Raw genomic sequence first — 98,587 nt, forward strand, 5'->3', positions numbered from 1 at the left:
CCCCCCCTCTGTCCTGCCCTCCTTTGCCCCCACTTGGCATCTCCCCCGCAAGGGGGGAGATCGGCAGCTTCATTTGGCGGCTCTAAATTTCCAACGCTCAAGACTAGCGAAGGCGGGGATGACGACCAATCTCCCCCCTTGCGGGGGAGATGTCCGGCAGGACAGAGGGGGGTGCTGTCCCGCGACCTAGAGGTTCTGCACCGGCTCGACGTTTTTGATGTCATGGCAGGGAAGCCGGCGTCTCTCAGGCCTCACGCGAACGGCACGGCGGTCGTGCCCCTGGGCAGTTTTGCCTCGTCGTCGGGCTCGACATGGATGGTGACGCGCACCGAAGGGATTTCCGCCTTCAGCGCATCCTCGATGCGGTCGCAGATGACGTGGCTGGCGCCCACCGACATGTCGGCGTCGACGACCAGGTGGAACTCGATGAAGGTGGCGCGGCCGGCAATCCGCGTCTTCAGATCGTGGACTTCCAGCGCGCCCTTGCAATTGGCCGAGATGATGTCGCGGATGCGCATGTGCTCCTGCGTGTCGACGGCGCGGTCCATCAGACCGTTCATCGACGAGCCGATGACGTGCCAGCCCTGCCACAGGATGTTCAGCGCAACGATGACGGCAAGAGCGGGATCGAGGACTTGCCAGCCGGTCAGCACGGCGCCGACCACACCCATGAACACGCCGACCGAGGTCGCCACGTCGGTCATGATGTGCCTGCCGTCGGCGACCAGTGCCGGTGATTTTTCGGCACGGCCGGCACGGATCAGCGTCATGGCCCAGAAGGCGTTGATCACCGTCGCGACGCCGTTGACGGCGAGGCCGGTCCAGGGCTGTTCGAGCGGAACGGGATGCCGCAGGGACCACCACACTTCGTTGAGGATCAGCAGGGCTGCCAGCACGATCAGCACGCCTTCCAAAACAGCCGAGAAATACTCGGCCTTGTGATGACCGAACGGATGATCCTGGTCGGCCGGCTTGTGGCTGACCTGGATCGCCCAGTAGGTGGCGGCAGAGGCAATGACGTTGACGATCGATTCGAGCGCGTCCGAATACAGCGCCACGGAGCCGGTGAGATACCAGGCCGCCAGCTTCAGGCCGAGCACGACGAAGGCGATGATGATCGACCAGAAGGCGAGGCTGGCGACCTTGCGCTTGGCGGCGTTTTTCGAATCAATAGCGGTCATCGATTGCTTCCGGCCGCCGAAACCGGAGCTAGGCCGCCTTTTCTTTGGCCTTGCGCGGCAGATGCGCAACGATGTTCTCGATGATGCGCATGCCGGCATTGTGGCCGAGCGTCATGATCGATTCCGGGTGGAACTGCACTGCGGCGATCGGCTCCTTGCTGTGCTCGAAGGCCATGATGACGCCTTCTTCCGTCTCGGCGGTGACGACGAAGCCGTCGGGCAGGCGGACCGGATCGGCGAAGATCGAGTGATAGCGGCCGACCGTCACCTCCTTGGGCAGGCCGGAAAAGATGATACCCGGCTTCGACACGCGGATACGCGACGGTTTGCCATGCATCGGCACGTGCAGCTGCCGCAGCTCTCCGCCATAGGCCTCGGCCAGCGCCTGCAAGCCGAGGCAGACGCCGAAGATCGGCAGGTCGCGCGCGCGGGCCCGCTTGATGGTGGCGGCGCAGTCAAAATCCTTCGGCGTGCCGGGACCGGGCGACAGCACGACCAGGTTGGGTTTCAGCCGGTCGAAGACCTCGTCCGGCACAGGCGTGCGCACGGTCGAGACGTTGGCGCCGGTCTGGCGGAAATAATTGGCCAGCGTGTGGACGAAGGAGTCCTCGTGGTCGACCAGCAGGATGTTGACGCCGTCGCCGACGCGCGCGGTGGCGCGTTCGGTGTCGGCGGCATTACCTGATTTGGCGTCGCGAATGGCGGAGATCATGGCGGATGCCTTCAGTTCGGTTTCGGCTTCTTCTTCCTCGGGAATGCTGTCGAAGAGCAGCGTGGCGCCGGCGCGCACCTCGGCGATGCCGTCCTTGATGCGGATGGTGCGAAGCGTCATGCCGGTGTTCATGTCACCGTTGAAATTGACCATGCCGATCGCCCCGCCATACCAGGCGCGCGGGCTCTTCTCGTTCTGCTCGATGAAGCGCATCGCCCATAATTTCGGCGCGCCGGTGACGGTGACCGCCCAGGCATGCGACAAGAACGCGTCGAAGGCGTCCATGCCTTCGCGCAGCCGCCCCTCGATATGGTCGACGGTGTGGATCAGCCGTGAATACATCTCGATCTGGCGGCGGCCGATGACGCGCACCGAGCCCGGGTCGCAGACCCTCGACTTGTCATTGCGGTCGACGTCCGAGCACATGGTCAGCTCGGATTCGTCCTTCTTCGAATTGAGCAGTTTCAGGATCTGCTCGCTATCGGAAATGGCGTCGCCGCCGCGCTTGATCGTGCCGGAGATCGGGCAGGTCTCGACACGGCGGCCGTTGACGCGTACGAACATCTCGGGCGAGGCGCCGACCAAATATTCGCCTTCGCCGAGATTGATGAAGAAGGAATAGGGCGAGGGATTGATGGCCTTCAGCTTGCGGGAGATCTCGGAGGGCGGCGTCTCGCAGCGCTCGTAGAACATCTGGCCGGGCACCACCTCGAACAGATCGCCGCGCTTGAAAGATTGCATCGCCTTGCGCACCAGATTGGCATATTCGCCGGGCTCATGGTCGCCGCGCGGCGGGATGCGGTCGGCGGTCCTGAACGGCTCGACGATTTCGTCGCGCGGCAATCCCTGCGTCGAAAACCCATCGCTGGAATAGTCGTAGCGGTCGGTCCAGGCCTTTGTCGAATAGTGGTCGACGACCAAAATCTCGTCGGGCAGGAACAGCACGAGGTCGCGCTGGCCTTGCTGGCGCTCGAGCTTGTAGTCGACCGGATCGAACTGGAAGGCGAGATCGTAGCCGAAGGCGCCGTAGAGACCGAGATTGGCGTCTTCCTCTGTCTTGAACAGAGCGGTGATGGCGCGCAGCACGGTGAAGTCGGAGGGAACGCGGCTGCGTTCTTCCTCGGTGAAGACACGGCCTGGCTTGGCCACGTCGAGGCGGATCAGTCGCTTCGACGCCTCGGCGATCGTCACCTCGTCAAGGCCGCCGAGCGCCTTGCCGACCACCGGCAGAAGCATCTCGCCACGGCTGTTCAGCGCCTCGATGCGCATGGCGCGGCCACGCGCCGAGATCACCAGCGGCGGGTCGATGATGGCGGTGTCCCAGCGCGTATAGCGGCCGGGATATTCGTAATTCGAGGAAAACACGGCGCCACGGCGTGAATTCAACCCGTCGACATAGGCGTCGATCGCGCCTTGGTAAGGCCGGTCATGGCGCTCGCGGGTAATCGTCACGCCACCCGCCGTGACGAAGCGCTCCGCCCCGTTCTCCAGAATTTTCGTCGTCATTGCCGTCTCCATCAGCGTCTTGGTAATTCAGCGTCTTGGGGCAACGGACCCGGGGCATGGCTTTGAAAAACAAATGGCCGCCCGGACATTCCGTTGCGGCCACCTTCCATTTTTCACGCGCACGCGTTCGAACAGGCCGCTGTCAGCGAGCCCACCACCAAACGGTCTTGATCGAGCGCATGTTCATGGCGATTCCAATAGCGGCGATTGCACGGCCGCGCAACTGGATTCAATGAGGGGCCTGGAGAAGGGGAAGGGGGAGGGCGTGGAGAATGAGCCGCTCAATCCTCCAGCGTTCCCGACCGTGCATCGGCGCTTTTGCTGTCGCCGACCAGTTTTAGCAGATCTTCGCCGGCGCGGATGATGCGGCGGGAACGCCGTGTCAGGATGATGCCCGCCTGCGGCGCGAACAGCTGGGTGCGGCCGCCGGCTTCACCCGGCGCATGGACGATGGTGGCGAGCAGCGCGCCTTTGCCACACGGTCGCCGGGCTTCACGTCGTAGAGGACCGCGCCCGCCCGCGGCGCCGGCATCATGTCGATGTTTTCGAGCGGCGCGACGAAACCGGTGAAAGAATTGGGCCCGGTGAAGCCGCCGGACGTGGACAGGGCCTGGTCCAGGATCACGCCGCGCGCCACCAGCAGCCGATAGAGCCCTTCGGCATCGGCGCCGGCCAGAGCGCCGTCGACATCGAGAATGCCGCGATACTCGACCGTGGTGGCGACGCGCCGGTCGAACCGCGCCACCTCGGCAGGGAGGTTCAGATACGGCGTGATCGAGGCGCCTTCGAAGGTGCCGTCGGTGTCCTCGTCCCACAGGACCACCGCATCGACGCCCATGGCCGCAGCACAATCCGCCATGGTCGGCCACAGGCTGGTGTGGACATAGAGGTAGGCAAGGCCCTCGTCGTCGCAGTGCAGGTCGAGCACGATGTCGTGGCCGATCGACAGCTGCAGCAGCCGGCTCTTCAGCCGCTGATCGGCAGTGCCAAGCGTGGTGTCGGGCAACAATTTTACGTCAGGCGCGGCCAGCAGCGGAAAGCCGCGGTTGAAGTTGGTGCGCGTGCCCAGGTGAAAACGGCCCTGGTGCTCGCCGAAATGATACTGGGCGCGGCCGATCGGATTGGCTTGCGGCACGATGGTGATATTGCCCTTGATGCGGCCTTCGGCTTCGGCCTTTTCAAGCATCGGCATCAGCGCGTCGATGGCGACGACCCCCGGCAGTTCGCCGGCATGTAGTGCGGCCTGCAGATAGGCCGAGGATGCCGCCATATCCGTTCCCTCGAAGCGGAAGACCGGGAATTCGTAGGAAACGCCCTCGCTGTCGCCGGCAATGCGCTCGATCGATTTCTGCATGATATTCCTCCAGGAAAACACATGCCCTTTCGTCGATACGCTGTCGATTGGTCCAGCTTTTCACGTTATGGGCGCAAGGGTCTCCCCGGCCGGGCGCGGACATACCGGTCCAACGCCTGCCCGGCCTACGCCAGCGGCTTCAACTCCTGGGCGATCGTCGGCAGAAGTTCCGAGACATTCGGGTGGATGTGCATGGCCCGCGCGAGCGTGCTGACCGGCGCCTTGGCGTACATCAGATCGAGCACGCAGTGTATCGCCTCGTCGCCGCCGGGGCCGAGCACCGAGCAGCCGAGGATTTCGTTGGTGTCGGCATCGGCCAGGATCTTCATGAAACCTTGCGTCTCGCCTTTCTCGACGGCGCGGCCGACGCGGGTCATCGGCCGCTGGCCGACCAGCGCGCGGCGGCCGGACTTTCTGACCGCTGCCTCGGTCATGCCGCAGCGGCCGAGCGGCGGGTCGGTATAGAGCGCATAGGCCTCGATGCGGTCGCTCACCCTGCGCGGGTCGTTGTCGAGCAGATTGGCGGCGACGATCTCGTAGTCATTGTAGGAGGTGTGGGTGAAGGCGCCCTTGCCGTTGCAGTCGCCCATCGCCCAGATGCCGGGCACGCTGGTGCGCAGCTGGTCGTCGACGACAATGAAGCCGCGTTTGTCGACCTCGACGCCGGCCTTGTCGAGGCCGAGATCGTCGGTGTTGGGCGTCCGGCCTACTGCCAGCAGCACATGCGAGCCGACAGAGGGCGCCTTGCCGGCGATGAAAGTCACGGCGATGTCGCTGCCCTGCCTGGCGAAGCCGATGTCGCCGGCGCCGAGATGAACCGTGATGCCTTCGTTTTCGAGGATGGACAGGATGGCGGCCGAGACATCCTCGTCCTCGCGGCCGATCAGCCGCGGGCTCTTTTCAATCACCGTGACCTGTGAACCGAAACGGCGAAACATCTGCGCGAATTCGAGCGAGACGTAGCTGCCGCCGACGACGACGAGGTGGCGCGGCAGCACGTCGAGATCCATCATCGACGAGTTGGTCAGGAACGAAATGTCGTCGACGCCCGGCAGATCAGGCACGGAGGCACGGCCGCCGGTGTTGATAAATATTTTTTCGGCGCTCAGCAGGTCGTCGCCGACGCGCACGGTGTTGGCCGTCTCGAAGCGGGCATGGCCGCGATAAAGCGTGCATCCGTCCATGCCGGCAATCCAGCTTTCGAGGTTGCCGCGCGCGTCGTCCGACACCTTGTCCTTTCGCGCCTTGATCGCCGTGTAATCGACGCCGACCGGACCGGAGAGCGTCACGCCGTAGTCGGCGGCGCGGCGGGCGAGATGCGCGGCATAGGCGCTGGCGACCATGGCCTTGGTCGGCATGCAGCCGGTGTTGACGCAGGTGCCGCCGACCAGCTTTCGCTCGATCAGCGCCACGCTCATGCCGGCCGCCGTCAGCCGGCCGGCGAGCGGCGGGCCGGCCTGGCCGGCGCCGATGATGATGGCGTCGAATGACTTTGCCGTCATGCCACGGCCGCCACGATCAACAGGCCACTGAGGATCGCCACCGCGTCCTCGACGAGGGCGGCGGGCTGGTCCTTGCCGAAAGCCAGCGCCAGGCATTTGCGCAGCTCGGCGCCGCCCAGCGTGCCGATAACCGCGCCGATGGCGCCGGCGATCAGGCCGCCGACGGTGGCGCCGCCGGTCGCGCCGATCACCGCGCCGGTGAAGGCGCCGACAGCGATGCGCGCGCCAAACTGCAGCGGCACCTTGCGGCTCGGCGTCGACGGCAACTGGTCGGTGACCAGTTCGGCAATGGCCAGGATGGTGAAGATGCCGACGGCGATCCAGTGGCCCATGAAGCTGGCCCAGGTTCCGGCGACCGGCAGCCAGCCAAGCCAGGCGCCCCAGGCGACGGCGGCGGGCGCGGTCATGGCGCGAAGGCCGGCAACGACGCCGATCAGAAGTGCAAGGATGTACAGCATGATTGACCCCTCGATCACACGGCCTGGGGACAGCCCAGCCGGGGCAGGCTAGCATAGGTTCGGCATTTGACCAGAGGCCTGCGATCTCTGACGTTATACGATTTTCATGGAAACGATATTGAAACAGCAGGGTAGCGAAGCAGCGAGAGAAGCACGGTCATTTAGCAGGAGGCGGATGCAATCGCGTATCGAGCGCAAAGGCTTCCTGGGTCCTCAGGGCATAGGCGCCCTTCGCGGCGCTCGCCTCGAAAATCAGATTCCAGCTATTCTGGGATACTGCGCTCGGAATCACCACGAACCGGTGCCGTTTGAGAAGATCGTCGCCGAATGCCTGCTGCCCAGAGCTCGGAATGCCCGGACGCAGCCAATTAGGGTTCGGAACGGCGGCAGGGTCGACGATATGCACATCCGTGACATCGCTGACTATCGCCGCCGTCATCACATGCGCGATCGTGTCGAGCGCCCTAAAACCTTTGTGGACTGCGACCTCGAGAATCGCCGTCGAAGGATCGATTGAGCAGTAGACTGCGCGCACGCCCCTGCTGTTCCATCGTCCGCCGACCCTGTATGCGCCCTCGCCACTGTCCCATGTGGGCGCAAACGCAGCCTGATCGAGACGCCAGCCAACGAGGTCGGAGCCGCCAAGTGCGGCCGGCAGCGGCGTCATGCATAAACGCCGTATTCAAGCCGCTCAAGATAGTCTTGCACAAGCTCGACACCGGCCGGGGTTGCCAGAAGATCGATGGGACGGCACTGGTCGAGCCCGATCGCCGGGCGCTCCAGCCATTGCTCGGCTTCCGCCTGTGAACCGAACACGTCGGTCGCTTTCGACAGGATCTCGGCGAATTTCCAGGTTCGTCCGCTCTGGTCCTGGCTGAGTGGCTTGGAGGGGGCGTCCTTACGACGCTGGTAGGTGCGCAAGCTCATGCCGACGGCCTTCTCGAGCGAATCAGTCTTCTGGATAAAGACGAGTTGCCCAAGCAGATGGTCCAGCGCCGAACCTGGCAGGCCGTGAACAAGCAACTCATGGGCGTCCAATGCGCTCCGGAGATGCCGCGACAGGATGCGGGCGCCACCGAGCAATCTGGCCACCTTCTGCAGTTCATTGTTTCTTGGCGCCGCAGGTGTTTTTTTCGATGCCATCGCCACGGGCTCGCCTCCTAACGTCAACTGTCGCTTCAATATATGACAGGTGACGCGACGCTTTCAAGGGCGAGCAGGATCGAGAGCAGAGATAATGCTTCAGGTTTGCGCTGCCCCTCATTGCCCTGCCGGGCATTTCTCCCCGTATAGTGACGGGGAGAAAGATGCCGTCATCGGCGATTTCGCAAATCACCAGCGCTGCAGAAAGGGTACCGAGGTTGCGGCCAGCCCCTTCTCCCCGTCGCAATACGGGGAGAAGATGCCGCCAGGCAGATGAGGGGCAGCGCCGACATCGACGGTGATTTCCAACATGAGTTGGAGCTATCTTGCCACGCTCTCCTGTGCGTTCTTCGAGAATTCGCGGCGGTACTGCGCGGGCGTGGTTCTGAGCCGCGCCGAAAAATGCTGGCGCAGCGAGGTGGCGCTGCCGAAGCCGGCCTCGAAGGCAACCGTGTCCATTGATTTTTCCGTTGCTTCCAGCAGCCGCTGCGCCAGCGCGACGCGCTGATCGGTCAGCCAGTCGCCGAAGCTGGTGCCGATTGTTTTCTGGAAGCGGCGCGTGAAGGTCCGGCGGGTGAGGCCGGCGGAAGCGGCGACACTGTCCAGGCTGTGCGTCGCGTGCAACGTCTTGCGCACGGTGTCGATGGCGTGGGTGAAGCGGTCGGCATTTTCGGTCCTGGCGATCGGACGTTCTATGAACTGCGCCTGCCCGCCCTGCCGATGAGGAGAAAGCACGATCTGCCGGGCAAGCCGGAGTGCCGCCTCCGCGCCATAGCGAGCCCGTATGATGTGGAGACAGCAGTCGAGCCCGGCGGCGACACCGGCCGATGTCACGACATCGCCGTTGTCGATATAGAGCACCTCCGGCTCGACGAGAACGTCGGGATAGAGGGCCTGCAGCTGGTCGGAAAAAGCCCAGTGCGTCGCGGCTCGCCGCCCCGAAAGCAGGCCGGTCGCCGCAACAGCGAACGTTCCCAGGCACAGTCCGACAATCAGCGCGCCGCGCCGGTGCGCGCGACGCAGCGCCTCGATCAGTGCCGCCGGCGGTGGGACTTCGAGGTTCTTCCAGCTGGGCACGATGACGATGTCGGCGTCATCAAGCGCGGAAAGCCCGTGCGGGACGCTGATGGTCAGCCCCGCATCGGTGCGGATCGGCCCGTCCTCAATCGCGCAGACCCGGAACTCGAAGCGCGGCAGGTCGAGTGCGGCGCGATCCTCTGCGAATACAAGGCACGGGACAGAGAGGTGGAACGGGCTGATGCCATCGAAGGCGATGGCGGCAACGATCGGATCTGCCATGATGAGCACCATGAGAATTTCCCGAATGTCCCAATTCTTTCTAACAATGTCAATCGGGACACTTTTGCGGCCTGATGCCGAGTCTATCCTCGACCATCAATGTCAACGGGAAAGGAAAGCCCCATGTCGGACTCAGCCAAAGGCAAAGCGCCGCGCCGTGCCCTCATCGTCGTCGACGTTCAGAACGACTATGACGGCGGCAATCTCGCCATCAAGCACCCGCCCTTCCGCGACACCGTCGCCAATGTGGCGCGCGCCATGGACGCGGCCGCCGAGGCAGGCGTCAAGGTGGTGGTCGTCAAGCAGTTGGCGCCTGAAACGTCACCGGTCTTCGCCAAGGGCAGCCATGGCGCCGAATTGCATCCCGAGATCGCGAGGCGAAACCGTGACCACACCATCGAAAAGACCTTGCCAAGCGCCTTCACCGGCACCGACCTCGAGGAATGGCTGCGCGCCAACGCTATCGATACGATTACGGTCATCGGCTACATGACGCATAATTGCGATCTGTCGACGGTCATCCATGCCGTCCATATGGGCTTTGCCGTCGAGTTCCTGTCGGATGCAACGGGGTCGCTGCCCTATGCCAACAGCGCCGGCTACGCCTCGGCCGAGGACATCCATCGCGTGGTGACTGTCGTCCTGCAGTCGCGCTTCGCCGCCGTTCTCAAGACCGCCGAATGGATCGACTGCCTGAAGACCGGCGTGCTGCCCGAGCGCGATAATCCCTACGCCTCCAACCAGCGCGCGCTGGCGCGGAGCGCCGCTTAGGCGAACTTAGATGTTCAGGCGTCTCCCGCGTTCCTTAAGTAAGGACAATTGTTGAAATCAGCGCCGCCCCTCATTGCCCTGCCGGGCATTTCTCCCCGTATAGTGACGGGGAGAAAGATGCCGTCATCGCCGATTCGCCAATCTTCAGCGTTGCAGAATGCGTGCCGAGGTTGCGGCCAGCCCCTTCTCCCCGTTCACGGGGAGAAGATGCCGGCAGGCAGATGAGGGGCGGCGCCGACATTGAGAATTGGTCGACGCGCTGGTCGATCAGCCAGTCGCCGAAGCTAAGGCAAGGGTGAGGGGCAGCGAGCCCTCAGAACAGGCCTTCGATCTGGCCCATCTCGTTGAGGAATATCTTCTCCGAGGACGGCGCCTTGGGCAGGCCTGGCATGGTCATGACCTCGCCGCAGATGACGACGATGAAGCCGGCGCCGGCAGACAGCCTGACCTCGCGCACCGGCACAGTGTGGCCGGTCGGCGCGCCGCGCAGGTTCGGATCGGTCGAGAACGAATACTGCGTCTTGGCCATGCAAACCGGCAAATTGCCGTAGCCGGCGTGCTCCCAGGCGTGGAGCTGGTCGCGCACCGACTTGTCGGCGATCGCTTCGGATCCGCGATAGATGCGCTGGACGATGGTGTTGATCTTCTCGAACAGCGGCATGGCGTCGGGATAGAGCGGCGCAAACTGCGAGGAGCCGGATTCGGCCAGCGTCACCACCTTGTTGGCGAGTTCCTCGATGCCGGCCGAGCCGTGGGCCCAGTGCTTGCACAGGATCGCCTCTTCGCCCATCGAGGCGACGTAGTCCTTCATCGCCCTGATTTCAGCATCGGTATCGGAATAGAAATGGTTGATGGCGACCACCGCAGGCACGCCGAACTGCCTGACATTCTCGATGTGACGGCCGAGATTGGCGCAGCCCTTCTTGACCGCCTCGACGTTCTCCTTGCCGAGGTCTTCCTTCTTGACGCCGCCATTCATCTTCATGGCGCGCACGGTGGCGACGATGACCGTGGCCGCCGGCTTCAGGCCGGCCTTGCGGCACTTGATGTCGAAGAACTTTTCGGCACCGAGATCGGCGCCGAAACCGGCTTCGGTGACGACATAGTCGGCAAGTTTTAGCGCCGTCGTGGTGGCGACGACCGAGTTGCAGCCGTGCGCGATGTTGGCGAAGGGGCCGCCATGGACGAAGGCCGGGTTGTTCTCCAGCGTCTGCACGAGGTTGGGCTGCATGGCGTCCTTGAGCAGCACGGCCATGGCGCCGTCGGCCTTGAGGTCGCGGGCATAGACGGCCGACTTGTCGCGGCGATAGGCGACGATGATGTCGCCGAGGCGCTTTTCCAAATCCTTCAGGTCGGTGGCGAGGCACAGGATCGCCATGACCTCCGAGGCGACGGTGATGTCAAAGCCGGCCTCGCGCGGAAAACCGTTGGCGACGCCGCCGAGCGAGCAAATGATCTCGCGCAGTGCGCGGTCGTTCATGTCCATGACGCGGCGCCAGACGACGCGGCGGATGTCGATGCCGAGTTCGTTGCCCCAGTAGATGTGGTTGTCGATCAGCGCCGAAAGCAGATTATGCGCCGTGGTGATGGCATGGAAATCGCCGGTGAAGTGGAGGTTCATGTCCTCCATCGGTACGACCTGCGCATAGCCGCCGCCGGCAGCGCCGCCCTTGACGCCGAAATTCGGCCCGAGCGAGGCCTCGCGGATGCAGACGATGGCCTTCTTGCCGATGCGGTTGAGACCGTCGCCGAGGCCCACCGTCGTCGTCGTCTTGCCTTCGCCGGCCGGCGTCGGGTTGATGGCGGTGACGAGGATCAGCTTGCCGTCCTTGTTTGCCTTCACCGACTTGATGAACTCGGCCGAGATCTTCGCCTTGTCGTGGCCGTAAGGCAAAAGATGCTCGCTTGGAATGCCGATCTTCTGGCCGATCGCCTGGATCTGCTTCTTGTCGGCGGCGCGCGCGATCTCGATGTCGGACTTCACTTCGGCCATGGCGGCTTTCCTCTGGATTGGACGGTGGAGGGGACGAGTTTGATCAGTGTGGTCGCAAGCCTGTTCGGAACAGCCTGGCGCTGCAGGCGAGGGCACGTTCTAGCCCTGTCGCTGCCGTGGCGTCAACTTGCATGCAACTATGTTTCCTCTAGAGAAAGACGGCTCCTGGTCGACCTGACCCGGATCTTCGCGGGTTGTCGCGCCGTATAGAAGCCAGAGCACGCGCCGTCCTGCCGTCTCAAAACAGCCGCGGAATGCACGGAATGCGACAGGGTCCGAGCGCCGGTCGGCGCTTCGAGCGGTCTCGCTAGAATGCGCCGATCTGGTGCATCAGCCCCAAGCCGTCAAGCTGGCCGAAATGTTCGACCACGATGCCGTTCTCAAGCCGATCAATGTTAATCGCACCAACCGAGACGCAGTTTCCGCTCGGTGCGACGCCGTGGAAGATGCCGGTGTGCGTGCCCTGAAAGCGACCGCGCGTGACCACCTTGTCGGCATCGCTGACAAAGTCGTCGATGACGTGATGGCCGTCCGGGAAACCAACAAAGAATTCGGTCAGGGATTTTCGCCAGTCATCAAAGCCGATCGGATTGGCGCTGGCGAGGTGAACGGCGAGATCCGGAGAGACCAGACCGGCCAGTCTATCCCAGTCCCGCGCATCGATCGTGGCATAGAGATTTCGAGCAATTTCCCGGATATCCATCGCGTGTCCTCGCTGGCTGCCGCCCACGGTTGAACGACGACGAGACGATCAGGTTCCGCTCCTCGCAATGCGCAGCCGAACTGCCGCGTCAGCACGTTGCCGATCCCGACGGGGCCAGCGGTGATTCAAGCCAAGGTGTCTTTCACCAATCGCTTGCTTCACCGATCCAGGACAGACCTGACCTCGACGAGGTTCGATCGAACCCTAAGCACATAGAAACCCATCGTGGTGAGGTGGGTGGGCATGATCCAGCCATCCTCGCGGCCGTTGGAGATTATCAGAGGCTGGATGGCGAGCGCTGCCTTGAGCTGGCCTTCCACGCTGTTCCACAGCGGCGTGAGGCCGCGATTGTCGAGGATCTGCTGAAAATCGTGATGCGCCGCCGTCAGGATGCCATAATAGCCGTAGAGCTGGCCGTAGGCGAACCAGAAGCGGTCGTCAGCGCGCGTGTCGAACCAGCCGCTGTTGAAGTTCTGCGAACGGTCACGGATCAGGTCCGACGTCGAGCCTATGTCACTCGCGATCCGATCGACGAACTGCAACAGATTGTCGGCGCGCGCGTTGAAGACAACCTCGCATTTCATGAGCCGGTCGTTGAAGGCGCGAAGGCTGCTCGCCGCCGTGCGATAAAAACTCGGCGTCGGGGTTTTCGGACCAAAGGGCCTGAGGCCGAAGTACCAGGTTTCCTCGTCGAAGGTGATCGCGCCGCGCGCATCCTGCAGGTTCTGGTCGATCTGGCTGGTGCCGCGGACGCGGCCCAGCGTGTCGACAAGCTCGACCGTGGTGCGCCGGATGGCCTGATTGACCCCGCGCTGGAAGGAGGCCTTGTTGTCGAGAAACGGCGTGCGGTCCCAGTCCATGCCGAAGAGCCCGAGCTTGTAGAGTATCATCGACGAGATCCAGGCATTCTCGTTGACGTTGAAATCGATGAGATCGGCCGTAACCTGGACAATGGCCGAGTTGGTGCAGGTCTTGACCTCTCCCTCGACGCCAGCGGTTTCTCCGGTGGCGGAAGGAGCGGGCTGTGCCGGCGTGGTTCCGGCCGGCTGCGTGAACCTATATGCTTCCGCATAGGCGGGATTGAAATTGCTCCAGACCTGCGTGTTCCAGATGAAATAGCCGTAGAGGCCGATCAGCATGAGCAGAGCGAGGCCGAGCACCGCCTTCAGGATCCAGCCGCGCTGCGTATACCAGCGCCCGGCCCACAGGAACGGCCACAGGATCACGCCGACGGCGAAGCCGATGCCGCGGCCGATCCACTGGAACATCCGTGTGAAAAAGTTCACGATCGGATCAAGCATGGCGATGTCACCCCTCGTCAGTCAGCCAAGTATTCGATAAGGTTAGGCATTCAATCGGTAAGGCCGTAGAGGCGTGTGCGAAACGCCACCTTGTCTTTCAGATATGTGGTTTTCAGAACGTCCACAACATGCGATCGCCGAGCGTCGCTGAAGCCGTCATAGTCCCTGTAAAAACCCGGTTTGTTGAAGACGTAGCGCGAGACGAAGTCCTGCGGCACGAAATCCGAGATCAACTGGTTGGTCAGCCAGGCGTCGGGATGTCCGGGCTTGGCCCGGATCGTCAGGAAACGCTGCTGCGGGAACACGTCGTCGATCTTGAGATAGCCGAGGCGAGCGATCTCGCGCTTGGCGGCGTTGAGAAAGGGAAAATTTCCGTCCCTGGTGATCAGGTCGGCATGGCTGTGGATCCAGGTCTGCAGCCAGACCTTGTCGACGTCGGTCAGGTTGCGGTCGGGCTCGGCGTCGCGGATCAGCGCCCGCACCACCATTTCGGCGCGGTGCTCGAGATAGCCTGATGTTTCGATCCACGAGGCCCGCGGCAGTTCGATGCGGCCGGTCGCGGCAAGGAACTTGAACACCCTGTCGGCATCATTGATCGAGAGGTAGCTCACCTGCCACGGCCGCGAGCGGCGGAAGCCGGGTGCTGCCGGGTCGCTGATCATCGTCGTCATGTCGGGGTCGATGAACACATAGAGCCCGCCGAAATGGCTGGTCCAATAGGCGCTGTGGCGAAAGATCACCTGATCCGGCACCAGCGCGTTCTCGCGGATGTCGCCGCAGATCTTGGCCAGCTCGACCATGCGGGTGAGCATGGCGCTGTCGCGCCAGGCGTCCGGCTCCTGCTTCAACCGGTCGACGAGCTTGCCGAGTTCGGCGGCTTTGCCGAGCACGTCCTCCGCCGACAGCACCTTGAACTCGACTTGGTTGATCGACAGCAGGTCCTCGATGTCGTCGACCTTGGGGACCGAATCCTCGATCTCGCCGTAGATGACATCCTTGATGGTCAGCGCGTCGATGGCGCGCTGGTTCGTCGACATGAACTCGAACATCAGCTGCGAGGTGTTGGAAAAGGCGGTGTGGACCACCGGCAGGTCGACCTGCGACGGCGTCAGGAGGATGAAGCGGCGATTGATCTCGTTGGGATCGAGGTAGCTGTAGTCGCCGCATTCCTCGGCCACTTGCGGCGAGAAGCCGGTGCGGTCGATCTCGAAGCTCTTCAGCTTCGTCGGCTTCAGGCCGAAGGCGACCAAAGCCTTGTTGTAGCGCTGGATCAGATGTGGCTCGTCGATGGTCAGCAGCCGGCCATAGATCAGCTCGTTCTCGCGCAAAAGGTCGGACTTCCTGGCCATTATTCCTTCTCCCCGTTCACGGGGAGAAGGTGCCCGAAGGGCGGATGAGGGGCAGTGCAAGCGCTCATCATCTTTTCTCCGAAGTTGCCGAAGGCAGAAATTTTGCGTCGACAGCTATCATCTTCTCATCCAGTCGACCGTCCAGGACCGCTACGATCGTATCCAACACGCTTTTGCGGCTCGCTAGGACATCAGCGTGCCACACCCGCAGCACCGACCAGCCGTTCCGATTCATCGTTTCATCCCTGTATCGATCCTGGGAACGATTTGCATGCTGGCTCCCATCGACCTCCACGACCAGATTGGCCTCTCGGCAGGCAAAGTCTGCGAAATACGGACCGATCGGCAACTGGCGAACAAATTTGTACCCGTTCAACCGTCGTCCGCGCAGTTCGCTCCAAAGTTTATCTTCGGCGTCGTTTTCGACCTTCCGCAGTTGCCGGGCTCTCGCCACTTTCGGTTCGTTTCCACCACGCATTGCGCTGCCCCTCATCCGCCCTTCGGGCACCTTCTCCCCGTGAACGGGGAGAAGGAAAAGGGCTCACGCATTCCACAGGCCCTTCTTCTTCAGCTCCTCGATCTCGCGGACCGCGCGGTCGCGCAGGCGGGTGTCGCGGATCAACTTGGTCACTGCGGCGTCGTCTGACTTGTCGGAATAGCGGAACTCCGAGTCGGCGTAGCGGTTGACCTCCTGCATGACCATGTCCATCGAGAACGGGCCGCGCAGTTCCTCGATCATCGCCTTCTTGTCGTCGTAGCTCTTGTGCATGAAGACTTCAGGCTTCTCGAACCATTCGTCCGGCAACTCGAGGTCCATGGCGCGCATCTTGATCGCATCGGTGACATTCTTGATGGCGCGGCCGGTGAAGCGCGGCTCGGCCTCCTTGATCATGTGCAGATAGGTGCCGATGTCGGCCATCGACTTCGGCGCGCCGTTCTCCTTCATGTAGCGCTCATAGACCTTCATCAGCCCGTCTTCCCTGGGCTTCTCGTGCTCTTCATAGGCCTCCATCACCGCGCGCTGGATTTCTTGGGCGGCATAGAGCTTGTGGTCGCCGAGCGGGATCTTGTGGTTTTTCCCCGCGAGCAGCACGAAGATGTCGATATAGTCGTCGCGCGTTTGGGGTCCATCGACCAGCCAGCGAGCGCCGGCGCGCTGGCGCAGCGCGTCGTCGACGTTTTCGGGATAGTTGGAGAACATGCCGAAGGAGCAGTTGCCGCGCACCACCGTGGCCGCACCCCCGAATGCGTCCATCAGGACGCCGGTGATTTCCTGCTGGCCGGCCGAGGCGCGATCGTCGGAGCGGCGGGCCGCCACCTGGTCGATATCGTCGATGGTGCCGAAGCCGATGACGCGCGGGTTCAGCACATTGTTGATGAACTGGCGGCAGTTCTGGCCCGACTTGCCCTGGTAGGAGGAGATCTGGTCGACGCCGAAATTCTCGTAGGCGAAGGGATAGCCGGCGACCTGGCAGTAGCCGTTGACGAGACCGGCGATCATCTGGATCAGCGTCGTCTTGCCGGTGCCGGGCGCGCCGTCACCGATGAAGGTGAACAGGAAGCCGCCGAGCTCGACGAACGGGTTCAGCTCGCGCTCGAAATCGTATGCCATCAGCATCTTGGCGAGCTTGACCGACTGGTATTTGGCGATGTGGTTGCCGACGACCTCTTCCGGCTTCTTGAAGGTCATCACCAGCGGCTTCGACCGCTTGCCCGGCGCGACGTCGAAGCCGTCGAGGGTGAAGTCGTCGACGTCGATGCGGATATGCGCATTCTCAAACGGACCAATGCCGTCGAAGCGGCCCTTTCGCGCCAAAAGCCCGTCGATGACGACACGGGCGAATGCGCGCGCCGGGGTCATCAGCTCGGCGTCGTCCTTCGCACCTGCTATCGCCCTGTCGAGGCCGGCCACGATCGATTTCACCGCGTCCTGCGGCGTGTCGAACAAAAAGTCCGGCTCGGGCGTGTCGTTCGGCGCCTCGCCATCGCTGTCGATCAGCTGGAACAGATAGGAGGCAAGGCTGAAGGCCGAAATATAGGCCGAGGCCGACAGCAGCTTCTTGAAGGCGGCGGCCTCGTCGCCTTCGAGCGGCGCGCGGGCGTTTTTCGCCTTCAGGCTCTCGAGATCTGAGCCTTCGGCGAAGACATCTGATATGGCCAGCGCGATCGCCAGCCCGCGCCGGGTGCGATAAAGCAGCATGTGCTGTGCAATGCTCAGCAGCTGGTCGTCGGGATGGACGGCGGCGACGGTCTTGGAAAGCTCGACCTCGCGGGTGCGGCGCACCGAGCCGACCGAGACGGTCGAGACGAAGCGGCGGTTGGTGCCGGCCAGTGCGGTACCGGATTCCCGCGACGGGTCCTCCAGCACGACAATGCGGGTGATGAAGCTCTGCGCGGTGGCGCGGTGCTTTTCGATTGCCGCTTCCGAAATCGTGGTCAGGCCGGTGTCCATGAAGGATGCTCCGCGGTTTGACTGTCAGACGTCACTGATGACCTGTCCTTTGGACAGGATGTGGACCTTGTAGCCGGAAAAGATCTTCTGCGCCTCGCCGGCGGCGTAAAGCGCCTGATAGGCCTCATGCGGGATCAGCGCGTGCTTCTCGTAGCTCGACACGCCTTGTCGCGCCGCCTCCAGATCGTCGGTGTCGATGAAGAATTCCTGCGTCGCCTTCTCGCTCGAAAACAACCCCTTGCGACCTGGCTTTTCGGATTTCGAATAAACCTCCTGGATGGTCCAGGTCAGCAGCCAGGCGTTTTCCGGCTTGCGCACCTTGTCCAGAATGTCGGTCACCGTCGAATTGTTGTCGGTGATCCCGGCCGAATAGAAAGGCCCGAGCACGACGCGGCGCAGCTGCTTGGGGTGGAGTTGCTCGAAATCCTTGTCGAGGTTGACCGCGATCGTAGCCGGCGACAGCGTATAGGCGGAGTTCTTCTCGGTGAAGTCGTCGAAGCGGTGGGCAAGCTCGGGATTGAGCAGTCCTTCAACCGGAAGCGGAATGTCGACCTTTTCGTTGAGCTTGCCATTGCGGTCGACAAGCTGCCCGATCATCTCTTCGGAGGAATCCTCGACCGTCACCATGTAGACCAGCGGCAGGTTCGCGCTGCCGTCGAAGGCTGCCCAATGGACGAGGTAGTAAGGCCGCCTGGTCTTCGGATTGACCGAGACTTTTGCCGTCTGCGCCAAGGTGAACGGCCCGAAGGTCGTCTCGCTCCTGACGCCTTCCAGATAAAGCCGCTCGGCCATCGACTTCTGCAGCGCCTCGGGGAATTCCTTGTGGCGCAGGATGAAGTCGGCCACTTCCTCGCGCAACTCGTCGGCCAGCGGTATGTTGGCGAGACGCGTATCGGCCTGGCGGCGGTCGTTTTCCAGTTCGAGCACGTTCTGGAAGACCGGAAAGCCGCTTTCGGCACGCGAGATGCGGAATGTCTCCATGAAGCCCAGCCGGTTGCGCCAGCAGGAAAACGAGTTGTCGAGCCGCGCAATGTTTTCGGCGACGATCTTGGCGACGATGCCGTGCCGGTAGAGCGGCGAGCGATCGTCGCGCATGAACACTTCGAGGCCGCTGAGTGCCGCGGTGATCGCCGAGAAATAACGCGTTGCCGCTTCGTTTTCGGGGGTCATGCAGCCAGCCCTTGGGAGATATGCAGCAATTACGACTGCACGTAGGTTGCCGCATTGTGCTTTTTCAGCACGTCGTCGAAGCGGCGGGCAAAGGCATCGTCGGCCAGCTTCTTGCGGCGCTGGATGTCGGCGGTCGCCACCATGTTCTTCTCGTGCATTTCGAGGAGATCGCCAATGTGCTTCTGCGAGGCCGCGCCGATGCCGGCCATGGTTTCCTCGGCGGTGTTGTCGACCTGGCTGCCCAGCGTGTTGATCTTGTGGGCGACGTCCTGCTGGGCGGCGGTCTTCAGCGAATCTTCCAGGGCCTTGTAGAGCACGATGCGCTGCTCGGTATCGATGGTCAGCTTGTTGATCAGCGTCGACTGCGCCGCGATCTGGTTGTTGAGCGAATCGACGAAGGTCTGGAACATCGAGGTGTAGCGCTCCAGCGTCTGGCTTTCGGCCAGCAGTTCCTGCTCCTTGGCCTGCTTCTCGTTGTACTCGGTTGCCAGTTTCGAACGCTCGCCCTCAAGCTCGGTGCGCTCCTTCTGGCTGGTCGAGGCGGCGATCTTGTTCTCGATGTCGAGCAGCATCGGATTGAGCTCCTCGATGCGCTTTTGCACGGTCTCGAGATTCGACATGGTTGCCTTGCGACGCTCGATCACCTGCGACAGGCTGGCCTCGGAGGTCTTGTAACGCTGGTCGAGGATCTGCTTCTGCGCCTTGAGGATGCCGACGATGGTGTCGGATTTCGCCAAAAGCTCCTGCAGATTGCCGGCCAGCGACATGTTGCGGACGCGGTCGGTGCGCATGCGCTGCTTGCTCTGGTCGGAAAATATGCCGACGAAGCTTTCCCAGCCGGTGTAGTTCTTCATGCTCTCGAATTCGGCGCCGAAGACGTTGGTGGCGTCCTCCAGCCCGATGATCAGGTCGGCGATGTTGCCTTCCATCACCTTCTGCTGCTTCAGTACATCCTCGATGCGGGCGTTCTCGAGGTCGAAATTGGCGTCGCCGATCTTCCTGTCGGTCTTGGCAAGCGTGTCGAGCACGGCGCCGGACTGCTCGATCTTGGTGCGCATGTCCTGCACGACCTGATTGGTCTTGGCAATTTCGGCATCGAAATTCTGCAATGTCGCCATAGGAGCCTCCCGCTTCGGCAATTGTTCGTGTCGCGAACGCCGCGAATATATGTATGGCAAGGGGGGAAGGAAAGGCGGAAGATTAGGGCTGATAGGGCGCCGAAAAAGTAAAATAAAAGAAAGCCCGTCTCGGGCCTGCCTTCAACCGCTGGTGATTGGCGAAAGCCGAAGCGACATCCGATCTCCCCCCTTGCGGGGGAGATGTCCGGCAGGACAGAGGGGGGTGGGAAGGATCGCCCAACGTCTGCTTCAGCCAATTCCAACTGAAATCAGCCTGAGGGCCTGGCTGCGATTGATTGACAGCCCGGAGGGACAGCACCCCCCTCTGCCCTACCGGGCATCTCCCCCGCAAGGGGGGAGATCGGCAGCTTCGCCGACGGCGCTTACCAAGCCGCCCTTTTAAGCCGAGTTGTCCCGACGCGGGGAGGGGGCGTCCCGACGTTCCACCGGAAAAGCGCCTGGCCACCGGAAAAGTGCCTGGCCACCGGAAAAGCGGCGAACCTGTCGCTGGTCGGGCAGCCCGCGCCGTTGCTCGCAATCGTCTTATCGCTTGAAACCGCACCAGAATGGTGTTTGGCTGACGAAACAAGGCGGAGACAAAACCGCAATTTCGCTTCGCCGACAGATCACAATGGGAGAATACAGATGTCGTGTATGAAACTACTTGCCGCCGGCTTCGGTCTGGCGGCATTTCTTTCGGCGAGCGGTGCACTCGCCGCCGAGCCGGAAAGCTGCAAGCCGGTGCGTTTTGCCGATGTCGGCTGGACCGACATCACCGCCACCACCGCTACCGCCAGCGTCATCCTCGAAGCGCTCGGCTACGAGCCCGACGTGCAGGTGCTGTCGGTTCCGGTCACCTACACCTCGCTGAAGAACAAGGACGTCGACGTCTTCCTCGGCAATTGGATGCCGACCATGGAAGCCGACATAAAACCCTATCTCGAAGACAAGTCGGTCGAGACGGTCGTGACCAACCTGGAAGGCGCGAAATATACGCTCGCCGTTCCACAGCACACCTATGATGCCGGTCTGAAGGATTTCGCCGATATCGCCAAATTCAAGGACAAGCTCGACGGCAAGATTTACGGCATCGAAGCCGGCAATGACGGCAACCGCCTGATCCTCGACATGATCGCCGCCGACAAGTTCGGCCTGAAGGATTTCGAGCTTGTTGAAAGCTCCGAGGCCGGCATGCTGTCGGCGGTGCAGAAAGCGGCCGCATCGGGCGAAGACGTGGTCTTCCTCGGCTGGGAGCCGCATCCGATGAACGCCAACATCAAGATGGCCTATCTGTCGGGTGGCGACGAGGTGTTCGGCCCGAATTTCGGCGGCGCGACCGTCGCCACCAATGTCCGGGCCGGCTACACCACCGAATGCCCGAACGTCGGCGCACTGCTCAAGAACATGGTGTTCTCGCTCAAGATGGAAAACGAGATCATGGGTGCGATCCTCAATGACGGCGCCGACCCGAAAGCCGCGGCCACCGAATGGCTCAAGGCCAATCCGGACGCGATGACGCCATGGCTCGCCGGCGTGACGACCTTCGACGGCGGCGACGCCGCGGCCGCGGTGAAAACCGCACTGGGTTCGTAGCAAACTTACACCTCCCCCGTGTGGGGAGGTTCGGCGCGGCACGCGCCGCGGTTGGGATGGTTCGGAACGGAGCATAACCGTGACCATCCCACCCGGCTCGGCTGCGCGGTTCGGCCCACTCCGTCAGGGGAGAGGTGAAGAAGAATGAGGGGACATTTGCCATGGATCCGGTTTCGCAACTGATTTCGAGCTTCAAGATCCCGATCGGGCGGTGGGGCAAGACCTTCTTCGACTTTCTGACCACCAATTTCGAGTGGTTTTTCGACAGTATCGCCGACGGGCTCACCGTCGTTCTCGACGGGCTCGTCGATCTTTTGCTGCTCGTCCCCCCGGTCCTCCTGGTCGCCGCCATAGCCGGGCTTGCCTGGTACCTGCAGAAATCATGGAAGCTGGCGCTTGCTGTCGCGCTCGGCCTGCTCTTCATCGTCAACCAGGATCTCTGGCAGGAAACCGTCGAGACGCTGGTGTTGGTCGTGGGTGCCGCTGCGGCCTCGATGGCCATCGGCGTGCCGATCGGCATCTGGGCGGCGCATAACGAGCGCGGCTACCGCTATCTCCAGCCGGTCCTGGACCTGATGCAGACCATGCCGACCTTCGTCTACCTGATCCCGGTGCTCATTCTCTTCGGCCTCGGCATCGCACCCGGCCTCATCGTCACCGTCATCTTCGCGGCTCCCGCGCCGATCCGCCTGACGCATCTCGGCATCACCTCGGTGCCGAAACCGATGATCGAGGCCGGCGAAGCCTTCGGCGCGACGAAACGCCAGCTGCTGTGGAAAGTCGAGCTGCCGGCGGCGCTGCCGACCATCATGGCGGGCCTGACGCAGTGCATCATGCTTTGCCTCTCCATGGTGGTGATCGCTGCGCTCATCGGCGCCAACGGCCTGGGCAAGCCGGTGGTGCGCGCACTGAACTCGGTCAACATCCCGCTCGGCCTCGAAGCCGGCCTCGCCATCGTCGTGCTCGCCATCATCCTCGACCGCATCAGCCGCATCGGCACGGGAGCCGCCAAATGAGCGCTGCGGTCGATTTCAAGAATGTCGACATCGTCTTCGGCGCGGCGCGCAAGGAGGCGCTGGCGCTCGTCGACAGCGGCGCGACGCGTCAGGAAATCCTGGAGAAGACCGGCGCCGTGCTCGGCTGCGCCGGTGCCAATTTGACCGTCAACGAGGGCGAGATTTCCGTCCTGATGGGCCTCTCCGGCTCCGGCAAATCGACGCTGCTGCGCGCCGTCAACCTGCTCAACGTGCCGGCGCGCGGCAACGTCATGGTCAAGGACGGCGACCGCATGGTCGATGTCGCGGCCTGCGACGCCGCCACGCTGCGCCACATCAGACAGACGCGGGTCGCCATGGTGTTTCAGCAGTTCGGCCTTCTGCCCTGGCGCACCGTCGCGGAAAATGTCGGCTTTGGGCTCGAGCTTTCCGGCGTGCCTGAAGCCGAGCGCAAGGCGCGCGTCGACCGCCAGTTGAAGCTCGTCGGGCTCGACCAGTGGGCGTCGAAATACGCCCACGAGCTTTCCGGCGGCATGCAGCAGCGCGTCGGGCTGGCGCGCGCGTTTGCCACCGAAGCGCCGATCCTGCTGATGGACGAGCCGTTCTCGGCGCTCGACCCGCTGATCCGGACCAAGCTGCAGGACGAATTGCTGCAGCTTCAGGCCGAGCTGAAGAAGACCATCGTCTTCGTCAGCCACGATCTCGAGGAGGCGCTGAAGATCGGCAGCCACATCACCATCATGGAAGGCGGGCGCATCGTGCAGACCGGGGCGCCGGAAGACATCGTGCTGCGTCCCGCCAACGACTATGTCCGCGACTTCATCGCCAATGTGAACCCCCTCTCGGTGCTGACTGCCTGGAACGTGATGCGCGACCGCCGTGATCTCGACCACGGCGAGGACGGCTGGGTGTGGCTCGACCGCCGCAAGACGACGCGTTTCAAGATCGACGAGCACGGGCTGGTGGCAGCGGCCGAGCGCGACGGCAAGCCGGCGTTCTGGGTGTCGTGCGCCGATGTCGAGGCGCAGCCGGAGGAGACGACGCAGGTATTCTGGGCCAATCCCGGCACCTCGCTGAAGACGGTGATGCTGGCCATGCACCGCTCGCAGACCGCACCGGTGGCGCTGTTCGACGACCAGTCGCGCTTCGTCGGCGCCATCGGCATCAGGGATGTGTTGTCGGCGGTGTTGCGGCGGTAGCTATTTCTAAACGAAACGGCCCGTATCGTTTCTTCGCGGTCTCTGCGCGGCTTAGCGGCGGTCCCACATAAGGCATGGACTTGTGAACGGCGGCGCCCCGCCAGGAAGGCGGTTTGCGGGCGGTTCAAAATGGACGATTGCTTTCGTTCATGTCAGAATAAAAGCGAAATTCTTGCGCGCAGTTGCCGGTTCCGATGCCTGAGATCGTCACCAAACCCCGCACCAAGACGAAGCCGAAGATCGAACGGCCGAAGCTCTACAAGGTCATCCTCCTCAATGACGATTTCACGCCGCGCGAGTTCGTGGTGACGGTGCTCAAGGGCGAGTTCAAGCTGAGCGAGGACCAGGCTCGGCGGGTGATGATCACCGCGCACCAGCGCGGCGTCTGCGTCGTCGCCGTCTTCACCAGGGACGTCGCCGAGACCAAGGCGACACGGGCGACCGATGCCGGCAAGGCCAAGGGCTACCCGCTGATGTTCACGACGGAACCGGAGGAGTAGCGCCGGCTTCCCCCCTCCCCTTGCTGCGGGAGAAGGTGGATTGGCGCGCAGCGCCAAGACGGTTGAGGGTACTGGACGGAGTGCGGTAATTGACAACTGCTCATCGCCGAGGCACGGTTCGCAGCGCTGCGTAGGGCGCATCGGTGTAACGTCGAAAGGGCAATGCCCGCCTATACTGTGACCACAGTTGCGCCTATGCCGAATCTCGAAAACCTCAAAAAGCAGGCCAAGCAATATTGCGGTGGCACCGCGAACGGTACTATCCGGTCGCAGCCGAGATCAGAGCTGCGTTGCCACGCTTCCAGCATCTCGATGACAATCAGGTACTGGAAGCAAATTTCAAGCTCAGCGACGCGCAGGAACTGATCGCGCGTCAATTGGGGTTCGAGGGATGGCAGGCGCTCAAGACAGGAGCCCCAGCCATGACAGATCAGAAAAAACAGACCGTACCTGCACCCGTTCTGAGTTCAACCTCAGCGCAGTTGTTCGTCACCGACATCAAAGCGTCGTTCGAATTCTTCACCACCAAGCTCGGCTTCGGAGTCGACTTTGTTTACGGCGACCCGGCATTTTACGGACAGGTGACACGTGACAATGCGCAACTCGCGCTGAGGTTGGTTTGCGAACCTGTGTTCGTTGGCGATATACGGCAACGTGAACACCTGCTCTCCGCCGGGATCACAGTCGATACTGCAGACGAGATTAAACAGCTCTTTCTGAATTTTCAGGCTGCAGGGGTGCCCTTTCACCAAGCCCTCAGGAAAGAACCCTGGGGTGCCAGAAACTTCATTGTTCTGGATCCAGACGGAAATCTCATTTTGTTTGCTGGCCCGGGCGACTGAGCCGTCTGCGTCGTCGCCGTCTTCACAAGGGACGTCGCCTCGACCAAGGCGACGCGAGCGACCGATGCCGGCAAGGCCAAGGGCTACCCGCTGATGTTCACGACGGAACCGGAGGAGTAGCGCCCGCTTCCCCTTCTCCCCCTGTGGGAGAAGGTGGATTGGCGCGCAGCGCCAAGACGGTTGAGGGGGCCTGGACGGAGTGCCGTCGCTGCCAAGCTGGAACACCCCCATCCGACCGAGCGGAGCCTGTCCTCGGGCTTGCCGGAGGCAAGACCCGTGGGCTCGGCCACCTTCTCCCACAAGGGTGAGAAGGGGAAGGCGCGTCGCTAACGCCCCTCTCGGTACCACATCGAGCCCAATGCCAGAAGCAGCAGCCCGAGGCCGAGGAACCCGCCGAACAGCGGCACGCGCGAGACGGCCTTCAGCACGCTGTCGTCGGTGGTGCGCAGGCCGATCCAGTCGTTGCCGGCCGCCGCGCCCGTGGGGCGAACCGGGACGACCGACGGCAGCGTCACGCCGCCGGCGAGATTGCCAAGGGTCGACGATTGCGCCAGCCGGCGCACGCTGCCGCCGGTGGCCTCGGCCGGGGCTCTCAGCCGGTTCTCGGTTGAGACGACGTCGGTGAATTCCGGTGCGTTGACCGGGCCGACATGGGCAAGTGCTTTCAGGTCGCCATTGCCGACCTGATAGAGGCCGATCTCGCTCGTCTCGATGCTGCCGAGGAAAACGCCGGGTTCAGCTCTCTCGAGCTTGACGGTCATCGCCTTGCCGGACGGGGTGATGATCTGCGCCGGGCCGGGATCGTCGCTCATCGTCTGGCGGCGGATTTCCAGCATCATGCCGCGGCCGTCGGCAGTCAGCCGCTCCTCCTCGAGTTCGGGCTCCTTCATCAGCCAGTGGGCGATGCGGCGATAGAGCTGGACATGCGGGCCGCCGCCCTCGAAGCCGCGCGCCCACAACCAGCCCTGGTCGGATAAAAACATGCCGACGCGGCCTTCACCCTTGCGGTCGAGCAGCAGCAGCGGTCGGTTGTCGGCGCCCTTCATCACCGCCTCGCCCCCGGGGTTCTCGACGCCGATGGTGCGGAACCAGCGGCTCCAGTGCGGCGGTTCGGTGGCGGAGCCGTCAAGCCCGCGCGTCACCGGATGGCGCTGGCCGAGCTCGGTAAGGCGCGGATAAAAGGCCTTTTCGACGACTTCGCCGGTCGGCATCGCCGGCAGCGCCGACATCAAAGGCGTGCGGGCGATGGAACTTTCGCCGGCATATTCGGGTCCTGCCGCGATCAGCAGCGCGCCGCCCTTTTCAACATATTCGGCGATGTAGTCGTAATAGAGGACCGGCAGCACGTCGCGGTGCTGGTAGCGGTCGAAGATGATCAGGTCGAAATCCTTGATCTTCTCGACGAACAGTTCGCGCGTCGGGAAGGCGATCAGCGACAATTCGTTGATCGGCGTGCCGTCCTGCTTTTCCGGCGGCCGCAGAATGGTGAAGTGGACCAGATCGACCGAGGCGTCGGATTTCAGCAAATTGCGCCAGGTGCGTTCGCCGGCATGCGGTTCGCCGGAAACCAGCAGCACGCGCAAATTCTCGCGGATGCCGTCGATCAGCGCGATGGCGCGGTTGTTGGTGTCGGTGAGCTCGTCGGGCTCGGGATCGATGGCGAGCTCGACGATGTTGCGGCCGCCGCCGGGAATGGTCACCTGCAGCGGCATGGCCTGGCCGATGGTGGCGCGCTCGACCGAGACCTGCTCGCCATTGACCGAGACGCGCACATCGACCGAGCCGGCCTCGTTGTTGGTGCCGATGACGCGATAGGTCATTTCCAGCGGCTTGCCGACCAGACCGAAACGCGGCGCATTCTCGAAGCGGATGCGGCGATCCTTTTCCTGGTCGTTGCCGGTGATCAGCGCGTGCAGCGGCGCGTTGAAGTCGGGCGTGCCGCCTGGGGCGTCATGCACCTCGCCGTCGGTGATCATGACGGCACCGCCGATGCGCGAAGGCGGCACGTCGCGGAAAGCGCTCTCAAGCGCCCCGAAAAGCCGCGTTTCGGTGCGCTCCTCGGCGGCTTCCGACTTGCCGGCCTCGACGACGCGGATGTCGAACTGCTTGAAGCGGCCGAGGCGCTGCTGAAGCCCGGCCAGCGCCTCGTCGGTCTGCCTGGTGCGCTCGCCAATGTCCTGGCTCTGGCTGCGGTCGACGACGACGGCGACGACGCTTTTCAGCGCCTCGCGCTCTTCGTCGAGCAACACCGGGTTGAGCAGGGCCGCAGTCAGCGCCAGCAGGGCGGCAAAACGGAACACCGCGCCACGCTGGCGGAACCACAGGCCGACCAATGCCAGCAGCAACAGTGGCGCCAGCACCAGGCCGAGCAGCGGCCAGGAGATGAGCGGTTCGAAGGCGAGCGACAAGTTCATGGCTTACTGCCCCAGCCGTTCGAGCAGCACCGGCACATGCACCTGATCGGATTTGTAGTTGCCGGTCAGCATGTACATCATGATGTTGACGCCGGCGCGCAGCGCATAAATGCGCTGCATCGGATCCGACGGCACGGTCGGCAAAAGCGGGTCGCCATTCTCGTCGACCGCCCAGGCGCCGGCGAAATCATTGGCGGTGATCATGATCGGCGAGACGCCGTCGCCGGTGCGTACCGGGCGGTTCTCGGTGTTGCTGGCTTCGAGCGACGCCGCGACCCAGAGCGGGCCACCGGCGAAGCGTCCGGGAAACTCAGGCAGGATGTAAAAGGATTTGGTCAGCACATGGTCCGACGGCACCGGCTCCAGCGCCGGCACGTTGAGGTTGCCGAGGATGTCGCGCAGCCGCTCCGTCGCCGGGCTGGCCTGCTCCGCGCCGATGCCGGTGGCGAACTGGTCGCGCGTGTCGAACAGCACCGTGCCGCCCTGCTGCATATAGGCGTCGACGCGGGCGATCGCGGCCTGGCTCGGCATCGGCGCGGCAGGATCGATCGGCCAATAGATCAGCGGATAGAAGGCAAGCTGGTCCTTCGAGATATCGACGCTGGCCGGCGCCCCCGGCTCGAGCGCGGTCTTCTCGATCAGGAAGCGGGTCAGGCCCTCCAGCCCGGCCTGGCTGATCGAATCGACGCTCCGGTCGCCGGTCTGCACATAGCCGATCCGGGTTTTCGAAATGTCCTCGATCGCCCGCTCATCACCGGGTTTGGCATCGTCGGCGCGGGCGATGTCGGTGTGGCCGACCAGGGCGCCGAGCGCAATCAGCAGGGCGGCGGTGGTTGCGGCGGCTTTGCCGGCGCGGCGCGGCCGGCGCGATAACAGGCCGCCCATCCAGAACACCGCCAGCGTATCAAGGACCATCAGCAGGAGAGCTGCCGCCACCAACGGGCCCTTCAAATTGTGCGATTCGTCGAAAGCGTACTGGACGGTGGTGACCGGCACGGTGATCTGAGGACGGACCAGCGGCGCCAAGCGGCTTTCGGCATTGAGCAGATTGTGAGCGATGACGCCGGTGTCGGAGCCATACAGGCCGGGCGGATTCTCGAACGTCACCGGCAGCGGGCCGGCACCCGGCACCAGCGGCCGTGCATCCGGCGTCGGCGGCACCAGCGTGCCATCGGCTGATATCATGCGGTAGGGCGCCAGTGAGGCGGCGGCGGCTTCGGCATTGGCGACCGCCGCACCCTGGTTGCGCGACAGTTGCACGATGCGGCGCAGCATCTCGACGAAGCTGCCGGAGATCGGCAGGTTCGACCAGGTCGCCTCCGGCGTGACATGGAACAGGACGAGCGTGCCTTTGCCCTTCTTCATACCGGTCACCAGCGGCGTGCCGTCGGCAAGCGTCGCCCAGCTGCGCTCGACGATATCGGGCGTCGGCTCGGCCAGCACCTGCCTGGTGACGGTGACCTCGGCCGGCGGAGCGAGATCGGCGAAGGGGCCGGTCTTCGGAAAATCGGTGACCGGCTGCGGCGTCGTCCACGACAGCGCGCCGCCGAGCGAGCGCTCGCCGGTGCGCAGCCTGACCGGCAGCAGGTCGTCGTCATTGCCGGCGGCGACCAGCCGCGAGCCGGCGAATCGCACCAGCGTGCCGCCATTGTCGACCCAGTCGACCAGCCTTTGCCGCACCGGCTGCGGAATGGTGCCGACATCGGCCATGACGATCATCGCCGGCTTCTGGTCGAGGAGCTGCGGGATGGCGTCGGCAAGGTCGGCGCTCGACGGCTCGGCCAGATCGGCGAAGGGCTGCAGCGCGCGGCGGATGTAGTACAGCGGCGACAGAAGCGGCTGCGCCTGGTCGGCTTCGGCCTGCGACAGCAGTCCGACGCGGCGGCGCTTGGAACTCTCGTCGAGCACGCGGACGGCACCGGCCTGCCGCTGACCGTCGAGCGCGATCGAGGCGAAGTCGTTGCGCAGCTCGAACGGCACCGCCATCGTGCCGGTGGCGGTGGATTCGCCCGGTGAGAAGGTCAGCGTGGCGTCGGCGATGCGGCGGCCCTTGTCGTCGAAGGCGCCGGCGGTCACCTGAGCCGGCGCCGGATCGCCCGGCGCGCGGATTGCGGTCAGCTCGAAGCCGTCCACCTGGTTGTCGGCGCCAGTCAGGCCGATCAAGCCAGGCCGGTCGGAGGCGGCCCAGACGACACGGGCGGCGTTCTTAGACAGAAGCGTGTTGAAGGCGGCCTCGTCGCCTTCCGCCGCCAGACCGTCGGCGAGCACGGCGACGCTGGCGCCCGGCAAGCTCTCCAGGGTTGTCGCGACGCGGGCATAGACGGCCGGGCGGTCGGTCGGGATCGGCCGCGGCTTTGCCGCGCGCAGCCGGTCGAGCGCGGTGGCGGCGTCGAACGGGCCGATCTCGGCATTCGGTTTTTCGGCGGTGAAGGCGATGATGACAGGCACGTCGTTGGAGCTGGCATCGGTGATCAGCCGTTCGGCAGTGGCGACGCGCTGGCCCCAGTCGGCGGCACTTGCCCAGTCATTGTCGATGACCAGCGCAAGAGCGGTGCCCTCGGCCGGCAGTCTTTCACGCGGATTGAAGACAGGTTCGGCCAGAGCCGCAACGATAAGGGCCGCCATCAGCAGCCTGAGCAGCGTCAGCCACCACGGGCTCTGCTGCGGCGTCTCCTCGCGCTTCAGCACGCGGGCCAGGATCTTCAGCGGCGGGAAGACCTCGGTCTGCGGCTTGGGCGGGGTGAACCGCAAAAGCCACCAGATCACCGGCAGGGCCAGAAGGCCCCACAGCACCATCGGCGCCCCGAAGGAGAGCGGCAGCCAGCTCATGCGCGGATCCTCCCGGCTGAGCTGCCATCGACGGTCATCGCCATGTGGACACGCACCAGCGCATCGGAGGCGAGGCGGTCGGTGTGGTTGACGGTAAAGCTCCAGCCGAGGCGCTTGCACCAGTCGGTCAGTTCCTGGCGGCGGGCGATGTAAAGCAGTCGGTAGTCATCGCCCAGCGTTTCGGCGCGGCCCGCGGTCAGCTTGTCGCCGGTCTCGGGATCGGTGAATTCGGTGCGGCCGGCATAGGGGAATCTCTCCTCGGCCGGGTCGGCGACCTCGATCAGATGGGCACGCACGCCGTGGCGGGCGAGCACGTCAAGCCAGGCGATGGTGTCCTCGACCGGATCGAGGAAGTCGCTGACGATGACGATGTCGCAGAAGCGGCGGATTGCGGACAGGTCGGGCTTTGCCGGCAATTCGCCGGCATGGCTGAGTTGTGCTGCGATCCGCTCGGCGCCGTTGCGGGCGGTGAACGGATCGGTCAGCCCGGGCCAGGCGATGCGCTCGCCGCTGCGCGACAGAAGCTCGGCCATGGCCAGCGCCAGCACCAGCGCGCGGGACTCCTTCGAGACCGTGGCGCCGGTCGATTTGTAGAGCATGGAAGGCGAGGGATCTGCCCACAGCCACACCGTATGGGCGGCCTCCCATTCGCGGTCTCGCACATAGATGTGGTCGTCGCGGGCCGAGCGGCGCCAGTCGATGCGCGAGGAGTCGCCCTCGACATAGGGCCGGAACTGCCAGAAATTCTCGCCGATGCCGCGCTTGCGGCGGCCGTGCCAGCCGGCGATCACCGTGTTGACGATGCGACGCGCCTCGACTAGCAGGTCCGGCACCAGCGATGCCCGCAACCGGCCGCGGGCGAGCGCGTCACGCGTCGCCGCCGGAGCCTGGGCCTCGCCTATACGCGCCATCAGATGCCTTTTGCCAGTTTCGCCACCACGTCGCGCACGGTCGTGCCCTCGGCACGGGCGGCAAAGGTCAGCGCCATGCGGTGCTGCAGCACCGGCTCGGCCAGCGCTCTGATATCGTCGATCGACGGCGCCAGCCGTCCGTCATAAAGGGCGCGGGCGCGGGCGCACAGTGTCAGCGACTGGCTGGCGCGCGGGCCCGGGCCCCAGGCGACGTGCTTGTCGGTCTCGGCATTGCCCTGGCCGGGGCGCGCCGAGCGCACCAGTTGGAGGATCGCCTCGACGACGCTTTCCGGCACCGGCATGCGGCGAATGAGGGTCTGGATCTCCTTCAGCCGCGCCGGCTGCAGCACGTTCTGCGCCTTGGCGTCCTCAATGCCGGTGGTCTCCAGGAGGATGCGGCGCTCCGCCTCGATTTCCGGATAGAGGATGTCGACTTGCATCAGGAAACGGTCAAGCTGCGCCTCGGGCAGCGGATAGGTACCCTCCTGCTCCAGCGGGTTCTGCGTCGCCAGCACGTGGAAGGGCGCCGGCAGGTCATGGCGGACACCGGCAATGGTGACGTGGTATTCCTGCATCGCCTGCAGCAGCGCCGACTGGGTGCGCGGCGAGGCGCGGTTGATCTCGTCGGCCATCAGCAGTTGCGCGAAGATCGGCCCGGAGATGAAGCGGAACGAGCGCTTGCCGAATTCGTCCTGCTCCATCACCTCGGAGCCGAGAATATCGGACGGCATCAGGTCGGGCGTGAACTGGATGCGGCGGGAATCGAGGCCGAGCACGATGCCCAGCGTCTCGACCAGCTTGGTCTTGGCGAGGCCGGGCACGCCGACCAGCAGCGCATGGCCGCCTGCCAGCAGCGCCACCAGCGTGCGTTCGACGACGCTTTCCTGGCCGAAGATGACGCGGCCGACGCCCTCGCGAACCCTGGAAATGTCGGCCAGCGCCGTCTCGGCCAGGGCGATCATGTCCTCTTCGCTGATCGGGCTTTCCTTGATCATCACGCTCATGCAGCATCGATCCTTCTCGTTGGAAATACCGGCTTGCAGCTTCGACGCCACAGAGTGCCGCGATTCGGCCTCGCGTGGCGCCTGTCTTTGAACTTAAATCACTGACTTAGGCTGACAAGCGGAACAACAGTGACTATTTCGTGACCATGACAGAACGCGCCGAAGATCGTGAAGGAAGTTTGACGACCGCGACCGCGGCGCTCGGACTGGAGGCGCTGATCTCGCGTGCCGCCCGCGCGGGCAAAGGACCGGCGCCGGTGGATCGTTGGAATCCGGCCTTTTGCGGCGATCTCGACATGGAGATCAGACAGGACGGCACCTGGTTCTACCAGGGCACGCCGATCGGCCGCATGCCGCTGGTGCAGCTGTTTTCCTCCGTGCTGCGCAAGGACGAAGACGGCAGGACCTACCTGGTGACGCCGGTGGAAAGGGTCGGCATCCGCGTCGTCGATGCGCCGTTCATCGCCGTCGAGATGGATGTTTGCGGCACCGGCGATGGCCAGGTCATCACCTTTCGTACCAATGTCGGCGATGTGGTCGAGGCCGGGCTGGAGCATCCGCTGCGCTTTGTCGACGAGGAGGCAACCGGCGGGCTGAAACCCTATGTTCTGGTGCGCGGACGGCTGGAGGCGCTGGTGGCGCGGCCGGTCATGTATGAATTGGTCGAGCATGGCGAGGAGATCGAGGTCGGCGGCCGAAGGATGTTTGCGGTCCGCTCGAAAGGTGCGGTCTATCCGATCATGCCGGCGGAAAAACTGCAGCGGCTGAGCGCATGAGAGGGCGACGCCAAATGGACCGGGGCCAAATGGACCGGGGCCAAATGAACCGGGGCATGATGGACCAGGTGACGCGATGAACCAGGTGACACTATGGACCAAGTGACGCCGGCGCCGTTTTCGGCCGAGGATTTTCGCGCCCGCGTCGCGGCGCAGCCGCTGGCGCATGCCGCTGACGACTATGGTGACCATCGCTTCAACCCGGGACATCCGCGTTTGAAGCTCGCAAAGGCGCTGCGCGATGCCGCCGTGCTGATCCCGGTGGTCGATCACGGGCGCGACGCAACGCTTCTGCTGACCAAGCGGGCGGAAAAGCTGCGCAACCATTCGGGGCAGGTGGCCTTTCCCGGAGGCACGATCGATCCTACCGACCCGAGCCCGGAGGCGGCGGCATTGCGCGAGACATTCGAGGAGATCGGGCTTGGCCAGGATCGGGTCGAGATCATCGGCCGCATGCCCGATTACGTCTCCGGCAGCGGCTACCGGATCGCCCCGGTGCTGGGAATAGTGCGGCCGGACTTTTCGCTGACGCTGAATTCCGATGAGGTCGACGCCGCCTTCGAAGTGCCGCTGCGCTTTCTGATGGACCCGGCCAACCACGGCCGCGACAGCCGCATGTGGAACGATCTCGAATGGGTCTTCTACGAAATGCCCTATGACGGACAACACATCTGGGGCGTCACCGCGGGCATCATCCGCACGCTCTATGAAAGGCTCTATACGTGAGCGGCCGGATGTCGCTCGCGGGCAAAGCCGACTGGCTCGGGGAACGGCATTTGCAGCGGCTGCTGGCGGCTTTGTCGGATGGCGGCGAGGAGGCGCGCGTCGCCGGCGGTGCGGTGCGCAATGCGCTCATCGGCCAGCCGGTCGCCGACGTCGATATCGCCACCACGACCGTGCCTGACGAGACCATCCGCCGCGCCGAGGCGGCAGGCTTCAAGGCGGTGCCGACCGGCATCGAGCACGGCACCATCACCATTGTCGCCGGCGGCAAGCCGTTCGAGGTGACCACGCTGCGCGCCGACATCGAGACCGACGGTCGGCGGGCAAAAGTGTCGTTCGGACGCGACTGGAAAGCCGATGCGGAACGGCGCGATTTCACCATCAACGCGCTCTATGCCGAGGCCGACGGCACGATCGTCGACCTGGTCGGCGGCATTGCCGATATCGAGGCGCGCCGGCTGCGCTTCATCGGCGATCCGGAGGCGCGCATCCGCGAGGATTATCTGCGCATCCTGCGCTTTTTCCGCTTCTTCGCCTGGTATGGCGACGGCCGGCCGGATGCCGAAGGGCTGAAGGCTTGCGCCCGGCTCAAGGAGGGGCTTGGCCAACTCTCGGTCGAGCGCGTCTGGTCCGAACTGAAGAAGCTGCTGTCGGCCCCCGATCCATCGCGCGCCCTGCTGTGGATGCGCCAGGCGGGCGTGCTCACCAGCGTTCTGCCGGAGAGCGAGAAATGGGGCATCGATGCGATCCATGCGCTGACCAGGGCGGAGAAGGATCTCGGCTGGGCGCCGGACCCGCTGCTCAGGCTGGAAGCGATCGTGCCACCGGACGCAGCGCGGATGAAGACGCTCGCTGAGCGGTTGAGGTTCTCCGTCAGCGACGCCGGTCGCCTCAGGCAGTGGGCGCTGACAGCGCCCGTCGAGCCGAAGACGACCGAAGCGGGACTCGCAAAACGGCTCTATCGCGGCGATCGTCAAGGCATAGTCGATCGCTTGCGGCTGTCGCTCGCTTCCGCTCGAGCCCGCGCCGTCGAGGACAACGACGCGCTGCTCGAAGCTGGCGGCGTCTCGCGGCTGCTGGCCTTTGCCGGAAAATGGAAAAAGCCCGGCTTTCCGCTCAAGGGCGCCGATCTGACGAGGCTTGGCGCGTCGCCTGGGCCGAAACTCGGCGCAACCCTGAAGAACCTCGAAAACGAGTGGATCGAGTCCGGCTTTGCGCTGGATCGCGGCGCACTTCTCAAGCGCGCCACAGAAGCACTCGAAAATTAGGCAAATCAGGCCGCGTCGCGAGCCTTTTCGATGCGCGAACGGATCGCTTCGATCATCGTTTCGCGAATGATCGTCTCGCCATGCGTCTCACGCATATGCTCGACGGCGCGCCGCATGATCTCGGCTTCCTCGTCGGCGCGCGTATGCCAGTCACAACCCGGAACCAGCGAGCCGCAGTGGAATTCCTTCATCGGATTTCTCCCTTTTCCTCCTCGGAGCGCCGCATCTGCTCTGACACGGAAGCTCCAGCACCTTTGATCGACGCATGATCTCTGTCGGAACCGGTTCGGTTTTCGGGTCATGCGCTGGCCGAACCAGCATAACACGATCGAATGGTTTTGGTTGCTGCAGAGACCGAAAAAGGCGGAGCATCGCTGCTCCGCCCTTTTGACGCTACCCCGGAGACAAGACTGTGTCTTGCTCTGGAGGCAAGACCTCGTCTTGCTCCCGCGGGCAGGCCATCACTTCACGATCGTGACTGCCTCGGCAATTTTGTGCTTGCCGCTCATGTCCCACGAAACGCGGACCTTTTCGCCAGCCTTCAGGCCAGGATTCTTGAAGGCCTTGGGCAGCGTAAAGGTAGATCCGTTATCCAGAACAAGGCTCATCGCCGTTCCATCGTAAGTCTTGATCGTGCCCGTGGTGTGCTTGACCGCTGCGAAGGCAGCGCCACCAGAGGCAAGAACGGCAGCAGCCGCAACCGACATAATAAGCTTGCGCATGGCATGCTCTCCTGGAAAATGAGGGCACCATTTTGGGAAGGTGCCCTACTTAATCATGGGCCGTCCAGTCGCGTCGGGTCGCGGTTCCAGGGAGGCGAGAACCGCCGGCGTTTCCCGGCCCGTAACGAAAAATAGTCTTGCTTTTTCAAATGGATATTAGACGAAAAAGATATTCTGCGCGCCACATTCGCCGCCAGAATCCTGCGATTTGGACCCGATTGCGACTCACGTCCAACTCACCGAGATTTTACGGCCATTTCACCTCTGGCGGCAGGCTGGACAGGATCGCGGCAACGTTGCCGCCGGTCTTCAGCCCAAAGATGGTGCCGCGATCGTGAAGCAAGTTGAATTCGACATAGCGGCCGCGGCGAATGAGCTGTTCTTCACGGTCGCCGTCGGTCCAGTTGTCGTTGAAATTGGCCCGCACCAGATGCCCGTAGACGACGAGAAAAGTGCGCCCGACATCCTGGACGAAGTTGAAATCGGCGTTCCAGCCGCCTCTGTCCTCGTCCGAATGCAGCCAGTCGAAGAAGATGCCGCCGGTGCCGCGCGGTTCGTTGCGGTGCGGCAGATAGAAATACTCGTCGCACCAGGCCTTGAATTTCGCGTGGTCGGCGACGCCAGCGTGCTTCTCGCAGGCAAATTGCATGGCGCGGTGGAAGGCGATCGTGTCCGGGTCCTCCTGGGTGCGGCGACGGTCGAGCACCGGCGTCAGGTCGGCGCCGCCGCCGAACCACTGGCGCGAGGTTACGACCATGCGCGTGTTCATGTGCACCGCCGGCACGTTGGGGTTCCACGGATGGGCGATCAGCGAAATGCCGCTCGCCCAGAAGCGCGGGTCCTCCTCGGCGCCCGGCATCTGCTTCCTGAACTCCGGCGAGAACTCGCCGTAGACCGTCGAGGTGTGGACGCCGACCTTCTCGAAGACGCGGCCGCGCATCATCGACATGGTGCCGCCGCCGCCCTTGCCGGCGTCGCGCTGCCACGGCGTCTTTTCGAAGCGGCCGGGCGACCATGAAGCCTGCGGCCCCTGCAGGTCCTGTTCGATCTGCTCGAAGGCGGCGCAGATGCGCTCGCGCAGCGTCTCGAACCACAGCCGCGCCTTCATCTTCTTCTGTTCGATGTCGGCCGGCAGCCCCGCCGGTATTTCGGGTCGTTGCAAATGCTGTCTCCGGTTGTCGGGGGCGTACCCCGACAAATGACTCGTCTTTTCCGGCCGCGATCCCTAATCTCTTAGGTGCAAGGGTCAAGTGTGAATGGAGTTCTTTCGTGCGCACTCCGGCAAGACCGCCGCTGGATGGCCTGAAGAAGAGGCTCGACCGTTCGCGCGCCGAGCGCGAGCGCATGCCGCGCGACGGGTTTTTGCGCGAGACCTTCGTCCTGCCGCGCTCCGATGCGCGGCTCAAGGCGAAGGAATGGTTCGAGCGCTTTCCCAAGCAGGCCTACTGGACCGAAATCGAAAGCTGGTTCGAGCGGCCGGGCGACGTCATCGAATTCACCATCAGGCGATTGCCGGCGGCGGATTAGCGAGTGACCAACAACCGCCTTGCGCCCGGGCCTTGGGCGCTCAGCCGGTCTTCCTTGTTGCGCAGCGGGCACTTGTCGATCGACATGCAGCCGCAGCCGATGCAGTCGGTCAGCCCGTCGCGCAGCTTCTTCAACTGGGCAATCTTGCGATCGAGCTGGTCGCGCCAGGCGGTTGAAAGCACATTCCAGTCCCCGCGCGTCGGCGTGCGGCCTTCAGGCAGCGATGCCAATGCCTCGCCGATCTCGGCCAGCGAGATGCCGACCTCCTGTGCCACCTTGATGATCGCCACCCGCCGCAGCACGTCGCGGCCGTAGCGCCGCTGGTTGCCTGATGTGCGGTGGCTGCGGATCAATCCGCGCGCCTCGTAGAAATGCAGCGCCGACACTGCCACCCCGCTGCGCGTGGCCACCTGGCCGACCGTCAATTCCGTCACCGCAACCATTCGAACTTTTCCGCTTGACCTCAAGTTAAGTTGAGCTTGTAACGAAGAAACCCTTGATATGCAAACCGCAGGAGAAGGCGATGTGCGCCTGGGTGAGAATGACAAGTGGCGGTGCGGTCGTCGGCGAGAAAGCCGCCATAATCGCTGCACCCGCTGAGGATCTGCAAATCCTATCCGAGCTGCCGGATCGCCTCGCCGGCCACCATCGCGACGGAAAGCGCGACGTTGATGCTGCGCGCGCCCGGCTGCATCGGGATGATCAGTCGCGCATCCGCCGCTTCGTGGACAGGGTCAGGCACGCCTGCGGATTCGCGGCCGAACAGAAGAATGTCGGCATCGGCGAAGGCGAAATCGGTGTAGGCGGTCGCGGCTCTGGTCGACAGCAGCACCAGCCGCCGCGCTTCGCCTCTGCGCCAGTGCTCGAAGGCTTGCCAGTCGACATGCCGGGTCAGCGCCGCCATTTCGAGATAATCCATGCCGGCCCGTTTCAGCGCCCGGTCGGAGAGCGGGAAGCCGGCCGGTTCGATGATGTCGACGCCGAGACCGAGGCAAGCCGCGAAGCGCAGGATTGTCCCGGTGTTGCCGGCGATATCCGGCTGGTAGAGCGCGATGCGGAGACGGTTGTTCATTTCCGCATCCTTCTAATAAGTGGCAGATCGGCCACAACAGGTTCGCGGTTTTGGAAATTTCTGGACCGGCGGGTGGTCATTTTCTGCGAAGTCGGTTATACGCCGGGCATTGTCAACCCGAACCGATGGAGGGGTAATTCATGATGATCATGCACATCCAGCGCCCCTCATGTGGGCTTACCAGCCTGCCGGCGGTTTCGGTTCGACGATTCTCCTGACCTTTTAGATTTCGATCGCACCGATTCTTAGCCGAAACCCTTTTTCGGTCTTCGAAGGAATCCTGCGATGTTTTTCAAGCTGTCGAAGGGGCTGAACGCCCCGCCTGAGCACGCCGCTGTTCAACCCCCGCCTTTCGCTGGCCATTCACCTGCGAACAGGCCGGATTTTCTTCCCTATTTTCACATGGAGGACGGACCGATGTTCGATCCCTGCAAAATTCCCGGCTCAAGAAACCTGCACGAGCGCAGGATGGCGACCTGGGCGCTGTTGGTTGGCGAAACCTACTCGTCGGCGGTTCACGCCGAAACCCGCCGGCGCCCACATCGCGGCATGCTGCCGGACGTCGATTTCTCGCGCGCGGTTCCCGACCGCAGCCGGCCGTCGCTGGTGCGCCGGATCATCAGGCTGATCCGCCCTGGCGCAAAAACCGGCGCGAAACTCCGGGTCGTCGACACAGCGCTGTCAGGATCGTCAAACGAGCCTGTCGGCGAAAAGCCCGCGACATCCTATATTGCGCGAAGCAGGATCGGCGGCCCGGGTGATTCCGGGACGCCGGTCCTTGCTGCCACGCGAACCATGACGCCATGCGCTCCCAGGACGCTACGCACTCCCGCGCGGCGTGAGCGAAAACGAGCATGTGAGTACCAAGACAATGTTCCGCTGGTTTGAAACAAGGCTCGATCCGTTCCCTGCCGAGGAGCCGGTCGAGCCGCCGAAGACGCTGATCGCCTTCTGCGTCCACTATACGCGCGGCGCGTGGCCCTACATCGCAATCGATGCGATGCTGGTGACGGCTATCGCCCTTGCCGAGGTGTGGATGTTCGGCTTCATGGGCCGGATCGTCGACTGGCTGTCGGTGCAGAATCGCGAGACATTCCTGCAGACCGAGGGCTGGAAGCTCGCAGGCATGGCTTTCATCGTGATTTTCGCGCTGCCGGCGACGGTCTGGTTCCATGCGCTCCTCAACCAGCAGACGCTGATGGGCAACTATCCGATGCGTATCCGCTGGCAGGTGCATCGCTATCTGCTCAAGCAGTCGATGGCCTTCTACCAGGACGAGTTCGCCGGACGCATCGCGACCAAGCTGATGCAGACGGCGCTCGCCGTGCGCGAATGCGTCATCAAGCTCATCGACGTGCTCAATTATGTCGTGGTCTATTTCCTCGGCATGCTGTTGATTGTCGGCTCGGCCGACTGGCGGCTGGCGGCACCGCTTGCCGTCTGGCTTGCCGGCTATGTCTTGCTGCTGCGCTATTTCATCCCGCGATTGGGCAAGGTCGGCGAGGAGCAGGCCAACGCGCGCTCGACCATGACCGGCCGCGTCGTCGACAGCTACTCCAACATCCAGACGGTCAAGCTGTTCTCGCATGCGCGGCGCGAGGCGTCCTTCGCCCGGGAAGGCATGGCCAGCTTTCTCGATACGGTCTACCGGTCGATGCGGCTGGTGACGCAGCTCTACGGCCTGCTCTACGTCCTCAACTCACTGCTGTTGTTTTCGGTCACTGCGATCTCGCTGTGGCTGTGGCTCGGCCAGGTGGTGACGATCGGCGCCGTCGCCCTGGTCATCGGCCTCGTGCTTCGGCTCTGGGGCATGTCGCAGTGGATCATGTGGGAGATGTCCACCCTGTTCGAGAATATCGGCACGGTGCAGGACGGCATCAGCTCGATCTCGCTGCCGCGCGTCGTCGAAGACAGGCCGGGCGCCAAGGACATTGTCGTGACCAAGGGCGAGATCCGTTTCGAGGACATCCGCTTCCACTACGGCAAGCAGAAAGGCATGATCGAACGCCTGTCGCTGACGGTGAAGCCGGGCGAAAAGGTCGGCATCGTCGGCCGCTCGGGCGCCGGCAAGTCGACGCTGGTCAACCTGCTGTTGCGCTTCTACGACCTTGAAAGCGGCAGGATCCTGATCGACGGCCAGGAAATCGCGGCGGTGACGCAGGATTCGCTGCGCGCCCAGATCGCCATGGTCACGCAGGATACCTCGCTGCTGCATCGCTCGGTGCGCGAGAACATCCTTTATGGCCGACCGGACGCCAGCAACGAGATGCTGGTCGAGGCAGCACGCCGCGCCGAGGCGCTTGATTTCATATCAAGGCTTTCGGACGCCAGTGGCCGCACCGGTTTCGATGCGCATGTCGGCGATCGTGGCGTCAAATTGTCAGGCGGCCAGCGCCAACGCATCGCGATTGCCCGTGTCATGCTGAAGGACGCCCCGATCCTCATCCTCGACGAGGCGACGTCTGCGCTCGATTCAGAGGCCGAGGCGGCGATCCAGGAGAACCTTTATAAGCTCATGCAAGGCAAGACCGTCATCGCCATCGCGCACCGGCTCTCGACCATCGCGGCGATGGACCGGCTCGTCGTCATGGACAAGGGCCGCGTCATCGAGGAGGGTTCGCATGAGCAACTCGTTGCCAGCGGCGGGCTCTATGCGCAGCTTTGGCAGCGTCAGTCGGGCGGCTTCCTGCTCGACGAGGGTGCGGCCGCCAACGATGCCATTGTGAAGGGTCAAGCAGCGGAATGATGGGCAGCAGAATGATGGGCCGCAGAATGATGGCACCAGAATGATGGCCGCCGAATGATGATTGCCGTCTATCGCTGGTTCGAGAACTGGGTTTATCCGTTCAGGGAGCCCGCGGACCTTCGGCCACCGGTCAGCGTCAGCGGTTTCCTCTGGCACTATGTCGGCCAGGCGAAGATCGCCTTCTTCGCCATGCTTGTCATCGGCGGCATTGCGCCGCTGGTCGAGGCTGGGTTGTTCTACTTCGTCGGCAGGCTGGTCGACATTCTCGACCAGCTTCCCGGCGAGCGCAGCTGGGACGCGCTGTGGACTGCCGCCGGCCCCGAACTTGTCTTCATGGCCGCCGTGGTGCTGGTCATCCGCACCATCGTCGTCGGCCTGGCGGCGCTGGTCGACGAGCAGACTATCACCCCCGGCTTCTACAACCTGGTGCGCTGGCAGGCGCACCGCCATGTCTCGCGCCAGTCCTACAACTTCTTCCAGAACGATTTCGCCGGCCGCATCGCAACAAAAGTCTGGCAGGCCGGGCAGGCGACCGGCGATTTGATGCAAAGCTTCATCGAGGTCGTCTGGTTCATGGTCGTCTATACGGTGACGACGCTGGTGCTGGTCGCCGGCCTCGACTTGCGGCTGGCGGCGCTGGTGGTGATCTGGATCACCGCCTTCGGCTGGCTGGCCAGGCGCTATCTGCCGGCGATCCGCAAGCATGCCGAGCAAACCGCAGAGGCCGGTTCGATGATCACCGGCCGCTTCGTCGATTCCTACTCGAACGTGCAGACGCTGAAGCTGTTCTCCGCCGATGGCGACGACCGATACATCAGGAGCGGCTTCAATATCTATCTCGATGCGCTGCGCCCGTTCACCCGCAGGCTGACCGGCGTGCGCATGGCGCTGACGACGCTGTCGGGGATCATGATCACCGCGATCGCCTGTTTTGCCGTCTATCTCTGGATCGAAGGCTCGATCACCGTCGGCGCCGTCGCCTTCACGCTGTCCCTGGTGTTGCGGCTCAACATGCTGCTCGGCCGGCTGATGATGCAGCTCAACAGCATCCTGCGGAATCTCGGCGTGCTGGAAAACTCGAAGGCGCTGATCTCGCAGCCGCTCGGCCTGACCGATGCGCCCGACGCCAAGGAGCTTGTCGTGACCGGCGGCCGGATCGAAGTGAACAATGTCGAGTTCCACTACGGCAAGGGATTCGGCGTGCTCAACGGCATCGATCTTGTCGTGCGGCCGGGCGAGAAGGTCGGACTGGTCGGTCCGTCCGGCGCCGGCAAGACGACGCTGGCCAATCTGATCCTGCGCCTCTACGAGCTTGAGGCCGGCAAGATCACCATCGACGGCCAGGACGTCTCGAAGGTGACGCAGAATTCGCTGCGTGCCAACATCGGCGTCGTCAGCCAGGATACCGCGCTTTTCCACCGTTCCTTGCGCGACAACATCAAGCTCGGCATGCCGGAAGCAACCGACGCCGAGGTGATCGCGGCCGCGAAGAAGGCCGAGGCGCACGACTTCATCCTCGACTTGCGCGACAATCGCGATCGCCAGGGCTATGAGGCCTTTGTCGGCGAGCGCGGCGTGAAATTGTCCGGCGGCCAGCGCCAGCGCGTGGCGATCGCCCGCGTCTTCCTCAAGGACGCGCCGATCCTGATACTCGACGAGGCGACGTCGGCGCTCGATTCCGACATCGAGGCGGCCATCCAGGAAAACCTGGCGCGGCTGATGGAGAACAAGACGGTCATCGCCATCGCGCACCGGCTGTCGACCATCGCTGCACTCGATCGCCTGGTGGTGCTCGACGGGGGTCGCATCGTCGAGCAAGGCACGCATGACGAGTTGGTGGCGCTAGACGGGCTCTATGCGCGGTTGTGGAAGCGGCAGTCCGGCGGCTTCCTGTTCAACGAGGAGCGCGTGCTGGAGGAGACGCGGCCGGCGGAGTAGGGCCATATTTCAGCAAAAACCGGAGTGAATCATGTCGGTGCGAATGCCATCGAATTTCGGACGGTCGGGGGCGCAGGAGAGCGCGCTCGACCTGCTCGGCAATGAAATCCTCGGCGAAAAGGCGGCGGCGCTCGGCCGCGCCGGCCGACGCGTGGATGAGACGCTGGCGAGATTGCGAGAGCATGGCGACGATGGCGAGCATCGCGCCCGGCTGCTCAAGGACGCGGCCGAGGCGGTCCACGCCTACTTCATCCAGCGCGAATTGTGCGGCTTGCGCAAGCACGACGCAGTGATCCGGGAATACAATATTCCCAAGGCCGTGCTGGCCAGGCTTGGCGCGAAATAGACAATGGTGTTGAAAATCTCGTGCTACCGAAGAGGAAATACCGACTTCGACCCGTTCCAGAAGCTCGAGTGCGAGCGCATTATGGCGCAAGTCGGCCCTATTGCCGGCTTTCCCGCACCAATGTTCCTGGCAAAGGGTGATGCCGCTTTGAGGACAATCAGCGCTTATACGTCCAAAGACTTGAAAGGTTTAGCGGCCAATCGGTCTTCTGCCGGGCGGCAAAAGGTCGGCGTCACTCCGGCAAACCCGCGAACCGCATGTGTTCGATCCAGCGCTCCAGGCTGGGAGCGGCCCACATCTTCTCCCACTGCTTGCGTTGTTTGCTGATGGAGTCGCCGGGCGAGTCATTGAGGAAAACCGCAAGCGCTTCCTTTGCCTCCCTCTCGTTTCCCAGGCAGGCGTGGATCCCCGCAAGCATTCGATGAGCGCCGCTCGGCATTCTGGCCATTTTCCGCATCGCCGTCAGCGCAGCCTCGCAATCGTTCTTTTCCCACAGCGCCCAGCCCATGTCCCAGTGGTACCAGTCAGGATGGAAAGGATCGATGCCCTTGGCCTGCTCGATCCGATCGATCGCTTCGTCGATTCGGCCGGCAAAGATCAGCGGGGACGCACTGCCGGCGAGGATATTCGAGGCGCTGGGATTCAGCGCGATCGCTTGATCGTACCGAGCAATGGCCTGCTCGATCTCTCCGGCTTCGGTATGAATTTTGGCGCGGACATAATGCGCGTTGGCATCGTCCGGAGCGAGCAGGATTGCCTTGTCCGCGTATTCGGCGCCGCGCTTCAACGCCTCGTCGGGGTTGTTCTCCTGCTTGTGCCAGAATAGCGCGTCATTGCGATAGGCAAAGGCCATCCCGATATAGCCGTACTGGGAGTCTGGATCCGCTTCGACCGCCTTGAGGCTGAACTGCCGTAGTAGCTCGTTCCCCGCGGCAGAGAAGTCCTTGTCGGTCTCGGCAAACCCCATCTGGACATAGCTCAGTGCGCTGACCTGCGCGGCGTCGCTCTGTGGCAGCGGGCGCTCGATCCTGCGCCCGACCCGATCCGCAAGCGTGCGGATGATCTCCTCCTGGACGACAAAAAGATCGCCAATCTCGCGGTTGTAGGTGTTGGCCCAGACATGCGATCCGTCATGCGCGTTCAGCAACTGGGCCGTCACTTTCAGCCGGTTTCCGATCTTCTGCTGGCTGCCTTCGAGCAGGTAGTCGACGCCGAGCTCATCTCCAATCTGCCTGGCGTCGACCGGCTGGTCGCGGTACCTGAAGCTCGAGTTCCGGGCGATGACGGCATAAGTCTTGCTCCGCGCCAACTCGGTGATGATGCCCTCAGCGACGGCATCGCTGAGATAACCCTTGTCCGCACCGGTACTGAAGTCGTCGAAGGCAAGGATCGCAATCCTCGGCATGTCGCTCGAAGGAACCGGAGCGACTCGCCAAGTCTCCGTGCCGTAGTATGCGCCGATGGCTGCCGCAACGAGAACGAGTGCGGCAAGAATGAAGACGCGTCGCGAGAATCGTGTCCTGCCTGGTTCCCGGCCGGGACGCGGCGTTTGGCTCCGCCGCGTCCGATGGATCGGCGTTCAGCCGGTAGCCTCTCTTCGGAAGGGTTTGCACGATCATGTGCTTGTCGTCTCCCAGCGCGCGGCGAATATCGGCAATGCATTGGGTGAGGCTGTCGTCGGTGACGAAGGTATCGGGCCAAACCGCCTGCATCAGCGCATCCTTGGACACGATCTCGCCCGGTTGCGCCGCAAGCGCGGAGAGCACCTCGGCGGACTGGCTGCGAAGATTGACCGCTTTGCCTTCGAGGGTTCGGAGTTCCTTGCATTTCGTCAGGAAGACAAAACCGCGAAACGTGATCGTTTCAGCAGATTTCAGGTCAATTTCAGGGGCCGTTCGGGACATTTCACCTTCCTGGCGCGCTTCCTAGTTTAGCCCATTCGACCGGCGCCTCCAAGCGATCCTTGCAGCACCGGATGGAACGGAGGACGAAATGAATCGCACCAAGCTCATCATTGCTCTGGCGCTTCTTTTGGCAGCGCAAACCGCTGCAACAGCGGATTCCCGCACCGCACGAATCTGTGGCTCTGATCATGTCAACGAGGTTGCCTCGGACGACGTTCGTCCCAACTCCGGCAGTCACAATGTCGCCAGCCTGAAGTCGATGGATGACCGCGCCATGTTCACCGCTATCGCTGTCGCAATCCATCTGACCAACCAGGGGAAGCTAATCACGCTCCCCCAGGTGAAACCCATGACCTCCATGGCCGAATGCAGAGCTTGGACCCATCAACAGGAGTTCATGCGTGTACTCCCCGGCTACCTCGCCACCTTCCATTACTGCGACTGCGCATCTTGAGGCGACATTTCCCGGGGTGGCGCGAATGTTTTGGATGAGCTGAGGCGGCACCCAAGCGAAGATCCGCAAGATTCCAGAAAATCGGATCTTCGCTTACACGAGCTGCCACGCATCATCGAATGTCAGTTTTGGTTCTCAATCCTGCTACAGATGACAATTCCTGGTACTTCCGCTCTCCACCAAAGCAGTTGTAACCTCGGGTACCAAGCGTCAGATTTTTACCACTAGTTCGACCATGATCTTTTCCGAAAACCGCTTTCCGGTTTTCGCTGACGCGGACCTTCGGTTCGTGATCATGGCCTACTCGAGCCATTCGGTGATGAAACTGCCGTTTTCGTGGATGTCGGTGGTCTCCAGCGGGCCGGGGCCGAGATTGGTGAATTTGTGCGGCGTGTTCGGCGGCACGATCAGGATCTGGCCAGCCGACGCCTCGATCTGCCGGTCGCCGACGGTGAACAGCCCGGTGCCCGTGCGGATGATGAAAATCTCGCAATAGGGATGCATGTGCAGCCGCGGGCCGCCGCCGATCTCCGGCAGATGGTTGAAGATCAGGCAGCTTCTGGAGCCGTAGGCGCCGCACTGCAGTTCACCCTGCCAATGGTCGGGGCTCCTGGCCCATTTGTCGCGGTCGATGACATGCGCCATGAGCCGAGGATAGACCGAGGCTGGGTCTCCTGTCGAGGCAAACACCGGCGCCGGTTTTGCCATTGTTTTCCTGTGGCTTCGCCGTCTTCGTCGCCATGCCGCCCGCCGTCGAATTGCGTCCCCGCGACAATCTGCCCTTGTGCCTTCACCCGTCTGGACAAAAACGGGCTTCACGCATAAACCGAAGGCCAATTGCCGGAGGAATTCGCTAGCCTGTTCGCCATGCGCTGTCGGGTTGGCGTGAAAGAGCGGGGAACAAGCCTCGGCCACCGGCACGGAAGAGGCGAAAGGATCAGGCACCCGTGAGCGCAACCGACATCCAGGATCCCAACCGTCGTGATTTTCTCTACGTCGCCACGGGCATGGCCGCGGTGGTCGGCGCGGGCGCCGTCGCCTGGCCGTTCATCGACCAGATGCGCCCGGATGCCTCGACGCTGGCGCTGGCCTCGGTAGAGGTCGACGTCTCCTCGCTGACTCCGGGAACGTCGCTTGTGGTGAAATGGCGAGGCAAGCCGGTGGTGGTGCGCAACCGCACCGAACAAGAGATGAAGGACGGCGAGGCGGTCAATCTGGCCGAGCTCAAGGATCCGCTCGCCCGCAACGCCAATCTGCCGGCCGATGCGCCGGCGACCGACGCCAACCGTACCACGCCGGGCAAGGAGGCCTGGATGGTGATGGTCCAGGTCTGCACCCATCTCGGCTGCATTCCGCTCGGCCAGGAAGGCGAGTTCGGCGGCTGGTTCTGCCCGTGCCACGGTTCGACATACGACACCGCCGGCCGCGTCCGCGGCGGACCGGCGCCGGAGAACATGTCGGTGCCGGTATTCCAGTTCATTTCCGACACCAAGATCCGTATCGGCTGAGGCGAGGGGACATTTCGATGAGCGAGGGACACTCGACCTATACGCCAAAGACCGGTATCGGACGCTGGGTCGACGCCCGCATGCCGCTGCCGCGGCTGGTCTATGACAGCTTCGTCGCCTATCCGGTGCCGCGCAACCTCAATTATGCGTGGACCTTCGGCGGCATCCTGGCGCTCATGCTGGCGGCGCAGATGCTGACCGGCATCGTGCTGGCCATGCACTACGCGGCGGACAGCAGTCTCGCCTTCGATTCGGTCGAGAAGATCATGCGCGACGTGAATTCAGGCTGGCTGCTGCGCTATCTGCATTCGAACGGCGCGTCGTTCTTCTTCGTCGCCGTCTACATCCACATCTTCCGCGGCCTCTATTACGGCTCCTACAAGGCGCCGCGCGAGCTTCTGTGGATCCTCGGCTGCATCATCTATCTCCTGATGATGGCGACAGGCTTCATGGGCTATGTGCTGCCCTGGGGACAGATGTCGTTCTGGGGCGCGACCGTCATCACCGGCTTCTTCACCGCCATTCCGCTGGTCGGCGAATGGATCCAGCAGCTTCTGCTCGGCGGCTTCGCTGTCGACAACCCGACGCTGAACCGTTTCTTTTCACTGCACTACCTGCTGCCGTTCATGATCGCCGGCGTCGTCGTGCTGCACATATGGGCGCTGCATGTGGTCGGGCAGTCGAACCCGACCGGCATCGAGGTCAAATCGAAGACCGATACCGTCGCCTTCACGCCTTACGCGACCATCAAGGACGCGTTCGGGATGCTGGTGTTTCTGTTCATCTTCGCCTATTTCGTCTTCTACCTGCCGAACTTTCTCGGCCATCCGGACAACTACGTCGTCGCCGACCCGCTGAAGACGCCGGCCCACATCGTGCCGGAATGGTACTTCCTGCCGTTCTACGCGATCCTGCGCGCCATCACCTTCAATATCGGGCCGATCAACTCCAAGCTCGGTGGCGTGCTCGCGATGTTCGGCTCCATCGCCATGCTGTTCCTGGTGCCGTGGCTCGACACCTCGAAGGTGCGCTCGGCAGTCTACCGGCCTTGGTACAAGCTGTTCTTCTGGCTGTTCGTGATCGACGCCGTCCTGCTTGGCTGGCTGGGCTCGCAGCCGGCTGAAGGCAGCTACGTCTTCATGGCGCAGATGGCGACATTGTTCTACTTCGCCTTCTTCCTGGTCGTGCTGCCGGTGCTGGGCCTGGTCGAGAAGCCGCGGCGATTGCCGAACTCGATCACCGAGGCAGTTCTCGAGAAGAACAAGGGTGGCGGTGGCGGGCATCCGGCTCGCGCGACAGCCGCGCCGGAAACCAAGGGCTGAGCATGACGCCGAAAAGTGGAGACCGGTTTTCGGACAAGATCATGCTCGAGACGACGACAGCGCGCCAGAGAATCTCAAGGGGATTTGGTATGAAGACGATTCTCACCTCGCTGGCGCTGCTCGGCCTTGTGCTGGCAGGCACCGCGGCCGCGACCACCGGGGCGATCGCCCAGGAGGAGGCGCACAGCGAAGCCGCGCCGACGCATTTCCCGATACACCAGCCGAAGGAGATGGACTGGAGCTTCGCCGGGCCTTTCGGCACCTACGACAAGGCGCAGTTGCAGCGCGGGCTGAAGGTCTTCAAGGAAGTTTGCGCCACCTGCCATTCGATGAAATTGGTGGCGTTTCGCACGCTGGAAGACCTTGGCTATTCGGAAGCGCAGGTCAAGGCGCTGGCCGCCGAGTACACGATCAACGACGGTCCCAACGATGCCGGCGACATGTTCGAGCGTCCCGGCATACCGTCCGACCATTTCCCGGCGCCGTTCCCCAACGACCAGGCAGCAGCGGCCGCCAATGGCGGGGCTGCGCCGCCCGATATGTCGCTGCTGGCCAAGGCGCGCGGCGTCACGCGCGGTTTTCCGCAATTCGTCTTCGACATCTTCACGCAATACGCCCAGGGCGGTCCCGACTACATCCACTCGCTGCTGACCGGCTATGACGAGCAGCCGCCGGCGGGCATGGAGATACCGGAAGGCACCCACTACAATCCGTACTTCATAGCCGGCGTCTCGCTGAAGATGCCCAACCCGCTTTCCGACGATCAGGTGACCTATGACGACGGCTCGCCGCAGACGGTCGACCAGTATTCCCGCGACGTGTCGGCCTTCCTGATGTGGGCAGCCGAGCCGCATCTGGAAGCCCGCAAGAAAACCGGCTTTCGCGTGCTGGTTTTCCTGTTGCTGTTCGGCGCGCTGGTCTATCTGACCAAGCGCAAGGTGTGGGCCGGCGTGGCGCACTGAGCTACGGAAAACCACGAAATCGAAAGGGCGTCGATGGGCGCCCTTTTTGCATGTTCTGAGGACTGCCTCCGAAGACCGCCTCCGAAGGTAGCCGGCTCCGGTCCTTTGCCGGACAATTTTCTTCCAGGCGCCACATCGCGGTAGCCGTCGCCGGCCGCGCCGAGTTACGATCGGCCGAAATTCCCTTTCATGTCTTCAAGTCGGACGAACGCCCGGAGAGCCGCCCCATGAAACCTTCGCTCGAAGACACGCTGCTTGCCGCAATCCGCACCATTCCGGACTATCCGAAGCCGGGCATCCTGTTTCGCGACATCACCACGCTGCTAAGCAATGCGCGCGCCTTCCGCCGCGCCATCGACGAGCTGGTGCATCCCTATGCCGGCCAGAAGGTCGACAAGATCGCCGGCATCGAGGCGCGCGGTTTCATCCTTGGCGGCGCCGTCGCCCACCAGCTCTCGGCCGGCTTCGTGCCGATCCGCAAGAAGGGCAAGCTGCCTTACGAGACGGTGCGCGTCGCCTACAGCCTCGAATACGGGCTGGACGAGATGGAGATGCACAGGGATGGCGTATCTCCGGGTGAGAAGGTGATCCTCGTCGACGATTTGATCGCCACCGGCGGCACGGCAGAGGCAGCGGTCAAGCTGCTGCGGCAGATCGGCGCCGACATCCTCGCCGCCTGCTTCGTCATCGACCTGCCGGACCTCGGTGGTCGCGAGAAGCTCGAGGCGCTCGGCGTGCCGGTCAGGACGCTGATCGGGTTCGAAGGGCATTGAAGTGCTCTTTCCTTCTCCCTTGTGGGAGAAGGTGGCCTCGCGAAGCGAGGTCGGATGAGGGGTGTTCCAGCTTGGCACCCCGCGCTCCGGCCAGCACCCCTCATCCGTCTTGTCGCTTCGCGACAATCCACCTTCTCCCACAAGGGGAGAAGGGAAAACGGCGCCTCACTCCACCTTCACCAGCACGGCGCTTTCGAACTCGATGACCTTGTCGCCGGTCGAATCGAAAGCTTCCGAGCGCAGTGTCAGCACTCGCCAGCCCGGCCGCGATGCGATGGGGCGGTGGGCAAGCGCGGTGCGGGTGAAGGTCACGGTTTCTCCGGCATAGACGGGTTTTAGCCATTTGAGGTTCTTGAAGCCGGGCGAGGGGCCGAATTCGGGGGCGGGCCCAGCGCCGGCCCAGCGGACGCCCTCGGCCTCCACGCCGGTCTCGAGGTTCAGCTTCATCCAGGTTGCAGCTGTGTGCCAGCCGGAGGCGCACAGGCCGCCGAACACGCTGTTCTTCGCCGCCTCTTCGTCGAGATGGAATATCTGCGGATCGTATTTCCTGGCGAACGCCTTGATCGCCTCGGGCTCGAATCTGTGCGAGCCGAGGGTGACGGTGACGCCGATGCAGAAGAACTCGTCCAATGTCATGAGCGGCCCTGTGCGGCATCACGGGCGAGGAACATGACCGTGTTCTCGAGTTCGAAGACGCCTTCGCCACGCTGGTTGAAAAGCTCGCTGCGCAAAGTGACGAGACCGAGCTGCGGCTTGGATCTGGACAGACGCTTGGCAAGGACGGTGGTGCTGCCGCTCAAGATGTCGCCGGCCAGCACCGGCCTCTTCCACCGGACCTGATCAACACCAGGGGCGCCCTGCGAGGTCGAGTCCAGCAGGAAGGCGTCGCACAGCATGCGCATGAACATCGCGCAGGTGTGCCAGCCGGAGGCCGCCAGCCCGCCAAGGATGCTGGCCCTGCCCGCCGCTTCGTCGAGATGCATCGGCTGCGCGTCGAACTCTTGCGCGAATTCGATGATTTCGGCCGCACTCACCAGCTTCGTGCCGAGGTCGAGCGAGGCGCCCTCGACGAAATCCTCATAGGCCCAGGTCTTTTCGTTCTTTCCGGTCATGGTCTGGAATCCGGTTCAAGATTGTACGATCGCCACGGATCGGGTTTCCCGGATGCAGGCGGGGCGGTCAAGTTATTTCTGGTGCGCCAGGCCATCACGCTCAACGGGAATGGAAGCTCCGAAGCCTCTACAGCCAGCCGCGGCGGCGGAAATACCAGAAGGGCAGGATCGCCGAGAGGATCATTAAGACGATGGCGAAAGGATAGCCGAAGTTCCAGGTCAGTTCGGGCATGACATTGAAATTCATGCCGTAGATCGAGGCGACCAGCGTCGGCGGCAGGAAGATGACCGCGGCGACGGAAAAGATCTTGATGATGGCGTTCTGCTCGATCGAGATCATGCCGAGCGTCGCGTCGAGCAGGAAGTTGATCTTCTGCGACAGGAAGGTGGCGTGGTCGGCGAGCGACAGCACATCGCGCGACAGGGTCTTGATGCGCGCGCGGATGTCCTTGCTCATCTTGGTCTGGGTCGAGGCGTGGGTGAGGAAGCCGGCGAGCCGCTGCAGCGAGATCAGGCTGTCGCGGATCGAGGAGGCGATGTCCTCCTTGCGGCCGATGGCTTTCAGCAATTCCTGAAAATCGCGATTGCGCTTCGACGCCTTGGTCGAGCTTGGCTGGAAGATGTCGCGCGAGATCGCCTCGATGTCGCGGCCGGCGCGCTCCAGAATGTCGGCGAGGCGGTCAACGATCGCCTCCAGCAGGCCGATCAGGATGGTGTCGCCACTGGTGCAGCCGGTCGCCACCTTCTCGGCACGCTGCGGAAACGTCTTGAAGGCCTTCGGTTCGTGGTAGCGCACGGTGATCAGCCTGTTGCCGGCCAGCACGAAGGTGACCGGCGACATCAGGGGATCGTCGGCCTCGGTCTGGGCCGGCAGAATGGCGGTCATGAAATAGGCGCCGTCCTCGACATAGAGGCGGCTCGAAATCTCGATCTCCTCCATCTCCTCGCGCGTCGGAATGGCAACGCCGAGCCAGGCCTCGATGGTCGCTTCCTCTTCCTTTGTCGGGCTCACAAGATCGGCCCAGACGACCTGGTCGCTGTTTGCCAGGAGATCGTCGGCAAGGCGCAGGCGATCATTGTCGACGACGAATGCCTTAATCATCGCCGGTCTCCGTTGCTGAGGCCAAAAGGATAGGTTGGAGCGGGCGCGTCGTTTCGGATTGCACGCGCTTTCGACGAAAGCCGGGGCCGGGTGCAGGCGCCCCTTAGACCGGGCATTGCGGGCAGTCAAGCCGCTCCGGAACGGCTCTTCCTTCTCCCCTTGTGGGAGAAGGTGGCCTCGCGAAGCGAGGTCGGATGAGACACATCGCCCGGCGCCGGGCGCCATCGTAGATGAAAGGTGCGCGGGCCGCTTTCTCTGGTATATCGGTTTTAAAATCGAGCCCTTGGCCCAAGTCGCTATCCGATTGAAATAAAACAGAGTTTGAAGTTACTTTCATGGCAGGGGTGTTCCAGCTTGGCACCAGAGAAGGAAGAAGGCGCCGTCGGTCAGCTCAGGTGTTGAACTTGAACAGCATGATGTCGCCGTCCTGGACGACATACTCCTTGCCTTCGTCGCGCGCCTTGCCGGCTTCCTTGGCCGCCACTTCGCCGCCCAGCGCGACGAAGTCGTTGTAGGCGATGGTCTGGGCGCGGATGAAGCCGCGCTCGAAATCGGTGTGGATGACGCCTGCCGCCTGTGGCGCCTTGGCGCCCTTGTGCACGGTCCAGGCGCGCGTCTCCTTCGGCCCGACGGTGAAATAGGTGATGAGCTGCAGCAGCTCGTAGCCGGCGCGGATGACCTTGTTCAGGCCGGGTTCCTCAAGGCCCAGCGTTGCCAAAAATTCCATTTCCTCTTCGTCGCTGAGTTGCGCGACCTCGGCTTCGATCGCCGCCGAAATCACCACGGTGCGGGCGCCCTGCGCGGCAGCCATCTGTTCGACCGCTTTGGTGTGTGCGTTGCCGGTGGCAGCATCGGCCTCGGCGACATTGCAGACATAGAGCACGGGGTGCGATGTCAGCAGGTTCAGCCCCTGCAGGATGCGCAGATCCTCCGCGGAGATGTTTTTGAGCAGGATGCGGGCCGGCTTGCCGGCCTGCAGGAGTTCAAGGGCGGCTTCCATCATCGGAAGCACGGTCAGCGCCTCCTTGTCCTTGCCGGAAGCGCGCTTGCGGAACTGCACGATGCGGCGCTCGAGGCTGTCGAGATCGGCGAGCATCAGCTCGGTCTCGACGGTTTCGGCGTCGGCGACGGGATCGATGCGGCCCTCGACATGGGTGATGTCGTCATCCTCGAAGCAGCGCAGCACATGGACGATGGCGTCGACCTCGCGGATATTGGCCAGGAACTGGTTGCCCAGCCCTTCGCCTTTCGAGGCGCCGCGCACCAGGCCGGCGATGTCGACGAACGAGATGCGGGTCGGGATGATCTCCTTCGACTTGCCGATCGCCGCGATTTTTTGCAGGCGCGGGTCGGGCACCGCGACTTCGCCGGTGTTCGGTTCGATGGTGCAGAACGGATAGTTGGCGGCCTGCGCCGCCGCCGTCCTGGTCAGCGCGTTGAAAAGCGTCGACTTGCCGACGTTGGGCAAGCCAACGATGCCGCATTTGAAACCCATTTTTATCCGGTCCTATCGGGAAATCGTAATTTGATGAGGGCTATGGGCGAAACGGGTGACGAACGTCAAGCCCTGCAGCCCCGATCCGTGGCCAGGCTCAATCCTTGCCGCCAAACAGCTTCTTCAGCATGGCGGCCATCGGGCCGGTTTCGGGCAGCTTGGCTGCCGGCTGCTGCGGCCGCGCCTGGCGAACGTGGCTTTGTGCTTTCGGCGCCTTGGGTGGTGGGCGGTCGTCGTCGCCCGTCGGCGCGAGCTTGTCGCGCAAGGCCAGCGTCACGCGATTCATGAAGGAATTGTCGTCGCCCTTGGCAAGCAGTCCGGCATCGTCGGCGATGGTGTCGAGCAGCACGTCCAGCCACTCGCGGTCGGCTTTGGCGAAATCGCCAAGCACATGGCCATGCACCATTTCCTTGACGCCGGGGTGGCTGACGCCAATGCGCACACGGCGGAAATCCTTGCCGACATGCTGCTCGAGCGAGCGGATACCGTTGTGGCCACCGGAACCGCCGCCGACCTTGACCCGCACCTTGCCGGCGGCAAGGTCGATCTCGTCATAAAGGACGGTCAGCGCCGAAGCGTCGAGCTTGTAAAAGCGCAGGGCCTCGCCGACCGACTGGCCGGACAGGTTCATGAAAGTCTGCGGCTTGATCAGGATGATTTTTTCGCCGGCAAGCGTGCCTTCGGCGACCAGGCCCTGGAACTTTTTCGACCAGGGCGAAAAGGAATGGCGGCGGGCGATTGCGTCCGCCGCCATGAAACCGACATTGTGCCGATTGTTGGCGTATTTCGCGCCCGGATTGCCGAGGCCTGCAAACAGCAGCATCGTCACCTCCGAGCGGAAAGGATTACTTCTCTTCGTCGGCAGGAGCCGCTTCGGGTTCAGCCGCTTCGACCGTCTCTTCCGCCTCCGGCTTCATCGCCGCGGAGCCGGCAATGGTCGCGACGGTGAAGTCGCGGTCGGAGATCACCGGCTTGACGCCGGCCGGCAGCTTGACCGCCGAGATGTGGATCGAATCGCCGATATCAGTGCCGGTGAGATCGACGGTGATGAATTCCGGGATCGCATTGGCCGGGCAGTGGAACTCGACCTCGTGACGCACGATGTTGAGCACGCCGCCGCGCTTGATGCCGGGCGACTTGTCCTCGTTGATGAAGTGGACCGGCACGTCGACATTGACTTCGGTGTCCTTGCCGATGCGCAGGAAGTCGACATGGACCGGAAAATCCTTGACCGGGTCGAGTTGGTAGTCCTTCGGCAGGACCTGGATCTTCTTGCCGTCGACATCGATCGTGGCGATCGTGGTCAGGAACCCGCCGCCATGGATCTTGTAGTAGATGTCCTTGTAGGTCAGCGTAATCGCCAGGGGAGGCTGCTTGTCGCCGTAGATTACTGCAGGCACTTTACCGTTGCGGCGAACTGCACGGGCGGACCCCTTACCGACCTGTTCGCGCGCTTCGGCCTTGAGCTCGTAAGAAGCTTGGCTCATGGCATTTCCTTTCGCGTTGTTCTGGAGCGTTCGCGGCCGGCGAGATGCCTGGGCCGTAAACGTCGAAAGCCGTCATGGCCTTACATGATCTGGTCCAAAATCTTTTTGGGATCACGTGAGGCCGGACAGCCTTCCGCCGCGTTGCCTCCAAGGGTGTCTACGCGGGTGGCGGCTCTATAGCGGAAGGTGGGGCGGGGTGCAAGCCAAAGGCGGGTGGCGAACGCGGGTGGGCAGTGTCTCGCTTTTTGAATTTCGTGCTTGCTCCCGCATTTGCAAAATATTGGGGTTGTGTCCTGAAAGCCGACCGCAATCGACCAGTATCAGATCGGGAACAGGTGTGCGGAAAACAATGCAGCGGCATACAGCCCGACGCCGAAGGACAGATGAGTGATGAGGCCGCGCAGACGCGCGGTGCTCGGATTGTGCGTTTTCGAGGCTGCAATTCCGGCTCCAAAGGCCGGCTGCATTATGAAAAACGGGGCAACGACAGTGGACATGCCGACAACAAGGGCGGGAAGCAATGTCGGGTCTCGTGCCCAGTCGAGGCCCCATACTGCCATCAGCAATGCAGCAAAGATGATGCCGATCGCGTAATGCGCGACCCAGCCAATCGGCGTTTCGCCGCGAATTCGGGGCGCCTGAGCGATATTCGTATGTGCGAAACGTCCTCGCGGAAAGTGGCCGATCCAGCGGCCGACCCAAGCATAATCAAGCGGCGGAATCGCCAACGTTCGTTTCAGAAACAATCCCCAGAGATCCATCACCGCCGTCGCCCCCGTTCCGATCGCGGCTGCGCGGACAACGAACTCCAACTGCTCGTTCATTTTTTTGCTCCTGCCTTGTCCATGCTTCCTGTCACGCGCCAGACACTAGCCGTTTCAAATAAAACGTTCAATGTATTGATTGATCGTTTGATTATTGTATCATGCGATATGAAAAGCGCAGATGTCCATCATCCGATCTTTGACGAAATAGCCGATCTCGCCCGCACGCTGGGGCATGCACACCGGCTGGTTCTTCTGCGCCACATTGCCGACGGCGAACTGGCCGTGGAGCAGCTGACGCAACTTTCCGGCATCGCCATGGCCAACACCTCGCAGCATCTTCAACAGCTCAAGCGGGCCGGCTTGGTGCAGACCCGGCGAGACGGGAAACGCGTGCTTTATCGTTTGGCCGATGGTCCAATCGAAAACGTGCTTGGGGCGCTGTGCAGCCTTGCGAACCACAGGCGCGAGCAAATCCGCGAGCTTATCGATGACACTATGAGCCGGCCGGACAGGCTGGAGAGCATCTCGCGCGAGGAACTGGTGCGCCGCATGCGGGACGACGAAGTCGTGCTGCTCGACGTCCGGCCGCAAGAGGAATACGCGGCCGGGCATTTGCCGGGTGCGATCAACATTCCCGTGGGTGAGTTGGAAGAGCGACTTGCGGAGCTTCCACGACAGAAGGTCATCGTCGCCTATTGTCGTGGTGTCCAGTGCGTTCTTTCTGCTGACGCGCTGGCAATCCTGAGGGCGCGAGGCTGGGCCTCACGCCGGTTCGAAGGCGGCTTTCCCGAGTGGCTGACCCCAAGCCTTGATGTCGACGGCATGAACTACGAAAGCGGCTGACAGAGCCGAAGCCGGCGTCGCCGGGGCAAGCCAACTCAAGGTTCACCCGATAGTGGTTCCAGCTTCGAGCTTCCTCGCCTCTTTCATGTTCGGCAAAAAAACCGTCAGCAGCCCGAGCAGCGGCAGATACGAGCAGACCTGAAAGACGAAGTCGATGCCTTTCATGTCGGCGACGACGCCGAGCACAGCGGCGGCTATGCCGCCCATGCCGAAGGCGAAGCCGAAGAAGATGCCGGCGATCATGCCGACGCGGCCGGGCACCAGTTCCTGGGCGAAGACGACGATGTTCGAGAAGGCCGAGGACAGGATCAGGCCGATCAGCACGGTCAGGATCATCGTCCATTCGAAATTTGCGTAGGGCAGGGCCAGCGTAAACGGCAGCACGCCGACGATCGAGAACCAGATCATCGGCTTCTGCCCGTAGCGGTCGCCGAACGGGCCGCCGAGCAGGATGCCCAGCGCCGAGGCGCCGAGGAACAGGAACAGCATGACCTGCGACATCTGCACCGAAACGCCGAATTTATCGATGGCGTAGAAGGTGTAGTAACTGGCGAGGCTGGCGACGTAGGCGTTTTTTGTCAGCACCAGCAAGGTCAGCACCGCCAGCGCGCCCATCACCCTGCGGCGCGGGAAGGGCGACACGAAGCCTGCCGCCTTGCGGTTGGCGAGCGAGGCGCGCAGCCGGCTGTACCAGCCGCCGACCCGCCACAGCACGACGATGCCGATCAGCGATCCGGCTGCGAACCAGGCAATGCTGGTCTGGCCGAAGGGCACGACGACGAAGGCGGCGAGCAGCGGCCCGATGGCCTGGCCGAGATTGCCGCCGACCTGGAATAGCGATTGCGCCAGGCCGAACCTGCCGCCCGAGGCGAAGCGGGCGATGCGCGAGGATTCCGGGTGGAAGATCGCCGAGCCGATGCCGATCAGCGACGCGCCGATCAGCAGCAGCCAATAGTGTCCGGCATAGGCCAGCACGACCAGGCCGATCAGTGAGGACGCCATGCCATAGGGCAGCGAATAGGGCATCGGCCGCTTGTCGGTGACCATGCCGATCAGCGGCTGCAGCAATGACGCCGTCACCTGGAAGGTGAAGGTCAAAAGACCGATCTGCCAGAAATCGAGACGGTAATTGTCCTTCAGCAGCGGATAGATGGCCGACAGCAGCGACTGCATGATGTCGTTGACACAATGGCAGAAGCTCACCGCAAGGATGACGGTGAAGGCCGTCGCTTGCGCCGAAGTGTGGCTGGCCGTCGCCGGCGTGGCGGCGGAGGTGGCTGTCGTATCAGTCAACGCAGGCTCCATGGTCTTTTTGGCGGACGCTCCCGCAGGCGGCCCTTATGGCCCCGCTGCCTTATAAGTTACTTGCCGGGCGACTTCTTTCGTGGTTTGGTCCAATAGTTTCGCGAGTGGGCCAATAGCCAATGCCGCATGGCACCGAAATCTTCAAAGCGGGCGACACCGATCTCGGCCAGTTCACCGATCTCGGGCTGCTGCGCCGCTGGCAATGGCTGGAGCAGGCTGTCGGGCCGGCGGTGGCCCTGCCGACCGAATTTCCCGACGGCTACCACGTGCCGCAGCACCGTCACAGCCGCAGTCAATTGCTGCATGCGCTTGTCGGCGTCGTGCTGGTGACGACGCGGCATGGGCGCTGGATGGTGCCGCCCGATCATGCGATGTGGATTCCTGCCGGCACCGAGCATTCCGTCGAGATGCTTGGCGACGTCAGCATGCGCTCGGTCTATGTGATGCCGGACGCCATTGCCGGGCTGCCGGATGGCTTGCGCGTCGTCGGCATCACCGATCTGATGCACAGCCTCATCGTGGAATCGGAAAAGCTGCCGCAGGGCGCCGAGCTTGAGGGGCGCGGCGGGCTGATCATGAGCCTGCTGCTGCATGAAATCCCGAACCTGCCGGAACGGCCGCTCGGCCTGCCTTTTCCTTCGGATCCAAGGCTTGCGGCACTGTGCCGGCGCTTCGTCGCAGCACCCTCGCCGCACGCGACGATCGACGAATGGGCCGATATCGTCGGCATGAGCCGGCGTTCCTTCACCCGCGCCTTTCATCGCCAGACCGGATTGTCGATGTCGACATGGCGCCAGCAGGCCTGCCTGTTCGCGGCCTTGCCGCGGCTGGCGGACGGCGAGCCGATCACAAGGGTAGCACTCGACCTCGGCTATGACAGCGTGCCGGCCTTCATCACCATGTTCAAGCGCATGCTGGGGGCATCGCCGCGCGGCTATATGCGCGGCTCTAGGGACAACATCAGGGTGTCGAACGGAAGCGCATGACCCCGAACCTTTTCGGAGAGGATCATGCGCAAAATCAAGGTGCTACAGCGTCCTTTGCGCGTCTCTGGACGCGCGGCGCTGTATCGCGGGCAGATTTCAGTCGAACAGGCTCGACACCGACTCTTCGGTCGCCGTGCGCGAGATCGCCTCACCCATCAGGTCGGCGATGGAGACGACGCGGATGTTGCTGGCGTCGAGCACCGCCTGGGTCGGCTGGATGGAATCGGTGATGACCAGTTCCTGCAGCTTCGAGGCGCCGATGCGGGCGATGGCGCCGCCGGACAGAACGCCATGGGTGGTGTAGGCGGTGACGCTGGTGGCGCCGGCGGCAAGCAGCGCATCGGCCGCATTGCACAAGGTACCGCCCGAATCGATGATGTCGTCGATCAGCAGGCAATCCTTGCCGCGCACGTCGCCGATGACGTTCATGACTTCCGATTCGCCAGGGCGCTCGCGACGCTTATCGACGATGGCAAGCTGGGCGTCGATGCGCTTGGCGAGAGCGCGGGCGCGGACCACGCCGCCAACATCCGGCGACACGACCATGACATTGGCAAGCCGCTTGTATTTCGCCTTCACATCGCGGGCCATGACCGGCACCGAGAAGAGATTGTCGGTCGGGATGTCGAAAAAGCCCTGGATCTGGCCGGCGTGGAGATCCAGCGTCAAGACGCGATCGACCCCGGCCCGCGTGATCATGTTGGCGACCAGCTTGGCCGAGATCGGCGTGCGGCCCGAGGCGCGGCGGTCTTGCCTTGCATAGCCGAAATAGGGAATGACCGCCGTGATGCGCTTGGCCGACGAGCGCATGAAGGCATCGATCATGATGAGCAGTTCCATCAGGTGATCGTTGGTCGGGAACGAGGTGGACTGCAGGATGAAGACATCCTCGCCACGCACATTCTCCTGTATTTCGACGAAGATTTCCTGATCGGCGAAGCGCCTGACGCTGGCTTTGCCCAGCGGAATGTTGAGATAGCGGGCGACCGCTTCGGCCAGCACCCTGTTGGAATTGCCCGCGAAAAGCTTCATGCACCGTTCCTGGTGAAGGATGGAGACTCTGGCAGACTCTCTTGAGCCCCTTAGTCGGGGCTTTTAGCGGCCCGTGCCGGTATTGCAAGCGTCGTGATCGGAATCCGCCGGCTAATCTCAATAAACGTCGACGGCGAGGGAAGCCGGCAACATGTCAGCCGCCGGTCAGCCCGCTTGCCCGCCAAGCCATGTGGCAAACTGGTCGATCGTCTGGTCGGCGATCGATTGCATGGTCTCCGGCGCGACTGCAGCCCAGCCTTCGCCATCATTGACCGAGGGCGCCTTCTGCTGGCCGTTGATGCGATGCAGCCGGTTGCCTGCCGGGTCATAGACGTCCCAGACATAGATGACGGTGGTATCCTTGCCTTCCGACATCGTCGAGAAATAGCCTTTCAGCACATGCGTCGGGGTCTGTCCGGCGCTTCCTGCCAAGGTGATGCCGCGCTGCTTGGCTCGCGTCTGAAGCTGCGCGGTCAATGGTGTCGCGGCTTCCACCGAGGCGCCGACGATCGGCGCCACCTGCAGGCGGGTGCGTGCGATGACGGCGGCGCTTTTTGCCGGCAGCTCGGTTGCGGGCTGTGCCGTCGCGGAAGGCTGTGTTGTCGCGGAAGGCTGGGCAGTGGCTGCAGGTGCGGTCGGCGTTGCAGCCGTGCCGCTTCCGGGCGTTGCCACGGTCTGCGTCGACTGCGGGGCGATGGCCGAGGGTTCGAGAACGTCCTTCGCGTTGGTGCAGGCGGCCAGCGTCAGCGCCGCGAGCAATGACACGGTCGTCGCATGCGATCGCCTCATTTCCCTCAAAACTCCCTGGCGATGAACGCCTCTTGCATTCTTACCATTATGGATTCATTGCACAATCAAGTCGAGATCATGGCGGGACAGCGGCTTCGGCTGCGATTCAGTCGTCAGATAGGTGCGGCCAAGCGTCATCGCCGTCTCGGTTTCGGAGTCCATGATGATCATGTGGGCGAACAGCGTCATGTTCGGCGCGATCGGTTCGGGATTGCCCTGATAGAACATAGGCATGTCCATCCATGATGGGGTGAAGCGGGCGCCGAGCGAATAGCCGCAGGCGTTGAGCCGGTGCTTGGTCAAATTGTGCGCCTCGAGCGTGCGGGCATGCGCGTCGAACACGTCGCCGAAGGTATTTCCGGGCGTCATCGCCTTTTCGACCGCCAGAAGTGCGGCGCGCGCTGCATCGAACAGTTCCTGGTGACGTTTCGACACTTTGCCGGTCAGCACCGTGCGCATCATCGCCGCATGGTAATGGTGGAAGACGCCGGCCCATTCGAGCGTCAGCTGGTCGTTCTTGCTCAGCTTGCGGCGGCCAGCCTTGTAACGGCAAAGCAGTGCGTCCACGCCGGAGCCGATGATGAACTCGTTGGCCGGATAGTCGCCGCCGCCGGCAAAGATCGCGCCCTGCATGGCGGCAAGGATCAAGGCTTCGTCGCCACCCTGCTTGATCAGCGGCAGGGCCGCGTCCAGAGCGTCGTCGGCGAGATTTGCGGCCTTTTCCACCTTGGCGATTTCGGCCGGGCTCTTGAACAGGCGCAGCCGGCTGACGATGCCGGACGCGTCGGCGATCTGGCCAAAGGTCTGCAATTGCTCGTCCAGGCGCCGGCCATTGTAGGCGGTCAGCCCGTGGGTGTCGTATTCGACGCCGATGCGGGCGCCGAGCAGGTCGAGGTCGTTGAGCAGATTGCGCAGGTCGATCGCCGGATTGGCGCCGTCGCGGTCGGTCCACAGCACGATGTTGTCGATGATCGAGGTGTGGCGCGCCTGGCGCAGATCGGCCGAGCGCGTGAGCAGGATCATCGAGCCGTCTGCCTTCACCACCAGGCACTGGAAGAAGCAGAAGCCGAACGTATCGTAGCCGGTCAGCCAGTACATGCTCTCCTGCGCAAACAAAAGGACGGCATCGAGCTTCTTCTCGGCGATCTCGATCATCAGCCGATCGCGCCGCGCGTCAAATTCCGACCGTTCGAAATGCAGCGCCATTATTCTGTCTCCAAAACGATTGCCGAAATCTGCCGCCCGTAATCCGGCTCCTTGCGATGGGTGCTGCGCCGGTAGGAATAGAACAGATCCTCCTCGGCGTAGGTGCAGCGGCCGAGCCCATCGGCGATGACGCTGGCCCGGGTCAGCCGATCGACCGTATAGCGGTTGAGGTCGAACATTGCATGTTCCGGCTTCGCCGAAGGCGCGAAATAGCTGATATTGTCGGCATCTGCCTCGACAAAACGAGCGATGAATTCCGGGCCGACTTCATAGTTTTCCGGGCCGATGGACGGGCCGAGAACCGCAACGATGCGCTCGCGCCGGGCGCCGAGGCTTTCCATTGCCGCAATGGTGTTTTCCAGCACGCCTGACAAGGCGCCCCTCCAGCCGGCATGGGCTGCGCCGACGATTCGCGCCTCGGCATCGGCGAACAGCACCGGTCCGCAATCGGCCGTCGAGGCGCCCACCGCAATCCCCGGCCGGTCGGTGACGACGGCGTCGGCCTTCGGCCGCTCGCCGGAAAAAGGCTCCCTGGCGATGACGACGTCGGGCGAATGGATCTGGTGGGCAGTCAACAGATGGCTTGATGGCACGCCCATCCAGTCGGCGACGCGGCGGCGGTTCTCGGCGACCTGCGTCTGGTCGTCGCTCGAGCCGGTGCCGATGTTGAGGCCCTGATAGATGCCGCTGGAGACGCCGCCGACGCGGGTGAAATAGCCGTGGCGAATGCCTTGCGCCCGCGCTTTCTCCAGCAAGGGCGACCGAACGGGATCCGGTTTGGTCTGATTCAGCATGGCTGCGTTGTTGTCCGTGAGAGCGATTTCGTCAAGCGACAGTCGAAAGATGGCGACAGTCCAACGGCGACAGTCGGAAGGCGGGAGAGTGGGAGAGGCGGCAGTGAAAAGTCAATCCGCCGTTGCAAAGGGCGGAACGGCGATGCCGGCAGGCAGGACCGCAAGCACCTTGAACAGGTCGCCCATGGCTTGCGGGCCGGCGAGGCGTTCGACCTCGCCCGCAATCTTTTCGCGCGCCGCCTCATTGGCATTGGCGCCGAGCTGACCGGCGCGTTCGAGAAGCCCCATTTCCACCAGGAATTCGCCTTGCGTGGAGAGATGGGCATCGAGGCCATGCGCCCGCACAACCGCGGCAAGGGCGGCGAAATCGACATGGGCGGTGAGATCGGCTTCGCCCGGATTGGCCAGCACATCTTCGTGATCGTGCTTGCGCAAGGCCTGCAAGGTGTCGCCGATCCCTGGCTGGAGGTAGCCATAGTCGAGGAACAGGCCGGCGCCGCCGAGCCCGGCCAAGCGCTCGGCGATGCTCGCCATCAGCGCGGCTCGGGCCGGCGCGACCTCGACGATCGCGCCCTGTGGCGCGTTTTCGGCATCGTCCGGCAACAGCGTTGGATCGACCGAGCCGGCGCCGGCGAAGACGTGCAATTGGTCGGCGCCGTCGAGGCCGATCATCCGTTCGCGCCAGCCTGTTCCGGCGCGGACGAACTGGCGGATCGGCACCGCGTCGAACAATTCGTTGCCGACGATGAAAAGCGGGGTCTGCGGCAGCGTGTCGATGCTTTCGTGCCAGCCGATCGCGGCCGGCGTGGCGACAAGCGTTTGCCTTTGGACATCGGCCAGTCGCGGACTGGTCTCGATCATGGCGAACGACGCACCGGCGGTCAGCGCCGGATCGAGCCGCGCAAGCGTGCGCAGCATGTCCTTCATCAGCGTGCCGCGGCCGGGGCCGATCTCGGCGATGGTGGCCGGCATCGGCCGGCCGGTCGCCAGCCAGGCTTCGTAGAGCCAGACGGCGATCAGCTCGCCGAAAATCTGGCTGATCTCTGGCGCGGTGACGAAGTCGCCGGCAGCCCCGAACGGCTCGCGCGTCGTATAGTAACCGTCCAGCGGATCGAACAGGCAAAGCGCCATGTAGTGGTTGACGGGGATCGGCCCCGCCGCACCGATCAGCTCGACGATGCGGGTTTTCAGCCGGGTCATACCGGCTGTGGCTGCGTTACCGCCCTAGGGCGACGTGCGTCCATTTGGACAGTACGCCCTGGCACTTTGATTCTACGCATCGTGCTTCCCCAAAATCGATTCCGATTTTTGGGCCGATGCGGTAGCGGTCGCCATCGCCCAGATGCCGGCCAGCAGCATCGGCAGCGACAGCACCATGCCCATCGTCAGCCAGCCGGTGCCGAGGAGGTAGCCGAGCTGCTGGTCGGGCTCGCGGAAGAATTCGACAAGGATGCGCGAGAGACCGTAGCCGGCGATGAAGGCGCCGCCGACGAAGCGCGGCGTCTTCAGCTTGAGCCTGGAATGGGTGAGGAAGCGCAGGACCAGGAACAGCACCAGGCCTTCGAGCAGCGCCTCGTAGAGCTGGCTCGGATGGCGCGCAAAGGGCCCGCCATTGGGGAATTCGACAGCCCATGGCACGTCGGTCGGCCGGCCCCAGAGTTCGGAGTTGATGAAATTCGCCATGCGGACGAGGCCAAGGCCGACCGGCACGCCGGCCGCCACCACGTCGAACAGCGACCATGTGCGGATGCCGCGCGACCAGGAAAACAGCGTCATGGCGAGAATGACGCCGAGCAGCCCGCCATGGAACGACATGCCGCCCTGCCAGACGGCAAGGATATCGAACGGTTGAGCGATGTAGCGCGGCAGGTCGTAGAACAGCACGTAGCCGACACGCCCGCCAAGCACCACGCCGATGGCCGCCCAGACGATGAAGTCGTCGAGATCCTCGGGCCGCATTGGCATGGTGCCGTCGGGCCAGAGCCTCGCATTGGTGACGAGCCGCTTGGCATACCACCAGGCGAAGAGAATGCCGACGATGTAGCCGACGCCATACCAATGCACCGCCAGCGGTCCGATCTGGACGATGACCGGGTCGATGTTGGGGAAGGGCAGGGCGGCCAGCGGCAGCATAAGATATTCGCTCAACAGGATCTCCCGGTTGCGATCACGTTCGGGCGCGGACCATGCGGCAGGGTTTTGACGGGGTCAAGGCGACGCTGGCGCGGCAAATACGGCTTCGGGAAGCAGGCTGATCGTGCCGGTACTGCCGCCTCAGCGCTTGGTCCCGGCCAATGCCCTGTATTTGGCCTCCAGGCGGTCAAGCACCTCTTCCACAGGCTTCACCCGCCCTGCGTCGGCATCGCCGATGCCCTTGGCGAGCGCGGCGTCGCGTGCGGCAATACGCTGGTCCAAATTCGCACTGAAAGCCATTTCAGTCCCCGTCAGAATGCTCTTCCTTGGATGGTACCAGCTATGGCTTGCGAGACTAGGTCAAATTGCATCGACTTGATGACGTAGCAGCCTCAACGTTCTTGCATTCCGCGTCGCGCGCCACTACGTCAAATCGAGCAAGCGAGGATTTGCCATGTCGACCGGACCGAACCGCATTCTCGATGAATTCGCCAAGCTGATGACCGACGCTGCCGGTGCCGCGCAAGGCGTGCGCCGCGAAGTGGAAACCGCCTTCAAGGGGCAGGCCGAGCGTGTTCTCAACTCGATGGACCTGGTGCAGCGCGAAGAATTCGAGGCCGCCCGCGACATGGCGGTAAAAGCCAGGGAAGAAAACACCCGTCTCGCTGCGCGCATCGAGACGCTTGAGGCAAAGCTCGCCGAACTGACCGGGCAGGCCGCGCCTGCGGCTGCGGCGAAGCCCAGACCAAAAAAATAACGTTAAACTTTTCCACAAAGCACAATCGCAAAAAGCGCTTTGTCGTGAATCGCTTACCGGCATTGCGTGAATCTTTGTGACAGCGGCTTTCCACATGCGAATGACGCAGTGCGAAAAATTGGGCTGGTCACGCGACTCCCGATCAATAGACTGAATTTGTTGCATGATTCGGAGCAGGGTCATGCGCCGGGCGGTGGGGTCCGGTCTGGGGTCTTTGTGCGTTGACGAAGTCCCGGCCGTCCGAGTTCTAGACAAAATTGTTCGTTGTGGGTGCCCCGCCGGCCGAGGCGAAGGAACGACAGGAAGCATTCATGGAACTTCTCGAACTCGAATTCTCGCGCGAAATCCATCCGGTGGATGTTATCGAGCAGGTGGCGCACAACAACGACTGGTCCTTCGAGCGGGCCGGCGACGACGAGATTTCGATTTCGGTTGCCGGAAGCTGGACCGACTACCACGTCTCATTTTCCTGGATGGAGGATTTCGAGGCGCTGCATCTGGCCTGCGCTTTCGACATCAAGGTGCCAGAGGCGCGCGCGCTCGAAGTGATGCGGCTGCTTTCGCTGATCAACGAGCAGATGCTGTTCGGCCATTTCGACCTCTGGGAGCAGGAGGGCGCGATCATGTTCCGCCAGTCGCTGCTGCTCGCCGGCGGGGTCGAGCCGTCGAGCCAGCAGGTCGAGGTGCTGCTGTCGTCGGCGCTGGAAGCCTGCGAATGCTACTTCCAGGCGTTCCAGTTCGTCGTCTGGTCGGGAACCTCGGCCAAGGATGCGCTGGCCGGCGTCCTGTTCGAGACCTACGGAAACGCCTGAGCCAGGTCCTGACCCGCCATGAGTTCGAGCAGCCAGCGCAAGCCCGACATCAGCTTCGCCGATTTCGACCGGGTCGACATTCGCGCCGGCACGATCGTCGAGGCCAAGCCGTTTCCCGAGGCGCGCAAGCCGTCGATCAAGCTGAAGATCGATTTCGGCGCTGACATCGGAGTGAAGAAATCGTCGGCGCAGATCACCAAATACTATGCGCCCGAGACGCTGATCGGCCGGCAGGTGTTCGCGGTGGTCAATTTTCCGCCGCGGCAGATCGGCCCCTTCATGTCGGAAGTGCTGACGCTTGGCTTTCCCGACGAGGAGGGTGCGGTCGTCCTCGGTGCGATCGAACGCAGGGTGCCTGACGGCGGCCGACTGTTTTAGCTTCGTCACCGAAGCCGACGCGCAGACTTCCGTGGCCGTTCCTGGTTTTTGATCTCAAACGCATCGAGCGTGCCAGCTCCACCGATCTCCCACGAAAAAATGGTTGCGCTCTGGACAGTTATAGGTGCGAGCAATTGTTTGAACTTGACCATCCGCACGAGGATGAAGCGCGTGGTTTCCCCAAAGTCGTGATCACCAGAACCTCGGCGACAACATCGATTGAGCTTTCGTTGTGGGCGGCCATATGATCGATTTTCAGTGGAAGAGCCCTTGAGAGATTAGATGGTTTGGACCACCCCAAACGGATTAGTCGACAGCCCAACGGCCCAGGCTTATTGTTTTGACGCGGCATCTGTCGAGTTGTGCCGCCAATTCTCGGGAGGATACGATGGTTCGACTGCTGACTGCGATTTTCGCTGTGCTTTCCCTTTGCCTCTTTTCGTGGTCGTCCGCCAACGCTGACCCCGTCGACGATCAGGTGAAAGCCGCTTACGTGGCCTGGGACGCTGCTTTCAACAAAGCAGACGCAAAGGCGGTTGCGGCGTTCTACACCGACGACGCGATCTTTCTTGCCCGCCACCCATGACGTCATCAAGGCACCGGACGGGGTCGAAAAATTCTTTGGCGGCCTCTTCGGCATGGGAGTGACAGGCCACAAGCTCGAACTGATCGAAGCAGGAGGTGACGGCAACCTGCTGTTTGGCACGGCGAAATGGTCGGCCAAGGGTAAAGACGCCAATGGTGAGGATCAGCCGTGGGCCGGGATGGCAACCCACGTCTTCGAAAAGCAGGCAGATGGCAGCCTGAAACTCCGGCTGCACACCTTCAACTGATCAACGGCGTCCTTGCTTCCGACGGGAGGGGTCCGCTACCGGGTCGCTGCCTCAGCTAGCGCAGTCGCGATCCTGACGGACGCCAAGAGCTGCACCCTGGCGCAAGTAATTGAAATCGATCAGCGCCTCCGCTTCCCTGTTTTCGGCAAAGCGTTCCGGATGAACCTGCGGAGTAAGTGCGGCCCGCCGCCGCCTCAACCCAACAAGTTCTTCACCGAAACGGGCCGCTCGCAGATCACGAAATGGATCCTCGGGTCTGCGCGCCGGCGTTGCCGCCGCTTCGCCCGTGGATGACGAAAGGTGGTGTCAGTTTCCGCTGGGTGCCCAGCGCCTCTCCAACCGTTTCCAGGAACATCTCCGCGCAGGCCTTCCAGCTATAGCGCATTGCCCGTTGGCGCGCTTCGGCGCGGTCGACATCGAGCGCGGCGAGCGCGGCCTCACGCAAATCGTTCGATACGGCTCCGCCGACGCCGTCGCCGACAATGTCGATCGGCCCGGTCACCGGATAGGCTGCGACCGGCGTGCCGCTGGCCAGCGCCTCGATGATGACATTGCCGAACGTGTCGGTGCGGCTGGGAAAAATGAAGACATCGGCCGAGGCATAGATTTCGGCCAGTTCGTCGTTCGGGCGGTGGCCAAGGAAATGGGCATCGTTGTATCTGGCCTTGAGCCTGGCCAACTCAGGTCCCTCGCCGACGACCACCTTGCTGCCGGGCAAATCCAGGTCGAGGAAGGCGGCCAGGTTCTTTTCGATCGCGACGCGGCCGACGCAGAGGAAGATCGGTCGCTCGAGCCCCAGATCCTTTTTCTTGTCCGGCCGGAAATGGTCGGTATCGACGCCGCGCGTCCATGGCCTGAGCTTGGTGAAGCCGCGCGCCGCCAGATCGTCCGCCAGAGACTGGGTGGCGACCAGCGTGCCTTGTCCGGAATTGTGGAAATCGCGAAGCCAGCGATAGGCCCAGGCTTCCGGTATTGGCAGGCGCGCGCTCAGATATTCCGGAAAGCGCGTGTGATAGCTTGTGGTGAACGGCCGGCCGGCCTTGCGGCAATAGCGCCGCGCCATGATGCCGAGCGGCCCCTCGGTGACGATATGGATATGATCGGCATTGCGCGCTTGGATCAGGCGCGCCACGTGGCCTGGCGTCGTCAGCGCCAGCCGGATGTCCGGGTAGGTCGGCAGCGGCAAGGTGCGAAAGATATTCGGGGTCAGGAAGTCCGTCTCGACGTCAAAGGATTTCAGGGTTTCTGAAAGCCGTTCCAGCGTATGGACAACGCCGTTGACTTGCGGGCGCCAGGCGTCGGTGACCATCAGGATGCGCATAGCAGGCCTTTGCTTGAAAGGTCGTCGGTTTCCTTGATGCGGGGCCGCAAGGCCGAATCAATCGGGATCACGCGCTTCATGCGCGCTCTTCAGCATGGTTTCATGACGGGCGGATGAAGGCAGTACGTCCAATTGGACGCACGTCGCGTGGGTTCTATGTGTAGAGCGTACTTTGTGCGTCCAAGGACGCACGTCGCTCTAATTCAGGCCGGAACCTTGATGACGGCGCGCAAGCCGCCGAGCGGGCTCTTGTCGAGCATGATGTCGCCGCCATGGCTGCGGGCAATGTCGCGTGCGATGGCAAGGCCAAGGCCGGTGCCGCTGGCATCGAGGTTGCGGGCTTCGTCAAGCCGCACGAAAGGCTTGAACACGTGCTCGCGCTTTTCAGGCGGAATGCCCGGACCGTCGTCGTCGATGGTGACGAGCAGCGAGCCGCGGCCGTGGTTGGCGTTGATCTCAACCGTCTTGGCATAACGGAAGGCGTTGCCGACGACGTTGGACAACAGCCGGGCAAAGGCGTGGGGCCGCACATGCACATTTGGATCGCCGGCGAGCGAGGTGGACAGTTTGCGCTTGCGCAGCGTCGCCTCCTCGCCGAGCTTGTCGAAATAGGCTTCAAGGTTGAAACGGCCGGCGTCTTCCGTTGCCTCGCCGCGGGCAAAGGCGAGATAGCCTTCTAGCATGGACTGCATGTCGTCGATGTCCTGGCCGAGCGCCTCGGTGTCGGCCTTGGTCCCGGTCAGCGCAAGCTGCAGCTTGAAGCGCGTGAGGATGGTCCTCAAGTCGTGACTGACGCCGCTCAGCATGGCGGTGCGCTGTTCGAGCTGGCGTTCGATGCGTTCGCGCATTTGGATGAAGGCAAAGCCGGCGCGGCGAACCTCCTCGGCGCCGCGCGGACGGAAATCGAGCGGCATCGGCCGGCCCTTGCCGAAACTTTCGGCGGCCTCGGCCAGCGTCAGGATCGGCCGGATCTGGTTGCGCAGGAACGGGATGGCAATCATCAGCAGCACCAGCGAGGTGCCGACCATCCAGATCAGGAAAATGTGCGTGTTCGAGGCATAGGCCTGGCTGCGGCGCACGAAGGCGCGCAGCACCTTGCCTTCGAGCTGGACGCGGACCTCGATGATATTGGAATTGCCGACCGTATCGATCCAGAACGGACGGTTGATCTGATGGGTGATCTCGGACGAGAGAATTTCGTCGAGGATCGAGAAGAACGGCTTTGGACCGGGCGCCGGCAGAGGATCGGGCGGCAGCAAGTCGATCTTCAGCTGCATGCGATCCTGCGCGATGCGGATGATGTTGGCGTAGTCGGCGTCGTGCGGATACGTTTCCACCAGGTCGACGATCGCGGCAATGTCGCGGACCGTGGCCTGCGACAGGCGCTGCGTCACGGTCTGCCAGTGGCGTTCCATGAAGACAAACGCGAGGACCGATTGCAGCAGGATCATCGGCGCGATGACGATGATCAGCGAGCGGGCATAGAGCCGCTTCGGCATGTAAAGCGAAACCAGGCGCCAGAACCGTTTCCAGGCAAGCGGCACGGCCTTCAGTGCCCGCCTGGCGCGAGCGCTCAAGCCGCGATCTCCCGGCCGTTCCAGTTGCGTGGTCGCCATTCGCCCTTTTTGCTCATCCGCAGCCGCTCGACAAGGGGTTGCGGGCGGCAGTCTATTCCACGCTGAGCCGATACCCAATACCGCGCACGGTCTGCAGCCAGACCGGATTGGACGGATCGCGCTCGATCTTGCGGCGCAGCCTGTTGATCTGGACGTCGATGGTGCGCTCGCCGACTTCGGATTCGTCGCCGACGAGTTCATGACGCGGTATCGTTTCGCCGGCCCGGGCCGCGAAAATCGCCAGGATCTCCTGCTCGCGGTCGGTCAGCTTCAGTGCCTCGCCGCCGCGCTTGAGCTCCCGCCTGGCGATCTGGAACGTGTAAGGCCCGAAAACCAGCTGCTCGACCTTGGGCGTCGTAGCCGGACCGCCGCGGCGCAGGATGTTGTTGATGCGCAGGATCAATTCGCGGGGATCGAAAGGCTTCGGCAGATAGTCGTCGGCGCCGGCCTCGAGCCCGGTGATCCGGCTGTCGGTTTCTGAGAGCGCGGTAAGCATCAGGATCGGCACGTTCTTGGTTGCCCGCAACGCTTTGGCGAGATCGACTCCGGTTTCGCCCGGCATCATGATATCGAGCACCAGCAGATCGAAATCGAGGCCGGCGAGCTTGCGCCGCGCTTCGCCGGAATTTCCGGCAACAGTGACGCGAAAGCCGTTTTCGGTCAGATATTGTTTGAGAAGATTGCGGATACGGGTATCGTCATCAATCACCAGCAGATGCGGCGCATCGTCGTCCGGTGCTGCCGGTTTATCAACCCTTTCAATGGTCTCCATGGCTTTTCCCTGACGTTTTTGCGGGCACAATGTCGATCTGCGCCCTTAGTTCCGGATTGACCATCGCTTCCAGGAAGCGCTCGATCAAGGCGCGTTCGGTGGCTCCGGAATCTTCCAATGCAGCATGGATGCGGCGTGACTGTGGCCGTGCCAGCGCCAGCGCCAGGGCGCGGCCCTTGGCTGTCGGATAGAGCTCGCGCTGGCGGCGGTCGCGCGGACCCTGCAACTGGACGATGTGGTCGGTATCGATCAGTTGCTTGAGCACGCGCGCCAGGCTCTGCTTGGTGATCTTCAGCACGTCGAGGAGTTCGGCGACCGTCAGGCCCGGCCTGCGATTGACGAAATGCAGAACCCGGTGATGGGCGCGGCCGAAACCATAGTCGGACAGGATCTGGTCCGGATCGGAGGTAAAATCGCGATAGGCGAAGAAGAACAGTTCGATGATGGCAAAGTCGATGCCGTCCTCGTCGGTGATCGCCGTCCTGATCGGTTTTCCGGCTGGGTGGCTGCGATCCGTCATCTTTTCTCCGTGCGGAAGGGAAATTATGTCAGTACTATTGACGTAATTTCCCGGCAATGGTAATTTTTGACAAGCTTTTCGGCGGATTGCGAACGAAAAGGCAAGGGAAAGCCGTTTTTCCGGAACTTCCTGTGTTTGCCGGACCTTATATATCCGCCTACGCTTCGAGATAGTGGCCGCCCGGTGCGGCTGACAAGAAACGCGCAACGATAATGTGCGGGCGGCCGCCCGCGGGAGGTTACCATGGCATCCGTTCCCTTTGACCAAATGGACGGCTTTATCTGGATGAACGGCGAGTTCGTCCAATGGGCCGACGCCAAGATCCACGTGCTGACCCATGGCCTGCACTACGCCAGCGCGGTGTTCGAGGGCGAACGCGCCTATGGCGGCGAGATTTTCAAGCTGACCGACCACAGCGAGCGCCTGCACGAATCGGCACGCCTGCTCGGCTTCAAGATTCCCTATTCGGTTGCCGAGATCGACGACGCCTGCCGCACGCTGTTGAAGAAGCAGGGTTTTCAGGATGCCTATGTCAGGCCGATCGCCTGGCGCGGCAGCGAACAGATGGGCGTCTCGGCGCAAAACAGCCGGATCAACTGCGCCATCGCCATCTGGCAGTGGCCCAGCTATTTCGATCCGGCACAGAAGCTGAAGGGCATCCGCCTCGATCTGGCCGAATGGCGCCGCCCCGATCCGCGCACCGCGCCGTCGAAATCGAAGGCTGCCGGCCTCTACATGATCTGCACCATGTCCAAGCATGCCGCCGAAGCCAAAGGCTATGCCGACGCCATGATGCTGGACTGGCGCGGCCAGGTTGCGGAAGCAACCGGCGCCAACATCTTCTTTGTCAAGGACGGCAAGATCCACACACCCACCCCCGATTGCTTCCTCGACGGCATCACCCGCCGTACAGTCATTGGTCTTGCCAAGGATCGCGGATTCGAGGTGATCGAGCGCACCATCATGCCGGAAGAACTCGAAGGCTTCCAGCAGTGCTTCCTCACCGGAACGGCGGCCGAGGTGACGCCCGTTTCAGAAATCGGTCCATACCGATTCGAGGTGGGCGAAATCGCCAAGACTCTGATGAACGACTATTCTGCAGCCGTTCAACCCAAGCATGCGATTGCCGCAGAATAACGAAAGTCACAACTTTTTTAACAAGTAGGGGCGGTTTTCGGACTGCCCCTTTTATTTAAGCACCTCGGCATTTGACTTTCGTCCAGTTCGGCGTCTCATGATGCTGTCGCCAGGGAGGCTGGCAGCTATGGAGGGACTGGTAATATGGACATGAACACGCTTCTTCAGATCATTGTTCAGGTGATTATGGGTGTCATTGGTGGTCAGGCGGTGGGCGCCGCGCTCAAGACAGCGGCAATGGGGCAGCTTACCAAAATCCTCGGCGGCGCCCTTGGCGGCGTCGGCGGTGCGGCCATCCTCGGCAGCCTGCTCGGCGGCGGCACGATCGATCCGGCTGCGGCCGCAGCGGCAACGGGCGGATTGGGCAGCGCGCTGAATGTGCAGAACATCCTCGGCGGTGCTGGTGGTGGCGCCATCCTGACGGCCATCATCGGCGCGGTCATGAACGCGACGAAGAAGTAAGCTTAATGCATGTCGCGCAAAAGCATGCCCTCCAGGGCCTGACCCGAGGTGCGCAGCGGTTTTGCGATAACGACATGCATAAAAACAATAACATAAAGCGCGTCGCATAAATCCATTCAGCCGCGACGCGCTTTAGCGGTTTCGGGCTTTGCGTGGGCGGCTTCGGCCGCCCATTTCATTTTGGCGTTGTCGCGACAGCCGGATGCGGTGGACGACGTTCGCATGTGTCTCTAAATCAGAAGCGACACAGCGAAAGGACGATCATGGGTCAGCTCAACGCCGGCATCGTGCCGGTCACGGCCTTCCAGCAAAACTGCACCATCCTCTTCGACATGGATGACAGGCAAGGCGTCGTCGTCGATCCCGGCGGCGACATCGACAAGGTGCTGGCAGTGCTCAAGGACAATGCGATCAACGCCGGCGCGATCTGGATAACGCATGGTCACATCGACCACGCCGGCGGCGCCATGGAGCTGAAGGAGGCGCTCGGCATCGAGATCATCGGCCCGCATGAGGCCGACCGTCCGTTGCTTGCCAATCTCGAGAATCAGGCGAAACACTACGGCATCACCGATCCGGTGCGCAACTGCGTGCCCGACCGCTTTCTCGGCGAAGGCGATAACGTCTCGTTCGGCCAGCACGCGTTCCAAGTCTTTCATTGCCCGGGCCACGCGCCCGGCCATGTCGTCTTCTACAATCGTGCTGCGAAGTTCGCCCATGTCGGCGACGTGTTGTTCCGCGGCTCGGTCGGGCGCACCGATCTGCCGGGCGGCGACCACGCCGCGCTGATCGCCTCGATCAAGGACAAGCTTCTGCCGCTCGGCGACGACATCGGCTTCATCTGCGGCCATGGTCCCGGCGGCCGCTTCGGCGAGGAGCGCCGGAGCAACCCCTTCCTGATTTAAACGCGTCGTGGCTGCGGAGCCTCACGCGACGCGCGTCGGTCTCTCCTTATGACGCCGAAAAAAAAGCGCTGGCCTTGCGGACAGCGCTTTTTTTGGGGGCAGGGAAGCCTCAGTTCGCGGTGCAGAAATGCTGTTCGCCGTCATAGCCGGTGAACGTGCCGGTGCGGGCGTTGAAAGAGCGATAACGATCCGAACAATATTCATACCAGCCACGGGTCCATGGCTCGGCATAGCCGTCATTGTAGACGACCCGCGGTTCCGCGTAGTAGCGGCGCACCGGGGCGGGCCGTGGATAGCGATCATAATCGTCATAGCCGGGGTCGTAATAGCTGGGCTGCGGGTTGTTGAGCGCACCGACGATCAGGGCGCCGGCCGCGAGGCCAAGGACGCCTGCCGCGATCGCATCGCCATTACCACGATGGTGGTGCCGGTGGCGCCAGTCACCAGCGCTGGCCGCCGGCAAGGTCGCGAGCGTGGTTGCAACAATTGCGGCGGACAGGACGGCGGTCTTGAAAATTCGGTTCATCTCAGTCTCCTTCGTGCCGGCCCGGGTAATCTGCGGCCCGGGTAATCTGGGGGATGCGGTCCGGCTTTACCGAAGACTAATAGGTGACCGTGGCTGAACGGGGGCTGAACGAAATTGGCGGGCTGGGACCAGTCGATTCATCGATCAGGCATGGCGCAAGGCACAAATATCGTATGCTCAACAAGGAGCGGAGCTGCGTCAGCGGATCGTCCGATGCTGTATCGAGCTCGGCTCAGCCGATCGACAGGTTGACGGCTTTCGGACCCTTGCCGCGCTTGTCCGGCTCGGTGTCGAATGTTACCTTCTGCCCATCCTCAAGACCGGGAAGACCCGACGCCTGCACGGCCGAAATATGGACGAAGACATCCTTCGCGCCATCATCCGGCGTGATGAAGCCGAAGCCTTTGGCATGATTGAAGAATTTGACGGTGCCGGTCTGCGGCATGGGAAGCTCCTTTGATCCCATCAAGTCCAGTCTCGGGCCGGCAAATGCCCGAGTGGAAATTTGTCGTTTATTTTAGCGCCATCGGCAAGAGAAAGTTTTGCGAGCAGTGGCTTGCCGCCCTGCCACGAAAAAAGGCGCGACGAAACCGCCGCGCCTTCGAAACTCGGGTCCGGCGCTGAAAGCCGGTTCAAGGCCTTTGGAGCGGCCTCGGGCTCGTTCCTGGCACGTCCGCGCGGACGTGCGCGCGCCGACGATTCAGTCCGCGCGGAGATTGACCGCCTTGGGTCCCTTGCCCATGCGGTCGGGCTCGACATCGAACGTGACCTTCTGGCCATCGACGAGCGTGCGCAGGCCCGAAGCCTCGATCGCGGAGATGTGGACGAACACATCCTTGGCGCCGTCATCTGGCGTGATGAAGCCGAAGCCTTTGGTAGCGTTGAAGAATTTAACGGTGCCGGTCTGGGCCATTGGGGAAACTCCTTCACCCGTGTCAGTCTTTGTGGTTTGCCCGCCGCCTGACGCCGTGGGCAAGTCCCGGTGGTTGCTTCGGCAGTCATGCATTGGCGCATGGTCAAAACCCCCCGCCGAAAAACGGGGCCGTCAGAGATTCACAGTATCGGGGAAAGGTCGTCCAAAACGTTCCGCTCTCCGGGTCGCAAATGCCCGAACACAAAATTTATCGCACGGAAACGCGGTGGTTGCAAGGTAGCGCCAAAGGCCGCCCATGGGCGCGTCCGCACGCACGGCATCGACAAAGCGGTGTTCTCGTCCGGTGATCGTCGGCCATAGCCCGGCCACGCAGGCTGGGGCCTGCAAACAGGGGTTGCATTCGGCCGGTGGAATGGCGAGGATCGGCTTCATTTTTGGCATGCCGTTGTCCCAAACCGCTTCGCACCCTCGGGTCAGAGTCCCGTGGGCATGCTTTGGGTGACATGCATTGGAGCGGGGGCTCGAGGGAGGTCTGGTGATGAAATTTCCTGCGGCAATCTTCTCGCGACAGGGTTTTGCCATCCTGTTGCTGTCGGCAGTACTTGCAGCCTGTACCGCGGTGGTGGTGGAGGAGGACGGACCGGGGTACCGCCCGCCTCGGCCCGAGCCGCAATTTTGCACCAGACAATATGATCCGGTCTGCGCCCGGCGCGGTGGCGACCGCCAGACCTTCGCCAATGCCTGCCTTGCCGAGCGGGCCGGATATCGCATCATCAGCGGCGGCCGGTGCCGCGACGGTGGCGGTGATGGAGAGCAGACGTTCTGCACGCGCGAATACCGCCCGGTCTGCGCCCGCCGCGGCGGCGAGTTGCGCACCTTCCCCAACGCTTGCGAGGCTCGCGCCGCCGACTATCGCATCGTAGACGACGGTCCCTGCTGAGAGGCTGGTTTACTCCCCGTCTCCGGGCGGGGAGGCTCATCCATCAACTGAGCGCAGCCGCGCGAGCGCAGCTGGCGGCTCTTGCTTCTACGCCGGCAGCCTGGCCTTGCGGCAATAGGCGATGAACTCGGCCGCGGGCATAGGTTTGGCAAACAACCAACCCTGACCATAGTCGACGTCGCGTTCCATCAGGTAGTCGGCCTGTGCCTGCGTCTCGACGCCCTCGGCAATGATCTTCAGCTTCAGCGTCTTGACCAGGTCGATGATATGCGGCGTGACGGAACTGGTGGCGGAATCCGTAGCGATCGTGTCGATGAACGACTTATCGATTTTCAGCGCATCGAGCGGCAGGCCCTCGAGATGGGACAGGCTCGAATAGCCTGTGCCGAAGTCGTCGATTGCGACCGCATGGCCAAGCTCGCGGGCGCGAACGACGGTCGAACGCGCTGAATCGACGTCGACGAAACCGCGCTCCGTCGCCTCCAGCCAGATCTGCCGAGGCTGAATTCCGGTGTGCTGCAGGGCCTTTTCGATGACCGGAAGGACCCTTGCCGTTCTAACGTCCGCCGGGCTGAGATTGATCGCGATGTGGAGCGAACGATTGGCGACAAGAAGTTTTTTCAGGTCCAAAACAACAAGGGCGATGATCTGGTCGGTGATTGCCGCGATCAGGCCGCTCTCTTCGGCCAGCGGGACGAAAAGATCGGGCCGGACCAGCGAGCCGTCGGGTCGTCTCCAGCGCACCAGCGCTTCGGCACCCACGCAATTGCCTGTCCCGAGCGCGACGATCGGCTGATAGTGGACGATAAACTCGTGCTTGCGCACGGCAATCTGCAATTCTCCAAGCGGCGACAGCCGCCGTCGTGACAGCCAGACAACCATGCCGATGATGAAGGCGGCGATGAAAGCGCCGAGGGGAAGCAACAGCAATTGCCGCCGACGCACGCTGTCGACAATCTGGCTTTCCGGTTCGGTGGCGACGGCGATCCAGTCCGTCCCGCGCACCGCGGCAAACAGATGACTGTCATCCAGGCCTTTGCCCGGGTCGGCGATGATCTTCCCGATGCGCGCAGGATCAGGCCCGTTCAGCGCGCTGAGCAGGACGCCCGTGTTTGTCGCCAGGGGAAGCTGAACGTCGGGATCGACGACGATGTCGACAAAGCGCAGCGGGTCGATAAGGACATTATGGCGCTTGTACTGCAGGGCCATCAGCGGATGGTCCTGGTTGGCCAGAGGCCGTATCCGGGCAGTGACGGCAACGCCGTCTGCAGCGGTGAAATCCGGTGCGGCTTGCGCAACGCTTCCTTCGGTCGGTCCCCAGGATGTGCATTTGAGCAGGCCGTTTTCGAAATAGCCCATTTCTTCGATCGAGCGCGTGTTGATGGCGAGCCGCCGCATGCGGGCAATGTGGTCCACCGAACAGCGGTCGCCGGTGAACCGGTCGATCTCCCGCAACGCGCCGGCTGCATCCTTGAGGGATATGCTGGCCCTGGCGATCGCGCGGTTGGCGAACAGCTCCAGCCGCTCGTGTTCTTCTTGAACCGCCAGGACCCATGAAAAGTGGAACATCGCCGCGATGGGCACTATCGCGCCGAGCAGGGCCAGCACCACCGCTGTCACGATGATGCGCGACCTGTCCATGTGCGCCTCCCTGCCTTCGGCTGCGAGCGACGATTTCGCGCGCGGCCCGCCAGGCGCCAACCGTGATCGGGCCTGGTTCCAGCGGACCTTATAGGGCTTCGAAATTACGTGATCTTTAATCCGGCCCGCGGTGGCTGGATGAATGCAGGGCTGCTCATCCGTTTGCCGCTAGCTCTTGGACTTCGGTTTCAAACCGGCTTCCGCCTGCTTGACAGCCGAGCCGAAGGGCGAGGCCGGCTTTGCTGCCGTCTTGTCCTTCTTGGGCTTGCGTGTCTCGCGGTTGCTGCGCTGTTGACCCTTGGCCATTTCCTGGTCCCTCGTGATTGATGAACATGGTGGCGACGGTTGATGGGCGGCTAGCCGTTTGGATCGTCGGCCACTTCGAGATTGTCTTCCGTGGTGACCCGCTCATGGGTCTCCTCGTTGCTGCGGATGCGGTATTGCGGCGAGCCGTCCTTGACCGGCAGCCTGCTTTTGATCTGGAACAACTCGGCGGTCTTCTGAACAAGGCCGGTGCGGCTCTTCATGCGAACGGTCTGGCCGATCGCGAAAAGATGCGCAGGCGTGTCGGTGCGCGGGCGCGCGTTCTGCTGGAAGCGGATCATGCGGCATTCTCCTGGTCGCGCCTCAGCGCGGTTTCGAGTTCGGCGAAGTCGATGGCGACCAATTGGCTGGTCTGGCTTTTCACCGTCCTTGCCGGCAGGCGGATGAAAGTGGCGACACGGCGCCAGGCAAGCCACGAGATGCCATCGACAAGCTCCTCATCGTGGTCGATGTCGTAGTCGCCGGCCGGCAATTGTCCTTCCAGGCCGCCAATCATGAAGGGTGCCTCGAAATGCGCGATGAAATGGGTAGTTCGGCCAGACATTCTCGTGCCTCGAAGTGTCGTCTTGGATTCGATAGCGTGGTGCCCGCTTCGCGGCACCGGGACCTAAGGTCGTGGGTCCCTGTTCGGCAATTTGGGTATCGGCAATTTGGGTATCGGCGATCTGGAATGAGTTTGGCGGGTCGAGAACTTCTGACGCCGCGAGATGCCAAGCTTGGCCCAAAAAACGATCTCAATTCACTAATCCCAAAATGCGGTTTATTCAAGAAGATTCCCGCCCGTCGCCGACCTCCTCGTAAATTTACTTTTCTAGGGCTATTTGGGAAATGGTGATACGGTCCGGAAACTTCACAAGAATTGTTTGAGATCGTGCCGGAAAAATTCATCCCGGAATCGATTTTTATTTACATCTGAAAGGAAAAATCATGTTTTCCGTGAAAACACCTGATGGTTCGACCGTAACCATCCAGCCGATTGTCAAGCAGGTCGCCGGGCCTGCGAAAGTGGTGTCGGCACGGCTGACGATATGACGAGGCAGCAAGGCGCAGGATCGCCGATACCGACGGCACGCTGCGGCGGGCCAGACAGGTTGCGGAGACCAACCGCCTGATCTGACACGGCCGGCCCATGAACCCAGGATTTCCGGCAAGCTGGCCTGCGAACCCTTGAACCTGCCGCGCCGATGGCTTAGATCGCGGCAGGCGGACAAAACACGGCAGGTTTCCCATCAACAGAGATCCGAGAAGACCGGCAGGCGCGGGCGGCAATTTCGGCTCAGGCGGACAGCCGCCGCTGGGGCTCGACCAGCGCGTGCAGCAGGCACTGCAATTGCATCAGGCGGGGCGCCGGCAGGAAGCCGAGATGCTCTACCGGCAGGTGCTGGCGCAAAAGGCCAATCATGCGGCGGCAGCACATTTCCTCGGTTTGCTGCTGCACCAGACCGGGCGCAGCGCCGAAGGACTTGATCTCCTCGAACAGTCGGTGCGCCTGCAACCCAAGAATCCAGATTTCCTCAACAATCTCGGCACGGTGATGCGCGACCTCGGCCGTGTCGGTGCAGCCGTCGATTTCTTCCGTGGCGCGGTGGCAATCCGGCCGGAGCAACTCGCGGCGCGCGACAATCTCGGCTCCTCGCTGAAGCAACTCGGCCAGTTCGAGGGCGCGGAGGAGATCTATCGCGGCACCATCGGCCGCAACCCGTTCCATGTCCGCGCCCGCATCGGGCTTGCCGAAACGCTGCAGGAGGCTGGGCGGCTCGACGAGGCGCTCGCCGTCTTCCGCGAAGCATTGGCAATTCGGCCGAAAGACGCCGACCTGCTGCACGGTCTGGGCGTCGGGCTGATGGAGAAGGGCAGCCTCGCAGAGGCAGCGGAGCATTTCCGGCAGGCGCTGGCGGTCGATCCCGGCATGGCCAGGGCCTGGCTGATGCTCACCCAGGTCAAGCGCCAGCAGGAGCGCGACGCCGAGCTTGCCGGGATGGAGGCGCAGCACGCCAAGGCGCCGGACGGCAGCCTGGCGCGCATGCAGCTTTCGTTCGGCCTCGGCAAGGCCAATGACGATCTGAAGGATTATGGCCGTGCCTTCGATTATTTCGCCGAAGGCAATGCCATCCGCCGCATGGGCATCGACTATGATGCGGGCAAGACACGCGCCGAATTCGAAACGATGAAGGCGGTGTTCGACAAGGCCTTCTTCGATAGGCACAGACCGAGCGGGATTGCCGACGACACGCCGGTCTTCGTCGTCGGCATGCCGCGCTCCGGCACCACGCTGGTCGAGCAGATCATCGCCAGCCACCGCCAAGTCTATGGCGCGGGCGAGCTCGGCATATTGAAGACGGCGGTGGGAAAACAGTTTCCGCCTGGTATGAAGGGCGGTTTCCCCAGCGGGATCGCTGACCTGCCCGACAAGGCCTTTGCCGAGGCAGGCCAGGCCTATCTGGACCTGCTGCACGCCCGCTATCCGGGTTTCCGGCATGTCACCGACAAGATGCCCGGCAATTTCCTTTTGGTCGGCTTCATCCATCTGATGCTGCCCAAGGCCAAGATCATCCATTGCGCGCGCGACGCGGCGGCGACCTGCCTGTCGATCTACAAGGTGCATTTCCGCGGCGACAGCCACCGCTACGGCTACGACCTCGGCGAGCTTGCCGATTTCCACAATCTCTACACCGACATCATGGCGCATTGGCGCACCGTTCTGCCTGATGTCGTGCATGATGTGCGCTATGAGGATTTCGTCGCCGACCAGGAAGGGCAGACGCGGGCGCTGATCGCCTATCTCGGCCTGCCATGGGACGATACAGTGCTGTCGTTCCACGAGACCGACCGGCCGGTGCGCACGGCGTCGGCGGCGCAGGTGCGCCAGCCGATGTACCAGGGCTCGGTCGATCTGTGGAAGCGCTATGGCGACCGGCTCAAGCCGCTGCTCGACCGGCTGGCGTAATGCGGGCCTACAACTCAATGAAGGGCTGAAAGCCGCCGAAGATCATGCGCTTGCCGTCGAACGGCATCGCCGACCAGTCGGACTTCAGCCGCTCATCGGCCATCACCTTGGCCATCACCGCATCGCGGCTCTGCCGCGATTCATAGACGACCCACGAGAAGACGACGATCTCGTCGTCCTTGGCCTGCACGGCGCGCGGGAACGAGGTCATTTCGCCATAGGGCACGTCGTCGCTAATGCACTCGACATAGGCGAGCGCGCCATGCTCCATCCAGACGGTGCCGCCTAACCGCGCCATTTCCTTGTAGGCATCGAGATTCGCCTTGGGCACGGCGAGTACGAAACCATCGACATAGGACATTGTGGTTCTCCTTGGGTTGGATTTCCTTCTCCCCTTGTGGGAGAAGGTGGCCGAGCGAAGCTCGGTCGGATGAGGGGTGTTCCAGGGAAACACCAACGTCTCATTTCTTCCAGCATCCCTCATCCGTCTCGGCGCTACGCGCCGATCCACCTCCCACAAGGGGAGAAGGAAGAAACGGAGGCGCTACGCCGCCTTTACTGGCGCGTTCATCGCCCACTCCACGCCGAAGGGATCAGTCAACTGACCCCAGCGATCGCCCCAGAACATCACCTGCAGCGGCGTGCCGACCTTGCAACCGGCATCGATGGCGCGCTGCCACCAGGCGTCGATGTCGTCGCTGCCGAGATGCAGCTGCATGGTGAAGCCCTGCGGCTTCACCGGGGCCATTCCGTGCTCGGGATAGAAGTCGGAAATCATCAAGGTCGAACCGTTGATGTGGAGATGGATGTGCATCGTCCGGCCCTGCTCGTCCGGCGGGTAGAAGAAGACCTGCTCGGCGCCGAAGGCCTTCTGATAGAATTCCGAAGCCTTGAAGGCGCCGTCCAGCTGAAGGTAGGGCGTCAATCCGCCGAGGACTTTCGCTTTAGGCTGGGTTTGGGGCTGGTCGTTCATCTTTTTGCTCCTCTCTGCGTTTGGTTTGACCTTGCGGACCACAGGACGAATGAAGCGGCGGCGATCCTACACGTCAGATGGATTTTTTTAATGCCGGGACCAGATGCGCCCAGCCGTCAGAGGTTGGAGTGACCCCGTGCGACGCGTAGGGCTTATGACGGCGCCGCTGCGGCCGGTTGGTCTCTTCAACTTGCCTCGGATCATCTTGCCTCAGACAGGGAGATTGCAATCCGGCGGCTGTTTTGCGCGTCGACGACAATCTCCGGCCAGCCGATGTCCTTGCGCAGTTCGATCGGCAATGAAAGCAGGGCGCGCTCGCTGCGGTAGCGGGCGCGAGCCGCCGAGTAACGGGTCGCTATGCGACCTACGGATGACAGAATGGACATGATGCTCTCTCCTCGATTGGCGCCGGCATCACCGTGTCGGCATCCCAAGGACGTGGCGCGCGGCCATGATCCGACAGAGCGTCAGATTTTTTTGCCGCGAAGCTTCAACCGCCCGTTTCTGCCACCTCCCGGAAGAAATCTTCCGGGCTGTCGATCTCGGCCAGCCGCCGCTTCTCGATCAGCCAGAAACGGTTGCCGATCGCCCTGATGAAGGAGCGGTCGTGCGATGCCAGCACGCAGCTCGCCTGATGGGCGAGCAATTCGGTTTCCAGCGCTTCCTGGCCGTCGATGTCGAGATGGTTGGTCGGCTCGTCGAGCAGGTAGAAGTTGGGATTGGCAAGCCTGAGCGCCAGGATCATCAGCCGCGCCTTCTGCCCGCCCGACAGCACGCCGATCCTGCGCTCCTGCATGTCGATGCTGACGCCTGCACCGTCCAGTAACGAGCGGGCGCGCTGCTCGCCGACATCGAATTTGCGCGAGAGCATCGCCAGCGGCGTGTCGTCGCCGCTGATGCCCGACAATGCCTGGTCGCTGTAGCCGAGCACCGTCGACGGCGTCACCTTCACGCCTTGTGCTGCCGTCTCCGGCGCGACGACGGCATTTCTGATCAGGCTGATCAGCCGCGACTTGCCGACGCCGTTGCGGCCGAGCAGCACGATGCGGTCGCCTTGGCAGATGTGGCGCTTGCCGGTCCTGAACAGCAGCGTGCCGTCGGGCGTTTCGACCGCCACGTCGTCGATCGTAATCAGCACCTTGGCATGGGTGCCGCGATTGGCGAGCTTTATCGCGCCCGCCGATTTTTCGCGGTGCGCCGGTGCTGCGACCTCTTCGAGGCGCTGGGCGCGCTGGTTGAGCTGCTTGGTCTTGACCGTCAAAAGGTCGCTGCCCGAATTGATGCCGATGTTGTTGAGCTTGGCCGCCTGCCGGCGCAATTGCTGCACCACCTTCATGTCGCGCTGGAATTTGCGCTCGGTCGAGGCGTCGACTTCGCTCAACGCATCGCGTGCCCTGGAATAGGGCAGCGAGAATACCGGCGACTGTTCGGGGCGCAGGAACAGCGTCCGGTTGGTCGTCGCGTCGAGGAATGCCCGGTCGTGGCTGGCGATCACCACCGGCACCTCGCGCGGCAGTGCGTTCAGCCAGGTTTCGAGCTGGCTGATCTTGGCGAGGTCGAGATGGTTGGTCGGCTCGTCGAGAAGCAGGACGTCGGGATCGGTGACCCAGACGCGGGCGATCAGCGCCAGTCTTTGCCAGCCGCCGCTCAAGGCCCGCATCGGCCGCTCGCGCATCGACTGCGGCACGTCGAGTGAATCGAGAACGACATCGACGCGCCATTGCTCGCTTTCGGCCTGCTCGGCCGGCAAGGCGTCCACCACCACCTGCTGAAAACCATGCTCGGCCAGTGCTGCGGGAACGGCTTGCTCGACATAGCCGACGCGCAGGCCGCGCGTGCGGGTGATATCGCCGGATGTCGGCTCCATCTCGCCGGTCAGGCACTTCAGCAACGTGGACTTGCCGCGGCCGTTGGCGGCGACGATGCCGAGCCGGTCGCCGGTGCCGATGCTGAGGTCAAGGTTGGAAAAGAGCGGCGCACTCAACGTGACGCCGAGGGACTTGAGGCTGATCAGGGCCATGTTGGTTTCTCTGGTCTGCCCGGAATAAAGGTCCGGTTCGATGCACTTTGACGGTGCGCAGGCAGGCCAGCAGGCTCGGCGTTGCAGCACCACGAAGGGCAGACCAAGAAAATCGAAGCGGGAGATCCCGGACCGTCTCTGGTCAGCCCTGCAAGCAAGCTCGCAGGGCAGGGACAGGGCCGCGCTGACGGTGGTGGGAAAACAACACGCAGCCCTCCTTTCAAGACGTTCGAGTTATGGAAACTGGCTACACCAGGGGAGGGGCAAATGGCAATGGGGCGTGTAAAAGTAAGCTAAGCGCTGAAGTTGCCAATCTCCCCCCCAAGTGGTCCCCAAGTGGGGGAGATGTCCGGTAGGACAGAGGGGGCGCGAAGGAACGCTACCGCCCCGGCCGGCCGGTCTTGCCGGGACGGCGCTTTTCGCGGCGGGCGTCGCCCGGATCTTCATACGAGCCGATACCACTGCGCTGGCGGACGATTGGCTTCGCGGAATCGTCGTGTTCTTTCGCGCCCCCCTCTGCCCTGCCGGGCATCTCCCCCACACGGGGGGAGATCGGCTGTGGCTTGGCCGGCACTTTTCCCTCAACAGGCTTTTCAGTCCGTCGCACCGTCATTTCGTCGAGCGAGTTCTTCTTGAACAGCGGCTTGGTCGGCTCTCCGGGGATGCCGAAATCGGAGCCGTGCGCCTCTTCGGCCGACTGTTTCTTGAACAGCGAGCGCGACACCGCCCCGGCCGGCGTCGGCATGTCGGTGCCCGGGCCCATGGCGTCGAGCGAGGGTTTGGCGAAGAGCGGCTTCTTGACCGGCACGGCGCCGTCGGCGCCCATCTCGTCGAGCGCGGGCTTGCGGAACAGACCCTTGCCGTAATCATCCACCGTGCGGTGGATGGCGCGGCCCTTGTTGTGCTTGCCCTTTTCGCGGCCCGAAACCGGGCTTTCCATATCGGCATATTTGGCCAGCGGATCGTCGGAGATGGACAGTTCCATCTCGCGCAGCCGCTTGATCTCGTCGCGGATGCGGGCCGCCTTCTCGAAGTCGAGATTGGCGGCGGCGTCGCGCATCTGCTTGTCCATCGCGTCGAGATGGGCTTTCAGATTGTTGCCCATCATTGCGCCGGCGCTGTCGGTGAACTGCGAGATGTCGGCGCGGACGTGGTCCTTTTCGTAGACCGAGTCCAGGATGTCGGAGATGCGCGACTTGACCGATTCCGGGGTGATGCCGTTGGCCGCGTTCCACTCCATCTGCTTTTCGCGCCGGCGGTTGGTCTCGGCCATCGCCCGCTCCATCGAGCCGGTGACCTGGTCGGCGTAGAGGATGACCTTGCCGTCGACGTTTCGGGCGGCACGGCCGATGGTCTGGATCAGCGAGGTTTCGGAGCGCAAAAAACCCTCCTTGTCGGCATCGAGAATGGCGACGAAGCCGCATTCGGGGATGTCGAGGCCTTCGCGCAAAAGGTTGATGCCGACCAGCACGTCGAAGGCGCCGAGGCGCAGGTCGCGCAGGATCTCGATGCGCTCCAGCGTGTCGATGTCGGAGTGCATGTAGCGGACGCGAATGCCCTGCTCGTGCAGATACTCGGTCAGGTCCTCGGCCATGCGCTTGGTCAGCACGGTGACCAGCGTGCGGTAGCCGGCTTTTGTCGTTTCGCGGATTTCGCCGACGACGTCGTCGACCTGGGTCTTGGCCGGGCGCACCTCGACCGGCGGATCGATCAGGCCGGTCGGGCGGATGACCTGCTCGGCAAAGACGCCGCCGGACTGCTCCATCTCCCAGGCGCCGGGCGTCGCCGAAACCGCGACCGAAAGCGGGCGCATCGCGTCCCATTCCTCGAAACGCAGCGGCCGGTTGTCCATGCAGGACGGCAGACGGAAACCGTACTCGGCCAGCGTCGCCTTGCGGCGAAAGTCGCCGCGATACATGCCGCCGATCTGCGGTATGGTGACGTGGCTTTCGTCGATGAAGACCAGCGCATTGTCGGGGATGTACTCGAACAGGGTCGGCGGCGGATCGCCCGGCTGGCGGCCGGTGAGATAGCGCGAATAGTTCTCGATGCCGGCGCAGGAGCCGGTGGCTTCCAGCATCTCGAGGTCGAAGCGGCTGCGCTGCTCCAGCCGCTGCGCCTCGAGCAGGCGTCCGGCGCGCTCGAGTTCGACCAGCCGCTGCTTGAGCTCTTCCTTGATCGACTTGATAGCCTGATTCAAGGTCGGGCGCGGCGTCACATAGTGCGAATTGGCGTAGATCTTGACGCTCTTCAATTCGCCGGTCTTCTGGCCGGTCAGCGGGTCGAACTCGGTGATCGCCTCGATCTCGTCGCCGAACAGCGAAATACGCCAGGCGCGGTCTTCCAAGTGGGCCGGAAAAATCTCGATCGTGTCGCCGCGCACGCGAAACGAGCCGCGGACGAAGTTGATGTCCTGCCGCTTGTACTGCTGGGCGACGAGATCGGCGAGCAGCGCGCGCTGGTCGAGCCGGTCGCCGATCTGCATCTGGAAGGTCATCGCCGTGTAGGTCTCGACCGAGCCGATACCGTAGATGCAGGACACCGAGGCGACGATGATGACGTCGTCGCGCTCCAGCAGCGAGCGCGTCGCCGAATGGCGCATGCGATCGATCTGCTCGTTGATCGACGATTCCTTTTCGATGAAGGTATCCGTCCGCGGCACATAGGCTTCCGGCTGGTAGTAGTCGTAGTAGGAAACGAAATACTCGACGGCATTCTCCGGGAAGAATTTCTTGAACTCGGAATAAAGCTGCGCGGCCAGCGTCTTGTTGGGGGCGAGGATCAAGGCAGGGCGCTGCGTCTCCTCGATCACCTTGGCCATGGTAAAGGTTTTTCCCGAGCCGGTGACGCCGAGCAGCACCTGGGTGCGGTCGTTGTCGTTGACGCCCTCGACAAGGTCCTTGATCGCCGTCGGCTGGTCGCCGGCCGGCTCGAAATCCGACACCATCTTGATGGCGATGCCGCCTTCGGATTTTTCGGGCCGGGCCGGGCGGTGCGGTGTCCACAGCACGCCGTCCTTGTGCAGCGGGTTGCCGGACTCGATCAGCGCCGACAGCGCCGCCACGGTGGCGGTGACGCCGCCGGAGGCCATGGTCTCGGCTTCCTCCAGCGAAACATCGAGGCCGGCAACCGGATTGAGGCCGGCCGCGGTTCGCTCCCGCGCCGAAGCCGCGCCGCCCATGGAGGTGCCGCGCGCCGTGCGGCCAGGGGAAGAGGAGCGTTCAGGGATCTTTTTCGCCTTGGCGACTTCCCTCCCCCTTGAGGGGAGGGTGGCGGCGGAGCCGCCGGGTGGGGTCGGTGCGGCCGGGCTCGACGTGCCCTCATGTTGAGCGCCTCCTTTGCCGACCCCCTCTGTCGCCTTCGGCGACATCTCCCCCTCAAGGGGGGAGACTTGGCGCCCTTCCTTTTCGGCTTCCTGCTCGATCTGCTCGGCCCAATCGGCGATCGAGCCGGTCAGCGGCGTGCCTGAGAATTCGGTCTGCGGCGCCTCGGCAAAGCCGCCCTTGTGCAAGGGCTCCGACGCATCGAGGAAATCGGTCAACGGGCTGCGCCGCTTGGGCGGCGAAGCACGATCGTCACGCGCCGGCGGCGGCGTCTTTTTGTCAGGAAGTTTGGCCATGCCCCGAATATGGGAGGTATCGGCCAAAATGGAAAGAGCGGAGTGGCCAGGGGCGCGAGAGGAAACCAGGCTGCTGACATAAGGGTGTCAGGAGCGATGTCGAACGCGCCCTCAGTTGAACCACAGCGCAAAGGTCAAAAACCCGGCGCCGCCGAACTGGCGCCGGATCTGGTCGAACTCTTCGCTGGTGAGGATCTTTCCGCTGTCGAGATAGGGCGCGATGGCCGGGCCGGTGATCGACAGCACCAGATCGAAGGGCTTTGGCTCGTCGAAAAAGCGCTTCATGTTGATGCCTTTGTCGGCGAAGCGGAAATGCGGCAGCAAGGTGCGGCCTTCGAGCAGGTCCTCGGCCATATCAAGCGCGGCGTGCCAAGCTTGGACCTGCTCCTCGCCGACCTCCAGGCCGGTGAGCGGGCTGGCGCCTTTCTGTTGCGGGCCGGGCAGCCATTCACGGTCGTTGTCGGTCTCGGCGCGGATCGCCTTCCAGTCTTCGCGGGACAGCCGGATCATTTCCATGAGATGGCGGCGCGCCGCGTGGCGGCGCTCCGGCTCGACCACCGGCCAATTGACCAGATGGACCAGCGAGATGAAGTCTGCGATGCGCCACTCGGCCGACCACATGCCGCCGCTCATGCCGCCGTCCGGCGGCACGAGCGTGTCCTGCAGCGGCAGTTTTGCGCGCGGAAACAGCATGTGGAACGAGCCGTCGAAGGCGTTGCTGAAGTCATGCGCCAGCCAGAAATCCGACTGCGCCATCAGGAATTCGGCATAGCCCTGCAGCCAGTAGCCGTCGGCGCGGTCGAAGCGGAAGGTGAGGGCGGGTGCGGCCGGGTCTGGCGCACCGCCGCGTGACAGGGACGCCATGATCGCGGCGGCACTTTCGTCCGGCGCGATCTGGCCGTCCTCGTTGAGGTCGATGCCGAGACGGGTGAGGTCGACCTCGATGCCGATGTCGGCATCGGCAGGCACGGATCCAAGCGTGGCTGCGGACTTTTCCAGCCGATCGCGGAAGGCGACCAGGATGGCGCGGAAGCCGTCGTAGGTCAGTGGCGCGGGATTGGGATTGTCCGGCACCGGCAGCCGCATCAGCGGCAGCATGAACGATTGCGGGCTTTCGAAACCGTGGCGGTGCAGGCCGCCGGCCAGGATCTCCAGCGCGGTGAAGAACTGGCCGGCGCCGGTGGCGTAGGCCGACGCAGGATCAGTGGGCGCAGCGGCTTCCAGCGCAGCAAGCGTGCTGTCGCGGTCGGCTACGGTTTTTGCCTCGAACAGGGCGGCCGGTTCGGGGGCCGCGGCACCGGTGGAAGCAACCGGCAGCAGCAGAAGAAGGGCGGATGCCAGCAGGCTCGAAAATCGCGTCATCTTGGTCCTCCGGTATGCCGTTCGGCGGCAACCATATACGCATCTTGTGTGTTGCGCCTACTGCGGGCTTCTGGCCGCACGATTGCGAACGGAGGCGCTTCGCTATATCGGGCGCATCGTCTACCGTGGCCGTTCATCCCGGTGCAGGGCTGCGCGTGTCGAACTATCCGCTTTCCTACAAATTGTCCTGGCTGCCACGCTTCTTGAAGCCTTCGCTCAGCGGCGATCGCCAAGGCTTTGCGCCAGCGGCAGGAATCATGATCGAGCCGCCACCGGCGCGGACGGTGCGGTTCGCCTTTGTCGGCGATATCTCGGCGGTGGCCAATCGCAGCGCGCCGCAATGCGACCCGGCGATCGCCACGCTGCTCGGCTCCGCCGATCTGGTGATCGGCAATTGCGAAAGCCCGGTGGTGGAGCGACCGAGCGCGGCGATGGGCACGAAGCTTGGCACCCGTCATGCCATGACCGAGCGGTTTCTTGACGAGGCGCTGGCCGCCGTCGGCATCTCGCGCGATAAACTGGTGCTGTCGCTCGCCAACAACCATGCGCTCGACCAGGGCGTCGAGGGTTTTGACGAGACCGTGGCAGCGCTGGAACGGCTTGGCATCCGCAGCATCGGTACCGCGGCCGCCGGTCCGGTCGAACGCGTCGCAGTCGGGCCGCTGACAATAGGCTTCGCCGCCTTCACGCTGTGGCGCAACGCCGGCGCGGCGGCGTTCGCCGGCCGTGTGTCGATGCAAGGCGACCCCGCACGATGGCCGCGCCGCGACGCCGTCGACCTTACCTGCGCCGTGCCACATTGGGATTGGGAATTCCGGCATTTTCCGCAGGCTGAAACGCGGGCGCTGGCCCGGCGTCTGGCCGCGCAGGGCGTCGGGCTGATCGCTGGCCACCATGCCCATGTCGTGCAACCAGTGGAGCGGATCGGCAAGGCGCTCGTCGCCTATGGGCTCGGCGATTTCCTCGGCACCGCCTTTGCGCGCCAGCCATGGCCCGGCCGCATCGGTAGCATCCTGACCGTCGATATCAGCGCCGACGCCGGCACGCGTGGCGCCATTGCCGCCTACCTGCTGCATCCCTTCATGCGGCTGCGCGCCGGCGACCATGAGCGGCTGGTTCCGGTTGAGGCGCTGGAGGACCGAATGCGCAGCAAAGTCGAAGGCCGGTTGACTGCGATTTTTCCGTAGCGCCGTAAGTGAGGGCTAGTCGCACGTTGCTTATCGCAAGTATGGCGCTGCCCCTCATTGTCCTGCCGGACATTTCTCCCCGTAAACGGGGAGAAACACGCCGTCATTTGATGACTTCGCGAATCACAGCCTCGCCGAACGAGCGCCAGCGCAGCGACAGCGGGCTTCTCCCCGTTCACGGGGAGAAGGTGCCGGCAGGCGGATGAGGGGCAGCGCAAACATCTGCTTGAGGAGCGCTGCCTCTCAGTGCTGTAGTCGAGATGTCGATAAAATCGGCTATCATGAGTTTGTTAGGGGCGTGGGATGGCGATGGAAGCAGCGGATTTCATGCCTGATGAAGCTGACATCGCCGGCATCAAGCGCAATCTCGCGGCCTACGAGGCCGAAAGGGCTTCGGCCTACCGGCAAGTCCGCTGGCGGGTGCCGCTGTTCATCGGACTGGTGTTGGTGTTCGTGGCGCTTGTCGCCTGGCTTTTCAACAGGATCGCCGATCCCTACGAGCAATGGCTCTCGACGCCGCATGTGTTGCTCTATGTCGTCGGGTTGGTGGCGGCGATCCTGCTCTATTTCCAGGCGATCAAGCCGACGAGCAGGTTGCAGCACCGCAAGACACTGCTGCCGATCATCTTCGGCTTCATCAGGGACATGCGCTACGAGCATGAGGTGACGCCGAATTCGTTCGACCGGCTGCCGCGCGAGACGATCGGCACGTTCAACACCAAACGCTTCGACGACATCGTCTCCGGCCGCTACGAGGGATTTCCGTTCGAGCTTTACGAAGCCGATCTCCGGCAAGGCACCGGCGGCACGATAGCATTCAACGGGATCGTCGTTGCCTTCGGGACCATGGTGCCGTTCCCCGGCATATTGGTGGCGGCGCGCCGGACTGAGTTGGCCGTCGGGTTCTTCCGCGGCATGTTCGCCAGCAAGATGCAGGAATTGTCATGCGGCGTGCCCGAGCTCGATGCCGCCTACGACTTCCGCAGCGACAACATCGAGGCGGCGCAGCCGCTGGTGAGCGGCCGGCTGGCGCAGGCACTGACATGGCTCAAGGAGACATGGCCTGATGATCCGGCGCGGGTCGCGCTCAATGGCAGCGACGGATTTTTACTCCTGCCGCAGACGAGGAATTTTTTCGAGCTGCCCGATATCTCGGTGCCGCTCGACTACGCCAAGCATGTCGCGCCTATGATATCAGACATGGGGGCGATGCTGGCGACGGCGGCGCTGGTGCGCAAGATCGGCGCAACGGACGCGGCGCCGGGTTAGCCCGAACTTGAGGTCTGCTGCCAGTTTCTGAAAACAACACCAGGAAGCTTCGCTCCGGGCGAACCGCGTGAGACATGCGGTCAAATCGCGAGAGAAGCCCAAAAAACAGTCGGCGCCGGGATTTCTCCCAGCGCCTCCCTGTCAGATCAGGACACGGTCGCGGCAGCAACTTCCGTAAAGACGTCGCGCCATGCCGGCCTTGATGTTGACGGTCCTGCCAGCCACCGCCCGAGGGCAGCGTCCGTTCGGGACCTCGCCAGTCTCCACCCTTGCAAGCTTCGTCCAGCGCGCCATCGAAGGTTTTTGCCGTCCTTCATGGCAGCATCGGTCCGCCGTAGGCGCTCGCACGCTTTCCGCGGCCCCGTAGTCTCGGTCCTCAAAACAGGCAAGCCTGCGTTCGGGGCCGTACGGGCCTCAGGAAATCCGCCGTTTCGCTTTGCCTTTCGACTTGGCAATCGGTAGCCGCCTGAGATGGGATTAATGTACGGGAGATAAGGGTTTGGCGAAACGGCTGCGAGCCTGTGGATAGCGGGATTATCGGGGACCAGCGCCCGCATCGGCGCGTTTATTTTGCCGAGATGCAGGAGGCGGGACACGGCCCTGATCTGCGGTGAGCAGCGAGATCGAGCATTCGGCCCTTGCCCGACACTGCGGCGCGGGCTTCAATGCCGGCGAAGGGTTTTAGGACAGCAGTGTCGTTGCTATCCTATGGGGAGGCATTCTTGAAGGTCGGGGTGGTTCTCAATCCGATTGCCGGCGGCGGCTGGCTCAAGCGGCATTGGCCGGAGGTCAGCGCTTCGCTCAGGAAACATTTCGGCGATTTCGAGCTGCGCGAGACGCAGGCGACCGGCGACGCCGAACGGCTGGCGCTGGTCCTTGCCGCCAGCGGCTTCGACCTGGTGATCGCGGCGGGCGGCGACGGCACCGCCAGCGAAGTCGCCGACGGGCTGCTGCAGGCGTTTGCGGAAAGTGGCCGGACGGCCGAGCTCGGCCTGCTGCCTTGCGGCGCCGGCATCGATTTCGCCCGCGGGCTCGGCCTTTCGGACGAGGTCGACCTGACGCTGAAGCGCATCGCCGAGGCCAAGGCCCGCCGGGTCGATGCCGGCCGCATCTCCTATGTCGACGACCATGGCGCCCTGGCCAGTCGCCATTTCATCAACATCGCCAGCCTCGGCCTGTCGGGCGCCACCGACCGCGCGGTCAACGCCGACAAGCGCAAGGGCAATGTGTCGGCCAAGGCGCTGTTCTACTGGCGCACCGTGTGGGAATTCATGCGCTACCGGTTCCAGGACGTCGTGATCACCGTCGACGACGGCGTCCCGGTCGAGGCGCGCGTCGCGCTGGTGGCGGTGGCCAACGGAAAATTCTTCGGCGCCGGCATGATGATCGCGCCGGATGCCGAACTGGACGACGGCCAGTTCGACATCGTCATCCTGCGCGCTGCTGGCAAGCTGAAACTGATCTGGGATATCCGTCTGCTCTATGGCGGCCGGCATCGCAACCATCCGGCAATCACCATTTTGCGCGGCAGGAAAGTCGTTGTCGAACCGCTCGGCGACGTGCAAAAGAACGGCGCGCTGGTCGACATAGACGGCGAGTCGCCGGGGCGCATACCGGCGACCTTCGAGATCCTGCCCGGCGCGCTGAGGCTGAGGTATTGAATCAAGCTGTTGAGACCTTGGTTCCGGTCGCTTCGATCGTGATTTAGGCGACCAGGCCAACATGCTGGAATCGCTTGACAATTACATGACGGCAGAGCTTGAGCCTGGCCGGGGAACACGTTGACCGATGAAATGGGTAGCTTTTGCGCGCGTTCACGGCGTCAACGGCGTTTGCATCATCTGCAAATGCAGCTCCGTGCCGGTCCAGGGATGCGCTTCGCAGACGGCTTCGTCGAGCTCGGCGCCAAGGCCCGGCTCCTTCGACGGAATGACGTTGCCGTCCTGCCACTCGATCTTCTTCTTCAGCAGTTTTTCGTGAAAACCGTCCCACTGCTTCAGCGATTCCAGGATGAGGAAATTGGGCAAGGTCACGGCAAGCTGGATGTTGGCCGCGCCGACGATCGGCCCGCAATAGCAGTGCGGGGCGATCTGGATGTGATAGGCCTCGGCCATGGCGGCGATCTTCTTGGTTTCGAGAATGCCGCCGGAGCGGCCAAGGTCGGGCTGCAGAATGGTCGCGGCGCGTTTCTCGATGACGCGGGCAAACTCGAACTTGGTCGTCAGCCGTTCGCCGGTGGCGATCGGGATCGACGTGCCGCGCGCCACCTGCGCCATCACTTCGGGCATGTCGGGCGGCACCGGTTCCTCGAACCACAGCGGGTCGTAGGGTTCGATGGCGCGGGCCATGCGCAGCGCGCCCGATGCGGTGAACTGGCCATGCGTGCCAAACAGGATGTCGGCCCTTGTGCCGACCGCCTCGCGGATAGCCTTGATCATGCGGGCGGAGAGATCGATGTCGACGAGGCGCGGCTGGTGACCGTCAAAGGCGGTGTAGGGGCCGGCCGGATCGAGCTTGACGGCATTAAAACCCTGCTCGATATATTCGAGCGCGCATTCGGCCGCCAGGTCGGGGTCGTTGTAGACGTTCTTGCCGCGCGCATCTTCCGAATGGACGCTGCCGCTGTGCGGATAGAGATAGGTATAGGAACGCAGCGTTTCGTTCACCTGGCCGCCGAGCAGCTTGTAGACCGGCTTGCCGGCCTCCTTGCCGATGATGTCCCAGCAGGCGATTTCGAGCGCCGAAAAACAGCCCATGCCGGACACGTCCGGGCGCTGGGTGAAGCCCGACGAATAGGCGCGGCGGAAGAAGTTCTCGATGTCGTGCGGATCGCGGCCGATCAGATAGCGCTCGGCCATATCCTCGATCATCCTCGCGGTGATGTGGGCGGAGAAGGTGGCATTGTAGGCCTCGCCATAGCCGACGACGCCGCCGTCGGTGGTGAGCTTGACGAAGATGAAATACTTGCCGCCGATGCCGGGCGGCGGATTGCCGACAACCCAGGTTTTGACGTCGGTGATTTTCATTTTTGATCCTCCAGAACCAGTTCGGCGCCCTTCCATCCGGTCATGATCGCGGCGGCGTTGGTGTTGCCGGTGATGTTGTCGGGAAAGATCGAGGCGTCGATGACGCGCAAGCCTTCGAGGCCGTGAACTCGCAGGCGTGGGTCGACGACGGCGCGCGCAGCGTCCGGCCCCATGCGGCAGGTCGAGACCGGGTGGTAGACAGTGCCCGAGCGCTTTCTGAAATCCTGGATGACATCCGCGTCGGAGGTGATTGACGGGCCCGGCAACACCTCTTCCTCGATGATCTCGGCCATTGCCGGCATGGCGACGATCTTTCTCAAGAATTTCACCGCCGCCAGCATCTCGGCGACATCAGCCTCGGTCGAAAAGGCGTTGGCGACGATCTTCGGATAATCGCGCGGATTGGCGGAGCGGATCATGATCTCGCCACGGCTCGACGGGCGGCAGTTGGACAGGCCGACGGAAAAGCCCGGCCACGGATCGGGCGTCAGGATCGGGCGCTCGCCGTTCTTCGGAATGACGGTCGAGAATGCCTGGAAATAGAGCTGCATGTTGGGCCGTGCCGCGGCCGGGTCGGTGCGGAAGAAGCCGCCGGCATTGTTCATCGACAGCGACAGCGGGCCGGAGCGCATCAGCATGTATTGCATGCCGACCATGAGCTTGCCCCACCACGGGCGCAGGATCTGGTTGAGCGTCGGCAGCCTGCCCCTGAAGGTGTAGTTGATGCCGACATGGTCCTGCAGGTTTGCCCCGACATTCTCGTTGGCGTGGACGACGGCAATGCCGAGCGTGCCGAGCAGGGCTGACGGGCCGACCCCGGAGAGCTGCAGCAACTGCGGCGAGTTGATCGAGCCGCCCGACAGGATGATCTCGCGGCCGGCGCGGGCGGTTTTCGTCTCACCATTTTGGAGATACTCGATGCCAACGGCGCGCTTGCCCTCGAACAGGATCCTGGTCGCCAGCGCATTGATCTCGACGCGGAGGTTTTTGCGCTTCATCGCCGGGCGCAGGAAGGCGCGGGCGGCCGACATGCGGCGGCCGTTCTTGGTGGTGATCTGATAGATGCCGGCGCCCTCCTGGGCGGCGCCGTTGAAATCCGGGTTGAACGGCAGGCCGGCCTGATTGGCGGCCGCCAGATAGCGCTTGGTCAGCGGATGGACCGAGGTCGAGCAGTCGGTGATATGCAGCGGACCGCCAACCCCGCGCCATTGATCGGCGCCGGCCTGATTGTCCTCCAGCGCCTTGAAGACGGGCAGCAGGTCGTCGAAGGCCCAGCCGGGATTGCCGGCCGCTGCCCAAGCGTCGAAATCCTCGCGCGCGCCCCTAATCCAGACCATAGCGTTGATCGAGCTCGAGCCGCCGAGCAGCCTGCCGCGCGGCCAATGGTCGACATTGCCGGCGAGGCCGGGATCCGGCTCGGTCTTGTAGTTCCAGTTGACGGCCGGGTCGAAGAAGGTCTTGCCGTAGCCGAGCGGCATCTGGACGTAGAAACGCCGGTCGCTGCCGCCGGCCTCGAGCACCAGAACCGAGAAGCGGCCGGAAGCCGACAGTCTTTCGGCCACAACCGAGCCGGCCGAGCCGGAGCCAACAATGATGAAATCATAGGTCTGCATGATGGCTGCGGCCGGCTCCGAATTCTCGCTCAACCTAGACGCCGCAAGCCGCCGCGATCACCGGAGCTTCCGGCATCGCCTGTGAAAAAAGCGACCGGCACTTCATTTGCAGTTGGTGTCCTGCCCGAAGCGGCCTTTGCCGCGTCGCCAAGCGGTCCAGCATTACACGCCATCATCAGCATTTTGCGTGAAATCATAACGCATGATCGGGCGGGCTGGCACCCTGCGGGCGACGACCCTGAACCCGGCGCGAGCGAAGGTGGAGGCGTATCCGCTGCCGGAAGCGCTCGGCGATACGCCGGCATCAAAAGGATAGGCCTCGAGTGCAGGGGCGTTTGCGCGCCTTGCAGCTTGCAGCGCCGCTGCGATCAGGTGGGACGTGATGCCTTGCCGGCGGTATTTTTTTCGCACGTAGAGGCAGGACAAGGACCAGACCGGCGCATCATCCACCCGCTTCAACTGCCACAGCCGATCGAGCCAGGGCACGGCATCGCGGGGTGTCACCTGGCACCAGCCGACAGCAGTAGCGCCGTCGAAAGCGAGTACGCCTGGAGGCGGACCATGCTCGACGGCTTGTCGGAACGCAGCCTTGTTTTCCTCGCCTGGTCGCTTTCGATAACAATTGCCGATCCGCCCGTACATACACCAACAGCGACTGCAGACGGCGCTCTCACCGAACAGCTCCTCGAGCGCGGGCGATAGATCTGATGTCAGAGGGCGAGAGGTAAGTCTCATGTCAGCTGCCTTCCTCAACTCGCTGGTGCGCAGTCTAGCACCTGGCAGCGCGTTGACGCATCGGTGCCATCCCGATACGGGAGAAGATCGATATCGAGGGGATTTGGCGCATGGTGCATTACGCGGACGGGCGGCCGATTGGCGATCTGACGCTCAGGACCTTGGCCATGCCTTCGGACGCCAATGCGGCGGGCGACATTTTTGGCGGCTGGGTGATGGCGCAAATGGATCTGGCCTGCGGCATCCGCGCCGCCGAGCGCGCCAAGGGCCGCGTGGTGACGGCAGCGGTGAAGGAAATGTCGTTCGCCAAGGCGATGAAGATCGGCGACACGCTGTGCATCTATACGCATGTCGAGCGCGTCGGCCGCACCTCGATGACGCTCAAGGTGGAGGCATGGGCGCAGCGCTACCTCTCCGACCTGATGGAGAAGGTCACCCACGCCGACTTCGTCATGGTGGCGCTGGACGGCGAAGGCAAGCCGAAGGCAGTTCCGGCGGAAAGTTGACTTCCCTTCTCCCCTTGTGGCTGACTTCCCTTCTCTCCTTGTAAGGCAGGGCTGTCCGGGGAAAGTTTTGAGTGAATCGAAATGCCACATGTGCATGCCCCGTAAAACGGGGTTTGTCCGT

General features: G+C 63.1%; 94 protein-coding genes and 4 pseudogenes. 35 read left to right on the forward strand and 63 right to left on the reverse strand.

Annotated elements, in window-relative coordinates; genetic code table 11:
• Positions 1-251: 251 nt before the first annotated feature.
• From AC0L3H_RS22240 to AC0L3H_RS22275, 8 genes and pseudogenes are all read right to left on the reverse strand, one after another.
• Positions 252-1,181, reverse strand: a complete 930-nt coding sequence (locus tag AC0L3H_RS22240) for a cation diffusion facilitator family transporter (RefSeq protein ID WP_473586906.1) — start codon at positions 1,179-1,181, stop codon at positions 252-254.
• A gap of 28 nt (positions 1,182-1,209) precedes the next feature.
• Positions 1,210-3,399, reverse strand: a complete 2,190-nt coding sequence (locus tag AC0L3H_RS22245) for an anthranilate synthase (protein WP_473586907.1) — start codon at positions 3,397-3,399, stop codon at positions 1,210-1,212.
• A 281-nt stretch (positions 3,400-3,680) separates the two neighbouring features.
• A pseudogene (locus AC0L3H_RS22250) lies at positions 3,681-4,753 on the reverse strand (succinylglutamate desuccinylase/aspartoacylase family protein).
• Positions 4,754-4,878: 125 nt separating this feature from the next.
• Positions 4,879-6,255 (reverse strand): FAD-containing oxidoreductase, encoded by a 1,377-nt coding sequence (locus tag AC0L3H_RS22255; RefSeq protein ID WP_473586908.1) that lies wholly within the window; start codon positions 6,253-6,255, stop codon positions 4,879-4,881.
• Positions 6,252-6,713 carry a DUF4126 domain-containing protein gene (locus AC0L3H_RS22260; protein WP_473586909.1) on the reverse strand — a complete coding sequence of 154 codons (462 nt, stop codon included), beginning with the start codon at positions 6,711-6,713 and terminating at the stop codon, positions 6,252-6,254. The genes AC0L3H_RS22255 and AC0L3H_RS22260 overlap by 4 nt, the downstream gene beginning before the upstream one ends.
• Positions 6,714-6,870: 157 nt before the next feature.
• A complete protein-coding gene (locus AC0L3H_RS22265; RefSeq protein WP_473586910.1) occupies positions 6,871-7,380 on the reverse strand; it encodes an RES family NAD+ phosphorylase in 510 nt (169 codons plus the stop codon).
• Positions 7,377-7,856: a type II RES/Xre toxin-antitoxin system antitoxin gene (gene parS / locus AC0L3H_RS22270; protein ID WP_473586911.1), complete on the reverse strand. Its 480-nt coding sequence runs from the start codon at positions 7,854-7,856 to the stop codon at positions 7,377-7,379. The genes AC0L3H_RS22265 and parS overlap by 4 nt, the downstream gene beginning before the upstream one ends.
• A 321-nt stretch (positions 7,857-8,177) precedes the next feature.
• Entirely contained in the window at positions 8,178-9,155 is a 978-nt protein-coding gene (locus AC0L3H_RS22275) for a helix-turn-helix domain-containing protein (RefSeq protein WP_473586959.1), read from the reverse strand.
• 123 nt (positions 9,156-9,278) lie between these two features.
• On the opposite strand from AC0L3H_RS22275, the gene AC0L3H_RS22280 reads away from it, so the two are divergent.
• Entirely contained in the window at positions 9,279-9,926 is a 648-nt protein-coding gene (locus AC0L3H_RS22280; RefSeq protein WP_473586912.1) for a cysteine hydrolase family protein, read from the forward strand.
• A 313-nt stretch (positions 9,927-10,239) separates the two neighbouring features.
• On the opposite strand, the gene AC0L3H_RS22285 is transcribed toward AC0L3H_RS22280, so the two are convergent.
• The 8 genes from AC0L3H_RS22285 to AC0L3H_RS22320 all read right to left on the reverse strand — a co-directional run bounded on the left by AC0L3H_RS22285 (position 10,240) and on the right by AC0L3H_RS22320 (position 20,012).
• Positions 10,240-11,919 (reverse strand): formate--tetrahydrofolate ligase, encoded by a 1,680-nt coding sequence (locus AC0L3H_RS22285; RefSeq protein WP_254020013.1) that lies wholly within the window; start codon positions 11,917-11,919, stop codon positions 10,240-10,242.
• Between the two features lie 307 nt (positions 11,920-12,226).
• Positions 12,227-12,622 carry an ester cyclase gene (locus tag AC0L3H_RS22290; RefSeq protein ID WP_473586913.1) on the reverse strand — a complete coding sequence of 132 codons (396 nt, stop codon included), beginning with the start codon at positions 12,620-12,622 and terminating at the stop codon, positions 12,227-12,229.
• A gap of 158 nt (positions 12,623-12,780) precedes the next feature.
• Entirely contained in the window at positions 12,781-13,923 is a 1,143-nt protein-coding gene (locus AC0L3H_RS22295) for a DUF2333 family protein (protein WP_473586914.1), read from the reverse strand.
• A 50-nt stretch (positions 13,924-13,973) separates the two neighbouring features.
• Positions 13,974-15,272, reverse strand: coding sequence for a DUF6638 family protein (locus AC0L3H_RS22300; protein WP_473586915.1), 1,299 nt, complete (start codon positions 15,270-15,272; stop codon positions 13,974-13,976).
• 67 nt (positions 15,273-15,339) lie between these two features.
• Positions 15,340-15,750 (reverse strand): endonuclease domain-containing protein, encoded by a 411-nt coding sequence (locus AC0L3H_RS22305; RefSeq protein WP_287220098.1) that lies wholly within the window; start codon positions 15,748-15,750, stop codon positions 15,340-15,342.
• Between the two features lie 63 nt (positions 15,751-15,813).
• Positions 15,814-17,724, reverse strand: coding sequence for an AAA family ATPase (locus AC0L3H_RS22310; protein ID WP_473586916.1), 1,911 nt, complete (start codon positions 17,722-17,724; stop codon positions 15,814-15,816).
• 24 nt (positions 17,725-17,748) lie between these two features.
• Positions 17,749-18,894 (reverse strand): hypothetical protein, encoded by a 1,146-nt coding sequence (locus AC0L3H_RS22315; protein WP_473586917.1) that lies wholly within the window; start codon positions 18,892-18,894, stop codon positions 17,749-17,751.
• 29 nt (positions 18,895-18,923) lie between these two features.
• Positions 18,924-20,012 (reverse strand): hypothetical protein, encoded by a 1,089-nt coding sequence (locus tag AC0L3H_RS22320; RefSeq protein ID WP_473586918.1) that lies wholly within the window; start codon positions 20,010-20,012, stop codon positions 18,924-18,926.
• Between the two features lie 645 nt (positions 20,013-20,657).
• Here AC0L3H_RS22320 and AC0L3H_RS22325 point away from each other — a divergent pair.
• The 6 genes and pseudogenes from AC0L3H_RS22325 to clpS (AC0L3H_RS22350) all read left to right on the forward strand — a co-directional run.
• Positions 20,658-21,605: a choline ABC transporter substrate-binding protein gene (locus AC0L3H_RS22325; protein ID WP_473586919.1), complete on the forward strand. Its 948-nt coding sequence runs from the start codon at positions 20,658-20,660 to the stop codon at positions 21,603-21,605.
• Positions 21,606-21,766: 161 nt separating this feature from the next.
• Positions 21,767-22,621, forward strand: coding sequence for a choline ABC transporter permease subunit (gene choW, locus AC0L3H_RS22330; RefSeq protein ID WP_023799956.1), 855 nt, complete (start codon positions 21,767-21,769; stop codon positions 22,619-22,621).
• The gene (gene choV, locus AC0L3H_RS22335; RefSeq protein WP_473494943.1) at positions 22,618-23,799 is read left to right on the forward strand and encodes a choline ABC transporter ATP-binding protein; all 1,182 of its coding nucleotides are present in this window, start codon (positions 22,618-22,620) and stop codon (positions 23,797-23,799) included. Before choW ends, choV begins: the two co-directional genes overlap by 4 nt.
• Before the next feature lie 194 nt (positions 23,800-23,993).
• Complete coding sequence (clpS, locus tag AC0L3H_RS22340) at positions 23,994-24,299, forward strand: ATP-dependent Clp protease adapter ClpS (RefSeq protein WP_023799954.1); 306 nt, start codon at positions 23,994-23,996, stop codon at positions 24,297-24,299.
• 195 nt (positions 24,300-24,494) lie between these two features.
• Positions 24,495-25,141, forward strand: a pseudogene (locus AC0L3H_RS22345) (VOC family protein).
• A gap of 3 nt (positions 25,142-25,144) precedes the next feature.
• Positions 25,145-25,261, forward strand: a pseudogene (clpS, locus tag AC0L3H_RS22350) (ATP-dependent Clp protease adaptor ClpS); the annotation flags it as partial.
• 206 nt (positions 25,262-25,467) lie between these two features.
• Here clpS (AC0L3H_RS22350) and AC0L3H_RS22355 read toward each other — a convergent pair.
• From AC0L3H_RS22355 to AC0L3H_RS22370, 4 genes are read right to left on the reverse strand one after another with little or no spacing between them, the layout of a single operon-like run.
• Positions 25,468-27,555, reverse strand: a complete 2,088-nt coding sequence (locus AC0L3H_RS22355) for a hypothetical protein (protein WP_473586920.1) — start codon at positions 27,553-27,555, stop codon at positions 25,468-25,470.
• A gap of 3 nt (positions 27,556-27,558) precedes the next feature.
• Positions 27,559-30,384, reverse strand: a complete 2,826-nt coding sequence (locus AC0L3H_RS22360) for a DUF4159 domain-containing protein (protein ID WP_473586921.1) — start codon at positions 30,382-30,384, stop codon at positions 27,559-27,561.
• On the reverse strand, positions 30,381-31,295 hold the full coding sequence (locus AC0L3H_RS22365) for a DUF58 domain-containing protein (protein WP_023799950.1): 915 nt from the start codon (positions 31,293-31,295) through the stop codon (positions 30,381-30,383). The genes AC0L3H_RS22360 and AC0L3H_RS22365 overlap by 4 nt, the downstream gene beginning before the upstream one ends.
• Positions 31,295-32,299 (reverse strand): AAA family ATPase, encoded by a 1,005-nt coding sequence (locus AC0L3H_RS22370; RefSeq protein ID WP_023799949.1) that lies wholly within the window; start codon positions 32,297-32,299, stop codon positions 31,295-31,297. The genes AC0L3H_RS22365 and AC0L3H_RS22370 overlap by 1 nt, the downstream gene beginning before the upstream one ends.
• Positions 32,300-32,445: 146 nt before the next feature.
• On the opposite strand from AC0L3H_RS22370, the gene AC0L3H_RS22375 reads away from it, so the two are divergent.
• The 3 genes from AC0L3H_RS22375 to AC0L3H_RS22385 all read left to right on the forward strand — a co-directional run bounded on the left by AC0L3H_RS22375 (position 32,446) and on the right by AC0L3H_RS22385 (position 35,066).
• Positions 32,446-33,075 (forward strand): DUF1285 domain-containing protein, encoded by a 630-nt coding sequence (locus tag AC0L3H_RS22375; RefSeq protein WP_473586960.1) that lies wholly within the window; start codon positions 32,446-32,448, stop codon positions 33,073-33,075.
• 93 nt (positions 33,076-33,168) lie between these two features.
• Positions 33,169-33,801 (forward strand): CoA pyrophosphatase, encoded by a 633-nt coding sequence (locus AC0L3H_RS22380; protein WP_473586922.1) that lies wholly within the window; start codon positions 33,169-33,171, stop codon positions 33,799-33,801.
• Positions 33,802-33,809: 8 nt separating this feature from the next.
• Positions 33,810-35,066, forward strand: coding sequence for a CCA tRNA nucleotidyltransferase (locus AC0L3H_RS22385; RefSeq protein ID WP_473586923.1), 1,257 nt, complete (start codon positions 33,810-33,812; stop codon positions 35,064-35,066).
• Positions 35,067-35,071: 5 nt separating this feature from the next.
• On the opposite strand, the gene AC0L3H_RS22390 is transcribed toward AC0L3H_RS22385, so the two are convergent.
• The 3 genes from AC0L3H_RS22390 to hemF form a co-directional block, all read right to left on the reverse strand.
• A complete protein-coding gene (locus AC0L3H_RS22390; RefSeq protein ID WP_023799945.1) occupies positions 35,072-35,257 on the reverse strand; it encodes a DUF1059 domain-containing protein in 186 nt (61 codons plus the stop codon).
• A gap of 270 nt (positions 35,258-35,527) precedes the next feature.
• On the reverse strand, positions 35,528-35,788 hold the full coding sequence (locus AC0L3H_RS22395; RefSeq protein WP_473586924.1) for a DUF1344 domain-containing protein: 261 nt from the start codon (positions 35,786-35,788) through the stop codon (positions 35,528-35,530).
• A 247-nt stretch (positions 35,789-36,035) separates the two neighbouring features.
• The gene (hemF, locus tag AC0L3H_RS22400) at positions 36,036-36,950 is read right to left on the reverse strand and encodes an oxygen-dependent coproporphyrinogen oxidase (RefSeq protein WP_473586925.1); all 915 of its coding nucleotides are present in this window, start codon (positions 36,948-36,950) and stop codon (positions 36,036-36,038) included.
• 107 nt (positions 36,951-37,057) lie between these two features.
• Between hemF and AC0L3H_RS22405 the strand changes: the two genes are divergently transcribed.
• A complete protein-coding gene (locus AC0L3H_RS22405) occupies positions 37,058-37,315 on the forward strand; it encodes a hypothetical protein (RefSeq protein ID WP_006202578.1) in 258 nt (85 codons plus the stop codon).
• Here AC0L3H_RS22405 and soxR read toward each other — a convergent pair.
• Complete coding sequence (gene soxR / locus AC0L3H_RS22410) at positions 37,312-37,758, reverse strand: redox-sensitive transcriptional activator SoxR (RefSeq protein ID WP_473586926.1); 447 nt, start codon at positions 37,756-37,758, stop codon at positions 37,312-37,314. The genes AC0L3H_RS22405 and soxR overlap by 4 nt on opposite strands.
• Positions 37,759-37,928: 170 nt before the next feature.
• Positions 37,929-38,387: a tRNA (cytidine(34)-2'-O)-methyltransferase gene (locus AC0L3H_RS22415; RefSeq protein WP_091598453.1), complete on the reverse strand. Its 459-nt coding sequence runs from the start codon at positions 38,385-38,387 to the stop codon at positions 37,929-37,931.
• 417 nt (positions 38,388-38,804) lie between these two features.
• Between AC0L3H_RS22415 and AC0L3H_RS22420 the strand changes: the two genes are divergently transcribed.
• The 4 genes from AC0L3H_RS22420 to AC0L3H_RS22435 are packed head-to-tail and all read left to right on the forward strand — an operon-like array spanning position 38,805 to position 43,417.
• Complete coding sequence (locus tag AC0L3H_RS22420; RefSeq protein WP_236387485.1) at positions 38,805-39,275, forward strand: hypothetical protein; 471 nt, start codon at positions 38,805-38,807, stop codon at positions 39,273-39,275.
• The gene (locus tag AC0L3H_RS22425; protein ID WP_473586961.1) at positions 39,259-41,133 is read left to right on the forward strand and encodes an ABC transporter ATP-binding protein; all 1,875 of its coding nucleotides are present in this window, start codon (positions 39,259-39,261) and stop codon (positions 41,131-41,133) included. The genes AC0L3H_RS22420 and AC0L3H_RS22425 overlap by 17 nt, the downstream gene beginning before the upstream one ends.
• Before the next feature lie 54 nt (positions 41,134-41,187).
• Positions 41,188-43,071 carry an ABC transporter ATP-binding protein gene (locus tag AC0L3H_RS22430; protein ID WP_473586927.1) on the forward strand — a complete coding sequence of 628 codons (1,884 nt, stop codon included), beginning with the start codon at positions 41,188-41,190 and terminating at the stop codon, positions 43,069-43,071.
• A 31-nt stretch (positions 43,072-43,102) separates the two neighbouring features.
• On the forward strand, positions 43,103-43,417 hold the full coding sequence (locus AC0L3H_RS22435) for a DUF6665 family protein (RefSeq protein ID WP_473519242.1): 315 nt from the start codon (positions 43,103-43,105) through the stop codon (positions 43,415-43,417).
• Between the two features lie 232 nt (positions 43,418-43,649).
• On the opposite strand, the gene AC0L3H_RS22440 is transcribed toward AC0L3H_RS22435, so the two are convergent.
• Together AC0L3H_RS22440 and AC0L3H_RS22445 are read right to left on the reverse strand one after the other, a co-directional pair.
• The gene (locus tag AC0L3H_RS22440; protein ID WP_473586928.1) at positions 43,650-44,822 is read right to left on the reverse strand and encodes a tetratricopeptide repeat protein; all 1,173 of its coding nucleotides are present in this window, start codon (positions 44,820-44,822) and stop codon (positions 43,650-43,652) included.
• Positions 44,743-45,321 (reverse strand): winged helix-turn-helix domain-containing protein, encoded by a 579-nt coding sequence (locus tag AC0L3H_RS22445; RefSeq protein ID WP_473586929.1) that lies wholly within the window; start codon positions 45,319-45,321, stop codon positions 44,743-44,745. The genes AC0L3H_RS22440 and AC0L3H_RS22445 overlap by 80 nt, the downstream gene beginning before the upstream one ends.
• Before the next feature lie 88 nt (positions 45,322-45,409).
• Here AC0L3H_RS22445 and AC0L3H_RS22450 point away from each other — a divergent pair, with 88 nt between their 5' ends.
• Positions 45,410-45,775 carry a hypothetical protein gene (locus tag AC0L3H_RS22450; RefSeq protein WP_473586930.1) on the forward strand — a complete coding sequence of 122 codons (366 nt, stop codon included), beginning with the start codon at positions 45,410-45,412 and terminating at the stop codon, positions 45,773-45,775.
• A 300-nt stretch (positions 45,776-46,075) separates the two neighbouring features.
• Here the strand turns inward: AC0L3H_RS22450 and AC0L3H_RS22455 are convergent, their stop codons facing one another.
• Entirely contained in the window at positions 46,076-46,420 is a 345-nt protein-coding gene (locus tag AC0L3H_RS22455) for a cupin domain-containing protein (RefSeq protein ID WP_473586962.1), read from the reverse strand.
• A gap of 302 nt (positions 46,421-46,722) precedes the next feature.
• Here AC0L3H_RS22455 and petA point away from each other — a divergent pair, with 302 nt between their 5' ends.
• The 4 genes from petA (at position 46,723) to AC0L3H_RS22475 (ending at position 50,340) form a co-directional block, all read left to right on the forward strand.
• Positions 46,723-47,283, forward strand: a complete 561-nt coding sequence (petA, locus tag AC0L3H_RS22460; protein WP_077380015.1) for a ubiquinol-cytochrome c reductase iron-sulfur subunit — start codon at positions 46,723-46,725, stop codon at positions 47,281-47,283.
• Positions 47,284-47,300: 17 nt separating this feature from the next.
• Positions 47,301-48,605 carry a cytochrome b gene (locus AC0L3H_RS22465; protein ID WP_091598435.1) on the forward strand — a complete coding sequence of 435 codons (1,305 nt, stop codon included), beginning with the start codon at positions 47,301-47,303 and terminating at the stop codon, positions 48,603-48,605.
• A gap of 89 nt (positions 48,606-48,694) precedes the next feature.
• Positions 48,695-49,567 (forward strand): cytochrome c1, encoded by an 873-nt coding sequence (locus AC0L3H_RS22470; RefSeq protein ID WP_091598432.1) that lies wholly within the window; start codon positions 48,695-48,697, stop codon positions 49,565-49,567.
• 227 nt (positions 49,568-49,794) lie between these two features.
• Positions 49,795-50,340 (forward strand): adenine phosphoribosyltransferase, encoded by a 546-nt coding sequence (locus AC0L3H_RS22475; RefSeq protein WP_029349931.1) that lies wholly within the window; start codon positions 49,795-49,797, stop codon positions 50,338-50,340.
• Between the two features lie 165 nt (positions 50,341-50,505).
• Here AC0L3H_RS22475 and AC0L3H_RS22480 read toward each other — a convergent pair whose 3' ends face one another.
• From AC0L3H_RS22480 to AC0L3H_RS22510, 7 genes are all read right to left on the reverse strand, one after another.
• Positions 50,506-50,976 (reverse strand): MaoC family dehydratase, encoded by a 471-nt coding sequence (locus tag AC0L3H_RS22480; RefSeq protein WP_091598427.1) that lies wholly within the window; start codon positions 50,974-50,976, stop codon positions 50,506-50,508.
• A complete protein-coding gene (locus AC0L3H_RS22485) occupies positions 50,973-51,452 on the reverse strand; it encodes a MaoC family dehydratase (RefSeq protein ID WP_287316643.1) in 480 nt (159 codons plus the stop codon). The genes AC0L3H_RS22480 and AC0L3H_RS22485 overlap by 4 nt, the downstream gene beginning before the upstream one ends.
• 127 nt (positions 51,453-51,579) lie before the next feature.
• Positions 51,580-52,554 carry a magnesium/cobalt transporter CorA gene (gene corA / locus AC0L3H_RS22490; RefSeq protein ID WP_473586931.1) on the reverse strand — a complete coding sequence of 325 codons (975 nt, stop codon included), beginning with the start codon at positions 52,552-52,554 and terminating at the stop codon, positions 51,580-51,582.
• A 391-nt stretch (positions 52,555-52,945) separates the two neighbouring features.
• A complete protein-coding gene (gene ychF / locus AC0L3H_RS22495) occupies positions 52,946-54,049 on the reverse strand; it encodes a redox-regulated ATPase YchF (RefSeq protein WP_473586932.1) in 1,104 nt (367 codons plus the stop codon).
• Positions 54,050-54,146: 97 nt separating this feature from the next.
• Positions 54,147-54,872, reverse strand: a complete 726-nt coding sequence (pth, locus tag AC0L3H_RS22500) for an aminoacyl-tRNA hydrolase (RefSeq protein WP_473586933.1) — start codon at positions 54,870-54,872, stop codon at positions 54,147-54,149.
• A gap of 22 nt (positions 54,873-54,894) precedes the next feature.
• Positions 54,895-55,536, reverse strand: a complete 642-nt coding sequence (locus AC0L3H_RS22505; protein ID WP_473586934.1) for a 50S ribosomal protein L25/general stress protein Ctc — start codon at positions 55,534-55,536, stop codon at positions 54,895-54,897.
• Between the two features lie 320 nt (positions 55,537-55,856).
• On the reverse strand, positions 55,857-56,360 hold the full coding sequence (locus AC0L3H_RS22510; RefSeq protein WP_473586935.1) for a DUF2938 domain-containing protein: 504 nt from the start codon (positions 56,358-56,360) through the stop codon (positions 55,857-55,859).
• Between the two features lie 21 nt (positions 56,361-56,381).
• Here AC0L3H_RS22510 and AC0L3H_RS22515 point away from each other — a divergent pair, with 21 nt between their 5' ends.
• The gene (locus AC0L3H_RS22515) at positions 56,382-57,146 is read left to right on the forward strand and encodes an ArsR/SmtB family transcription factor (RefSeq protein ID WP_473586936.1); all 765 of its coding nucleotides are present in this window, start codon (positions 56,382-56,384) and stop codon (positions 57,144-57,146) included.
• Between the two features lie 42 nt (positions 57,147-57,188).
• On the opposite strand, the gene AC0L3H_RS22520 is transcribed toward AC0L3H_RS22515, so the two are convergent.
• Positions 57,189-58,439 (reverse strand): MFS transporter, encoded by a 1,251-nt coding sequence (locus AC0L3H_RS22520; protein ID WP_473586937.1) that lies wholly within the window; start codon positions 58,437-58,439, stop codon positions 57,189-57,191.
• A 131-nt stretch (positions 58,440-58,570) separates the two neighbouring features.
• Between AC0L3H_RS22520 and AC0L3H_RS22525 the strand changes: the two genes are divergently transcribed.
• The gene (locus tag AC0L3H_RS22525) at positions 58,571-59,437 is read left to right on the forward strand and encodes an AraC family transcriptional regulator (RefSeq protein ID WP_473586938.1); all 867 of its coding nucleotides are present in this window, start codon (positions 58,571-58,573) and stop codon (positions 59,435-59,437) included.
• Positions 59,438-59,533: 96 nt separating this feature from the next.
• Here AC0L3H_RS22525 and AC0L3H_RS22530 read toward each other — a convergent pair whose 3' ends face one another.
• From AC0L3H_RS22530 to AC0L3H_RS22560, 7 genes are all read right to left on the reverse strand, one after another.
• The gene (locus AC0L3H_RS22530) at positions 59,534-60,469 is read right to left on the reverse strand and encodes a ribose-phosphate pyrophosphokinase (RefSeq protein ID WP_023799890.1); all 936 of its coding nucleotides are present in this window, start codon (positions 60,467-60,469) and stop codon (positions 59,534-59,536) included.
• A gap of 165 nt (positions 60,470-60,634) precedes the next feature.
• Positions 60,635-61,258, reverse strand: coding sequence for a hypothetical protein (locus tag AC0L3H_RS22535; RefSeq protein WP_473586939.1), 624 nt, complete (start codon positions 61,256-61,258; stop codon positions 60,635-60,637).
• Between the two features lie 54 nt (positions 61,259-61,312).
• Entirely contained in the window at positions 61,313-62,464 is a 1,152-nt protein-coding gene (locus tag AC0L3H_RS22540) for a M24 family metallopeptidase (protein WP_091598395.1), read from the reverse strand.
• A complete protein-coding gene (gene pgeF, locus AC0L3H_RS22545; RefSeq protein ID WP_473586940.1) occupies positions 62,464-63,258 on the reverse strand; it encodes a peptidoglycan editing factor PgeF in 795 nt (264 codons plus the stop codon). The genes AC0L3H_RS22540 and pgeF overlap by 1 nt, the downstream gene beginning before the upstream one ends.
• Before the next feature lie 111 nt (positions 63,259-63,369).
• Entirely contained in the window at positions 63,370-64,458 is a 1,089-nt protein-coding gene (locus AC0L3H_RS22550) for a class I SAM-dependent methyltransferase (protein WP_473586941.1), read from the reverse strand.
• Between the two features lie 72 nt (positions 64,459-64,530).
• Positions 64,531-65,406, reverse strand: coding sequence for a prolipoprotein diacylglyceryl transferase (gene lgt / locus AC0L3H_RS22555; protein ID WP_473586942.1), 876 nt, complete (start codon positions 65,404-65,406; stop codon positions 64,531-64,533).
• Between the two features lie 126 nt (positions 65,407-65,532).
• The gene (locus tag AC0L3H_RS22560; RefSeq protein ID WP_473586943.1) at positions 65,533-65,691 is read right to left on the reverse strand and encodes a hypothetical protein; all 159 of its coding nucleotides are present in this window, start codon (positions 65,689-65,691) and stop codon (positions 65,533-65,535) included.
• Positions 65,692-65,845: 154 nt separating this feature from the next.
• Here AC0L3H_RS22560 and AC0L3H_RS22565 point away from each other — a divergent pair, with 154 nt between their 5' ends.
• The 4 genes and pseudogenes from AC0L3H_RS22565 to AC0L3H_RS22580 all read left to right on the forward strand — a co-directional run bounded on the left by AC0L3H_RS22565 (position 65,846) and on the right by AC0L3H_RS22580 (position 68,171).
• Complete coding sequence (locus tag AC0L3H_RS22565; protein ID WP_287057281.1) at positions 65,846-66,148, forward strand: accessory factor UbiK family protein; 303 nt, start codon at positions 65,846-65,848, stop codon at positions 66,146-66,148.
• A 311-nt stretch (positions 66,149-66,459) separates the two neighbouring features.
• On the forward strand, positions 66,460-66,960 hold the full coding sequence (locus tag AC0L3H_RS22570) for a type III secretion system chaperone family protein (RefSeq protein ID WP_006202532.1): 501 nt from the start codon (positions 66,460-66,462) through the stop codon (positions 66,958-66,960).
• Positions 66,961-66,978: 18 nt separating this feature from the next.
• Positions 66,979-67,338: a tRNA-binding protein gene (locus AC0L3H_RS22575; protein ID WP_473586944.1), complete on the forward strand. Its 360-nt coding sequence runs from the start codon at positions 66,979-66,981 to the stop codon at positions 67,336-67,338.
• Positions 67,339-67,726: 388 nt separating this feature from the next.
• A pseudogene (locus AC0L3H_RS22580) lies at positions 67,727-68,171 on the forward strand (YybH family protein).
• A 235-nt stretch (positions 68,172-68,406) separates the two neighbouring features.
• Here AC0L3H_RS22580 and AC0L3H_RS22585 read toward each other — a convergent pair.
• The 4 genes from AC0L3H_RS22585 to AC0L3H_RS22600 all read right to left on the reverse strand — a co-directional run bounded on the left by AC0L3H_RS22585 (position 68,407) and on the right by AC0L3H_RS22600 (position 72,400).
• Positions 68,407-69,492, reverse strand: coding sequence for a glycosyltransferase family 4 protein (locus AC0L3H_RS22585; protein ID WP_473586945.1), 1,086 nt, complete (start codon positions 69,490-69,492; stop codon positions 68,407-68,409).
• A 203-nt stretch (positions 69,493-69,695) separates the two neighbouring features.
• Positions 69,696-71,108: an ATP-binding protein gene (locus AC0L3H_RS22590; protein WP_091598380.1), complete on the reverse strand. Its 1,413-nt coding sequence runs from the start codon at positions 71,106-71,108 to the stop codon at positions 69,696-69,698.
• Positions 71,109-71,160: 52 nt separating this feature from the next.
• Positions 71,161-71,880: a response regulator gene (locus AC0L3H_RS22595; RefSeq protein ID WP_473586946.1), complete on the reverse strand. Its 720-nt coding sequence runs from the start codon at positions 71,878-71,880 to the stop codon at positions 71,161-71,163.
• Positions 71,867-72,400 carry a MarR family winged helix-turn-helix transcriptional regulator gene (locus AC0L3H_RS22600; RefSeq protein ID WP_031255243.1) on the reverse strand — a complete coding sequence of 178 codons (534 nt, stop codon included), beginning with the start codon at positions 72,398-72,400 and terminating at the stop codon, positions 71,867-71,869. The genes AC0L3H_RS22595 and AC0L3H_RS22600 overlap by 14 nt, the downstream gene beginning before the upstream one ends.
• A gap of 243 nt (positions 72,401-72,643) precedes the next feature.
• Between AC0L3H_RS22600 and AC0L3H_RS22605 the strand changes: the two genes are divergently transcribed.
• The 3 genes from AC0L3H_RS22605 to AC0L3H_RS22615 all read left to right on the forward strand — a co-directional run bounded on the left by AC0L3H_RS22605 (position 72,644) and on the right by AC0L3H_RS22615 (position 74,904).
• Positions 72,644-73,537, forward strand: coding sequence for a branched-chain amino acid aminotransferase (locus tag AC0L3H_RS22605; RefSeq protein WP_091598375.1), 894 nt, complete (start codon positions 72,644-72,646; stop codon positions 73,535-73,537).
• Positions 73,538-73,681: 144 nt separating this feature from the next.
• The gene (locus AC0L3H_RS22610) at positions 73,682-73,999 is read left to right on the forward strand and encodes a hypothetical protein (RefSeq protein WP_027151066.1); all 318 of its coding nucleotides are present in this window, start codon (positions 73,682-73,684) and stop codon (positions 73,997-73,999) included.
• Between the two features lie 263 nt (positions 74,000-74,262).
• Positions 74,263-74,904 (forward strand): MBL fold metallo-hydrolase, encoded by a 642-nt coding sequence (locus AC0L3H_RS22615; protein ID WP_473586947.1) that lies wholly within the window; start codon positions 74,263-74,265, stop codon positions 74,902-74,904.
• A 109-nt stretch (positions 74,905-75,013) separates the two neighbouring features.
• Here AC0L3H_RS22615 and AC0L3H_RS22620 read toward each other — a convergent pair whose 3' ends face one another.
• The 3 genes from AC0L3H_RS22620 to AC0L3H_RS22630 all read right to left on the reverse strand — a co-directional run bounded on the left by AC0L3H_RS22620 (position 75,014) and on the right by AC0L3H_RS22630 (position 76,343).
• Positions 75,014-75,430 (reverse strand): BA14K family protein, encoded by a 417-nt coding sequence (locus tag AC0L3H_RS22620; protein WP_473586948.1) that lies wholly within the window; start codon positions 75,428-75,430, stop codon positions 75,014-75,016.
• Positions 75,431-75,662: 232 nt separating this feature from the next.
• Positions 75,663-75,875 carry a cold-shock protein gene (locus tag AC0L3H_RS22625; RefSeq protein WP_006202521.1) on the reverse strand — a complete coding sequence of 71 codons (213 nt, stop codon included), beginning with the start codon at positions 75,873-75,875 and terminating at the stop codon, positions 75,663-75,665.
• Positions 75,876-76,130: 255 nt separating this feature from the next.
• Positions 76,131-76,343 (reverse strand): cold-shock protein, encoded by a 213-nt coding sequence (locus AC0L3H_RS22630; protein WP_023799871.1) that lies wholly within the window; start codon positions 76,341-76,343, stop codon positions 76,131-76,133.
• A 499-nt stretch (positions 76,344-76,842) separates the two neighbouring features.
• Between AC0L3H_RS22630 and AC0L3H_RS22635 the strand changes: the two genes are divergently transcribed.
• A complete protein-coding gene (locus AC0L3H_RS22635) occupies positions 76,843-77,244 on the forward strand; it encodes a Kazal-type serine protease inhibitor family protein (RefSeq protein WP_023799870.1) in 402 nt (133 codons plus the stop codon).
• A gap of 87 nt (positions 77,245-77,331) precedes the next feature.
• Here AC0L3H_RS22635 and AC0L3H_RS22640 read toward each other — a convergent pair whose 3' ends face one another.
• The 4 genes from AC0L3H_RS22640 to AC0L3H_RS22655 all read right to left on the reverse strand — a co-directional run bounded on the left by AC0L3H_RS22640 (position 77,332) and on the right by AC0L3H_RS22655 (position 79,753).
• The gene (locus AC0L3H_RS22640; protein ID WP_473586949.1) at positions 77,332-78,885 is read right to left on the reverse strand and encodes an EAL domain-containing protein; all 1,554 of its coding nucleotides are present in this window, start codon (positions 78,883-78,885) and stop codon (positions 77,332-77,334) included.
• Between the two features lie 168 nt (positions 78,886-79,053).
• Entirely contained in the window at positions 79,054-79,191 is a 138-nt protein-coding gene (locus tag AC0L3H_RS22645; protein WP_473495143.1) for a hypothetical protein, read from the reverse strand.
• A gap of 50 nt (positions 79,192-79,241) precedes the next feature.
• Complete coding sequence (locus AC0L3H_RS22650) at positions 79,242-79,490, reverse strand: hypothetical protein (RefSeq protein WP_128169625.1); 249 nt, start codon at positions 79,488-79,490, stop codon at positions 79,242-79,244.
• A complete protein-coding gene (locus tag AC0L3H_RS22655) occupies positions 79,487-79,753 on the reverse strand; it encodes a hypothetical protein (protein WP_473586950.1) in 267 nt (88 codons plus the stop codon). Before AC0L3H_RS22655 ends, AC0L3H_RS22650 begins: the two co-directional genes overlap by 4 nt.
• 768 nt (positions 79,754-80,521) lie before the next feature.
• On the opposite strand from AC0L3H_RS22655, the gene AC0L3H_RS22660 reads away from it, so the two are divergent.
• A complete protein-coding gene (locus tag AC0L3H_RS22660; RefSeq protein ID WP_473586951.1) occupies positions 80,522-82,156 on the forward strand; it encodes a tetratricopeptide repeat-containing sulfotransferase family protein in 1,635 nt (544 codons plus the stop codon).
• A 7-nt stretch (positions 82,157-82,163) separates the two neighbouring features.
• Here AC0L3H_RS22660 and AC0L3H_RS22665 read toward each other — a convergent pair whose 3' ends face one another.
• The 6 genes from AC0L3H_RS22665 to AC0L3H_RS22690 form a co-directional block, all read right to left on the reverse strand.
• Positions 82,164-82,517 carry a DUF1428 domain-containing protein gene (locus AC0L3H_RS22665; protein ID WP_473586952.1) on the reverse strand — a complete coding sequence of 118 codons (354 nt, stop codon included), beginning with the start codon at positions 82,515-82,517 and terminating at the stop codon, positions 82,164-82,166.
• Positions 82,518-82,700: 183 nt separating this feature from the next.
• Positions 82,701-83,129 carry a VOC family protein gene (locus AC0L3H_RS22670; RefSeq protein ID WP_091598521.1) on the reverse strand — a complete coding sequence of 143 codons (429 nt, stop codon included), beginning with the start codon at positions 83,127-83,129 and terminating at the stop codon, positions 82,701-82,703.
• A 200-nt stretch (positions 83,130-83,329) separates the two neighbouring features.
• Positions 83,330-83,515, reverse strand: coding sequence for a hypothetical protein (locus tag AC0L3H_RS22675; protein WP_023799860.1), 186 nt, complete (start codon positions 83,513-83,515; stop codon positions 83,330-83,332).
• A gap of 104 nt (positions 83,516-83,619) precedes the next feature.
• Positions 83,620-85,149, reverse strand: a complete 1,530-nt coding sequence (locus tag AC0L3H_RS22680) for an ABC-F family ATP-binding cassette domain-containing protein (RefSeq protein WP_473586953.1) — start codon at positions 85,147-85,149, stop codon at positions 83,620-83,622.
• A 379-nt stretch (positions 85,150-85,528) separates the two neighbouring features.
• Positions 85,529-88,768: an excinuclease ABC subunit UvrB gene (uvrB, locus tag AC0L3H_RS22685; protein WP_473586954.1), complete on the reverse strand. Its 3,240-nt coding sequence runs from the start codon at positions 88,766-88,768 to the stop codon at positions 85,529-85,531.
• 111 nt (positions 88,769-88,879) lie between these two features.
• Positions 88,880-90,130: a hypothetical protein gene (locus tag AC0L3H_RS22690; protein ID WP_473586955.1), complete on the reverse strand. Its 1,251-nt coding sequence runs from the start codon at positions 90,128-90,130 to the stop codon at positions 88,880-88,882.
• Between the two features lie 155 nt (positions 90,131-90,285).
• On the opposite strand from AC0L3H_RS22690, the gene AC0L3H_RS22695 reads away from it, so the two are divergent.
• The 3 genes from AC0L3H_RS22695 to AC0L3H_RS22705 all read left to right on the forward strand — a co-directional run bounded on the left by AC0L3H_RS22695 (position 90,286) and on the right by AC0L3H_RS22705 (position 94,247).
• Positions 90,286-91,317, forward strand: coding sequence for a CapA family protein (locus AC0L3H_RS22695; RefSeq protein WP_473586963.1), 1,032 nt, complete (start codon positions 90,286-90,288; stop codon positions 91,315-91,317).
• Between the two features lie 309 nt (positions 91,318-91,626).
• Positions 91,627-92,586 carry a hypothetical protein gene (locus tag AC0L3H_RS22700; RefSeq protein ID WP_473586964.1) on the forward strand — a complete coding sequence of 320 codons (960 nt, stop codon included), beginning with the start codon at positions 91,627-91,629 and terminating at the stop codon, positions 92,584-92,586.
• A gap of 722 nt (positions 92,587-93,308) precedes the next feature.
• Positions 93,309-94,247, forward strand: coding sequence for a diacylglycerol/lipid kinase family protein (locus AC0L3H_RS22705; RefSeq protein WP_473586956.1), 939 nt, complete (start codon positions 93,309-93,311; stop codon positions 94,245-94,247).
• 153 nt (positions 94,248-94,400) lie between these two features.
• On the opposite strand, the gene AC0L3H_RS22710 is transcribed toward AC0L3H_RS22705, so the two are convergent.
• From AC0L3H_RS22710 to AC0L3H_RS22720, 3 genes are all read right to left on the reverse strand, one after another.
• Positions 94,401-95,612, reverse strand: coding sequence for a mandelate racemase/muconate lactonizing enzyme family protein (locus AC0L3H_RS22710; RefSeq protein ID WP_473586957.1), 1,212 nt, complete (start codon positions 95,610-95,612; stop codon positions 94,401-94,403).
• Complete coding sequence (locus tag AC0L3H_RS22715) at positions 95,609-97,225, reverse strand: GMC family oxidoreductase (RefSeq protein WP_473586965.1); 1,617 nt, start codon at positions 97,223-97,225, stop codon at positions 95,609-95,611. The genes AC0L3H_RS22710 and AC0L3H_RS22715 overlap by 4 nt, the downstream gene beginning before the upstream one ends.
• 162 nt (positions 97,226-97,387) lie before the next feature.
• Entirely contained in the window at positions 97,388-97,960 is a 573-nt protein-coding gene (locus tag AC0L3H_RS22720; RefSeq protein ID WP_473586958.1) for a GNAT family N-acetyltransferase, read from the reverse strand.
• 110 nt (positions 97,961-98,070) lie between these two features.
• Here AC0L3H_RS22720 and AC0L3H_RS22725 point away from each other — a divergent pair, with 110 nt between their 5' ends.
• On the forward strand, positions 98,071-98,466 hold the full coding sequence (locus AC0L3H_RS22725; RefSeq protein WP_027151084.1) for an acyl-CoA thioesterase: 396 nt from the start codon (positions 98,071-98,073) through the stop codon (positions 98,464-98,466).
• Positions 98,467-98,587: the final 121 nt, after the last annotated feature.

The organism is Mesorhizobium sp. WSM4816, from assembly GCF_055811535.1.

Bases quoted from the DNA above. Each gene is read 5' to 3' on its own strand.
- AC0L3H_RS22515 (WP_473586936.1), top strand. From the start codon at position 56,382: ATGCTTCCTGTCACGCGCCAGACACTAGCCGTTTCAAATAAAACGTTC.
- AC0L3H_RS22295 (WP_473586914.1), bottom strand. From the start codon at position 13,923: ATGCTTGATCCGATCGTGAACTTTTTCACACGGATGTTCCAGTGGATC.
- AC0L3H_RS22360 (WP_473586921.1), bottom strand. From the start codon at position 30,384: ATGAGCTGGCTGCCGCTCTCCTTCGGGGCGCCGATGGTGCTGTGGGGC.
- AC0L3H_RS22300 (WP_473586915.1), bottom strand. From the start codon at position 15,272: ATGGCCAGGAAGTCCGACCTTTTGCGCGAGAACGAGCTGATCTATGGC.
- AC0L3H_RS22670 (WP_091598521.1), bottom strand. From the start codon at position 83,129: ATGAACGACCAGCCCCAAACCCAGCCTAAAGCGAAAGTCCTCGGCGGA.
- AC0L3H_RS22585 (WP_473586945.1), bottom strand. From the start codon at position 69,492: ATGCGCATCCTGATGGTCACCGACGCCTGGCGCCCGCAAGTCAACGGC.
- AC0L3H_RS22450 (WP_473586930.1), top strand. From the start codon at position 45,410: ATGAATCGCACCAAGCTCATCATTGCTCTGGCGCTTCTTTTGGCAGCG.
- AC0L3H_RS22620 (WP_473586948.1), bottom strand. From the start codon at position 75,430: ATGAACCGAATTTTCAAGACCGCCGTCCTGTCCGCCGCAATTGTTGCA.
- AC0L3H_RS22355 (WP_473586920.1), bottom strand. From the start codon at position 27,555: ATGAACTTGTCGCTCGCCTTCGAACCGCTCATCTCCTGGCCGCTGCTC.
- AC0L3H_RS22420 (WP_236387485.1), top strand. From the start codon at position 38,805: ATGTTCGATCCCTGCAAAATTCCCGGCTCAAGAAACCTGCACGAGCGC.
- parS (WP_473586911.1), bottom strand. From the start codon at position 7,856: ATGGCATCGAAAAAAACACCTGCGGCGCCAAGAAACAATGAACTGCAG.
- AC0L3H_RS22290 (WP_473586913.1), bottom strand. From the start codon at position 12,622: ATGGATATCCGGGAAATTGCTCGAAATCTCTATGCCACGATCGATGCG.
- pth (WP_473586933.1), bottom strand. From the start codon at position 54,872: ATGCTGCTGTTTGCAGGCCTCGGCAATCCGGGCGCGAAATACGCCAAC.
- AC0L3H_RS22305 (WP_287220098.1), bottom strand. From the start codon at position 15,750: ATGCGTGGTGGAAACGAACCGAAAGTGGCGAGAGCCCGGCAACTGCGG.
- pgeF (WP_473586940.1), bottom strand. From the start codon at position 63,258: ATGCTGAATCAGACCAAACCGGATCCCGTTCGGTCGCCCTTGCTGGAG.
- AC0L3H_RS22430 (WP_473586927.1), top strand. From the start codon at position 41,188: ATGATGATTGCCGTCTATCGCTGGTTCGAGAACTGGGTTTATCCGTTC.
- AC0L3H_RS22635 (WP_023799870.1), top strand. From the start codon at position 76,843: ATGAAATTTCCTGCGGCAATCTTCTCGCGACAGGGTTTTGCCATCCTG.
- AC0L3H_RS22560 (WP_473586943.1), bottom strand. From the start codon at position 65,691: ATGGCTTTCAGTGCGAATTTGGACCAGCGTATTGCCGCACGCGACGCC.
- AC0L3H_RS22720 (WP_473586958.1), bottom strand. From the start codon at position 97,960: ATGAGACTTACCTCTCGCCCTCTGACATCAGATCTATCGCCCGCGCTC.
- AC0L3H_RS22675 (WP_023799860.1), bottom strand. From the start codon at position 83,515: ATGTCCATTCTGTCATCCGTAGGTCGCATAGCGACCCGTTACTCGGCG.
- AC0L3H_RS22435 (WP_473519242.1), top strand. From the start codon at position 43,103: ATGTCGGTGCGAATGCCATCGAATTTCGGACGGTCGGGGGCGCAGGAG.
- uvrB (WP_473586954.1), bottom strand. From the start codon at position 88,768: ATGGCCAAACTTCCTGACAAAAAGACGCCGCCGCCGGCGCGTGACGAT.
- AC0L3H_RS22590 (WP_091598380.1), bottom strand. From the start codon at position 71,108: ATGGCGACCACGCAACTGGAACGGCCGGGAGATCGCGGCTTGAGCGCT.
- AC0L3H_RS22465 (WP_091598435.1), top strand. From the start codon at position 47,301: ATGAGCGAGGGACACTCGACCTATACGCCAAAGACCGGTATCGGACGC.
- AC0L3H_RS22485 (WP_287316643.1), bottom strand. From the start codon at position 51,452: ATGACCGGAAAGAACGAAAAGACCTGGGCCTATGAGGATTTCGTCGAG.
- AC0L3H_RS22285 (WP_254020013.1), bottom strand. From the start codon at position 11,919: ATGGCCGAAGTGAAGTCCGACATCGAGATCGCGCGCGCCGCCGACAAG.
- AC0L3H_RS22470 (WP_091598432.1), top strand. From the start codon at position 48,695: ATGAAGACGATTCTCACCTCGCTGGCGCTGCTCGGCCTTGTGCTGGCA.
- AC0L3H_RS22525 (WP_473586938.1), top strand. From the start codon at position 58,571: ATGCCGCATGGCACCGAAATCTTCAAAGCGGGCGACACCGATCTCGGC.
- AC0L3H_RS22480 (WP_091598427.1), bottom strand. From the start codon at position 50,976: ATGACATTGGACGAGTTCTTCTGCATCGGCGTCACCGTCACCCTCGGC.
- corA (WP_473586931.1), bottom strand. From the start codon at position 52,554: ATGATTAAGGCATTCGTCGTCGACAATGATCGCCTGCGCCTTGCCGAC.
- AC0L3H_RS22655 (WP_473586950.1), bottom strand. From the start codon at position 79,753: ATGTCTGGCCGAACTACCCATTTCATCGCGCATTTCGAGGCACCCTTC.
- AC0L3H_RS22415 (WP_091598453.1), bottom strand. From the start codon at position 38,387: ATGAACAACCGTCTCCGCATCGCGCTCTACCAGCCGGATATCGCCGGC.
- AC0L3H_RS22510 (WP_473586935.1), bottom strand. From the start codon at position 56,360: ATGAACGAGCAGTTGGAGTTCGTTGTCCGCGCAGCCGCGATCGGAACG.
- AC0L3H_RS22320 (WP_473586918.1), bottom strand. From the start codon at position 20,012: ATGGCGACATTGCAGAATTTCGATGCCGAAATTGCCAAGACCAATCAG.
- AC0L3H_RS22245 (WP_473586907.1), bottom strand. From the start codon at position 3,399: ATGACGACGAAAATTCTGGAGAACGGGGCGGAGCGCTTCGTCACGGCG.
- AC0L3H_RS22710 (WP_473586957.1), bottom strand. From the start codon at position 95,612: ATGAAAATCACCGACGTCAAAACCTGGGTTGTCGGCAATCCGCCGCCC.
- AC0L3H_RS22390 (WP_023799945.1), bottom strand. From the start codon at position 35,257: ATGAAGGAATTCCACTGCGGCTCGCTGGTTCCGGGTTGTGACTGGCAT.
- AC0L3H_RS22475 (WP_029349931.1), top strand. From the start codon at position 49,795: ATGAAACCTTCGCTCGAAGACACGCTGCTTGCCGCAATCCGCACCATT.
- AC0L3H_RS22665 (WP_473586952.1), bottom strand. From the start codon at position 82,517: ATGTCCTATGTCGATGGTTTCGTACTCGCCGTGCCCAAGGCGAATCTC.
- AC0L3H_RS22550 (WP_473586941.1), bottom strand. From the start codon at position 64,458: ATGACCCGGCTGAAAACCCGCATCGTCGAGCTGATCGGTGCGGCGGGG.
- AC0L3H_RS22425 (WP_473586961.1), top strand. From the start codon at position 39,259: ATGTTCCGCTGGTTTGAAACAAGGCTCGATCCGTTCCCTGCCGAGGAG.
- AC0L3H_RS22565 (WP_287057281.1), top strand. From the start codon at position 65,846: ATGTCGACCGGACCGAACCGCATTCTCGATGAATTCGCCAAGCTGATG.
- soxR (WP_473586926.1), bottom strand. From the start codon at position 37,758: ATGGTTGCGGTGACGGAATTGACGGTCGGCCAGGTGGCCACGCGCAGC.
- AC0L3H_RS22255 (WP_473586908.1), bottom strand. From the start codon at position 6,255: ATGACGGCAAAGTCATTCGACGCCATCATCATCGGCGCCGGCCAGGCC.
- AC0L3H_RS22715 (WP_473586965.1), bottom strand. From the start codon at position 97,225: ATGCAGACCTATGATTTCATCATTGTTGGCTCCGGCTCGGCCGGCTCG.
- AC0L3H_RS22440 (WP_473586928.1), bottom strand. From the start codon at position 44,822: ATGCCGAGGATTGCGATCCTTGCCTTCGACGACTTCAGTACCGGTGCG.
- AC0L3H_RS22265 (WP_473586910.1), bottom strand. From the start codon at position 7,380: ATGACGCCGCTGCCGGCCGCACTTGGCGGCTCCGACCTCGTTGGCTGG.
- AC0L3H_RS22600 (WP_031255243.1), bottom strand. From the start codon at position 72,400: ATGACGGATCGCAGCCACCCAGCCGGAAAACCGATCAGGACGGCGATC.
- clpS (WP_023799954.1), top strand. From the start codon at position 23,994: ATGCCTGAGATCGTCACCAAACCCCGCACCAAGACGAAGCCGAAGATC.
- AC0L3H_RS22640 (WP_473586949.1), bottom strand. From the start codon at position 78,885: ATGGACAGGTCGCGCATCATCGTGACAGCGGTGGTGCTGGCCCTGCTC.
- AC0L3H_RS22455 (WP_473586962.1), bottom strand. From the start codon at position 46,420: ATGGCGCATGTCATCGACCGCGACAAATGGGCCAGGAGCCCCGACCAT.
- AC0L3H_RS22630 (WP_023799871.1), bottom strand. From the start codon at position 76,343: ATGGCCCAGACCGGCACCGTTAAATTCTTCAACGCTACCAAAGGCTTC.
- AC0L3H_RS22260 (WP_473586909.1), bottom strand. From the start codon at position 6,713: ATGCTGTACATCCTTGCACTTCTGATCGGCGTCGTTGCCGGCCTTCGC.
- AC0L3H_RS22650 (WP_128169625.1), bottom strand. From the start codon at position 79,490: ATGATCCGCTTCCAGCAGAACGCGCGCCCGCGCACCGACACGCCTGCG.
- AC0L3H_RS22645 (WP_473495143.1), bottom strand. From the start codon at position 79,191: ATGGCCAAGGGTCAACAGCGCAGCAACCGCGAGACACGCAAGCCCAAG.
- choW (WP_023799956.1), top strand. From the start codon at position 21,767: ATGGATCCGGTTTCGCAACTGATTTCGAGCTTCAAGATCCCGATCGGG.
- AC0L3H_RS22445 (WP_473586929.1), bottom strand. From the start codon at position 45,321: ATGTCCCGAACGGCCCCTGAAATTGACCTGAAATCTGCTGAAACGATC.
- AC0L3H_RS22575 (WP_473586944.1), top strand. From the start codon at position 66,979: ATGAGTTCGAGCAGCCAGCGCAAGCCCGACATCAGCTTCGCCGATTTC.
- AC0L3H_RS22240 (WP_473586906.1), bottom strand. From the start codon at position 1,181: ATGACCGCTATTGATTCGAAAAACGCCGCCAAGCGCAAGGTCGCCAGC.
- AC0L3H_RS22610 (WP_027151066.1), top strand. From the start codon at position 73,682: ATGGACATGAACACGCTTCTTCAGATCATTGTTCAGGTGATTATGGGT.
- AC0L3H_RS22595 (WP_473586946.1), bottom strand. From the start codon at position 71,880: ATGGAGACCATTGAAAGGGTTGATAAACCGGCAGCACCGGACGACGAT.
- AC0L3H_RS22385 (WP_473586923.1), top strand. From the start codon at position 33,810: ATGTCGCTCGCGGGCAAAGCCGACTGGCTCGGGGAACGGCATTTGCAG.
- AC0L3H_RS22370 (WP_023799949.1), bottom strand. From the start codon at position 32,299: ATGAGCGTGATGATCAAGGAAAGCCCGATCAGCGAAGAGGACATGATC.
- AC0L3H_RS22570 (WP_006202532.1), top strand. From the start codon at position 66,460: ATGGAACTTCTCGAACTCGAATTCTCGCGCGAAATCCATCCGGTGGAT.
- AC0L3H_RS22325 (WP_473586919.1), top strand. From the start codon at position 20,658: ATGTCGTGTATGAAACTACTTGCCGCCGGCTTCGGTCTGGCGGCATTT.
- AC0L3H_RS22315 (WP_473586917.1), bottom strand. From the start codon at position 18,894: ATGACCCCCGAAAACGAAGCGGCAACGCGTTATTTCTCGGCGATCACC.
- AC0L3H_RS22725 (WP_027151084.1), top strand. From the start codon at position 98,071: ATGGTGCATTACGCGGACGGGCGGCCGATTGGCGATCTGACGCTCAGG.
- AC0L3H_RS22605 (WP_091598375.1), top strand. From the start codon at position 72,644: ATGGCATCCGTTCCCTTTGACCAAATGGACGGCTTTATCTGGATGAAC.
- AC0L3H_RS22395 (WP_473586924.1), bottom strand. From the start codon at position 35,788: ATGCGCAAGCTTATTATGTCGGTTGCGGCTGCTGCCGTTCTTGCCTCT.
- AC0L3H_RS22375 (WP_473586960.1), top strand. From the start codon at position 32,446: ATGACAGAACGCGCCGAAGATCGTGAAGGAAGTTTGACGACCGCGACC.
- choV (WP_473494943.1), top strand. From the start codon at position 22,618: ATGAGCGCTGCGGTCGATTTCAAGAATGTCGACATCGTCTTCGGCGCG.
- AC0L3H_RS22505 (WP_473586934.1), bottom strand. From the start codon at position 55,536: ATGAGCCAAGCTTCTTACGAGCTCAAGGCCGAAGCGCGCGAACAGGTC.
- AC0L3H_RS22365 (WP_023799950.1), bottom strand. From the start codon at position 31,295: ATGGCGCGTATAGGCGAGGCCCAGGCTCCGGCGGCGACGCGTGACGCG.
- AC0L3H_RS22680 (WP_473586953.1), bottom strand. From the start codon at position 85,149: ATGGCCCTGATCAGCCTCAAGTCCCTCGGCGTCACGTTGAGTGCGCCG.
- AC0L3H_RS22280 (WP_473586912.1), top strand. From the start codon at position 9,279: ATGTCGGACTCAGCCAAAGGCAAAGCGCCGCGCCGTGCCCTCATCGTC.
- AC0L3H_RS22625 (WP_006202521.1), bottom strand. From the start codon at position 75,875: ATGCCGCAGACCGGCACCGTCAAATTCTTCAATCATGCCAAAGGCTTC.
- AC0L3H_RS22275 (WP_473586959.1), bottom strand. From the start codon at position 9,155: ATGGCAGATCCGATCGTTGCCGCCATCGCCTTCGATGGCATCAGCCCG.
- AC0L3H_RS22700 (WP_473586964.1), top strand. From the start codon at position 91,627: ATGGAAGCAGCGGATTTCATGCCTGATGAAGCTGACATCGCCGGCATC.
- AC0L3H_RS22690 (WP_473586955.1), bottom strand. From the start codon at position 90,130: ATGACGCGATTTTCGAGCCTGCTGGCATCCGCCCTTCTTCTGCTGCTG.
- AC0L3H_RS22535 (WP_473586939.1), bottom strand. From the start codon at position 61,258: ATGAGGCGATCGCATGCGACGACCGTGTCATTGCTCGCGGCGCTGACG.
- ychF (WP_473586932.1), bottom strand. From the start codon at position 54,049: ATGGGTTTCAAATGCGGCATCGTTGGCTTGCCCAACGTCGGCAAGTCG.
- AC0L3H_RS22380 (WP_473586922.1), top strand. From the start codon at position 33,169: ATGGACCAAGTGACGCCGGCGCCGTTTTCGGCCGAGGATTTTCGCGCC.
- AC0L3H_RS22530 (WP_023799890.1), bottom strand. From the start codon at position 60,469: ATGAAGCTTTTCGCGGGCAATTCCAACAGGGTGCTGGCCGAAGCGGTC.
- AC0L3H_RS22310 (WP_473586916.1), bottom strand. From the start codon at position 17,724: ATGGACACCGGCCTGACCACGATTTCGGAAGCGGCAATCGAAAAGCAC.
- AC0L3H_RS22615 (WP_473586947.1), top strand. From the start codon at position 74,263: ATGGGTCAGCTCAACGCCGGCATCGTGCCGGTCACGGCCTTCCAGCAA.
- AC0L3H_RS22540 (WP_091598395.1), bottom strand. From the start codon at position 62,464: ATGGCGCTGCATTTCGAACGGTCGGAATTTGACGCGCGGCGCGATCGG.